Here is a 115,343-nt window from a genome sequence, read left to right on the forward strand (position 1 = left end):
CGTACAAGCAGTGGGAGCGGTACTTGAGACCGTGACTGCGTACCTTTTGTATAATGGGTCAGCGACTTACGTTTTGTAGCGAGGTTAAGCGAATAGCGGAGCCGTAGGGAAACCGAGTGTTAACTGCGCGTTTAGTTGCAAGGCGTAGACCCGAAACCCGGTGATCTAGCCATGGGCAGGTTGAAGGTTGAGTAACATCAACTGGAGGACCGAACCGACTAATGTTGAAAAATTAGCGGATGACTTGTGGCTGGGGGTGAAAGGCCAATCAAACCGGGAGATATCTGGTTCTCCTCGAAAGCTATTTAGGTAGCGCCTCGAGCGAATACCATTGGGGGTAGAGCACTGTTAAGGCTAGGGGGTCATCCCGACTTACCAACCCTTTGCAAACTCCGAATACCAATGAGTACTACTCGGGAGACAGACGGCGGGTGCTAACGTCCGTCGTCAAAAGGGAAACAACCCAGACCGTCAGCTAAGGTCCCAAAGTGTATGTTAAGTGGGAAACGATGTGGGAAGGCTTAGACAGCTAGGATGTTGGCTTAGAAGCAGCCATCATTTAAAGAAAGCGTAATAGCTCACTAGTCGAGTCGGCCTGCGCGGAAGATGTAACGGGGCTAAACATACCACCGAAGCTACGGGTGCAATTCATTAGAGTTGCGCGGTAGAGGAGCGTTCTGTAAGCCGTTGAAGGTGAAGGGGTAACCCACACTGGAGGTATCAGAAGTGCGAATGCTGACATGAGTAACGATAAAGGGGGTGAAAAACCCCCTCGCCGAAAGACCAAGGGTTCCTGTCCAACGTTAATCGGGGCAGGGTGAGTCGACCCCTAAGGTGAGGCCGAAAGGCGTAATCGATGGGAAACAGATTAATATTTCTGTACTTCCGCTAACTGCGATGGAGAGACGGAGAAGGCTAGGCTAGCGCGGCGTTGGTAGTCCGCGTTTAAGGTGGTAGGTGGGTGACTTAGGCAAATCCGGGTCACTATACACTGAGAGCTGATGACGAGTCCCCAAGGGGATGAAGTAGTTGATGCCATGCTTCCAGGAAAATCTTCTAAGCTTCAGGTTAGCGGGAATCGTACCCCAAACCGACACAGGTGGTCGGGTAGAGAATACCAAGGCGCTTGAGAGAACTCGGCTGAAGGAACTAGGCAAAATGGTACCGTAACTTCGGGAGAAGGTACGCTCTTGTTGGTGATGAGACTTGCTCTCTAAGCTGACGGGAGTCGCAGATACCAGGTGGCTGCAACTGTTTATCAAAAACACAGCACTGTGCAAACTCGCAAGAGGAAGTATACGGTGTGACGCCTGCCCGGTGCCGGAAGGTTAATTGATTGGGTTATCGCAAGAGAAGCTCATGATCGAAGCCCCGGTAAACGGCGGCCGTAACTATAACGGTCCTAAGGTAGCGAAATTCCTTGTCGGGTAAGTTCCGACCTGCACGAATGGCGTAATGATGGCCACGCTGTCTCCAGCCGAGACTCAGTGAAGTTGAAATTGCGGTGAAGATGCCGTATACCCGCGGCTAGACGGAAAGACCCCGTGAACCTTTACTATAGCTTGGCACTGAACATTGACCCTACATGTGTAGGATAGGTGGGAGACTATGAAGTTGGAACGCTAGTTCTGATGGAGTCGTCCTTGAAATACCACCCTTGTAGTGTTGATGTTCTAACTTGGCCCCATTATCTGGGGTAAGGACAGTGCCTGGTGGGTAGTTTGACTGGGGCGGTCTCCTCCCAAAGAGTAACGGAGGAGCACGAAGGTTGGCTAAGTACGGTCGGACATCGTACGGTTAGTGCAATGGCATAAGCCAGCTTAACTGCGAGACAGACACGTCGAGCAGGTACGAAAGTAGGTCATAGTGATCCGGTGGTTCTGAATGGAAGGGCCATCGCTCAACGGATAAAAGGTACTCCGGGGATAACAGGCTGATACCGCCCAAGAGTTCATATCGACGGCGGTGTTTGGCACCTCGATGTCGGCTCATCACATCCTGGGGCTGAAGTCGGTCCCAAGGGTATGGCTGTTCGCCATTTAAAGTGGTACGCGAGCTGGGTTCAGAACGTCGTGAGACAGTTCGGTCCCTATCTGCCGTGGGCGTTGGATGATTGAGGGGAGTTGCTCCTAGTACGAGAGGACCGGAGTGAACGAACCGCTGGTGTTCGGGTTGTCATGCCAATGGCATTGCCCGGTAGCTATGTTCGGAATCGATAACCGCTGAAAGCATCTAAGCGGGAAGCGAGCCCCAAGATGAGTCATCCCTTGGACTTTAAGTCCACTAAAGAGCCGTTCGAGACTAGGACGTTGATAGGTCAGGTGTGTAAGCGTTGTGAGGCGTTGAGCTAACTGATACTAATGACTCGAGAGGCTTAACCATACAACCCAGATGGGTTTTGCTAAGTAGCACTTAGCTTGAATATGAACACTTAAGAAGTGATACTCAAAACAGCTTTCTAAATTAACAAATAAAGGTTAATTACGCAGGTAATTGTACGGCAGACAAAGCCGTGACGAGCGAAGGGCGGAGTGTACGGTAGTACATGAGCACTGGAGTGAGGAAACAATGCCGTCAGACGTAGAATTAACCAGTAAGAATTTGCTTGGTGACAATAGCATTGTGGTCCCACCTGATCCCATCCCGAACTCAGAAGTGAAACGCAATCGCGCCGATGGTAGTGTGGGGTCTCCCCATGTGAGAGTAGGTCATCGCCAAGCGCCTAAATAAACACAAAAGCCAGCTCAATAAGCTGGCTTTTTTGTTTTAGGCGTTTGTAATAATGCTATCAACAGCAAAAATATGTCTGTGTATAGAATCTTGTTTCACCCCACAAGAGTAAACACGGGTCATTGTTATTGTACAAATAGCCAATAGTTAAACGATAACGTTGGTCATTTAACACTCTTCAAATTGTCAAAATATCTCCCCAAGTTTAAGTTGTTATACCATTCCGCATTAAAGTTCAGTCACCTTTGCCCATTCCCGAGAGCACATTTTTACCACGCGTTTTGTACAACTGATAAAGCTGTTCCATGCCTGGCTGCAGGCATCCACTATGTCCTCATATCCTTTAAAACAGCGATTGGCGAGATAATGTTGGCGCAGCCAACTCCATACCTGTTCGATGGGGTTTAGTTCTGGGGAATATGGCGGCAGTTTGAGTATCGACAGGTTGGGGATATCAGCAGCAATGTCATTGGTATGCCAACCCGCACCGTCCATTACCACGACAGCATGGCGGCCAGGTTTGGTGCGTTTTGCAATCAACTCCAAGTGCTGGTGCATGATGTCCTTATTAACGAATGGCGTGATGATGGCTTCAGTTTCTCCTGTTGCAGGACAGACTGCGCCGAAGAGATGCACATATTCAAACTGCTGCTGTCTTAACGCTCTTGGTCTACTGCCTTTGGGGGCCCAAAGTCGTGTCGTTGTATTTTGCTGGCCGAATCTGGCTTCGTCCTGAAACCAAATATCAATCTGGTGTGGCTGTATATGAATGGGAGCGTGAAGGATCGTTTCCAGAGGAAACTTTTTTAAAAGCGTCCTGTAAGCTCTGTGTTTGTTTTGGATGCCTGGAGCGGCTGGTTATCCAACAGAATCCCATGCTCTTTAGTAGCTTGTAGATGTGATTGGGATGGTACTCGACATTAAATTCACTTGAGATGTATTGCTGGATGTCGGCCCCAGTGAGTCTGCCGCCCTCATCTGATTGTGCTTTGAACTCAATGTATCTGGCGAGCCTCCTTTTTTGCTCATTTGACAATGACGGCTTCTTCCCTAGGCGTGGTTTATCTTCAAGTCCTGCCAGTCCTTGCCCAAGATAGCTGGAGACCCATAAGTTGACGCTAGATCTGGCCACCTTCAACTGGCTTGCCACCTGAGTGCGGTTATGGCATTGCAAAAATAGCGATACAGCGAGCAATCGCATGCGCTTATGCGGATTTTTTTCTCTTTTGGAGAGGCTAAGCAAACTTTCAGCAGTTTCAGGTTTCATAATCCAATTTTAAGCTGCTGGGTTGCTTGCTATTAGATCAGACTTCAATGCGGAATGGTATTATCCCGAGCTCAGGTTATTTAGTGTTTTCGGTTTCTGCTTGTTTAATTTTTATATTCTCTCTTAAACACCATTTCACATTGGGTTACCCTGAAGAATTTAGGCGCATAACATCAGGCCAATAAAAAGAGCAACCTAGGCTGCTCTATTCTGTATTGGGGTTAGCGTGAAATGCTAGTTTGATGCTGCGCAAAACTTAACGAATAAGCTTATTGCCCATTAATTTTGGCTTTGAACTTTGCTTTAGTAACGTCATCGGCGAGGTAATACCAATAATCCAGCATATGGCTGATTTCGGCTTGAGTTGGCGTATTGGGCGTTAAATTGCTATTCGTCATAGTAGATGATGCTTGAGGTGTGGATCGCTCTGCCATTAGCGTTAATGAGGCTGGATGTTGCCCTTGGTTATATTGAAAGATTTCCTGCTCGAAGTTTCGTCCTATCTGTAGACCATTTTTTACTAATTTATCTTGGTCAAAGTGTACGGATTGGTTGTGCTTATTCACAAGCTTGAGTGTGGGAGACTTATCAAATTGTTTTGCACTTTTAGCTGAGTTGATACTTGGTAATTCAAGCTGGAGTTGTTGATCGACTTCATTAAAGCGAATGATCAATACATCGGATTGATATTTTACTGAATTAGTTTGTTGTCGATATAGTGCATTATAGCGAAAGCTAATTTGGTTCAATCCGTTGCTAAGGGTGATAGGAGCTTCGCCTAATGGTTTTTGGCCATTGACAGTTAATAATTCTACATCGCTTGGAAGCTGTAAGATCACTTCTGCACTTGCTGGTTGAATATTAGTGAGCAGAATGGCAGAGGCTAACAGGATTGAACTGGGTTTCATAGGCTTTCTCTTGGTTGATATCACGCCTTAATGATAAGTGAGATTACCAGTAACACAAAATCACGTTTGCACGGTAGGATATGCCTGTTATTGGCTAGAATGCGGGTAAAAGAAAAGGCTCGCTGGGAGCCTTTTCTGGATAGAGCCGTTTGATTATTTCGTTTTATCTTGGCTTAAATTGATGCTGTAAACCGCGAAGCCGAGTTCATCTTTGCTGATCTTTTTCATTTCGCGTTGTTTATTCGCTTCGATAAAGGTTGCGGCTTTATCGCTATCTTGGGTTTGGAAGCGAATATCAAGGGTCACATTCGTGTTGATGGTTTTGAAATCCCAGTTGTAGTCAGCACTTGGGTTTACCATGCCTTCGTACTTGCCTGTTGTTTCATTGTACTTAGATTGCGCTGTGATATAGGCCGCTAAGGCTTCACGGTTGGTATCTGGCAGTTCCAGAACCACATGGTCACTGCCTGTACCGGCGAACTTACCACCAAAGGCGCGATAGTTATTTGAGGCCACGATAAATTCTTTGGCTGCAAATTCTTCGCCAGTGAATACTTTGCCATTTTCATCGGTATAGCTTAAATCGACGATACGGTTAGCATTGGCGTTGACAACAGCGCAGTCACGGTCGAATTTACTTGGTTGAGTGACATCAATTTTATAAGTTAAACCATCGAGTACGTCGAAGTTGTAGGTTGGATGACCGTCCCAGTTGATTAACTCCTGTGGCGTTGTTTTACTTGGGTCGATTTGCTTAAACTGGTTAGCGGAACATTCCAGCCAGTCTTTCAGCTCTGCGCCTGTGGCCTTTACCGCCACCATGGTATTAGGGTAGAGATAAAGATCGGCAGCATTTTTAAAGGTCAATGCGCCTTTATCCACTTGCACGTATTGGTCTGCATCGCTGGTTGTGCCATGGCGTCCGCCGGCTTTGAATGGCGCTGAGGCCGATAATACAGGCAGATCTTTTAACGCCTCTGGGAGTTTGGCTTTTACGTTGGCTATTTGTGCATCGGAAACGATTTGCACCGTTGGATCGTCCTGCACTAAGGTCAAGAAGCTATACATATCGGCGGCAGCAACCCCAATTGGCTCATCCACGAAGGCAAGTGTGCCTTGGTGCTCTTCAGCTACGGCATCGATAATTTCTTGGTCACGGTCGACTAATGGCGTTTTAGTTGCGCCATCATAGATAGGACGAGCCTTAGTCGTTGCACTAAGTACCATCCATTTACCGTCTTTACGCTCTAGTTTAAAGTCAACCACACCTAAGTTATCACCCCAACGTCCAGGCATTACGGCTGGGACGCCGTTTAATAGACCCTTAGTCACATCTGTATTAGGTAGGTCGGCATATTTGGCATCGGGGAAGATGGAGTGGCTGTGACCAAACATAATAGCATTAATATCTTTTACATTCGTTAACGCGTAGGTAGCGTTTTCCGCCATTGGATCGCCAGGATTCTCTGTTGAACCGATACCAGAGTGGGGGATCGCGATAATCAAATCAGCGCCTTTCGCCTTCATTTCAGGCACATATTTCTTTGCTGTCTCGACGATATCTTCAACCTTAACTTTGCCAGTAAGATTTTGTTTATCCCACAATAAAATTTGTGGTGGCACAAAACCAATATAACCAATCTTAATGGTTTGGTTATTTCCTTCGCTATCGACGATTTTTTTTTCTTTAATGATATAAGGGGTGAATAAATGCTCACCTTTTTTCACATTATTCCAACAACCGTTTTCATCAGCACAATATACGTTGGCGTTAATATAAGGAAATTTAGCACCATGAAGTGATTTATTTAAAAAGTCTAAACCATAGTTAAATTCGTGATTCCCGATATTCCCCACTTCATAATCTAGTAGGTTCATCGCTTTATAAGCCGGATGAACATCACCCATTTGCAGGCCGACTTTAGCCATATAGTCGCCCATTGGACTGCCTTGAAGCAGATCACCGTTATCAACGAGCACACTGTTTTTGGACTCCTGACGAGCCGCATGAATTAAACTTGCGGTACGCGCGAGACCAATTGTTGGGTCTTCTTTACCACTGTAGTAGTTGAAATCCATGATATTCGTGTGCAGATCGGTGGTTTCTAGTACACGTAAATCCGCTTGAACAATTGGCTCATCATCTGAGCCACAGGCGCTTACACCAAGGGCGGCAGTGATCATCACTGCGAGTAGTTTTTTATTTAACATAGTTTTCTCTATTTATATTTATGTGACCCTAATACATGCTCTATTTTTGAGCATGCCCATCATCCTGTTAACTTATATTCTGAAACTGTTCTGAAAACGATTAGTTACAGAAGCATTAAGTTAACGAACAGGATTATAAAGACATTTGATGATCTGAATGTGACATTAATTGGATAAAGGCTGTATTAAATTGTGACAATGAATTCGATTGATTAAATTACAACCGATATATGACGTGATTTTTGTTTGTCTATTGGATAAACACTTGGATTGGTTGTATGTTAAAAATAATTAATATTTGTTATTTAAATGGTTTGGTTTTAAGCCGATTTTTATATCGTTATCGCGTTAACCTTTAGCGTTTTTATAATTGTTCTTAGGTAACTTATTATTTTTAAATTAAATTATTTTTATATTTATCATGTTGTTTATAATTTTTGTTATTCAGATGTAATGTGGGCATGGCAGTGGTGCTCGCTTGATGATGTTATTTGAGGTTCGTCACACATAAAGCGATACAATTTAGCCTTGAATACGTTGGTCGAAAGCTTGGCTGAATGGCGGTTAACTTGCTAAGGTTGTGCATCGACGACAGTGCCTTGAAGATGCACTCGTTGGAAGAGAAGCCAAAATCCGTTACTCGCACCTTTCACTTAAAAAATATAAAGACAGGGCAGTGACACTTAAGGGAGTTAATATGCGTAAGTCTGTTATTTTTACCGCTGTTACCGCGGCGTTGTTATTGGGCGCCTGTTCTGAAAATTCTGCTGTAAATTCTGAAGCGACTAATGCTGTTGCAGCCAAAGCTGCTTCAACATCAGCTCAAATAGATGCGACCAATGTGTTATTAAGCAAGAGTCCATTACAAGATCAAGCTCCGCAGTTTAATTTGATCAAGAGCTCGGATTATGCCCCCGCCTTTGCGCAGGGGATAAAAGAGCACGAGGCTGAAATCGCCGCCATTATTGGCAATAAACAGGCACCGACCTTTGAGAATACCATTTTAGCTATGGAAACGTCGGGTGGGTTGTTGACTCGAGTGTCACGCACCTTCTTTAACCTCGCGGGTTTGATCTCCGATGATAATTTTCAAAAAACGGAGGCGGATTTAGCGCCTAAGTTATCGGCTCATCGCGATAACATTTATTTAGATCCAAGCTTATTTGCACGTGTTGAAACCGTTTATCAACAACGTGACACGTTAAATGCTGAAGATAAGCGCCTAGTCGAGTTTTATTACGAGCAGTTTGTGCGTGCTGGGGCCAAATTATCCGATGCCGATAAAGCCCAAATGCGTGATTTCAACGCTGAGTTGGCCACCCTTGCGACTGAGTTTTCCCAAAACAGCTTAAAGTCATTTAAAGACGATGTGATTGTCGTGACAGACAAGGCACAGCTAGACGGTTTATCTGACAGTGAAATCGCGACCTTAGCGGCCGCAGCGCAAGCAGCGGGTAAAACGGGTTACTTGATTACCTTAGTGAACACGACGCGTCAGCCTATTTTAGCCAGTTTAAATAATCGTGAACTGCGCCAAAAAGTCTGGGAAACCTCGGCCCACCGCGCCGTTGCTAGCAATGGCCCTTTAATCGTGAAGATGGCGCAGCTGCGCGCCAAGAAAGCTAATTTACTCGGCTTTGATACTTGGGCTGCCTATGCCGTGGCCGACCAAATGGCTAAAACGCCAAGCGCAGTGTATGAAATTTTAGATGACTTGGCGCCTAAGGCGTTGGCTCACGCTAAGGTCGATGCGGCGGATATCCAAGCTGAAATCAAAAAAGCTGGCGGCAATTTTGAATTGCAACCTTGGGATTGGGCTTATTACGCCGAGAAAGTGCGCCAACAAAAGTATGCCCTCGACGAGAGCAGCATCAAACCTTATTTTGAATTCAATTCAGTGCTCAAGGATGGTTTGTTCTTCGCAATGAACAAACTCTACGGCATTAGCATTAAACCTCGCACCGATTTACCAGTATGGCATAGCGATGTGCTCGCCTTTGAGGTTTTCGATAAAGACAACAGCTCAATTGGCCTGTTCTATCTCGACCCTTATGCCCGTGAAGGCAAGGGCGGCGGCGCTTGGATGGATGAGTTTGTCACTCAGAGCGGACTACTCGGTACTAAACCGGTCGTGTATAACGCCCTGAATATCCCGAAACCTGCTGACGGCCCAACCTTGATGACCTTCGATGAAGTGACCACTATGTTCCATGAATTTGGTCACGCGGTGCACGGTTTGTTCTCCAAGGTGAAATACCCGAGTGTGGCAGGTACCTCTACGGCGCGCGACTTTGTGGAATTTCCGTCTCAAGTTAACGAAGATTGGAACATTGACCCAGCAGTCATTGCCAATTACGCCAAGCACTATCAAACTGGTGAACCTATTCCTAAAGCCTTACTCGATAAAATCTTAGCCTCGAATAAATTTGGTCAAGGTTTTGATACCGTTGAGTATTTAGCGGCTGCATTACTGGATATGGAATGGCACTCGATTGGTGCCGACACCCAAATCAAGGATGTGGAACAGTTTGAGCATCAAGTGTTAGCCAAACACGGCCTCGATTTCGCGCCGATCCCACCGCGTTATAAGTCGAGCTATTTTAGCCATGCCTTCTCGGGTGGCTATTCAGCCGGTTATTACGCTTACCTGTGGACAGAAGTGTTTGCCGCCGATGCCTTCGCCTATATGGGCCAACATGGGGGCTTAAAAGCTGAAAACGGCGATAAGTTCCGTGAAGCGGTATTGTCTAAAGGCAACAGCGAAGATTTGATGCAGAATTACATCCACTTTACTGGTCAAAAACCTACGACCGATGCCTTATTAAAACGTCGTGGTTTAGTCGACTAAACGAGTCATTGTAAAAAGGGCCAAAGGCTTGGTAGGGCAACCTATCAAGCCTTTTTTTACGCTATTGTTTTTCGATAATCTTTACTCTAAAATCCCGCCACATTTGACTGTGGGATAACTTCTTTATCCCGTATCGACGCCCCTCGAAAATCAGGCTCAGTTTCCCCTCCTTTGAGCCCTTGAGTACAGCTAAAGCGTAGCCTCTTTATATTGGATGTAGCATTAATGGTTTCGCAATTAAGTGAAGCAGTGCTGGATGTGATCGCTGACGCCTTGGTAGACAAAGGCTATATCTTTTTACCCGAGTTAGTTCCTAGTCATATAAGCCAAGTATTGCTGGATAAAGTTCGAACAACAGAAATACATGAGTTGAAAGCGGCCTCCATCGGACGTGGTGCAGAACAACAACTTAACCCCGATATTCGTCGTGATCGTATTCAGTGGTTAGAGGAGCAGCATGAGCCTGATTCACTCTATTTGGATTTGATGATGCAATTAAAGGATGGGCTCAATCGTCGCTTATTTATGGGGTTGTTTGACTATGAAAGTCATTATGCTGTGTATCAACCCGGCGCTTTTTATAAGAAGCATGTGGATGCGCTAAAAGGCAGTCAAAACCGCATCTTAACTACGGTGTTTTTCTTAAATCCGGATTGGACGCCAGCAGACTGCGGCGAGCTGATTATTTACGATGAAGCCGATAATGAGATTGAACGTATAGCGCCAAAAATGGGGCACTTTGTGATTTTCTTAAGCGAGCGTTTTCCCCATGAGGTGACAAAAACCTTGGCGCAACGTAACAGTATTGCTGGTTGGTTTAGGGTGAGCACCAGCATGCATGGCTTTTAAAAGGGCTAAAAAAACCACCTTAGTTAAGGTGGTTTTTTGTATACAGTGATTCAATCCTAGGTATTAGGCTAACGATGTTTGAGTATCCTTGGCATTAAACTGTTCAATATCCAACTCATTTTCTGATTTACCAATCACAACGGCGGTCATCATATCGCCAGTTACGTTCGTCGCGGTGCGGATCATATCGATAATACGGTCGATTGCGGCGATAAAGGCAATACCTTCGAGCGGTAACCCAATCACGCCTAAGGTCACTGTTAACATCACCATTGCGCTGCCTGGCACGCCAGCAGTACCGACAGAGGCAACCGTGGCGGTGACGGCAATCATCACATAATCTAAAGTATCGAGTGGAATGCCATAAATCTGCGCGATAAAAATCGCCGAAATTGCAGGATAGATACCACCACAGCCATCCATGTTCATAGTGGCACCGAGCGGCATAACAAAGGCGCTGTAGCGCTTAGAAACGCCCATGGTTTCAACCGCTCTAGTGCTGGCAGGCAACGTGCCAAAGCTTGAAGAGGTACTAAAAGCCACTAATTGCGCAGGCATAGCCTTGCGGAAAAATTGCATAGGGCTTAAGCCTGCAAATTTCACAAAGCCACCATACACAAAAATCATATGTATCAGGGCTGCAATATAGATTGCGGCGATAAACTTACCTAGAGGTAATAGAGTCGATAAACCATATTCACCCACCACCCAAGCCATCAAACCAAATACACCAATTGGGGTGAGTTTTAACACCATGCGAGTCAGTTGAAACATCACTTCGGCGCCCGCTTCAATTGTGCGTTTAAGCGGCTCAGCCTTCTCGCCGACCTTGTTGATGGCAATCCCGACTAAAGCAGCAAACACAATAATTTGCAGTACTTTACCTTCGGCCAGTGAGGCAAATGGATTGACAGGGATCATATCGAGTAGCACCTGCGCAAACCCTGGTATATTGCGCTCACGCACTTCAGTGGTGGCCAGTTGCATCGTGCCGCCCATATCAATAAGCGAACCAACGGCTAAGCCGATTAACGAGGCGATTGTACCTGTTAGCATAAACATGCCTAAGGTCTTAAGGCTTAAGCGTTTTAGATTGGTTTGAGAGCCTAGCGAGGTAATACTTACCACGATAGCGCAGAAGACCAGTGGCGCAACTAGCATTTTTATCGCGCTAATAAATAGATCGCCAAGCGGTTTAAGCACAGTTGCGCTTTCGCCTAATAACACGCCAACGAGCGCACCTAAGATAAAGCCTGTGAGGACTTTTTGCCAAAAAGGGATGCGGCTAATAGTTTGAAGGATCATGCGTTTTCCAAAAATATATCATTACAAGCCCATAGACCTGAGATGCTAGTATGTGTATCCACTTGAAGTAAATGAACTTATACCAAGCGGCGCGTCAGGTACAGGACAATTTCTGCCATTAAAGGCATTGTATCGGCAGTGACAGGGTTATAACAAACCGATTTTCTTATAACTTATTGTGATAAATGAGTTTGTTGTGAAATAGTTGGTTGTTACATCGTTTTAACGTCAAAGTTGTAACCCAATATTTAATGTAAAAAATTATTAATTTCATAGAGTAAGTTTTTATGTCGGACTTAATTGTCATGTTTTCGGGAGCTTTTTTGGCGGCCACCTTGTTACCGGGTGGATCTGAAGTTTTGCTCGTCGCCCTGTTAAATAAAGTCCCGCAAGCTTGGTTAGTATTAGTTGCTGTAGCCAGTATTGGTAATACCTTAGGGGCGATGACAAGTTTTTATCTCGGACGTTTAGGGCGATTTGCTAAGTCCCCAGAGGCATTGAATGAAGGCAAACATGCCAAAGCCTTAACACTTATCGAGCGTTATGGCGTGTGGTCCTTATTACTGTCGTGGGCACCGATTATCGGGGATATATTATGTTTACTTGCGGGTTGGTTAAAGCTACCCATGTTACCCGCGTTGAGTATGATTTTTATCGGTAAAATAGTTCGTTATCTTATGGTAGCTGCAGTGACATTACACTGGCTTGGTTGATTTATTAACGCAGTTGTTCGGTTAAAGGGCGGGATTTAGTAAAGGAAGTCATTGTATTACTTGGAACTTTACTGATATTTAAGCGTCTTAAGTGATTGTGGATAAAAGGTTTTGAGCTGAGCTAATTTTTAGCCCATTGATGTATAAGGGGAATACTTTGAAAAAATGGATACTAGCGGTTGCGATTTCCGCTGCACTTGCAGGCTGCGCCTCTGAAACTTCAACCCAAATACCTACAGGTATAAGGTTAATTGAAAATGTGCAACTCACAGATTCACAAGTCGGTATTCCCTATAAAAAATATCAGCTTGCTAATGGCCTTACCGTAATTTTGCATCAGGATCGCTCTGATCCTCTAGTGCATGTTGATGTGACTTATCATGTCGGCTCAGCCCGTGAACTCGCTGGTCGCTCTGGGTTCGCTCATTTGTTTGAACATATGATGTTCCAAGGCTCAGAGCACGTTGCCGATGAGCAGCATTTTGAGGTGGTGACCGAGGCGGGTGGAATGCTTAACGGTTCCACTAATACTGATAGAACCAACTATTTTGAGACAGTCCCTAGCAATCAGCTCGAAAAAATGCTGTGGCTTGAGTCTGACCGTATGGGCTTTTTATTGCCAGCGCTGACCAGTGAGAAATTTGAAGTGCAGCGTGAGACGGTAAAAAATGAGCGCGCTCAACGGATTGATAATCAACCCTATGGCCGAATGAGCGAGCGTTTTAATCAAGCTATGTTTCCAGTTGGGCATCCATATTCCTGGCCTGTTATTGGCTGGCCTGAGGATCTTAACCGCGCCACAGTGGATGATGTTAAGCACTTTTTCCAGCGCTGGTACGGCCCTAATAATGCAACGCTGACGATTGGTGGCGATTTTGATGAGCAGCAAGCTTTAGCTTGGGTAAATAAATACTTTGGCGAAATCCCCCGAGGCCCAGAGGTTCAGTCCGAACCTAAGACCTTAGTTACGCTTGATAAGACCCGCTATATTTCGATGGAAGATAACGTACATTTACCGCTGATCCGTATAGGGTTTCCGACCGTGTATGCCAGTCATCCCGATGAGGCTGCGCTGGATTTATTAGCCAATATTTTAGGTGGAGGGAAAACCTCATTAATCTATAAAAATCTGGTGAAGGATGGTTATGCAGTGCAGGCCAGCGTGAGCCAACCCTGTCAGGAGTTGGCATGCCAGATGTCGATTTACGCCCTAGCTAATCCACAAAAAGGGACGACGCTTGCTGAGCTTGAGCAGCGGATCTTGGCATCAATTAATGAGTTCGAGCAGCGCGGCGTGACCGATGAAGACTTGCAAAAAGTAAAAGTCCAGTTTGAGGCCGATAGCATATTTGGTCTGCAAAGTGTCAAAGGAAAAGTATCGACTTTGGCGCTAAATCAAACCTTGTTTGGTGAGCCGAATAAAATAGCTTCTGACCTTGCTCGTTACGCTAATGTCACTAAAGACGATGTGATGCGCGTATTTAAAAAATACATCAAAGACAAACCTATGGTGGTGATGAGTGTGGTGCCGCAGGGTATGAAGGCCTTAGTTGCCCATCCCGATAACTTCACAGCCCAAACGCTGCCGGTCGCCCAAACGGCGGTTGAAGGTGAATTACCTACCGCTAAATTGGTTTCAAGCTTTGATCGTTCAAAAATGCCCGCAACGGGGGCTGCGCCTGTGCTGAAAGTGCCGCAAATCTGGACCAGTAAGTTAGCCAATAGCATTGAAGTGATGGGCACTCAAAGCGCCGAGACACCAACGGTTGAGTTGGTGATTTATCTTAACGGTGGTCATCGACTCGTCCCCGTCGAAAAGGCGGGACTGGCAAGCTTAACCGCGGAAATGCTCAATGAATCGACCCAAAAGCGTAGCAGTGAACAATTGTCACAGGCGCTTGAGATGTTAGGTAGCACGGTCGATTTTAGTGCTTCGGAATATCAAAGCACGATTAAAGTTTCAGCGCTCACCGAGCATTTGGATGAAACATTAGCCATCTTAGAAGAAAAGCTGTTTGAGCCTGCCTTCAATGAGGCCGATTTTGCTCGGGTTAAACAGCAACAACTCCAGCAAATTCAGCATATGCAGTCTGATCCTAGCTATCAGGCCAATGCTGCGCTGTATAGCTTGCTCTATGGTAACAATAACGCCCTTGGGGTGAGTGATGCGGGAACGTTAGATTCAGTAGCCGCGCTGACACTTGCGGATGTGAAAGCATTTTACGCCGAGCAGTATCGTGGTGCTAATGCCAAAATTATTACTGTGGCAAATCTGCCTGAAAGCGCATTGTTATCAAAACTTGCAGGATTAAGTCAATGGCAAGGTGAGGCCAGTGTATTGCCGCCGCTCAAATCATTCCCTGCTCTTAAAGGGGGCACTATTTATGTGATTGATAAACCCGGCGCTGCACAGTCGGTGATCAATATTGCGAAACGCGCCTTACCCTATGATGCAACAGGCAATTATTTTAAATCGTATTTAATGAACTACCCTCTTGGGGGGGCTTTTAATAGTCGTATTAACCTTAACCTACGTGAGAATAAGGGCTATACCTATGGCGCGCGTACAAGTTTCTCGGGAGCGGGTGAAGCGGGGGAGTTTATCGCCTCTAGCGATGTGCGTACTGATGTAACTGCTAAAGCCTTAAATGAGTTTATTAAAGAAATCAAAGCTTATCAGCAGCAAGGGATGACTGATGCGGAGCTGACCTTTATGCGAAACTCGGTTTCCCAAGGGCAGGCGCTGGATTATGAGACGCCTTATCAGAAGGCGGGTTTTATGCGGATGATTCAGCGTTATCAATTAAGCCAAGATTTTACTACCGAGCAGGACAAAATTATAAATACTGTAACAAAAGATGAACTCAATGCCCTCGCGGCTTCCGAGCTAGATATTTCACAAATGATCATCTTGGTTGTGGGTGACAAGGCTAAAATTGAAGCGGATTTGGCAACTTTAGGCTATCCAATTGAAACTTTAGTATTGTAAATTAGCTTTTTGGCCTTATATATACCTAACAAACCCAAAGATACGAGTTTCAACCTCTTTAGGTTGTTTGGGTATAAATTGCAGACAAGTTAATCGTGCAGCACAAAGTGGCTGTTGTCTAAAGTGTTAAAGTGTATGGCGGTGACAGCATTAGCTGTCACCGTCTGCGTTTAATCGCAGAAGAATGTAATTTGGCTTGCCCCATGGACAGGTTTAGATTTATTTTGAGGCGTATTTTGAAAGATAAGCCTCAAAATAAAGGTCTGACTGTTAACCTTGTCGCGATAGCGAACCACCAATCAGAGAAGCGCAAATTGAAGCCATTCAATGAATTAGTACAACATTTCTCGGACGCTCAAGGGCGCGCCGCACTCCTTGGCATGCAACGTGGAATTGAGCGTGAGGCGCTACGTATTGATGAGTCTGGCTACCTTGCGCTAGATGGTCATCCCATCGAGTTAGGGTCGGCCTTGACTCACTCGCGTATTACAACTGACTACAGTGAAGCACTGCTTGAATTTATTACTCCGGTGAATAATCAGGTTGAGCCGCTATTGCAAGGCTTGACCCAGACCCATGCCTATAGTGTGCGGCATTTGCATGGTCAGCGTCTTTGGCCCGTGAGCATGCCCTGCTATGTAAAAGATGAGGCGAATATCCCCATTGCTCGGTACGGTACGTCGAACACGGGTAAGATGAAAACCTTGTATCGTAAGGGCTTAACTTATCGTTACGGCGCTTTGATGCAGATTATTTCTGGGGTGCATTTTAACTTCTCGGTATCGCGGGAATTGTGGCAACGCCTCTATGAACTGAGCGATAAAGGCTTGAGCTTTGAGGATTTTATCTCCGAGTCTTACTTCGGACTTATCCGCAATTATCGCCGTTTGGTCTGGGTGTTGCCTTATTTGTTTGGTGCCTCTCCAGCGTTGTGTAGCTCATTTATCAAGGGTCAAAAGACCGATTTACGTTTTGAAAAGTCGGGACGCGGCACACTGTATTTACCCTATGCAACGTCGCTACGGATGAGCGATTTGGGCTACACCAACAAAGAGCAAGAAGATCTCAATATTAGTTATAACTCTCTGCCCGAGTATTTGGCGGGGATTAAAGCGGCAATTAAGATGCCATCGGCAAATTTTGCCAATATTGGCGTCAAGGTGGATGGTGAATATCGTCAACTCAATGCTAATGTGCTGCAAATTGAAAACGAATTTTACTCGCCTATCCGCGCTAAACGGGTCACTAAGACGGGTGAGAAACCCTCTGAAGCACTTGCCCGTGCTGGGGTGGAATATATTGAGGTGCGTGCATTAGATGTGAACCCTTTTAGCCCGATTGGGATTGAGGCTAGCCAAGTGCGTTTCCTCGACTTGTTCTTACTCTATTGTTTATTAACAGATTCTCCTAAATCAGATGCGGCAGAGGAAGCTCGTTTAAGTGCTAACTTAAAGTCAGTTGTACTTGAAGGCCGCAAGCCAGGGCTTGAGCTGATGACCGATTCGGGTACGCGGCCATTGCAGACGTGGCTCTTGGATCTCTTTGAGCATTTGGACTCATTGGCTAAGTTACTCGATGGTGATAAACAGGATTACCAAGTGGCCTTAGCCCATTGGCGTGAAGCCGTAAATGACCCACACAAAACCTTGTCGGGCCAAGTGCTTCAGCAATTGGTAACCAAGGGGCAAGATCATGGGCAGTGGGTGATGTCATTGGCACAGCAATATCATCAATATTTTATGGATTACCCCTTATCAGCTGAGGTTGTCAGCGATTATCAAGCTGAGGCACAGGCATCGCTTAACAAGCAAGCGGACATCGAAGCGGCGCAAAGTGCGGTATCCTTTGATGATTATCTGACTGACTATTTCGGCGCGCCAGCCTAATGAGTCAAGGTGTGAAGATGCGGACATTTATTCTCGCTGCCAGTTTGCTTGGGTCTACTGCGTTACTCTCAGGTTGCGCTTCATCCCCTGAAGATGATTTAAGTTGTGGTACGGTATCGGGCTATTTACAGCCCGATGCTAGTACCCATTGGTATCGAGTGGTGGTGACTCATCTAGATGGTAAGCCTGTGGTCTCAAAGCCTAATTATCAATTAGCACCTGGGGAATATGAGTTTACCGTTGCCGAGTTAATTGATGCTCCATCCCTTGGGGTGTCTCTTAGCGCGCGAACGCCAAAAACCTTTACGTTAGTGGTCGAAGGGCACCAGCGTTACCACATAGGGGCATTATTCCACACGGATAAACGCTACATGGGTAAAGATACCAACTATTGGGAGCCTGGTGTGTGGCAACAAGAAAATCATGAATGCCAGTTTGATTTAAGTCCTGAAACAAAATAGTTCGTTTTAACAATGGATTGTCATTTCTGTTAATGAGTATGACCTGAAAATAGGTGCTAAGGTGATCTTAGCGCCAAAAACAGGATTGGTGCTTTGCCTCATTCTATCACTGTGCGATGATGGGCAAGTTTTACTTCTTTGGAGAACAAGCGCTTAATGAAATGGCTTTCGACAACTCTGTTATGTGCATCCATAGGTTTTCTGTCTGGTTGCGCCACTTCTCCGCCAAAATCTCCTGACAACCTTTGCGATATTTTTCAAGAACATCGTTCATGGTACGAGGCCGCTAAGGATACCCGCGATAAATGGGGCGTACCCGTGCATGTGCCTCTGGCAATGATGTATCAAGAAAGCTCGTTTAAACATAATGCGGCGCCGCCTATGCAGTACTTTTTAGGCTTTATTCCCATTGGCCGAGCCAGTGATGCCTATGGTTATGCGCAGGCCAAATCCATGACGTGGGATGACTATGTTCGCGAGACTGGCAATAGTTGGTCTTCGCGCAGTAATTTTGATGATGCCATGGATTTTATGGGCTGGTTTATTTACAAGACCAATAAAATCAATGGAATTTCTAAATGGGATGCGAAGGCGCAGTACCTCAATTACCACGAAGGTTGGGGAGGTTATCGTCGAGGCTCTTATAAGTCTAAGGCTTGGTTAGTCAAGGTTGCAGCTAAGGTGGATGATAGAGCCAAACGTTATGCGGCTCAGTATAAAACCTGCAAGGAGGATTTAGATTCTTCTTGGTTATGGCGACTATTTTTTGATTAACCTTGCGCCCATGTACGAGGAGCTTATTGACTATAAGCTGTTGCCGAATGTTTATTGCGGCGGCTGATTATTAGCCGCTATGGCTTCGAGTGCATTAATGGCCTGTTTTTTACCGCGCTTTTGCTCATACATTGCATTATCAGCCTGTTTAAAAGACTTAGCCCAATCATTATTGTAAGGGGCGATGCCCACGCTAAAATTGAGATTTAGCGGCGACTCATGATGTAACTTAAGGCGCATGGCATCCAGATCGTTTTCGAGTAATTCAAGCGGGCCATGGCATAGGGCGACAAACTCATCGCCACCAAACCGAGAGATAATGCCTTTGTGTTTCCAGAAACCTAGGATTGTTTTAGCGACTTCTTTTATTGCCACATCGCCGACCTGATGTCCCTGTTGATCATTGATAATTTTGAGATTATCCATATCAATGATCACTAAAAAGCTGCCTAATTGAGCCTTAGGTTGCCAATGTTGCAGGGCATCTTCGAAGTTTTTACGGTTATAGAGTCCGGTTAAGTTGTCGAAGTTGGCGAGTTTAGTGATTTGTAATGACTTTTGATACAGGGCAATGGCGTTGCTGGCCTCGTGGGTAAGAATAGAGACCAAATTACGGTCGTAGTCGTTAAAGGCGCCAACACTACTGCTGTCGAGATTCAGCATACCGTAAAGTTTGCCATCAATCCGTATTGGGCTGGAGAGAGTGGAGCGTATCGGTTGCTTGGCTGCTGTAAGCAGCACCTGTTGCTGTTCATCTGTTAGCGTGCTTGCGGCATTGATATTTTTCATATCATCCACAACGACTACACGGTCACATTTACCCTTGGTGAGTCGATACTCGAAGGATTGTTCAAGGGAAAAATTTAATTGTTTTAGCTTGTTAAGATCGAGTCCAACTACTGACTCGAAATGCAGTCTATGGTTATCTTCATTGACTTTGATAATGCTGCCCATTTCTGCACCGTTAATAATACAGACGGCTTTATTCAACAGGGCATCGAGAAATGCATGTTCATTTTTATACTGACTCGACAGGTGGGCAAGTTCGTAAATGGCATCGTTAATGTTCACGACTTGCTCTAGATGTTGCCATAGGCGAGTTAAACGCCCTTGGTGGAGATAGTAGATTAAGCTGTAGGCAATGACATAGATAAGGCACACAAACAGCAGAGGGAGAATAGTCCAGCCTTCTGTCGGAGCATTAAAAACGAACAATAAAACGAAAAGCGCTATCGGTACAATCAACAATAAGAGGTGATAGCGATAGTCTAAGCGGTCAATAGTTTTACGTTTAAAATTATCCCTTAATTTCACTCGGCAGTTCCTTTATTCGTGCTCCGGTTAGTCTGATTGAATCGCCACATCACTAACTCATTCACGCTGAGTAAGAATAAGTATATAACGAAGTTGATAAATTCACTGATAAAGGAATAAATATATTCCCTTATCAGTGAGTTGCGCTGCTCGGTTAGGCTTTAGCAAACTCGGCTAAAATCCACGCAAGGGGCGCTTGGTATTGGCTTGGCATCCAAGTTTGCAACGCGCCAATACTATCTGTTAACACGCCCGTATTAGGCACCGAAAGATTTAAGTGCCCGACTTTACGGCCTGGGCGAACCTCTTTGTTGTACCAATAGAGCTCAGCATTAGGCAAGCTTAACCAGCGAGGATCGTTATCAATACCGATCAGATTGACCATCACGCATTGAAAGTTAACCTGTGGCAGCGGAATAGCAATACCGCACAGGGCTCTTAAATGCAGTTGGAATTGATCCATATGGGTACCCGCTTGGGTCCAATGGCCTGAGTTGTGTACCCGCGGCGCTAACTCGTTAACCAGCAGCTTATCGCCAACTCGGAAACATTCCATCGCCATTACGCCGACATATTCCAGCTCATGCATAATAGCGCTCAGCATGCCTTCCGCTTGCGCTTGCAGGTGATTCAGACGAGTCAGTGGCGAAATTGAGGCCATCAAAATGCCATCTTGGTGCAGGTTGAGTGTTAATGGATAAAACACGCATTGACCTTCACGGGTACGCACGCCGACTAAGGAGACTTCTTCATCGAAGTTGATTGCTTGTTCGGCAATGGCTAAGTTGCGCCAATCTTGGGGGATGTCACCCGCTTCAGCTTGTTTGAGCCAATGTTGGCCCTTACCGTCGTAACCGCCCGTGCGACGTTTCATCAACACGCGTGGGCCAAAGGCTTGATACAAGTTTTCGACGTTGGTCTTATCATCGACAAGTGTCCAAGGTGCCGTTGGGACTTGGAGCTGATCGAGTAAGCTTTTTTGGCAGTAACGGTCGGCCAAACGGCTAAATACTGGGCCGTTAACAAAATGCGGATGGCTACTGAGTTGTAAGCTTAAGGCGGATTCTGGCCACTGCTCGCGTTCGGCGGTGATAATATCCTGAGGCGCTAGCGGCAGGATTTCATCGGTTGGCGTCATGATATCGACGGCGCGAACATCAATAGCCAGTGGCTCGCCTGCGTGGGTCAGCATAGCGCCGAGTTGACCATTCCCTAATACCCAAACCTTTGATTTTGCATTTGCTTGGGTCATTAGGCTTCCCTCGGATCGGGATTGTCCAGTACTGCGCGGGTTTGTTCTTCCCTAAAGGCTTCTAAACGTGCGGCAAGTTCTGCATCGTTATTGGCGAGAATTTGGCAGGCCAGTAGACCAGCGTTAAAGGCTCCAGCGGTACCGATGGCGAGTGTGCCTACGGCGATACCCTTTGGCATCTGCACGATAGACAGTAAGCTATCCATGCCCGATAGCGCTTTGCTTTGTACTGGTACACCTAATACAGGTAAGCGAGTTTTTGAGGCAATCATACCGGGTAAATGAGCTGCACCGCCCGCGCCACCGATAATAATTTTAAAACCACGGTCAGCGGCTCCGGCTGCAAACTCCATCAGCTTATCTGGCGTTCTATGGGCTGATACAACTTCAACATGGTAAGGCACTTGCAGTTTATCCATGATCTCAGCGGCGGCTTCCATTGTGGGCCAATCACTCTTAGAACCCATAACAACAGCAACAAGGGCTTGCATGATAACTCCTTAACTCACTAATTTTAATTATATTTCGACCTTGTTTCAGGTCTGGGTACAGTCGATGTTCGCGGCTCCTGTAAGAGCTGGGAGCATCATGGCGCAGAATAATACCATGTAAAGCCCGATTTCTGGCGTTTTTTGCGCGTAAAAATAGTGCCTTTAGGATGGATAAAGTGTTCGTTGAATTGGCCTAAATAAACCCTATACCCCAACGCAGATACTGTGCGTTGGGGATAAAATATCAATTTGCAATTAGTGGGTTGCTGCTGGATTAGATTCGACGATATGCTCAAATGATGGCGCTTCGGCTAAGGCTTCCCGCAGGGTAGGATAAAACTTCAGTATCCCTTCAATCGGTTGCACTTTAGCCCTTGCAAGGGTGCGAATGGGCTGAAACTGCAAATCGGCAATAATCAACTTAGTATGGTTATGCTTACATTTTTCAATCAGTTTATTGAGTGCTGCAAGACCGCCTGCATCCAGAATCGATACCCCATCTAAGTAAAGTACAATCACTTGTTTATCTTGAGTGAGGCTGGCGATTTCGGCAAAAATACGATCGGCAGCGGCAAAAAATAGCGGGCCATTAATTTTGAGCACGGCCCAGTCGGCGGGCAGAGGCTGATCGATATAACGCTTGTTGCTACTGATATCATACAGCTTGGTCATCTCCGCGATTTCTTTCATAAATAGTAGCGCGGCTAAAATAATCCCCACGCTGATGGCGATCACCATATCGAATATCACCGTGAGTGAAAAACAGCTTAAAAACACCAATATATCGCTGGTGGGCGCAGTTTTCAGTAAGTGCACTGCTTTTGGGGCTTCACTCATATTCCAAGCTACAACCAGTAATAATGCGGCCATGGCCGACATAGGTAAGTAGGCAAGTACTCCTGCGAGCGCGACTAAACCAACCAAGACCACTATGGCATGGATCATCGATGCGATCGGACTCTGAGCACCCGCCTTAACGTTTGCCGCACTGCGGGCAATCGCCGCGGTTGCTGGGATCCCGCCAAAGAAGGGGGCGATAATATTGCCTATCCCTTGGCCGAGAAGCTCGCTGTTCGCGCTATGGCGCTTGCCTGTCATACCATCAAGCACAACGGCACATAGCAGCGATTCTATGGCACCTAACATGGCAATCGCGAAGGCGGCAGGGAGTAAGGCTTGAAAAGTGGCCAGATTAAATTCAAAGGTTTGACCATTGGCGCCAGTTTGTAACCAAGGCCATTCAAAGTGGGGGAGAACCGCAGGGATACCTGTGCCGACACTGCCGTCGCTTAATTGGTAATGGAAACGTGTTCCTATGGTCTCAATATCAGCGCCCATAGCATTTAACACTAAAGCGAGAATACTGCCCAAAACGATGGCCGGAAGGTGGGCTGGTACTGGGATTTTTAATCTAGGCCAGAGTAGCATAGTGGCTAAGGTAGCAGCAGCCACTAATAAGCTTGGTAGGTTAAGTGCAGGCAATGCCTGACCTAGTGCCATGAGTTTGGCAAAATATTGCTCTGGCATGTGCTCTATATGCAGACCGAAGAAGTCTTTTAGCTGCAAGGTTGCTATCACTACCCCAATCCCTGCGGTAAAGCCTAAGGTGACCGATTCAGGAATGTATAGGATTAATCTACCCAGTCTTAACATCGCCATGGCAACCAGCATCATGCCAGACATGACGGTAGCGATCAGCAGTCCCGCCAACCCAAATTGTTGGGCGATGGGATAGAGTAAGACGACGAAGGCGGCCGTTGGCCCCGAGACGCTATAACGGGAGCCACCTGTCATGGCGATAATAAAACCACCGACAATTGCGGTGTATAAGCCATATTGTGGGGCGACACCGCTGGCTATCGCCAGTGCCATTGCCAGTGGTATCGCAATGATCCCGACGGTCAGACCCGCCATGAGATCTTGTCCAAAACGTTTAAACGAATATTTATCTTTTACGCACGCTTCGCTAAGGGCGTGGGCAATTCTTAATGAAAACAAATGAGCAGAGTGTGACACGAGTGGGTCCATAAACGCGGCTTATTACAAGGCTCTATTCTAGAGTCCAGAAGAATGTTCTTGTGTGATCATGGTTGCAAAAGACGCTTAAATGTCTTTGTTTTTAATAAATAGTATGCTTGGCAAAGTGAGTGTGGCGATTTCTCTTATCAAATAACCCTTTTGTGCTTAGGCTGCGTTTATAGGGATATCAACCATTGGGGTCACAATCACTAGGTCACTATCATGAGATATCCATCTTCAGTCTTTCGCTATAAAACGCATTTAAGCTTTGTTGTTTCGGGATTAACAGTCGCTGTACTGCTAGGTTTGAGTGCTTGCAGTGATAAATCTGCGAAGCAGCAAAACCCTACTGAATTAGCCGTTCAAGCAAAAATTGCCGCGGAGCAACAAGCAGCGCTAAAGCAAAGTGCAGAACTTAAGCAAAGCGCAGAGCTTAAGGAAAGTGCCAAGCGTCAGGCCAATCGGCAATTGGATGCTGCAATCGCCATACAGGAGCAAGTCTCGTTAGCTAGGCTGCAAACAATGAATGCTGAGGGGCGATCGTATATTGCTCAACCTGCGGCCAGTATCAGTGCGGCGCCCGCGTTAAACGGCGATTGGCCAGGGGCTGTGCAACCTGAGCGCAATCGATTCGAGAAGCAAGTGCAAAACGGCATCATGGTCGCAGGGGAGATCCCTGTATCGACTTTTGCTATCGATGTCGATACCGGCAGTTACACGACGTTAAGGCGAATGCTAAAGGAAGGGCGATTGCCTCAAAAGGACACGCTGCGGGTTGAAGAAATGCTGAATTATTTTTCCTATGACTATCCACTGCCGGGGAAAAATGAGGCACCCTTCAGTGTTACGACTGAGCTTGCTCCATCACCCTATAACGATGACATGATGTTACTTCGCATTGGTTTGAAGGGGTATGAGCAGAGTAAAGCTGAACTGGGCGCCAGTAACTTAGTGTTTCTGCTGGATGTGTCAGGGTCGATGGCATCGCCCGATAAGTTACCTTTGTTGCAAACTGCCTTGAAAATGCTGACCCAGCAACTGGATGCTCAGGATAAGGTATCGATTGTCGTCTACGCCGGCGCTGCTGGAGTGGTGTTAGATGGCGCGGCGGGTAACGACAGTCAAACTCTTCATTATGCGTTAGAGCAGCTTAGTGCGGGTGGTTCAACCAATGGGGCGCAAGGTATTCAGCTTGCTTATCAGTTAGCGCAGAAACACTTTGTTAAAGGCGGCATTAATCGAGTGATACTTGCGACCGACGGTGACTTTAATGTCGGCACGAGCAATCTCGATGAGCTAATCGATTTGGTTAGCGCACAGAAACAACAAGGGATTGGGTTAACTACGCTCGGTTTTGGCATGGGTGATTACAATGACCATTTGATGGAGCAATTAGCCGATAAAGGCAATGGACAATATGCCTATATCGATTCACTCAATGAGGCGAGAAAAGTGCTGGTGGAACAATTAAGTGCAACCTTGCTCACCATAGCCAAAGAGGTGAAAGTGCAGGTCGAGTTTAATCCTGCTCTTGTGGCCGAATACCGTCTTATCGGTTATGAGAACCGCGCCTTAGCGCGTGAAGATTTTAATAACGACAAGGTGGATGCGGGCGAAATAGGCGCTGGGCATACCGTCACGGCACTTTACGAGCTGCGTTATGTTGATGCGGGTAATTTGGCTAATGATCAACTTCGCTATGGGTATAATCCCAAAATGGGCAATGAAAAATATAGCCGCGATGAAATCGCCTATCTGAAATTACGTTATCAGCTACCGGATGCCACTCAAAGCCAGTTACTGAGTTATCCAATCCGTGCCGATCAAAAAGTGAAATCCTTAGCGCAGGCGAGTGATGATTTTCGCTTTGCCGCTGCGGTGGCAGGATTAGGACAGTTACTGAATCAAAGCCACTATTTGCATCAATTTGATTATAATAAGCTTAGTGCGCTCACTCGTTCTGCGCTGGGGGAAGATACCAGCGGCTACCGACATGAATTTATGCAGCTTGTGGATACCGCTGCAATGCTTGCACAAACACAGCGAGTGCCAATCAAAAAATCCTTTGATGTCGGAGATAAACCTTTCCCGCCCGAGGATAAACCGCATCAACAATGAGCCAAATTATTATGTTTCAGTTAGTTAACCATTAGGGAGCTGCCATGGCCCTGGCGATACCGCAAATGCATGCCCATGAGCATACCGATGAACAGTTAATGCAACGCTATGCCAAAGGCGATGGCAAAGCGTTTGAGCTGCTTTATCTTAAACACAAAGGCGCATTGTACCGTTACTTTGTGCGCCAACTCGGTGACAAACAGTTAGCCGAAGATTTATATCAAGAAACCTGGGGACGAGTGATCCGTGCTGCCGCCAATTATGAGCCGAGTGCTAAGTTTAATACTTGGCTCTATCGGATTGCCCATAATCTGTTGATTGACCACGTCAGAGCTGTCAAACCCGTCGACTTAGTTAGCCATGATAATGAGGAAGGGCTAGATACCTTTGTGGGAGCGGAGCAGGAACAACCCGATGTACATTGGCAGGAAACGCAAAAGAGCCTGTTACTGAAGACCTGTATTGCCCTGTTACCCCAAGTGCAGAAAGAGGCTTTTATTCTCAATATCGAAATGGGCTTTACCGCAGCGGTGATCAGCGATATCGCAGGGGTGACACTCGAGGCGACCAAGAGCCGCATTCGCTACGCGTATCAAAGCTTAAAAGATTGTGTCAATGCTAAATGGCAGGAGGTTGGTCATGAGTAATTCCACTCTGTCATCGGAAGAAGAGGCACTACGTCAGGAAGTCTCGGCTTGGTATCACAAGCAAGCACTGGAAATGCCACCAGAGCGGCTCGACCAAGATATTTTGCGCCTATCACAAGCTCATTTGGCTGAAATGAATGTGAGCCAGCTAAAGCCTGCTGCTACGCCTGTGTGGCGCCGTTTCCCATGGGCGTTATCGAGCGCCGCTTCCTTAGCGCTCGTTGCCGGTTTAGTGATCCTCAACCGAGGCAATTTTGAGGAAGAGTTAGTCGCGCCAGCAGCGTTGACTATGAGTGCGCCTATGCCCGCACAAGCACCGTTAGATAACGCTGCTCAGCAAGCCGAAATGGCGCGTCAAGCGAGAATGGAAGATGCCGCAACACAAAGTAGGCAAAGGGAAGCGATGAGGGCCGAAGCTAAGATGTCAGCCCCGGAAAATCAGCAAGCAGAGTCTCAAGCATTATCGCAAAGGGCGCGCGCATTGCCTCAAAGTGATGTAGCCGCAGCTGCGCTGCGTGATAAAGATGTGTTGATGGCGTCGTTAACACGTTTGCAGGCGTTAATAGACTCGAAGCAAATACAGGAAGCCTTAGCTCTTGAGCAAAGTTTAGTGAAGCAGTATCCCGAGTTGTCTAAAACCAATGCTGAATCTACCGATGACACAAAGGCAATTGAGAAATTTAAAGCTCTACAGCATCAGCTTCATTCTGTGAGCAAATAAAGCGTAAATCAGTGGGCTGGTCTCATTAAGGCCACTCACTGATATTAATATCTTATTCTTAACGTTGTCGTATTAATCTAGGACACTTTTTACAGGTCGTAATGTTAATTACTTGATCATGGTCATAAAGTGCACAGGAACTCGCCTGTTATATTGGATATTGATAAACGACTTGACTAGTATCAATAGTCAGTCCTAAGTTCAGGAGGCGATATGCTCAAAAGACTCATGCATGATCATAAACATATAGCAGTGCTATTGAATGTCTTGAAAAATAAACAGATGAAATTAGTTGAAGGCGAGGCGATTAATTTTATTGTTGTGAGAGACATCGTTGAGTATATGCAAGGATATGCTGAGCGTAGCCATCACCCCGTTGAAGATATTATTTATGCTTATTATTTGGCACATAAGGCGAATGATGACATCGACAAGCTAAGTGCCGAGCACCAAGTTGTGACTGCGGCTTCATCGGCATTAATGAATACTTTAAACCTGATATTAAGTGACATTGTTGTCGCAAGGGATAAACTGATTGCCGATTTTGCCGAATATGTTGACTTACAAGAAAAACATATGCAGATGGAAGAGCGGGAGATTTTCCCCTTACTTGCGAAGTCTTTAACCGAGCAAGATTGGAAGGAGATTGAACAACAATGCCAAGCATCGTTAATTGATGATCCGCTATTCCTTGACCGAGAGCAGCAAGCCTTTGATGACTTACGTTCCTATTTAAAAGCGTCCGATTAGGGGTTGTAAGTCATCTGAAGGGTAAAAACAGAAAAAGCGCCATAAGCGCTTTTTCTCTATATCCTGTCAATAAAAAAACAGCAGGTTACAACTGGATGGTGTCTATATCGTAATCAAAGTTGTTATCAATCTCTTGCAGTTCCTTGAGTAAACGATGTTTGTCCTTTAACGCCTCGATTTCGCGCCACTTACGCTTTTTATTAGCACCACGCGAGCGGTCGGGTCTTTCTACAACTTCATCTAGCGCACAACCATAATCTAAACGATCCATGGTAACCTCCTGTTGTTGTATGTTTTGTCAGCGATTAAATAACATATTTTCAAAACAGGGTGCAAGAATTATGTTTCATTTGTGTTAACTTGAAATGAAATTTGGATGATATGTCATTGATCTTAACTATCACTTTAGTGGTGGTTGCTTCTTGAAATGTTTATTTTATTAATGAGATACAATAAAAAAGCCAGCAATTGCTGGCTTTTTGTTCGATCAGATTTTGCTCCGTCGATAAAGATTGATTAAGCCATTGCTTGAAGCATCTAACGCAGTCGCTTCTTGATCTGCACCTATACGGGCGAGGACGTCGTTACCTAAGGTTTTGCCAAGCTCAACACCCCATTGGTCGAAGGAGTTGATGTCCCAAATGGCGCCTTGGACAAAGGTTCTGTGCTCATAGAGCGCAATCAGTGCGCCTAAGGTTTCTGGAGTCAGCTTATCCATTAACAGAGTGTTGCTTGGCTTATTGCCCGGCATGACTTTGTGTTTGGCGATAAGTAACTTTTCTTCATCACTCAAGTTGCTCTTGCTCAATTCAGCCAGCGCTTCATCTAAGGTACGGCCTTGCATGAGTGCTTGAGTTTGTCCAAAGCAGTTAGAGGCTAACTGATCATGGTGTTCACCGATAGGGTTATGGCTTTGCAGCGGCATAATGAAATCAGCAGGAATTAATGCAGTACCTTGATGCAGCAACTGATGGTAAGCGTGTTGACCGTTTGTGCCTTCGCCGCCCCAAATCACAGGACCCGTGCTGTAATCCACATGAGTACCATTGAGCGTGACTGATTTACCGTTACTTTCCATATCCAGTTGTTGGAAGTAGGCAGGAAGTCCACGCAGATAATGATCGTAGGTCAATACCACATGGCTTTGAGCATTAAAGAAATTGCCATACCACAGTGAGAATAGTCCCATGATGACGGGCATATTTTCCGCTAAAGGCGCAGTGGCAAAATGGGTATCCATTTGGTGCGCGCCCTTTAATAGGGAGCGGAAGTTATCCATGCCGATGAGTAAAGCAATGGGTAAACCAATGGCAGACCACAGAGAATAGCGACCTCCAACCCAGTCCCACATTGGGAAGATATTAGCGGCATCAATACCAAACTCAGTTGCTTTTGCCACGTTAGAGGTCACGGCAACAAAGTGTTTCGCGACATCTGACTGTGAACCACCTTTAGCTAAGAACCACGCTTTGGCCGTTAAGGTGTTGGTCAGCGTCTCTTGTGTACCAAAAGACTTAGACGACATGATAAAAAGCGTGGTTTCAGGATCGAGCAGCTTGAGTTTTTCACTGATCGAGGTGCCATCTACGTTGGCAACAAAATGGCAATTGAGACCTGTTATCCAGTATGGACGTAAGGCTTGGGAAACAATTTTAGGGCCAAGGAATGAACCACCGATACCGATACTGACAATATCGGTAATGGCTTTGCCTGTGTAGCCTTTCCACTGTCCTGAGGTGACTGAAGTGACAAACTGCTGCATCTTGTTCAGCGTTTGCTGTATTTCAGGAACGATATCTTGACCTTCGGCAATGATGGATTGGTCCGCGGTGCTGCGCAGTGCGGTATGCAAAACGGCACGTTTTTCGGTAGTGTTAATAATATCACCGGCAAACATCGCCTTGATTTTAGCGTCAAGCTTGGCTTCTTGCGCCAGTGTCAGCAGCAAGTTGAGAGTCTCAGGTGTTGCTCTATTTTTTGAATAATCTAAAAATAAGCCACAGGTAGAAAGCGACATATTGCTAAAGCGTGCAGGATCGCCTGCAAAGAGTTCCCGCATATGCGGGATCTGCTGGCTATGGGCTGCTAACGCCTTCCAGGTTGTGCTTTGGGTCAAGATAGTCATCGAATCGTCTCCGAAGATACTTAGTTTGCCAGTTTAGCCTTGAGCATGACTTCGAGTTTGCCTTGGTCGATGGCGAAGTTACGGATGCCTTCTGCTAGCTTGTCAACGGCCATAGGATCTTGGTTGAAGTCCCAGCGGAATTGCGCTTCGGTTAAAGGCTCGCCCGCAGCAACTGTAGTGCTGGCAGGAATGAGTTTAGGTTGAATAGCGACTTGAGAGTTTGCTAGCTCTTCGAGTAATGAAGGACCAATAGTCAGGCGGTCACAACCCGCTAATTCGATGATTTCACCGATATTACGGAAACTTGCCCCCATGACTACCGTGTTATAGCCATGCTGCTTGTAGTAGTTGTAAATTTCAGTTACAGAAACGACACCAGGATCATTTACTGCGTCATAGTCTTTACCTGTGTCTTTTTTGTACCAGTCGAGGATGCGGCCAACGAATGGAGAAATTAAGTACACGCCAGCTTCAGCACAGGCACGTGCTTGAGCGAAGCTAAATAATAGGGTTAAGTTACAGTTGATGCCTTGTTGCTCTAACTCTTTGGCGGCACAAATGCCTTCCCAAGTTGAGGCTAATTTGATCAAAATGCGAGATTTATCTATTCCTGCTTCTTGATATAGACGAACAAGCTTATGCGCTTTTGCAATGGATTTTTCTTTATCGAAGGATAAGCGGGCATCCACTTCGGTTGAAATTCGGCCTGGAACCAGTTTCAGAATTTCCACGCCAATGTTCACTGCAAGTTTATCGCTGGCATCATCAATCTGTTGCTCAATATCAGCACTTTGTAATTTAGCCCATGCAATAGCATTGTCGATTAGAGCGCTATACTCAGGGATTTGAGCGGCTTTTAGAATGAGTGATGGGTTAGTGGTTGCGTCTTCTGGTTGATAGCGCTTAATTGCTTCAATATCGCCAGTATCGGCCACAATAGTAGTGTATGACTTGAGTTGCTCTAATGTATTTGCCATGAAAAACATCCTTCTCAGATAGCGGTCAAAACTCAGAAATGAACTGATGACTATTAGAAGCGATTTTGCCAACTTTTCCAACCATCAATGTAAAAAAATTACAAAAATGGTAAAACTACATCGTTTCTTGCTAAACATAGTGGCGAATGCCACTTAATCAGTCTTAGCGCCATCAGGTTAGGTAGTGTAGATGCCTTAAAAACAAAAAGTCGCTGCAAGCAGCGACTTTTTTATTCTTAACAGTGCAATTACTTCAGAACAGGTTGTTTTTCAGTAGTTGTCACGATGGCTTCGATGCGGCGGTTAGCTGCATGAGCTTCTTTCGAGTCACCAGCCACTAATGGCTTAGTGATACCGTAACCGTTAGAAGTTACGCGGCTTTGGCTGATGCCATATTTTTCAACAAGGATCTTAGCAACAGCGTCAGCACGCTTGTCAGACAGAACCATGTTGTATTCTGGTTTACCTACGTTAGAAGCGTGACCCGCGATTTCAACAGTGAATTCTGGGTTCTTGTTCAGGTAGTTAGCCAGTCTTTCGATGTCTTTGTAGTACTCTTTCTTCACTACTGCAGAATCGTTAGCAAACTGGATAGAACCTACATCTTCTTGCTTTTTAACGTTTTCATAGATAGTACAGCCAACAGAGTCAACTTTGTGAGTTGCAGGCGTTGCTGGGCACTGATCTTTATCGTCGTATACACCATCGTTGTCTGAGTCAACTGGTGCTGCTGCAACAACGGCGGCAGCTACAGGAGCCACTGCTGCTGGAGTACCAAAACGGTAGCTTAATTCTAAGCCCCAATAGTTGCTGTCAGCTTCGATTGTGTTGAAGTCTGTGTCGTCTAAGTTTTCATAACGGCGGTATTTAGCTTGTAACTTCAGATTATCGGTGAAGTTATAACCAACACCTGCGCCAAAGTAAGGCGCAAAATCGTTAGAGCTGTATGAGCTTGAAGTTGTGCCAGTATGTTGGCTGTTTTCTAAGGTGTAGTACATTGCACCCGCTTCTGCAGACAGGCTCCAACGGTTACCTAGTGGCCATACACCGACTAAGCCCAGAGTTGCACCTTTAACATCTGCATCATTGCTAATGCCACCATTAGTCCAATCTGCACTACCTAGATCACGATAGCCGATTTCTGCACCAAAGTAGTCATTAAACATATAGCCTGCGAAGATGTCCCATGCGTATGGGTTATCATCGCCGTTATCAGTTGCAATGTGTTCATAGTTATTAACGCCTAAACCTGCACCAACATACCAAGGAGTTAACTCTTGAGATGCACTGGCAGCAAGTGGAAGCATTGATGTAAGTAAAACTACTTTTAATGTATTCTTCATCATTTTTTCTAAGTCCATTGTTTATGATTCTCCACCAATATGCTTTGCGGGTTTTAAGCAAAACATTGCTAGCACTTAGTGTGGGGATCCTTTGGTATTGTAGCCAGCGGTTAATTATCACTGCATTTGTTAAAATTTTCCAGTGCTTAGTCTGAAGTTTTTTTATGGGGCCCCATCCTGTAATCAACTTGAGATGTTAAAAAGGCATCCTTTTGGATGCCTTTAAATTGTATTTATTTTGTTAATTTAATTAACTGCTAGCGAGTCCAAACCCAATTTTCGATCTCAGTTGGGTCAACACCATGTGCTTTAATATAGTTACGGTGATCAACAAGTCTTTGCAACATATCTGTTGTGATTGAAACGTGTTTAGTCTCATCAATGACGCCTTGTTGGAATAGTTTATAAGCCATATCAATAACAAGGTGGTAGCGAGAGGTTCCATTACGCACACCCATATCAAATGGTGTAGTTGTTGAGCCTTCTTCTTCATAACCTTTAATTCTAAAACGGCGGCTTCCTTTGTAATCAAAAATTAACTTTTTGATTGTATTTGGATAACCGTGATAGTTAAATACTACTCCTTTATCTTGAGTAAATATTTCATCCATCATCCATGGTTTTTCTTTAAATTTACGGCTACCTAAACCATCACTGCTTAATTCGGTGACGCTCACAAAACGGATTCTGACTCGAGGCAGCATTTCCCGAATGATCACTAAAGAGGCCATACATTCTTGAGTGACATAATCACCACAGCCAGCAAGGACGATATCGGGATTTTCATCTGAAGCAAAATCCCACACCATGACGCCATCTTTGGCTTGTTTACGTGCTTCATCTAAGCTTAGCCATTGTGGCAACTCTTTTTTACCTGCGACTAGGATGTTCAGTTTGTCACGATCCGCAAAAGCACGTTCGGTATACACTAAGGTGCTGTTTGCATCAGCTGGTAAATAAGCAGAGATAATCTTTGGATGTTTTTCTAACATCGCACCTAGGAACGATGGGTTTTGATGCGAGTAACCGTTGTGATCCTGACGCTCTAATAATGAAGAAAGTACTACGTTGCATGCTGGTAAAGGTTTACGGAAATGCACCCCTTGACTGGCATAAACATACTTACAATATTGGTCGGCCATGGATGAAACTACTTGCGAGAATGACTCGTAGGTTGGGAACATGCCATGACGACCTGTCACTGTGTAGCCATGTAACATACCAAATAGTAAGTTCTCAGAAAGGAGCTCTAGTACACGGCCATCGCGAGACATATCTTCATCCCAGCTTTCAATTGGCCATTGCCATGCACGGTCGGTTTCTTCAAATACCGCTTGCAGTTGGTTTGAATAGGTTTCATCAGGGCTGAAAATGCGTAAATTGCGTTGATCACGGTTCAGTTTGAATGCGTCACGCATCCATTCACCCATTTTCAGCATGGAGTAACCGCGGTGTCCGCGTGGTACTTCTGGACCGTAACTGAGTTTTTCTAGATCTGGATTGGATAAAGCTCTAACAACTTCACCACCATAAGTGAGATGTTGGCGACCACAAGCTAAGTGTTTTGGTGGGATCAATGAGCTAATATCCGCATCAAAAATCAGTTCACCTTGAGCATTGATTTGATAGAGCTCTTGGAACTGGTAGCTAGCTAACCAGTTATCCAATGCGGCTAGATGGCCTTTATCGGTCGCGCATTTGTTAACAATCACTTGGTGTGATTCGCAGTTGCCTTCTAACTTCTTACCATTATATTCGCTTACGCCTGTCCAACCTTTGGCTGTGCGCATTAAAATCACTGGCCAGCGAGGTTTTACAATATCTTCGCCTTTACGTGCTCGGGCTTGGATATCATTAATCATGCTATAAGCGGTATCCATGGCGGTTGACATTTGAACGTAGATATCTTCTTCCGCTTCGCTGTCCACAATAATGGGGTGGTAGCCAAGACCGCGGAATTCAAGATCTAATTCTTCATGGCTCATTCGTCCCATACGGGTTGGGCCAGAGATTTTATAGCCGTTAATATGGACGATAGGTAGCACTGCGCCGTTGGTGGCGGGAGATACCAATCGGTTTGCATACCAAGATGCGGCTAATGGGCCTGTTTCTGATTCTCCATCACCTATTAATACTGTCGCGATAAGATCGGGGTTATCAAGCACTGCGCCCCAGCCAACGGATAATGAATAACCTAATTCTCCACCTTCCAGAATTTGTCCTGGTGCTTCAGGATTAGCATGTGAAGGATAACCGTATGCTGCTGAGAACTTTTTACAAATATCCTCAATGCCCGTTTCATTATAAGGAATTGTTTCTGGATAGTAGTGGCTTAGAGAGCCTTCAATGAATAAGTTAGCTTGTACGGCAGGGAAGCCGTGTCCTGGACCAACTAAGTAAATAAAGGGACGATTGTGTTTTACAATGAGTCGGTTAACGTTCGCGTAGACAAAGTTGATACCTGGACAGGTTCCCCAGTGACCGAGCAAGCGAGGCTTAATGTCCGAGTGCGCTAGTGGGCGCTTATGAAGTACGTTTTGCTTTAAGTAAATCTGGGAGGTGGCTAGGAAGTTAGTGGCTCTTACGTATTTTTTAAGAGCATTTATCTCATGTGTTGTCGTCATATTAAGCCTCACTAGAGCAGACGGAAGTAAATAATGTTTTCTTGGAGTTACTATATTTGTAATTTTATTACAAAAATGTGCCCTGCATCCAAATTTTAAAACTTGTGTTTGTCGTTAACGCATGTGAATGAAGTTTGTTAAATTGTTAATTTAATATTAACAGTGACTTATCTAAGCTTTATGATCGTGAGCTTGTAGCTATTTAACAATGAAAACCTAGGCTTGATCACATGAGTAATTTCGAATACTGTGCTATTTTGCTGCGTTGAATTCGGTAGCCGTGATGTTGTAAATTCACGGAAGGATAATTTGAAAGAATAAATCTACCGATATTCTTACCTTTATTTGGAAGGATTCATTCACCACAAATGTTGCACCTCGCTAAGTATAGGTGGGGGAGGGCATTTGCTACGGGAAGAAGTAAAATAATATGTTAGAAACGATTGTAAACTTTTTGAACGCACTGCTCTGGGGCAAATTGCTCGTTTACGGACTGGTGGGTGCGGGGCTCTATTTCACCTTACGACTTGTATTTATTCAACTTACTCACTTCAAACACTCTCTAAAAGTTATGACCATGAGCCGCCAAGGCTGTGAAAGTGGTTTGTCTTCATTCCAAGTATTCTGTACTAGTATGGCGGCCCGTGTAGGTGCTGGAAACATGGCGGGGGTAGCGGTGGCCATTGGCTCCGCCGGACCTGGTGCTGTCTTTTGGATGTGGTTAATTGCCATGTTGGGTATGGCAACGGCTATGGTAGAGTCCACTCTTGCGCAGGTTTATAAGGTGCGTGATACCAACGGCCAATTCCGGGGTGGCCCTTCTTATTATATGGAGAAGGGACTTGGTCAGAGATGGATGGGGGTGTTGTTCGCTTTCTTCCTGATCATCGCCTTTGGTTTGGTGTTTAACGCGGTGCAAGCTAATACCATTACGGGGGCGATGGAGCGCGTGTTTGGCTTTGATCCGACCTATGTCGGTATCGGCTTAGTGTTAGCCAGTGGTTTTGTTATCGTCGGCGGCTTACGTAAAGTTGCGCGAGTATCTGAGTTTATCGTGCCAATTATGGCGTTGGCTTATATTCTGATCGCTTTCATTATTGTGTTGTTCAATTTAGAGCAATTACCCGCAGTTATTAGCCTGATTGTAAAAAGTGCTTTCGGTTGGCAAGAGGCAGCTGCAGGTGGCGTTGCTTATACAGTCGCTCAGGCGATGCAAGCAGGTATTGCCCGTGGTTTGTTCTCAAATGAGGCGGGGATGGGCAGCGCAGCAAACGTGGCGGCGAGTGCCTCACCTAATCCTAATCATCCAGCATCTCAGGGCTTTGTGCAGATGATGGGAGTTTTTGTTGATACTATTGTTATTTGTACCGCAACTGCTGCCATTATCTTGTTGTCTGGTGACATAGGTTCTAGTGATGATGGTATTCGTCTTACTATTAATGCGATGTCGAATCATGTTGGTGATTGGGGCGGTGCCTTTATTGCGATAGCGATTTTTCTATTCTGCTTTACCTCAATCATTGCTAATTATTCCTACGCCGAAACCAATGTGATGTTCTTAACGGGTAACAGTACTAAGGCGTTACCGCTATTTCGCTTGTGCGTATTAGGCATGGTGATGTTTGGTGCCGTAGCCAAAATCAGCTTAGTGTGGAACTTAGCCGATGTGTCAATGGGGCTAATGGCTACCGTCAATATCGTCGCATTGTTGCTGTTATCTGGCTTGGCGATAAGGGTTATCAACGATTACAGTGAACAATTAAAGAGTGGCAAAATGCCTGAGTTTGACCGCAGTAAGTTCCCCGAATTGATGGAACAACTTGATGATGGCATTTGGCAGGACAATAGTGCCAATGAGTTGGCTAAATCGCGTACTGAATCAGCGGTTAGTCGTTAAGCTCAAGTTCACTGATTAGCGCTATCGGAAAAACCACGTCATCCGTACGTGGTTTTTTTATGCTTGTTCAGTATCATAGTGGCGTATTTTATTTGTTGGAGCGTGTTAATGTTGATTTTGGTTTCACCGGCGAAAACCCTAGATTTTGAGCAACCTCCCTTGACTCAAACCCATACTCGGCCCGATTTTTTAGCTTATAGCCAAGAGCTCATTCAAGTTTGCCAACGGTTAACCCCCAGTGACATAGCAACATTAATGAAGGTCAGCGATAACATTGCGGGCTTAAATGCGGCACGTTTTGGCGAGTGGACACCCGATTACAGCATTGATAATGCTAAGCAAGCTATTTTCGCTTTTAGAGGCGATGTTTACACCGGTTTTGATGCTGATACCCTGACACCTGAACAGCTTGAACGTACTCAGTCGCAGTTGCGCATTTTATCTGGGCTATACGGGTTACTGCGGCCATTGGATTTAATTTTACCTTATCGCTTAGAAATGGGGACGGCCCTTGCCAATCCTAAAGGTAAGAATCTTTACGATTTTTGGGGCAACACTCTCACCGAAGCGGTCAATAATGCTGTCGCTGCGCAGGGGGATGAGATCATTATCAACCTTGCATCCAATGAATATTTTAAGGCGATAAAGCCAAAGCAATTAGCAGGACAATTAATCACTCCTGTTTTTAAAGATTTTAAAAATGGTCAATACAAAGTCATTAGTTTCTTTGCGAAAAAAGCGCGGGGAATGATGGCAAGATATATTATTGAGCAGCAAGTGAGTTCGATTGATGAATTAAAAGCATTTGATGTGGCAGGTTATTACTACAGTGAAGAATTGAGTAAACCGAATGAGCCAACATTTTTACGTGAAGCGCAATAACGTATTACGGCTTAAATAAAAAGAGCTGCTTAGGCTTAATGCCAGTCAGTTAAGCTGACTGGCATTTTTCTTTTTATGGGTGAATGATTTACTTATGAGGCTTAATTCGATTCAGTGCTAATGGGGGTTAACACTAAATTTGAGTTTGCCATGATATAAGCAAATTGAGCATATGCCGCCACATTTTGTGCCAGAGCCTTAGGATCGATTTTATCTAAGGTATCGTTAGGTGTGTGGTGATAATCGAAGTAATCGTGGCCATCCTGTCTTAATGATGCAACAGGTACGCCTAATGCGGGTAGCATAGAGACATCAGGCCCACCAGATGCTTGGTTATTGCCGAGGGCAACACCGTTGTATGTCATTGGTTTAATGCTCTCTTGAACTTGGGCGAAAACGTTGTCACTCACCTTAGTGTCGATTTGATAAATGGGGCCTGCGCCAAAGTCCGATTCGGCAGCAATATAATGCAGAGGTAGCTCGGCTTTGTGTGCTTCAGCATAAGCCTTACCCCCCACTAAGCCAATTTCTTCAGCTGCATATAGTACTACTCGCACTGTACGAGCGGGCTTTTGTGGAAGATCTTGAATATGTTTTGCTGCCGCTGTCACAATCGCAACGCCAGCGCCATCATCAATTGCACCTGTACCTTCATCCCACGAATCTAAATGGGCACCAATCAGCACGATTTCGTTAGGCTTACTACTGCCAGTGACTTCTGCAATAACGTTGTAAGAGGTATTCGTACCTAAATCCTTCGGTGACATATGCAGCTCGAGCACCGCATTCGGATCGCGTTTTAACATGGCATCGACTAAGTCTGCATCGGGATTAGACATCGCCGCAGCAGGGATTTTAGCCACACCATCTTGATAACGCATCACGCCAGTGTGTGCCATGCGGTCATGGTCGGTGCCTATTGAGCGAATGACGATTGCTACGGCTCCCTTTTGTGCTGCTGCGACTGCGCCCTTCGAGCGGCCACCGACACTTTTTCCGTAACCTTCACCAGTTATATGACGCTCCGTTTTTTGATCGATAAAGGCAATTTTACCTTTTACATCATCAGGGTTGGCTTGTTGTAATGCTTCTAGGCTATCAAAGCGAGCTATTCTAGCCCTAATGCCCGTTACTGGCGTTGCAATGCTGCCACCCAATGCAGTAATCACCAAAGGTTGCTCTACCGGAGAGATAATCTTGGCTTTGGCTTCTCCACGTTCCCAAATAGGAACCTGTACTGGCTCTTTGTAAACCTTATCAAACCCGAGGCTGGTTAATTTATTCATTGCCCAGTTCACGGCAATAATGTCTTTTGGACTACCAGCAAGGCGCGGTCCTACTTCTACCGTAAGAGATTCGACAATGTCATATCCAATCGAAGAGGCTAAAGCGGTTTGTTGTAATTGAGAAGGGATATCTGTTTTGACTGGTGTTTCGATATGAGTTTGGCAAGCGCTCAAACCACTAATAAAAAGGCCTGTTATCAACGTTGTTTGGTAGGGTTTCATAGGTTTCCTTTGTTTTTATTAAGCATGTCCCACTTTTGAAAACAATCTAGCAAAAAGTGTGCTTTATGTCCCGACTATATCTGTAAGGCAACGCTATATTAGCGCAGGGGTTAGTTTTAGGAGAAAATGTGCGTAATGAATATTGAATTAATGCAGGAGCGAGCCGATCATGCCGTGGTGCTATTAAAGGCACTCGCAAACGAACGCCGTTTATTTATCCTTTGTTATTTACTGAATGAAGGAGAAATGTGCGTTGGCGAAATGAATAAAAAATTAGGCTTAAGTCAATCGGCACTATCACAACACCTTGCTTGGTTACGCAAAGATAATTTAGTAACCACACGCAAAGAAGCGCAGACCGTATTTTATTCACTGAAGAGTGATGAAGTGCGTGAGATGATCCATTTACTAAACAATATTTATTGTCATTAATGGTTTTCAGCAGATATAAAAAAACCGGCAATTGCCGGTTTTTTTTATTTACTAAGATAATTAAGCAACAAGCGCTTTGATCTTAGCGTTCAAACGAGCCTTATGACGAGCAGCTTTATTCTTGTGAATAAGGCCTTTAGTCGCCATACGGTCAACGATTGGTTGTGCAGCAGCGAAAGCTTCGGTTGCTGTTTTGTGATCACCAGCTTTGATAGCTGCGATAACTTTTTTAACGTATGTACGTAACATTGAGCGACGGCTGGCGTTATGCTGACGACGCTTTTCAGATTGAAGCGCGCGCTTCTTTGCAGACTTGCTATTAGCCAAGGTGCAACTCCTAAAAACTGGATTTGATACTTTTAAAGGCCGAGGAATATGCCTGCATTTAGTCACTTTGTCAATGACTATGATTGAATAATCATCATAAAGATAAATTAATTCAACCTGCCTTGGCTATCTTCAACCCAACTCGTGTAATATGTGGCGCAATTCTAGCAGCTATTACCGCAGTGTGACAGAGCCTGAGTCGATTTTTTGAGATGAATCACCTAATCCATTCGATATAGGTCTGGGGGACGTTTGAGTAAAAAATTATTGAAGTCAGGCATGATTGTTAGTGCTATGACATTGATTTCCCGTGTTTTAGGTTTGGTTAGAGATGTTGTCGTTGCCAATTTAATGGGTGCAGGGACAAGCGCTGATGTTTTTTTCTTCGCGAATAAAATTCCTAACTTTTTACGTCGATTATTTGCCGAGGGCGCCTTTGCACAGGCATTTGTTCCTGTACTGACCGAATATCAAGAAAAGCATACCTCGGACGAAACTCGCGAGTTACTCAGTAAGGTGGCGGGGACCTTAGGGCTCTTAGTGACGATTGTCACGCTTGTCGGTGTGATTGCATCTCCTGTGTTGTCAGCCTTATTTGGTGGCGGCTGGTTTATGGCCTGGCTGAATAACGAACCTGATGGTGCTAAGTTTGAGTTAGCAACGGTCGTACTAAAAATCACTTTTCCTTATCTGTGGTTTATCACCTTTACTGCTTTAGCGGGCTCAATCTTAAATACTCGAGGACGCTTTGCTGTATCGGCTTTTACGCCAGTGTTTCTAAATGTGGCCATTATTGCGGCGGCAATGTTTTTCGCTCCGACGTCTTCTCAGCCCGAAATTACCTTGGGATGGGGAGTATTTTGCGGTGGTTTAATTCAGTTTTTATTCCAAATTCCGTTTCTGCTCCGAGAGAAAGCGTTAGTAAAACCTTCTTGGGGTTGGCAACATCCCGGGGTTGTGAAGATTAGAACTTTGATGATCCCTGCATTGTTTGGGGTTTCTGTCTCACAAATCAACTTGTTATTTGATACCTTTATCGCCAGCTTCTTGATGACTGGTTCTATTAGTTGGCTCTATTATTCAGACCGATTATTAGAGTTTCCACTTGGTTTATTTGGTATTGCTATTGCAACCGTGATTTTACCCGCGTTATCGCGAAATCATGTGAATGCAGAAGGAGATGGCTTTGGTAACACCATGGATTGGGGAATTAAAGCGATTTTATTACTCGGTTTGCCTGCGATGATGGGGTTGATAGTGCTCGCGCAGCCTATGTTAATGGTACTGTTTATGCGCGGCGCCTTTACTATCAATGATGTGCAAATGGCCTCTTACAGTTTGATGGCTTACGGAAGCGGTTTACTGAGTTTTATGTTAATCAAAGTTTTAGCGCCAGGATATTATTCTCGCCAGGATACTAAAACCCCCGTACGCTATGGCATCATCGCTATGATCACCAATATGGGCTTTAACTTAATATTTGCAATCCCATTTGGTTATGTGGGTTTGGCGATTGCTACATCCATGTCAGCCTTGCTTAATGCCACATTACTTTATCGCGGCCTGCATAAAGCAGGGGTTTATCGTATTACCAAACCGACTATGGTGTTTTTCCTTAAAGCCGTGGTCTCTACGGCATTGATGGTGGTAGTCTTGTACTATTTATTACCCACGCAATCTCAATGGATAGAATGGCATTTAGCTTTACGAGCTAAGGCTTTGATTGGTTTGATTGCTGTTGGGACTATCACGTATTTACTTGGGTTACTGGCGTTGGGAATTCGTCCTTGGTCAATGAAACGGGGAGTTTGATTGCTGATTCTTATCGTTAGCTGTTATATAATCAGCCGATTTGCGCTTGGCAGTTGTCTAAAGTTATGGAATTAATCCGTGGTACACATAACATTTTGTCATCTCACCATGGCTGTGTGCTGACGATAGGTAATTTTGATGGCGTGCATCGCGGCCATGCACAGGTGATTGCTAATTTGGTGCAAAAGGCCAAACAGCTTTCATTACCTCCGACAGTGATGACATTTGAACCTCAACCACAGGAGTTATTCCGTGGTGAGAATGCGCCCGCGCGTCTGAGCTTATTGCGGGACAAAATCATCCTGCTCGATGAGTTAGGCGTTGAACGGTTAGTGTGTGTTAACTTCAACCGTGCCTTTGCAGATCAACCAGCGGAGCATTTCATCGAAGAACTGCTGGTGCGCAAGCTCGGGGTTAAATACCTCGTCGTTGGCGATGACTTTTGCTTCGGTCAAGGCCGAAAAGGCAATTTCGAAATGCTGATGCAGGCGGGAGTTCGTTATGGCTTTACCGTGGTCAGCACCCAGAGTTTTATGGTGGGCTCGCAACGTGTGAGCTCGACCGCGGTAAGAGAACAATTGGCTAAAGGAAACCTGGAGCAGGCGAGACGCCTACTCGGTCACCCCTTTACCTTAAGCGGCCGTGTGGCCCATGGCCAAAAAATTGGCCGAACCATAGGTTTTCCCACCGCCAATATCGCCCTCAAGCGCAATGTGGTGCCAGTGCGCGGGGTGTTTGCGGTGAAACTCTATTGGGAAGATAGCGATATTTATGAAGGGGTTGCCAACATTGGTTTCCGCCCGACCGTAAATGGTCAAGTTTGTCAGCTTGAGGTGCATCTTTTTGATTTTGAAGGTGACATTTATGGCAAGCATGTTGAGGTTGAGTTAGTGGCAAAACTTCGCGATGAACAACCTTTTGATTCATTGGATGCACTAAAACAACAAATTTTGAATGATGCAAATGAGGCCAGAGCTTTATTTGGTAACGATGCAGGCTGATATTTATCAGTTTAATTAACGGTATAGGATCAATGAGCGACTATAAATTTACTTTGAATTTGCCGGAAACTGAGTTTCCGATGCGTGGTAATTTGGCAAATCGCGAGCCAGAGATGTTAGAGCGCTGGACGAAAGACGGTCTGTATCAGCAGATCCGTGATAGCCGAATTGGCCGCACACCTTTTATTTTGCATGACGGCCCACCGTATGCGAACGGCAGCATTCATATTGGTCACTCAGTCAACAAAATTCTTAAGGACATTATTGTTAAGTCAAAAACTATGTCAGGTTTTGACGCGCCTTATGTGCCGGGTTGGGATTGCCACGGTCTGCCAATTGAACTGAAAGTTGAGCAAAAAGTCGGTAAGCCTGGTCAAAAAATTTCTGCGGCCGAATTCCGTGAAGAATGCCGTAAATATGCTGCCGAGCAAGTCGATGGCCAACGCGAAGATTTTATTCGTTTAGGCGTGTTAGGCGATTGGCAAAAACCTTATCTAACAATGGATTTTGCCACTGAAGCCAATATTGTTCGCTCTTTATCAAAAGTGATTGAAAACGGTCACTTACATAAAGGTGTTAAACCTGTTCACTGGTGTACAGACTGTGGTTCTGCCCTTGCTGAAGCCGAAGTGGAATACGAGGATAAAACCTCTCCCGCTATCGATGTGGCCTTTACTGCAACTGACAGCAAAGCCGTTGCCGCTCAGTTTGGTGTAAGCGATTACTCACATCCAGTCGCTATGGTGATTTGGACAACCACACCTTGGACGCTGCCTGCGAACCGCGCGTTATCTATCAGCCCTGAGCTTGATTACAGCTTGGTTGAATTTGTGAAAGAGGGGGCGACTCACGCGGTTATTCTGGCCGACGTGTTAGTTGAAGCTTGTATGACGCGTTACGGCGCCGAGAGCCATAGCGTGTTAGGTAAAGTTAAAGGTGTAGCGCTTGAATTGGTTCGCTTTAAGCATCCATTCTTAGCCTTTGACGTCCCAGCGATTTTAGGCGACCACGTGACCACTGACGCGGGTACTGGCGTGGTTCACACGGCACCAGGCCACGGTCAAGACGACTTCGTGGTAGGTCAAAAATACGGTTTAGAAGTGGCAAACCCAGTTGGTGATAACGGTGTCTACAAACCAGATACTGAGTTCTTTGCTGGCCAACATGTATTTAAAGCAAACGACAATGTGGTTGCGCTGCTGAAAGAAAAAGGCGCGCTATTACACCATGTTGCGTACCGTCACAGCTATCCACACTGCTGGCGCCATAAAACGCCCATTATCTTCCGTGCTACGCCGCAATGGTTTATCTCAATGGATAACCACAACCTGCGTAAGCAAGCATTAGGTGAAATTGAGCAGACTCAGTGGATCCCTGACTGGGGCCAAAGCCGCATCGAAAAGATGGTTGAGAATCGCCCTGATTGGTGTATCTCCCGTCAACGAACTTGGGGCGTACCAATTACATTATTCGTACACCGCGAAACTGAAGAGCTGCACCCTGACAGCGTGTCATTAATGGCACGTGTAGCTAATCGTATTGAGCAGGAAGGCATTCAAGCTTGGTGGGATCTCGATGCTGCTGAATTACTCGGGGAAGAAGCTGAACAATACCGTAAAGTGACCGATACCTTAGACGTATGGTACGACTCAGGTTCAACCTTTGCTTCAGTGGTAGGCGCGCGCCCTGAGTTTCATGGTCATGGCGTCGATTTATATCTCGAAGGTAGCGATCAACACCGCGGTTGGTTTATGTCATCATTGATGATTTCTACCGCGATGACTGGTAAAGCACCTTACAAGCAAGTGCTTACCCACGGCTTTACCGTTGATGGTAAAGGTCGCAAGATGTCGAAATCTATTGGTAACGTGATTGCGCCGCAGCAAGTGACTAACAAACTAGGTGCGGACATTTTGCGCCTATGGGTTGCAGCAACCGACTACAGCGGTGAAATGACTGTATCGGATGAAATCTTAAACCGTAGCGCCGATGCTTATCGCCGTATTCGTAACACCGCTCGTTTCTTACTGGCGAACCTTAATGGCTTCGATCCTGCTAATGACTTAGTGGCAGTAGAAGATATGGTGGCGTTAGATCGTTGGGCTGTGCGCCGCGCGGCCGCTCTTCAGCAAGAAATTATCGAAGCTTACGAGCAATATAACTTCCATATTGTGACGCAAAAGCTGATGCAGTTTTGCTCGGTTGAGCTAGGTAGCTTCTACTTAGACATCATTAAAGACCGCCAATATACCGCTAAGCAAGAGGGCCATGCCCGCCGTAGCTGTCAATCGGCATTGTTCCATATCGCCGAAGCTATGGTGCGTTGGATTGCGCCAATCCTGAGCTTTACTGCCGATGAAGTGTGGCAATTACTGCCAGGTCAACGTGATGCTTACGTGTTTACCCAAGAATGGTATCAAGGTCTGCAATCTATCACTTTAGATACTGATTTAAGCGATGCGTACTGGGAAAATCTGCTGACTGTACGTAACGAGGTCAACAAGGTCATCGAGCAAGCGCGCCGTGATAAACGTATTGGTGGCTCCTTAGAAGCCGAAGTCACACTGTTTGCTGATGCGGCTTTAACTGAACAGTTAACGCACATTGGTGATGAGCTGCGTTTCGTCCTGTTAACTTCAGAAGCTAAAGTATTGCCATTGGCAGATGCGACAAGCGATGCCGTTGAAACTGAGCTGGCGTCATTGAAGTTAGTGGTAAATGCAACAACAGCAGAAAAATGCGAACGTTGTTGGCACCACAGGGAAGAAGTGGGCACGATTGAGGCTCACCCAACGCTGTGCCATCGCTGCGTAACCAATATTGAAGGTGACGGCGAAGTTCGTCTGTTTGCGTAAAGGATCTGTATGCCATTAACTTGGAAAGACAGTGGCTTACGTTGGTATTGGGTAGTTGTATTGGTGTTTTTGGCCGATCAACTATCCAAACAATGGGTCTTAGCCAATTTTGATTTGTTCGAATCGGTGCAGTTATTACCTTTTTTTAATTTCACCTATGTACGTAACTATGGCGCCGCATTTAGCTTTTTAAGTGAAGCGGGCGGTTGGCAACGTTGGTTATTTACCTTAGTGGCCGTTGGTTTTAGTACCTTGTTGACTGTGTGGCTGCGTAAGCAAGCGGCATCCCTATGGAAGTTAAATTTGGCTTACACCTTAGTGATTGGTGGCGCCTTAGGTAACTTAATCGATCGATTGATGCATGGTTTTGTGGTGGATTTTATCGATTTTTATTGGGGTAAGAGCCATTATCCCGCCTTTAATATCGCCGATTCCGCGATTTTTATCGGCGCAGTGCTGATCATTTGGGATTCGTTTTTTAACAGCAAATCCGAACAAGATAAAACCGAAGAGGTGAAGTAGTGACTGTGACACGTTCGTTATTGTGCCATATGAATATTGTGCTTGAAGATGGTTCGACCGCCGATAGCACTAAAGCCTCGGGTAAGCCAGCACGTCTCAATATCGGTGATGGTAGTTTAAGCCCAGCATTTGAAGCGCAGCTTGCCTCCTTGAATGAAGGTGATAAGCACAGCTTTACGCTTGAAGCGGTCGATGCGTTTGGTGAGTCAAATCCCGATGCTATTCATTATATGGATAGAACCCGCTTTCCAGCCGACATGGAGCTAGAAGTGGGTGTTATCGTCAGTTTCGCTGGTCCTGGCGGCAGTGAGATACCTGGAATTGTGCGTGAGGTTGCGGGTGATTCGATTACCGTCGATCTCAATCACCCTCTAGCGGGACGCAAAGTCACATTTGAACTCGACGTGGTGAAGGTACTGTAAGATGAAATTAGATCCTACCAGCCCAAGTTTAAATATTATGCTGGCAAATCCTCGCGGCTTTTGTGCTGGTGTGGATCGTGCCATTAGCATCGTTGAGCGTGCGCTCGAGTTATTTTCACCACCGATTTATGTTCGCCATGAGGTCGTGCATAACCGCTATGTGGTGCAAAATTTGAAAGACCGTGGTGCTGTTTTTGTCGAAGAGTTAGACCAAGTGCCTGATAACAACATTGTTATCTTCAGTGCTCATGGGGTTTCTCAGGCGGTACGTGCCGAAGCTAAAGCGCGTGGGTTGCGAGTATTCGATGCAACTTGTCCATTAGTCACCAAAGTGCATTTGCAGGTCACTCGAGCAAGTCGCAAGGGTATTGAATGTATTTTGATTGGCCATGCGGGACATCCTGAAGTTGAAGGTACCATGGGACAATATGATAACCCTAATGGTGGGGTTTATCTGATTGAATCCCCGGCAGATGTCGAGACTTTAGAAGTTCGCGATCCTAATAACCTCTGCTTCGTGACTCAAACGACCCTCTCGGTAGATGATACTCTTGATATCATCAGCGCCTTATTAAAGCGTTTCCCGTCCATTGAAGGCCCTCGTAAGGATGATATTTGCTACGCGACGCAAAACCGTCAAGATGCGGTGCGTAACTTATCGGCCGATGTTGATTTGTTAATTGTGGTCGGTTCGAAAAACAGTTCTAACTCTAATCGCTTACGTGAATTAGCATTAAAAACGGGTACAGAGTCTTATTTGGTTGATACTGCAGATGATATTGATTCATCTTGGTTTGAGGGTGTAACTAAAGTTGCTGTAACGGCTGGCGCGTCTGCACCAGAGGTTCTTGTACAGCAAGTGGTTCAAGCCATAGCGAAATTAGCGCCAAGTGTAGTGACTGAAGTCGAAGGACGAAAAGAAGATACTGTCTTTGCTGTACCCGCTGAACTACGCTAATTAATGTAGAAAATAGTAGTCAATTGAAAGAGGCCAATGGCCTCTTTTTTATTGTCTAAGTATGACTAAATTCAAACAAAGCATAATGAGATTGCAGCTTATATGCTATTGTTACTGGCCACTTACATTTTACTCATCTATTATTAACTGTTAGCAATGGTTTTATCGTAAGATTAAGATTTAAAAGGGTAAATAGCTGAAAAGCATGTCAAAAATATGACTAAATTCGAACGATTGACACATCAAGGATTTCAACGAGGCTTCTCACTAATAGAAGTGCTTGTTGCATTAGTGATCTTAGTGATTGGCCTGATCGGTATTTTTAATTTACACATAGTGGCTAAGCGCGGCAGCTTTGAATCTTTTCAGCAGACACAAGCTTCTTACTATGCCAACGATATTATTAACCGTATGAAGCTTAATCGAACTCAATTAGCCAATTATAGCGGAGAATATACTGGAACGCTGGCTAAGCCGGCTAAAGAGTGTGATGTTGCTGTTGGCGCAGTCAGTTTGTGTTCTCCAGCTGAAACTGAAGCTTGGGACCTTTATCAATGGGAACAGAGTTTCATGGGCGCTGCGGAAATCGTTGATGGCCAAAATGTCGGTGGATTAGATACTCCAACAGCTTGTATAGCCATTGATGGAACGACGGTGACTGTTGCCGTGGCGTGGAGAGGTATTCGTGAGGGCGCAGGCACAACATACACTGGAAATGAATGTGGTGAAGATCTTGGCACTCGTCGACGTCTTTTTGTCGTATCAACAGTGATTATTTAGGCGAGCAGACAAAATGACGAATGTTCAAAAGGGAATGTCTCTCGTTGAGTTAATGGTTTCGATGCTTATCGGGCTATTTCTTACGCTAGGGCTTTTTGCCATGTTTAGTATGTCATCTTCTAATGTAGTAACGACCAGTCAATTCAATCAATTACAAGAGAATGGCCGGATTGCATTGGCGCTAATGGAAAGAGATATCACCCAGCTTGGTTTTATGGGGGATATTACCGGAACGGACTTTATTCTCGGAACGAATATGGCTCTAAGAGATGGTATTGCAAATGATTGTATTGGGGCTGGGATAAATAATGGCACATTGCCCAATAATGAACCTGCACACTTTAGAAGACTGTGGGGGTATGAAGCAGGTAAAAGTGCTGTGGAGTTAACGTGCTTAAATGGTGTTAATGCAAATACGGATGTGATCCAAATAAAAAGGCTGGTTGGCCCGCCTGTTACAAATCCCAACGGAGAGCGCTATTACATGGCTGCAAATTCTAGTCAAGCGGTGTTATTTAAAGGGGGGAATCCTCCAAATCCTGCTCTTGAAAATGCACGATTTTGGGAATATCAACATCATATTTATTTTATTAAGAATGATGGTTCAGTGCCGGTATTAAGACGTAAAACGTTAACTAAAAACAATGGTATGAACAATGAAGAACAATTAGTCGAAGGCATAGAAAATATGCGTATTCTCTATGGTTTTGATAATGATGGCGATGATACCGCTGATAGTTTTATGCCTGCTGAAAATGTTACACCTTTAATGTGGGATAACGAATTATTTCAGCGTTTAGTTGCTGCGAGAGTTTATTTATTAGTTAGAGCAATCGATGAAGATAAAAGCTATACAAATGATACGACTTACACTTTAGGTGACAAGGAAATCAAAGGATTAAATGACCACTTTAGACGAAAAGTGGTTTCAACCACTATGGTGCTTGCCAATCCTGTGTTAATTCGCAATTAGAGGGTAAAGGGATGAGAAAGCAGAAAGGAATAGTACTATTTTTCGCACTCATAGTCCTACTATTAATGACCATCATAGGTGTCGCGCTGGCGGTAAATTCTACGCAATCTATGCGAATGTCAGGTGCGGGTTCTGAGCGAATAGAAGCTAAAGCAATCGCCGATGGCGGCTTAGAAGCGGTTTTGGAGAAAGTTAATAAAGAGAAGAGTTTAACGACTTTATCAAATATCATGACTGCGACAGAGTTCGGTTCCCTACAAACATTAACACCGAGCCCATTTGAAGTGGACGCTGCGGGTAATGTAGTTGTTGGTGCGAAAGATGTTGAGTGTCAAAGAAATTCTAAACCAACACCTTTTATAGATTGTCGTCGGGTAGAAATTAGAAGTACAGCTAATTTTGGTCGTGATAATTTAGGACAACTTACAGTTATTATGTTAGTGGAGCAAGAAGTAATAGCTGGGACGGGGGGGTGAAGATATGCTAACTAAAAAACTCACTTTGTGTACATTGCTTGCATTGGCTGTAACGTCAATATCAACCTTTGGCGATGATACTGAATTATATGTTAAAGAGTCGACAACTCGCACGGGTGCTAGGCCTAAAGTTTTGGTAATTTTTGATAACTCGGGAAGTATGTCTACCGAAGAAATTACTCAGGTGATTGATTATGATCCCGATTATGATTATCCCCCTGTAAGTGGTTCGGGTTACAGTGGCGACCGAATCTATTACACAGTGGGAGGCGGGGCATTACCAAAGCCTGATACCAGTTCAGATAGACGATATTTTGATGCTACGATAAACGGTTGTAATCAAAGTAAAGCTGCATTGGATCAATATGGCCGTTTTACAGGCTATATTCGCGAGTTCACTTCAAGTGGGACTACGGGGGTGTGGAAAGAGTTTCCCGAGACAGATGGTCGTAATATTAAGGTTGTTGATTGCTGGGAGGATATTTCTACAGTAGATCCTCAAAACTCATCTTCTTACAATGACGGATTTCCTGCTAATGGGTTAACAATACAGAGTGGTTGGAAAAAGAAAGCATTTCCTTATTTTACCTCATCTTCCCCCAGTAGCACATGGGGTGATGCTTTAATTGCAGCAAAAAATACAGATTTTGGTGTTGGTCAGCCTGTCACTTTTTATACAGATAACTATTTAAGATGGTATTGGTTGTCTAAAGAAGGACGGTTGCCAACCGTAAAAGTTTCAAGGTTAGAGATTGCGAAGAAGGCGATTTCTAACATTATTAATTCTACCCCAACCGTGGATTTTGGGTTGGCTGTATTTAATTACAATTATCCTAATGAGGGGAATAGGGATGGTGGCCGGATAGTTTCTGGTATTACACAAATGACGGATGCTGCTCGAGATAGCTTACTATTAACTATTGATAAGTTACCAGCAAAAACTAATACACCTTTGTGTGAAACTATGTATGAAGCCTATCGTTATTTTGCTGGTAAAAGTGTTGTTTTTGGACACGCGGATACCGATTATGGCTCTTATGTAGGCAATCGCCCTCCTTATGATACTTCTGTAGAAAAAAACGGTACTTATAATAGCCCATTTAAAGTTTGTACTGATATTGCCTATGTGATTTATGTTACTGATGGCTCACCAACAGTTGATGGAAGTGCTAATAACGATGTTAAAAGTTTAACTGCGGCAGCAAGTAAAAGCGGTGATTATTCCTCATTTTCTCAGGGTTTAAGTTCGCCTAGTTATTTACCTGCATTAGCAAGTTATATGTTCAATAATGATCTAATCAATAAACTTGATAGCTCTAACACGGAGCAAATGCAAAATGTGCGCACTTATACTATTGGTTTTAGTAAAGGCGCAGAGGATGCAGCCCCCTTATTAGCGGAAACTGCTAAACGTGGTGGTGGCTTATATTTTGCGGCTCAGAATAGTTTAGAATTACAAAATGCCCTTAATGATGCGTTATCAAATATTCTTAATATAGACTCGAGTTTTACTTCTCCAAGTATTGCGAGTAATAACTTTGATAGAACACAAACCTTTGATGCTGCTTACTATGCGATGTTTTTACCAGGTAAAGGTCCTCGCTGGAGTGGTAATTTAAAGAAACTTAAAGTAACAGCTGATGGCACCTTAGTTGATAGTCAAGGAAATGCGGCTATTGCTGATAACGGAAATATTAAAGATACCGCTTGTACGATTTGGTCTGATTGCGCCAGTCAAAAAGATGGTAATAAGGTGGAGGTTGGTGGTGCTGCGGCTCAAATCAAGAGTCAAGCGAGTCGAACCATTTTGAGTAATTTAGGAGGAGCAAATAGTTTGTCTCCTCTTACGTTATCGAATGCACAAAGTGCCGCTGGTGGCGATCAAGCTTTAGCTACCTTTATGAGGACCAGCATTGATGAAGTCGCAAATACTCTAGACTGGTTAAAAGGTATTGATGTTGACGACGACAATAAAAACGGTAGTACAACAGATAAACGCAGTGATGTTATGGGAGACCCTTTACATTCGAAACCTCTTGCATTGAATTTTGGTAGTGAAACGGCCACGGATATCCGAATTATTTTGGGCACAAACCAAGGCGTTTTACATATGTTTAAAGATGCTGGTGAGTCAGTGTCAGAAACATGGGGATTTATACCCTACGAGCTTTTACCAAATTTATTTGAGCTTAGAACGAATGACCCATCAGGTGTCCACACTGTGTATGGAATGGATTCATCTCCCGTTGCTTATACTGAAACGGATTCTACCGGTAAAGTAAACAAGGCTTGGGTTTTTGTAGGTATGCGGCGTGGTGGCTCATCTTATTATGCTCTAGATGTATCTAATCCAGACAGTCCCTCTCTTATGTGGACTATTAATCCTTCTAGTGATGGTTTTGCCGATCTAGGTCAGACATGGTCGGAACCAATTGTGACTAAAATAGTTGGTTACGATAAACCGGTATTGATTTTTGGTGGAGGTTATGATGTGAGCTTTGATGCTACGCCGACGACTTCACCCCTAGGTAGTGTTGTATATATTGTTGATGCACAAAAGGGAACGCTGATCCATTCTTTTGGCGGATCGGCGAGTGGAGCAACTGTGCTTCCAGGTATCCAAGGCAGTATTCCTAATTCAGTCGCAGTGCTTGATAGCAACACTGATGGCTATACAGACCGCATATATGCATCGGATGTTACAGGTAATATTTGGCGTATGGATTTACCTACAGCAAGTTCAAGTACATGGACCGCTTTTAAGTTTGCTTCATTGGGAGGTTCAAATAGCGATAATAGACGTTTCTTCGCAGAACCTGTGGTTGCGCAAACAATGTTTACTAATTTGTCCGAAGTATCGGTGACAACTGGGACCGAAACCGTAACGACGAAAACACACCAAAATGTCCCCTATGATGCCGTTGCTGTGGGTAGTGGAATGAGGCCAAGTCCTTCAAGCACTGATGTTAATGATATGTTTTTTATGCTTCAGGATCGTAACGTCGTCACTAAGAGTTTTACGGGAAGTAATGTGCCCGCAACGATTACAGTTAATAATTTGTATGATGTGACATCAAGTGCTCCTACGTCAGAAACGGATAATATCAATTTCGGTACTAAACTTGGTTGGTATTATGATTTTTCTGGACTCGGTGAAAAAAGCTTGACTGCGGCACTGATTGTCCAAGGAAAAGTATATTTTACCTCTTATTCACCGCCAGCTGATTCTGTTGCTGATAACGTTTGTTTAGTTTCTGGTGCTGGTAAGCTCTATGCATTTGATTTACATAAAGGAACAAGATCTTTTTCTCAGTTATATTATGAACTCGGAGAAAGAGTTCCTGACACGCCGCAAATTGTGATCCCAGCTCCAGAATCTGGTAAGGATCCCTATATCTATATTATTGGTGTCGGAAAAGGCGATAAAAATGAAAATGGTGAATACAGTGGCACGATAAACGTCGCTTCTGGTTTAGGTGTAAATAAAATTTATTACCATATAAATGAGTAAATATTTGTATATGAAGATTAAAGATAACGGTTTTACATTAATTGAAGTGATGATAGTTGTTGTTATCATCGGAATTTTATCGGCAATCGCATATCCTTCTTATACTCGATACGTGGCGCAAAGTACGAGAGCTGAAGGTTTGTCGGCGTTGATGAGATTAGCCAATTTACAAGAACAGTATTACTTAGATAATCGTAAGTATGCTACTGATTTAACTAAGCTGATAGGCGCAGATCCCTATATTACTGAACATGGTAATTACTCTGTGACATCAAGTGGTACTACATCATTTACGCTAAAAGCAGTCGCAAAAGGAGTACAGGCAAGCAGAGATTCATCCTGTACACCTTTAACCATTACAGATACCGGGGCTAAAGGTCCAAGTACGGAGTGTTGGAAATGAAACGAGTCATTCTCTCCACGATTTTGGTGTTGATATCGAGTAAAGTTTGGGCTGACAGCGGAAATCCACAGGTCGAACAGGATTTTAAATGTTATATTACGTTTAAAAATAATGCTGAAATTGCTTTTTATCGTTGGAAAATGAGTGAAATGCCATTGAGAATGGCAAATCTCGTTGGGACTCTTCGTCAGTCGAGTGATGGTAAAAAGTCTTACATCAATGCAGTAGAAGAATGCGTTGAGCTTAATGCTTCTTTCAACAGCCTTAAGGCTCAAGAATTGGATAAGTTGACACCTAGATAAACACTTTTAGTGATTCATTTTAAGCTTAATAAAAACTTAGCGCCAAAACGATGGTTTTAAACTTAGCATTAAAAATGCCAAATCGTTTTATTTGATTTGGCATTTTTGAAATTGAATATAGTGATAATTTGTAAGTGGATGCTCAGTCAGTTATAAGCAATTTTGGTTATCACTTCCCTCTTTAATTAATCCTGATGTACTAATTTTTATGCTTTTAGAGCCGTCACTTTCTCCACTTGGACAATATATAATCGATGTTTCAGTAGAGACTAAACCATCTGAAGTGAAGTTTACTGTTTTATCTGTAGGGCCGCTAAGGGAGATCGTGTCTTTCGAGTTAAATCCATCAATTACCTTTAAGACTTTTTTAGCGCCACTGTTCTCAATATAGACACTAAACCCTTTACTCCAGTCATTGCCACAGGGTGTTGCTGCATAGGGGCATACTGTGACTGTAGCACCGTAATTCACCGCTTGATTTCGCGCAAAGGCAAAAAGGTCATTAATTTTTTGTATTTCATTTGCGCTACGAGTCGCTTCATACATTGAAGTAAAAGAGGGGACGCCAATAGAAAGAAGTAAAGCCGCAATTGCGATGGTGACCATTAGTTCAACTAAAGTAAAACCTTTTGAGAGAGTAAACATTGAATAATCCTCGCGTTAACTCGGTTAAGTATATGCGAGAGAGCCTACAAGATCAGTAACTATCTAAGATATTCAATATAACCAATAAGTTGTTTTACAGTGTCGTTTATAATTAGCACAGCCAATACACTAGGTTTAAATGGTTTTAGTTATGTACGAGTAATTTATATTCAGCATAGAGAAAGCTGATACCCTGCACCTCAATACTGTGGCAGGGCATTAACAACTTAGCAGCATTCAATGGATCGTGTACTAGCATATTAACCAATATGCATTTATTTACAGTCAATATTTTTTGCCGTAGATAAGCGAACTCGTCCCGCTTGATTGACCACAATTGCTTTAGAATTTTTGTTATCTAATGTTCGTGGGCAATATTTAAAGGTGCCGTTACTGCCTGATGCAAGCCCATCTGGCTGAAATCTTACAGAGTTACGGTTGTACTTTATAAAATCTTTGCTATCGAATTCATCAATAATCATTATCACTTTATCATTTAAATCAAGTGTTTCAGCTGCACCTGAGTCAGTAAAAACTGAGATACCTTGCTGCCAGTTATCAGTGCACTGTCCATTAACGAGAGGACAAGCAGTTACCCTATATCCGTAGTTTATTGCGGTGTTACGTGCAAATGCGAATGTTTGTTGAACAGTTTTTATATTCGAATCTGCTCTAAAATGGTCAGTTATGTCAGTATACGCTGGAGCCCCAATCGTAAGGAGAAGTGTTGATATGGATAAAGTGGTGAATAGTTCTATCAGGCTAAAACCATTTTGATGGGTATTCATAACAGTTCCTTTGTCATAAGTATCCCGCGTCCAGCAGGCGGTTTTAAACATCAACAGCTAACTACAAGTATAAATGTCAGGCTAGGATCTGCGATGTAATTTTTAGATTTTTATGTGCTAAGAACCGTTTTATAGAAACTGTGTTTTATGAGTAAAGCGATGCCGATGCTTCAATAATACCTTAACCCCGTGTAAGCTAGTGTTATTCTGTTTGATTATCTGTAAGCAAGTGCTGAGGAATGTTTGATGAAGAAAGTTGAAGCCATTATTAAGCCTTTTAAATTAGATGATGTGCGCGAGTCACTTGCTGAGATTGGGATCACGGGAATGACTGTGCTCGAAGTCAAAGGTTTCGGTCGTCAGAAAGGACATACGGAGCTTTATCGTGGTGCTGAGTATATGGTTGATTTTTTGCCAAAAGTAAAAATTGAGCTTGTGATCCAAGATGATCTCGTTGATCAAGCTATAGATGTGATTGTTGAAACTGCACGTACTGGTAAGATTGGTGATGGCAAAATATTTGTGACAGATGTTGAGCGGGTTATCCGGATTCGAACTGGGGAAGAAAACGAAGAAGCGGTTTAAATCTATTCTTTTAAAATTAGGGCCTGAGGGCCCTTTTTTGTCGCCTAAATTTTATCACGTAGCACATTAAGTCGTTCGATTTCTGAAATATCTTTAATGTAAAATGGTCTGCTTAGTTAGACTAAAGTAGTTATCTCTTATCTGTTCCATGGTATAACTTAGCCACTTAAATGAGCTTGTGAGGTTGTTATTTTGGCTACGAAACGAATCGTGATTGTGGGCGGTGGAGCTGCAGGTTTAGCGCTGGCCTCAAAATTAGGCCGTAAGTTGGGCGGTGGTGATGTCGTCGATGTCTGCTTAATTGATAAAAGCCCTATTCATATCTGGAAGCCAAAATTACACGAAGTTGCTGTGGGGGTTATCGATCAGTCGATTGAGGGATTACTTTACAGAGATCATGGCCTTAAAAATGGATATCGTTATATTCGTGGTGAAATTGAGCAGTGTGAACCAGATGCAAAGACTATTCAGCTTGCTGCTGTATATAGTGATTCAGGAGAATTATTGCTTGAACCTCGTCAGATTGAATATGATTATTTAGTTCTGGCCTTAGGTGGAGTATCCAATAGCTTTAATACCCTAGGAGCGGAGCAACATTGTATTTTTCTCGATAGTTTAGATAACGCTAACTTATTTCATCAAAAGCTCTTGGATGCCTTGTTACAACTCAATGAAACACAAGAGAAAGTCAGTATAGGCATTGTTGGCGCAGGCGCAACAGGCGTTGAGTTAGCCGCTGAACTTCATCATGTGATTGAATCAGTTAAAGAATATGGTTACCTTAATATCTCAAAACATCATCTTGATGTGCATCTTATTGAAGCCTCTCCCAAAATTCTTCCCCAACTACCAGAGCGTGTAAGTGCTAGAGCCCAAGCCGTACTTGATAAAATCGGTATTCGTTTACACATCGGGGTGCAGGTAAAGGAAGTGACGCGTGACGGCTTCATCACTCAAGATGGTGATGTGATTGAGGCAGGCCTAAAGGTTTGGGCGGCTGGCGTTAAAGGTCCAAAAGCCTTCCGAAATTTTTCTAAACTGCCTATTACGCCGCGAAACCAAGTCGAAGTTGATGCTTGTATGCGGGTGAAAGGCCATCAAGATATTTATGCCATTGGGGATTGCGCCCTATTAATTCTCGAGTCTGGTCAACCTGTTCCGCCACGCGCTCAAGCCGCCGCTCAGATGGCAGATACGCTATATGAGAATATTGTGAACCGGCTACAAAATAAGGCTGAAAAGGCTTTTGTCTATAAAGATTATGGTTCCTTAGTTTCATTAAGCCGCTTTTCAGCCGTGGGTAATTTAATGGGGAATCTGCGCTCTGGTACTTTCTTCGTTGAAGGCCATATCGCAAGGCTGATGTACATCTCTTTATATCAAAGGCATTTAGCGAGCCTATATGGCTGGTTCTCTGCGATTATTTATCGCATCGCACAAAAGCTACTCAAGTGGCAAAGACCAAAGCTGAAATTACACTAATGGTATAAACACGAGTGAGCTATGCTCTCTCGTGTTTTTAGTATGGCATTTTTCGATATTGGATTTGATATTACTGCTACTAGAAAATCCGTTTACGTACTACAACGACAATGCGCCACTTTTGCATCACACACTGCGAATATAAGTCTAAAACGTCAATCTATCCTAGTGTTTAGGTGAGGCAGAAGAATCGCGGATAACCGGCTCTGGGGTAAATGTTTTTGCAAATTTAGCATCTAGCTCACGACGTTTATCGATTAACAGTTCTGTCGCAACTTGGGCAATTTCAGAATTGGGTTGATGCACTGTAGTAAGCTTCGGCCAAGTTTGGCGTGAAAATGGGCTATCTTCGAAGCCTACAATTGATAGATCGCTAGGAATATCAAGCCCTGCTAAACGTGCGGCAAAAAGTGCTCCAGCTGCAATTTCGTCGTTACAAGCAACAATCGCAGTAGGACGGTTTTTAAGTTTAATCAGGATATTTGCACCTTCGACCCCCGATTCAAATGAGTATTTCCCTTCAATTATGTAATCCTCATTCAGAATTAGATGGTTTTTTGTTAATGCTTGTTTATAGCCAAGTAATCGTTCTTTCGTGGATTCGTGGTGCAAATCACCACTTATAAAAGCGATATTTTTATGGCCCAAATCAATCAAATGCTGGGTTATTTCAACCGCCCCCGACTTGTCATTCACTAAAATGGTGAGCCCATCTGGCTCTTTAACTCCTTCCCCTGCAATAATTCGGACATAATTTGCATCGATCTCGTTGAGAGATTTCAGTACTTTTGGATCTTCTGAAAGTGGCGGTGTTAACACTAAACCTGCGAGCCTCGAATGTTTAACAAGCTGAGTCAGCTCATCACAAATTGTGTCAGATTTAGCATTACAAGGGTGGATAACAAGCTCGTAGCCTTTATCTTTACATGCCGATAAAATCCCATTTTGCATATCAATAATGTAATACGCGTTAGGATTATCATAAATAAAACCAATAGCATAGGATTTTGTCCCTGCCAGATTTCTTGCGGCAAGATTGGGCTGATAATTTAATGCTTTAATGGCCTCGTTCACTTTATCAATCGTGGCTTGTTTCACCGATGGCTCATTATTGGTTACGCGGGAAACTGTCTTGATTGACACTCCAGCATATTTAGCGACGTCGTTGATAGTGACTTTCATTGATCTAAAAACTCTTTATTCGAATTTGCGAAGGGCTAGCAGATTGATGAACCTCAATCCTTTAAGCGTAATTTACAAGCCGACAGCGTTGTCAGTTAACTTTTTATTATGTTGCTTATAGTGCGAGCATTTATGCCGTATAGCAATGCTCATTTGTTACAAACTGCGGCATTTTTCAACTGTTAACACTCCGTTATAAGTTGTAATTTTACATCAAATTATTTAAGTGATTATTTTTGCTTAAATATATTCAGATTCTATCCTGCCAAAGTCAGTGTTATGACTTTTTTTTTCGTCCAGAGTTATTTTGTTGTGGCAAGGCTGTTAATTATTGTGTAATGTTTGCTCTAGACATGACAGCGTTGTCATTCCATCGGAATGGTTATGAATACTAAAACGATAATAAAGTTATGGAAGGGAAACGAGATGCGACCATCATCCTTTAAGAAAAGTGTACTAGCTACAAACATTGCTATCCTCCTCGGCAGCGCGGTTTCAATCAGTGCTGTCGCTGCAGAAGCAGCTGCAACTGCAGCCGCTCCTGAAAATATTGAAAAAATTGAAGTGCGTGGTATGCGTGCTTCATTAAAAGCCTCTGTTAATGAAAAGCGTTTTTCAAATTCTGTTGTTGATGCTGTGACCGCTGAGGATATTGGTAAATTTCCTGACGGTGACGTGGGTGAGTCTTTAGGTCGTATCCCAGGGGTTGCGGTAAACCGCCAGTTCGGTCAAGGTCAGCAAGTCTCTATTCGTGGCGCTTCTAGCCAACTTACAAGCACTTTACTTAATGGTCATTCTGTAGCCTCTACAGGTTGGTATGATCAGCAAGCTATCGATCGCAGTTTCAATTACAGCTTATTACCGCCAGAAATGGTTGGTGGTATTGAGGTTTATAAGTCATCTCAAGCTGATATCGCGGAAGGTGGTATTGGTGGCACTGTTATTGTAAAAACTCGCAAGCCACTGGATTTAGATGCCAATACTGTTTTTCTTAGCGCCAAAGGCGATTATGGAACGGTATCGGAGCAAACTGATCCTGAGCTTTCCGGCTTATATAGTTGGAAGAATGAAGCGGAAAATTTTGGTTTACTGTTGTCTGCAGCCAATTCGATGACAAATTATCAACGTAATGGCGTTGAGTCTCTATTAGGTTGGGGGGAAATTGTTCCAACGACGTTTGAACAGGAGCGTGAACGTACAGCGATTAATGCAGCGCTACAATATCGGGCAACAGAAAGTTTAGAGTTTGGCTTAAACTTGATGAGTCTGGATATGTCAGCCAACAACGCGAACACCTCTTTATTTACCATGTTCCCAGATAATAAAGAAACTGCATGTGAACAGAAAAATGCATCTGGCACCTGTATTTTTTATCGTCGCGATGGCAAAGATGAAAACCCGGGTTGGGCACAAACCTGGGCTCGTGTTGCCAGCATGGACTCAAAAACAGTTGATTTCGATTTTAAATACGATGCCGAGTCTTATAAACTCGAAGGCCGTGTCGGTAATACGAAATCAGAGGGCGGTACTGAACTTACGTCTAACTATGGCTTTTGGTTAGGCGATGCTGCAGATTATGCTGGTACCTATGATGCTACTGGTGATGTCATTAAAATTGATATTGCGAATAAGCATTTTGGACCAGAAGATTTTAAAGGCAAACTGTCTCCAGCGGGTTGGTCTTTGAAAAAACAACCAAACTCAGATGAAGAGACTTATGCACAGTTTGATATCACTGTGCCCGTTGAGTTAGGGGTAATCAGTTCTGTTAAAACGGGTCTTCGCTGGGCTGACCATGATGTTATCCAAGAAACCTTACCTGCAATTTTAAAGGCTGGGTTAGCTGAGAAAGATGCAAGTGCTTATTATTCTGGAACCGTATCTTCTGGAGCAGGCTTTACACTACCTAAGCCTAACTTAGATGCGATGATTAATGATGCTTATGCTGCAATCAATGGTTTCTCGACAGATGGTACAGTTTACAAATCTGGATACGGTACTATTAACGAAGAGAATTTAGCTATGTACGTCATGGCTAACTTTGATGCTGAAGGCGTACGCGGTAACTTTGGTTTACGTTATATTTCGACTGATGCATCGTCAGATTATTATAAATTGAAAGCTGATGGTTCTTATGCTGATGAATTAAGTACTTTATCGGCTGATTATGATGATGTACTACCGAGTATAAACATTGCCTTTGATCTCGCTTCAGATGTGATTCTGCGTGCTTCTGCTGCTCAGGTTATTTCTCGTCCTAATTATGCTGATATGTTTGCATCTTCAGCATTAGCTGGTTACGCAGATGGTACTGCTAATAATGAAGTGGTTAATACTGGCAACATCGCTCTGAATCCTTTCAAAGCCACACAAGCTGATTTAGGTATCGAATGGTATTTCAGTGCTGATGGTTTGTTAGCTGCAACCTATTTCTTAAAGGACATTAGTTCATTTGTTACATCAGACCAAATCTTGAATCAAAAAATTGAAATTGTTGACCCTGATTCTAAGGTGGATAATTGGACTAAATCGACCAAAACAAACGGAAGTGGTGGTGTAATTCGTGGTATTGAGTTGCAATTACAAGATGCTTTTGAAAATGGTTTTGGTTATTCAGCTAACTATACTTTTGCTGATTCAGATGCACCTGCTGTGAACTACCCTGATGAAGTTAGTGTATTCTCTGATTCATCAAAGCATACCGTTAACTTAGTCGGTTACTATGAGATGGATGATTTCAGTGCACGCTTAGCCTATAACTGGCGTTCTGAATACATGATCCGTGAGCTTCCTGGTTTTTATGGTAACCGTGAACATCAAGCCTATGGCACGCTGGATTTGAGTGCTAGCTACAATATCACTGATTACTTAGGTGTAACCTTTGAAGTGGTTAACTTACTGGAAGAAGACAGTGTACAACTTGGTGTGGCACCTGGTTCTGCAGAAGTAAAACCAGAACTGAAAGATGGTTACCCTGCATGGAGTTTTGACGGTGAAGCGCGTTATAAACTAGGAATGACATTACGTTTCTAATTTTATAAGCTGCTTAAAAAGCCTAGCATTCGCTAGGCTTTTTATTATCAATATATTTAATAATAAACTTAGGTTTCTCCAATTTAGAGGCTCGTGATGACAATCAGAAAAATAGCTATTATAGGTGGCGGTACTTCAGGTTGGTTAGCGGCGAACCACTTAGGCCGAGCATTGAAGGGGCGTTCTGGGTTATCTATTTCCGTGATTGAATCTCCTGATATTCCTATTATTGGTGTCGGGGAAGGTACAGTGCCTTCGATTAGAAAATCATTACAGAGTTTTGGTATTAGTGAGTCAGAATTTATTCGAACATGCGATGTCACGTTTAAACAGTCTATTAAATTTGTGAACTGGTTAGATAAATCGCGTCACGGTAAGCATAATTTTTATCATCATCTATTCGATATCATTAATTTACACCAAGGTGACGCTGTATCGACGTGGTTGGCCGAACAAAGCGGATATTTTGCCGATTTTGTTTCCCCACAGCATTTAGCTTGCGAAGCGGCTAAAGCACCAAAGCTCATTACTACGCCAGAATATGCTGGTGTTTTAGGCTATGCCTATCACCTCAATGCAGCAAAGTTTGCCAAATTACTCGCTAAAAATGCCATTGAGAAATTTAATGTAGAGCATATTTTAACGACGGTACACGACGTGTGCTTAGGTGTAGATGGCGCTATCGAGTCATTGCAGACTGAGCAGGGGAATCTATCTTTTGATTTCTATATTGATTGCAGTGGCTTTGAATCTATTTTGTTAGCTAAGGCATTAAAAGTGCCATTTATCAGTAAAGCGCAGCAACTTTTTATTGATACGGCATTAGTTGCGCAAATTCCGACTCAGCCTGCTGATGTTATTCCTCCTTATACTAAAGCAACAGCACATCAAGCCGGGTGGATTTGGGATATTGCGCTTACCCAGCGCCGCGGTACAGGATTTGTATATTCATCAGCGCATATGAATCAAACTGAAGCTGAACAAAAGTTTGACCGTTATCTTGGTGGTAAACTTGCCGATATTCCCCATCGCAAAATCCCTATGACGGTAGGCTATCGTCAACAATTTTGGGTCAAAAACTGCGTTGCATTAGGGCTGGCACAGGGCTTTTTAGAACCCATAGAAGCGACTTCAATTTTATTAACGGACTTTTCTGCTCGATTTCTTGCTGAACGTTTCCCTGCTAATAAAGATGAGGTGGATTACTTATCAATGCGTTTTAATCGCACTGTTAACCACGCATGGGAAAGGGTCGTCGAATTTGCCAAATTGCATTATTGTTTGTCAGATAGAAATGACTCGGCATTTTGGCTTGATAATCAGCGTGAAGAGACAATTCCTGAGCCGTTAAAAGAGCGGCTTAACATGTGGAAGTCATTTAGCCCTATTGCAGAGGATTTCCCCTCAAAGTTTGAGGTGTTTAACTTAGATAATTACTTATATGTTCTTTATGGGATGAAATATCCGACTCAACCGCATGATAGAGGTTTAGTCGCAAAAGCTAATTTGAATGCTTATATGAGTAACATGTCTAATGTGAAGCGCCAAATGTTTGAGGGGTTACCAGAACATAGAGAATTGATTGATAAGATTTGTACTTATGGCTTGCAAGCTATCTAAGCGCTTTAATTTAATGTGTAAAAAGGAAAAATAAAATGAAAACACAATTTGTACCTTTAAATGACGCAAGTCATAAAAATTTAGCGATTGGGGATAAGGTTGATTACAGCCTTTTTGAAACCATGCATATGCTCCCTCTTCAGGTTCAAGAGTTTATGTCTGCTGCGACCAGTTTCCCTATCGTGTTTACAAAAAACGCTCAAACTGGTGAGTTCCTCTCCATTGCGATTACTGCACTTAAGCCTAATACTAATAAGTTACTCAAAAACGGTCAGTGGCAATGTCGCTATTTACCTATTCAAGTTCAATTGTATCCTTTTGGAATGAGTTATATAGATAACGACAAAGTTATCTTGGGTGTCGATGTCAATAATTCATCAGTGGCAGAACATGAAGCGCATCGTTTATTTGATGATTCAGGCAATCAAACGGTTTATTTATCAAAAAAACTTGAATTGGCGAGTTTACAGGCTAGTTATCATGAGATGACAAAGTACTTTATCAAAGTGTTACTCAATCATGGACTGTTGCAACCACGTACATTAACAGTGACTACACTTGATGGCACTAAAACCAATATTGATGGAATATATACCATTGACGAAGGAAAACTGCAGCAGTTAGATGATACGACATTACTTGATTTTGCTAAACGAGGTTTCTATTCGGCTATTTACGCGCATCTTTGCTCATTAAATTTAATTGATTTAGTGATGGAAAAATAAACTCAATTTTATATAGTTCGTTTTAATAATATTAAAGCGAACTATTGTAATTGAGGCTATTTAGTTTGCTAGCATCACACTCCCAGTCAAAATAATCCAGCTTGCAAAAAACAGTTTTAAGGTTTTGACTGGAAGATATAGCGCCAGCTTGCGGGCTAACAATCCTCCGATAATTGCACCGGGTCCTGCAAATAGCACTAATTCATATAAAGCGTGACTGTGGTCGGAGAACACGTGTATTGGGCTTGCCGACCAAACGGTTATGGCTGATACCACAACGCCAACCGCGACCGCCATCTTGGCGCAGATACCTCGTAACATCAGATAGATTACAATCAGTTCACCTACACCAACAGACAACCAAGCGGTGATGATCCCGCCAAAGTAACCAATAACCGCTAAACAAAAATAGTCTATGGATTTAAGACTATTACTTTGCAGATAGCGGTGTTGACTGCTGAAAATGATTGCTATCCCAAGCGCGATAGAGAAAAGGCTAAAACTGGTGTGGAGCGAAGAGGGCGAAGTCAGTTGCCATAACTCACTGCTCCAAAGGCCGAGTACTGAAAAGCATGCACAAAGCAAGATACATGGAATAAAACCACACCAGGTTTTATCCGTATGGTGATGTTGTTGATAGTATCTTGACCATGAAATTGCGCCAGCAGTCATGCCAAAACACTGGATCATAAAAGACGTTGAAACGCTTTGAGTTTCTGTAAAATCTAAACTAGAGAACACTGGGATGAAAATAACGCCTCCGCCTGCTCCAGTTGAATTAGCAAAGATAGCTCCAGTTATCCCTAAAAATATAAACTTGCCATATTCTTTAATTAACTCAAATGGTTGTGCGAATTGAACAAACCAAACTATCCATGTGCTTAACAGAGTGAGCAGTACCGTTAACGACCGATAATATTGGCCGCTGAAGGTGTTTTTACGCTTAAAGGTAGGGATATATGTGAGCATCTTTTTAAGATAACTGAGTGTGGCGTTTGAGTTGTTGCGCCTATGTTATCAGTCAAAGACAGCGTTGTCACATAGGTTGATAAATATAGATTTTAATTTAACTAAATGAAATTTAAGGAATAAATTCATCTTACTTAAAAATATAAAGCTATTTGTCAAAAAAATGTAGAAATCCTGTTCTTTCTTGTGTAATTTAATGAATGACAACGCTGTCATATGCTTGTGTGATGCGTTGTTTAGTAAGGTCTGCATGAAGAGGATGAGGTCTCCTTATTCATGTGTTTGGCAGAAGTATTGCTGGTCGGGCGGCGGTACGTTTGTCTTTAATATTTGATAGTCTCTCCCCAGAAACTAGCGTTGGCTGGGTACTGTAAGCAGTGCCCAGCCATTTTTTTAGGTAGAGCGACCTTGCTTAGGATAAGCAAACAAGTTAGCGGCATTAATAAATAAAACTCGCTGGATTTTCCAGTTATAAAAGAGGCTGCGATTCATGGTTATTCATATTGCTACATTGCTTTGCAGCGTAGTGACAACTCTGGCTAAGCGTTTGTTGATGTCCATCTTGGGACTCTGGCCGAGCGTTATGCTGTGTGCGTTGAGTTTCACCGCGATAGCCGCTGTGGAGCAAATGTCGTTCACGCTTACTAATGCTGCTTTTGCGGCTGGCACTTCTTCGGCAAGCAATCCCACTCCTATCAAGATAGTGACTACCATCCAACAGCAATGGCAGTTTAATCTGCTTAAAGAGGCGCTGCGCCGCTCCGGCAAGACGTATCAAGTAGAACAAATGTCGACGCAGATGAACCAAAAACGCAATGCAGAAGAAGCACTTGCCGGCACTGTTGACGTATTTTGGAGCATGACTTCCAAAGAGCTTGAGGAAACCATGCTGCCCGTACGGATCCCACTGTTTAAGGGATTGCTTGGTAACAGATTATTAATTATCCGTAAGAGTGATGAGGCTAAGTTTGCCAACGTAAAAACACTGGCGGATTTTAAACAATTAACCGCTGGGCAAAACCGTTATTGGCCCGATGCGAGCATTCTCGAAGCCAATGGTGTGCCGTTGGTAACGAGCTATCAGTACACCAATCTATACCCTATGTTAGAAGGTGGACGGTTCGACTACCTTGCGCTTGGCGCACAGGAAATCGGCGATGAACTTGCGAGCCACCCCGATCCCGCACTTAAGATTGATAGCCATATCCTGCTGCAATATCGCTCTCCGGCCTATTTTTTTGTCTCACCAAAACGCCCCGAGTTAGCTGAGGCAATCTTAGCGGGGCTTGAACACATGATTAGCGACGGTAGCTTCGATGAAATGTTTAATCGTGAACTTAAGATTGAGCAGCTCTACCGTGATGCGCAGTTTGAGCGGCGCGTGATTATCCGCTTAGATACGCCAGATTTACATCCCTTAACGCCGATTGAACGCCAGGAGCTGTGGTTAGATCTATTTAGTATGCAAGGTGCAACATAATGAAAAATTTAGCCTTAAAAGTACAAATTGGGCTAGCTGCGGCGATATTTATGATAGTGAGCGCCTTGTTTGGGGCGTCCTATTGGTTGGCGAGCAATAAGTTAATGAGCAGCGAAATGGCCTTTGAAGACAATACGGTCGCTAATCTGCAAGTCACAATGGCACAGCCGATTTTTACCTACGATTACGAACAGATCCGGGCTGTATTATCCGTCATGTTAAAGTCTAAACAAATTTATCAAATTACCGTTGTTGATCATCGCGGTAAGCTGCTCGCAGAGGATAAACAAGCCGAGGCAGTTGCCGTCAACTATCTACAAACAAGAGAGTTACAGTTTAGCGACCAAGGTAATCCTACCGGACGCTTAACCATTACTTTTTCCATTTTGCCCGTAAAAGCGCAGTTATCCGAGTTGTTGCTGAGCTACTTTATACAGGCTTTGTTGATTTTAGCGGGCAGCCTCTTCGTGATTTTCATTATTTTAAAGCGTTTAGTGATCACCCCATTAGATAAGGTTGTCACCGCGTTAGAAGAGATTGCTAATGGTGATGGCGATTTAAGTCATCGATTACCCGTGGAGAGCGAAGATGAAATCGGCAAACTTGCCAATGCTTTCAACGGTTTTGTCGAACACATTCACGGTACAATTTCAAGGGTGCATGAAACCTCTGCTCTGCTATTGGGCGATGCTAAGGCGCTTGGAACCCTGTCGCAAAGCAACAACCAGCGTGTGCAAGCTCAGCTTAAAGAAACCGAAGCCGCGGTCACGGCCGTGACTCAATTGAGTGCCAGTGCCAACGAAGTGGCCATCAATGCTAAACGTACCGCCGATGCGGCAACCCAAGCCGATAGAGCGGTTGACGATGGTCAGCGTCAGTTTGACTCGGGCTTAGCCATTACTCGCCAACTTGCGGCTGAGTTAGCACGTTCGGCTCAGTCGGTGTCGCAGTTACAACAGGAAACGCAGCGTATTGATGAAGTTGTAGTGGTGATCAGCAGCATTGCCGAACAGACTAATCTGCTGGCGTTAAATGCTGCGATTGAAGCTGCCAGAGCGGGTGAGCAGGGGCGTGGTTTTGCCGTTGTTGCCGATGAAGTGCGCTCTTTAGCGAGCCGCACCCAACAGGCGACAGGTGAAATCCAAAAAATGATCCAACAGGTGCAAAGCCGAGTTGCCGAAACCGTGAATGTGATGCAATCGAGTCAGACTCTCTCCAATCAAGGGGTCAACCGTTCGGAAGAAATTAAGCTCGTTCTATCTAAAGTGACTGATTTAGTTTCAAATATCAGTAATATGAATATCGAAGTTTCCCATGCGGCGCAGGAGCAAACCTGTGTCACCGAAGCGATTTCTCGTACATTAAATGATCTTGCCAATGTCTCAGGTTCAGCCTCCCTCGATAGTGAGCACTTAGCACTATCGAGTGAGCGACTGTTTCACCAAGGGGAAAGACTGCGGACGTTAGTAACTTCCTTCAGATTGTAGCCATTTCTGAAGCTAGAAAAGGAATATCATGAATAAAACGATTGCCGCCACCGCCATTTTATTTGCATTAGGTTTAAGTGCCTGTAGCCAAGCGCCTAAAACAGTGAATGTGCCAGTGCCAAGCTCAGCCGAGCTCGCCACGCCTGCGTCATTAACCCAAGCACACTTGCAGCAGTTTGGGGATACTTTGGGCGTGAGTTATCGCGTGCTCACCAACCGACCCGATAATAACTGTGACAAAGCCGCCGCTGAAGGTCGTTGTTTTGTAGCTGAAATTGATTTTGTCCCTGGCGTTGATCTCAAAGGTCATGACTGGGCGATTTATTTTAGCCAGATGCGTCCGGTGCAATCGGTTGAAGGCAAAGAGTTTTCCATCACTCATATCAAGGGTGATCTTTATCGCATTGCGCCTACTGAGGCATTCAGCGGTTTTAACAAAGGGGTTAAAAAGACCTTAAGGTTCCGTGGTGAGCTTTGGCAACTGTCCGAAACCGATGCCATGCCAAACTATTACATCGTTGCTGGGGATTTATCGCCAGTGGTGATTGCCAGCACGCAAGTGCAGCAAGATCCTGAGACTCGAATGGAAGTGCGTCCCTATGTTGAGCCGTTCACCGATATGGTGAAACAGTATCGCCGCACTGATGCGGATAAATTAGTGCCTGCGACCGCATCACAGCTATTTAGCAATAACCAAAATGTCAGTGAAGATGCCAGTTTAGCGGTCAATACCATTATTCCCACGCCGCAAAAAGTCGCGATCCATTCTCACGATAAAGCGGTATCACTCACCTCTGGCATTAAATTGGATGTCGCGTCAGTATTGAGTCCATCCGCTGAAAATCAGTCTTTTAAAACCGAGCAAGTGGCTGCGGCGCTTGAACGCTTAGCACGTTTGGGTGTTAAAGAGTCAGACCAAGGCTTAGTGGTGAAACTGAGCTGGCGCCAAGGCGTAGAGAGCAGTTATCTGCTGGATATCAAACCCGATGGTATCAAAATTGCCGCAGGTGATGCGGCAGGATTTTCCTATGCGTTATCATCGCTTGCCAGTTTGATTGATGTGCATGATTTGCGCGTAAATGCGATGACAATTGAAGATAGCCCAAGATATCCATTCCGCGGTATGCATATCGATGTGGCGCGTAATTTCCACAGTAAGGCGATGATTTTTGCGTTGATTGATCAAATGGCGGCTTACAAACTCAACAAATTACATCTGCATATGGCCGATGATGAAGGTTGGCGCTTAGAGATTGATGGCCTGCCTGAACTGACCGATATTGGTAGTAAGCGTTGCCACGATCTTGAGGAAAATACCTGTTTATTACCGCAGCTTGGCAGTGGGCCTGTTGCGGAGTCAAGTGTCAATGGTTTCTATAGCAAACAAGACTACATCGATATTCTCAAATACGCCGATGCGCGCCAAATTCAAGTGATCCCTTCGATGGACATGCCTGGCCATAGCCGCGCGGCGATAAAATCCATGGAAGCGCGTTATCGTAAATTACTCGCCCAAGGTAAGCCTACTGAGGCGAAAACCTATTTGTTGTCGGATGCGGCTGATACAACTGTGTATTCTTCGGTGCAGTATTACAACGACAACACTTTGAACGTCTGTATGGAATCGACCTATCAGTTTGTCGATAAAGTCATTGATGAAATTGCCAAATTACACCAAGCCGCGGGTCAACCATTAACTCGATACCATATCGGCGCCGACGAAACCGCTGGGGCGTGGAAGCAATCTCCTGAGTGTTTATCCTTTGTAGCCAATAACGATAAAGGCGTGAAATCCATCGAGGATTTAGGCGCTTACTTTATTGAGCGGATATCGAATCAACTGGCGGAAAAAGGCATTGAAGCCGCAGGTTGGAGTGATGGCATGAGCCATGTTCGCCCAAGCTATATGCCAGCTAAAGTCCAATCTAATATTTGGGATGTGATCGCCTATAAAGGATATGAGCAAGCCAATCAGCAAGTGAACAACGGTTGGGATGTGGTGCTCTCGAATCCTGAAGTGCTTTATTTTGATTTTCCCTACGAAGCCGATCCTAAAGAGCATGGCTATTATTGGGCAAGCCGCGCCACCAACGCGCACAAAGTGTTTAGCTTTATGCCGGATAACTTAGTGGCGAATGCGGAGCAGTGGACCGACTTGCAAAATCTGCCTTTCGAAGCCGACGATAGGGCAAGAATCGATGAGAAAGGCAAAAAATCTGGACCACGGGAGCAAGGTAAAAACTTTGCTGGTTTACAGGGGCAGTTGTGGAGTGAAACCATTCGCAGCAACGATACCGTTGAGTACATGATTTTCCCTCGTTTATTGATGCTGGCTGAGCGTGCTTGGCATCAAGCAGAGTGGGAAGTGCCTTACCAATATCAAGGTGCATTGTATAACCAAAGCACTGGGCACTTTACTGCGGCAATGCGTGACGCGCAGGCACAATCTTGGCAGCAAATGGCCAATACCTTAGGGCATAAGGAGTTTATTAAACTCGATAAGTCAGGTATCGATTACCGAGTGCCGACTGTCGGTGCCGAGATCCGTGACGGTAAACTGTTTGCCAACGTGGCTTATCCAGGACTTAAGATTGAGTGGCGACAAGTGAGTGGGCAATGGCAATCCTATCAAGCAGGGCAGGCGGTAACTGCGCCCGTTGAGATCCGTGCTATTGCTGCTGATGGTATCCGCAAAGGCAGAAGCTTAATCGTTAATTAATCTGTTATGTATCTGGCTGTATTTTAAAAGAAAAATACAGCCTTTTTCTTTTTCACTTTCAGTCAATTCTTTCGCCTGACATTTGATTATAAATTGCTTCAAAAAGTAAATGACAACGCTGTCATTTTTGCTGTAACATTGAGTTAACTAAAGTTGAGTGTCGTATTAACGGCATAAGTATAAGCAACGGTAGCGCTGCATTAAGAGATGAAGAGGGGTGTCATGGGGTTAGTCCAGACAAAAGATCAACAACTGTTTATCGGTGTTGATGGGGGCGGCAGTAAGTGCCGAGCCACTATCTATACTGCGGACGGTACCGTTTTAGGGACAGGTGTTGCTGGGCGCGCTAATCCGCTGCATGGTCTTGCACAAGCATTTGCATCGATTGAAGCATCGACTCGCCAAGCTCTGTTGGATGCGGGCATGAAGGAAACCGATAGCCATTTACTCGTCGCGGGCTTAGGGCTGGCGGGAGTCAATGTGCCGCGCCTGTATCAGGACGTGATCAGCTGGCAGCATCCGTTTGCTGCCATGTATGTCACTACGGATCTTCATACCGCTTGTATCGGTGCACACCGCGGCGCGGATGGTGCGGTGATTATTACGGGCACAGGTTCTTGCGGTTATGCCCATGTCGGTGATGACAGCTTAAGTATTGGTGGCCACGGTTTTGCGCTGGGTGATAAGGGCAGCGGTGCTTGGCTTGGCTTAAAAGCCGCCGAGCATGTGTTACTCGCCCTCGATGGCTTTGCCGCGCCGACTGCTTTAACCAAGATGCTGTTAAACCATTTTGGGGTAAGTGATGCCTTGGGCATCGTCGAGCATCTCGCCGGTAAGTCTTCGAGTTGCTATGCCGAATTAGCCAGAAGCGTACTCGATTGTGCAAACGCGGGTGATGAAGTCGCTCGCGGGATTGTGCAGGAAGGAGCCGATTACATCAGTGAAATGGCACGCAAGCTGTTTAGCCTCAATCCGGTGCGTTTTTCGATGATCGGTGGCCTTGCCGAACCGCTACAGGCCTGGCTTGGCAGCGATGTGGTAGCAAAGATTTCTGAAACCTTAGCACCGCCAGAATTGGGTGCCATGTACTTCGCTCAGCAGCAATTTAACTCAATCAACATTAATGGATAAGCCGTTTTAGCGCATCAGTGCTAAAGCAATACCCGTATTGATTTGTAAGGTAAATAACATGACAAACACTATTATGGAGCAAGAAGCTCGCACCGCGCCGCAGAAGATTGCGGGTCAGTTAGCCGCTAACGCCGATTTAATGCAGCAGTTAGGTGAAAAACTGCGTGCTTTCGATCCCCGTTTTGTGATGATTGTGGGCCGTGGTTCATCGGACCATGCGGGTGTATTTGCTAAATATCTTTTTGAAATTGAAGTCGGCGTGCCAACGTTTGCCGCCGCGCCATCGGTAGCCAGCGTTTATGGTAAAACCTTGAAGTTAGAAGGCGGGTTAGTGATTGTGATTTCACAATCTGGCCGTAGCCCTGATATTTTAGCCCAGGCGCGTATGGCGAAAAACGCAGGCGCGTTTTGTGTGGCGTTAGTGAACGATGAAACCGCGCCAATCAAGGATATCGTCGATGTGGTAGTGCCATTACGTGCAGGCGAAGAAAAAGCCGTTGCTGCAACCAAGAGTTACCTAGCCACATTATCAGCAATTTTGCAATTAGCCTCGGCATGGACGCAGAGCGAATCCCTCGCAGCAGCAGTTAACTCATTACCGCAAGCACTACAAACTGCGGTTGATGCTGAACCACAACTGACGCCTGAATCAGTTGAAAACGTTAAAAACTTAGTCGTGTTAGGCCGTGGCTTAGGTTATGCGGTGTCTAAGGAAATTGCGCTTAAGTTAAAAGAAGTGTGCTCAATCCACGCTGAAGCCTTCAGTAGCGCAGAGTTTCTCCATGGTCCGGTGACTTTAGTTGAGAAAAAACTCACGATTGTGGATGTGTGCATTGGCGATGAGTCTTACGCTAGCCATATCGAGCAGATTGAAAATGTGAGCCAACGTGGTGCCGATTTAGTGCACTTAAATCAAACGTCGACGGATATTCATCCACGTGTGGCGCCGTTAGCCCTGCTACAACGTTTTTATATCGACGTGGCCGCAGTTGCTATTGCCCGTGGTATTGACCCTGACCAACCCGCAGGGCTGAAAAAAGTCACTCAAACGCTGTAATGGCTGGCCGTTATCGCCGCGTTAATTTGAAAAGAGGTTTGGATGAAATTCACCTTAATTGCCGAGCAACTGTTTGATGGTGAAGCCTTCCATCGGGATGTGCCAGTCACCATTGAAGATGGGCTGATAGCCAGCTTAGACACCGCATCGGGTGCTAAGGAAATTCGCTACCCAGGCACCCTAGTGCCAGGGTTTATCGATGTGCAAGTTAACGGCGGTGGCGGCGCATTATTCAATAGCAGCCCAACGGTTGCTTGCATTGAAACCATAGGCAAGGCGCATGCTCGCTTTGGTACCACAGGATTTTTACCCACGCTGATTACCGATAATGTGCAGGTGATGGCTAAGGCGGCCGATGCCGTTGCTCTTGCGGTTGCGCAAAAAAGTGCTGGTGTATTAGGGGTGCATTTCGAAGGTCCACATTTGTCTGTGCCTAAAAAAGGCGTCCATCCACAAGGTTTTATCCGTGAGATCACTGAAGCTGAACTGGCGATCTTTTGCCGTCAGGATTTAGGTATTCGAGTGGTGACTTTAGCGCCTGAAAACGTCTCGCCCGAGGTGATCCGCCTGTTGGTGGAGTCTGGCGTTAAAGTGTGTTTGGGCCACTCTAATGCGGACTACGATACCGTTGTCGCAGCCTTAGCGGCGGGGGCGACAGGCTTTACTCACCTCTACAATGCTATGTCACCCTTAGGTTCCCGTGAGCCAGGCGTGGTAGGTGCGGCGATTGAGAGCGAAACCGCTTGGTGTGGTTTGATTGTCGATGGTCACCATGTGCATCCTGCTGCCGCTCGAATTGCCCTGCGCGCTAAACCCCGTGGCAAAGTGATGTTGGTGACTGATGCTATGCCGCCTGTGGGTCTGGATGATGAAACCAGTTTTGAGCTGTTTGGTACTCAGGTGCTGCGTGTCGGCGATAGATTAAATGCGGTGACGGGTGAACTGGCTGGCTGCGTGTTAGATATGGCGACAGCGGTTGAGAACAGCGTGAAGATGCTCGGTTTGCCGCTCGGTGAGGCCTTGCGGATGGCATCTTTGTATCCAGCCGAGTTCCTTGGCATTGCCGAGAGCGTCGGTCGGTTAGCCGTAGGGCAGCGTGCCGATTTAGTGCTGCTGGATAATCAGCATAAAGTGCTGGCCAACTATATTGCTGGAAATGCGGTTTATGTTCGCCCTTAGTGTGTTGAGTTCGTAAACCGTTAACCTTGGCCCTTGTCGTATTTTGATGACAGGGGCTAAGTTTTTTTATTGTACAGTCTGCATTTGGCTCAACATCTCGAAAAATAATTTAAATAACAATAATAAAGGATAATGGTATGAGTACGACTGCGCCGGAATCTGTCGCCAATGCGGGCGTTAATGCTCAGGATGCTGCCGCGAAAAAGCGTCAGCCAAAGCCAAGATTGATGTCCCTTGATGCCCTACGCGGTTTTGACATGTTTTGGATTTTGGGTGGCGAAGCTCTGTTTGGCGCCTTGCTTATCTTGACCGGCTGGGCGGGCTGGCAATGGGGTGATACCCAAATGCATCATAGTGAGTGGAATGGCTTTCGCTTCTATGATTTGATTTTTCCGCTGTTTATTTTCCTCTCCGGTGTTGCCCTTGGATTATCGCCAAAACGCTTAGATAAACTGCCGATGCATGAGCGCCTGCCAGTGTATCGCCATGGCGTTAAGCGGCTATTTTTACTGTTGTTGCTCGGCATTCTTTATAACCATGGTTGGGGAACGGGAGCACCTGCTGACCCTGACAAAATTCGTTATGCTAGCGTATTAGGCCGTATTGCCTTTGCGTGGTTTTTTGCCGCCTTGCTGGTGTGGCATACCCGTTTACGGACCCAAGTGCTGGTGGCTCTAGGCATATTAGTGGCCTATGGCGCGGCGCAACTCTGGTTACCGTTTCCTGGTGGACAGGCGGGTGTGTTATCACCCACTGAGTCAATCAATGCTTATGTCGACAGCCTGTTATTGCCGGGTGTGAGCTATCAAGGACGAACCCCCGATCCTGAAGGCCTGTTATCGACACTGCCTGCCGTAGTCAACGCCTTAGCGGGTGTATTTGTCGGTCACTTTATTGTGAAATCCCATCCAAAAGGGGAGTGGGCTAAGGTTGGCCTATTGAGCGTTGCTGGTGGTGTTTGTTTAGCCTTAGGTTGGTTGCTGGATGGTGTCATTCCCGTCAATAAAGATCTGTGGACAAGCTCTTTTGTGTTGGTTACTAGCGGTTGGAGCATGCTGCTGTTAGCGCTGTTTTATGCCCTAGTGGATGTACTGAAATGGCAAAAGTTCGCCTTTGTGTTTGTGGTGATTGGTACTAACGCCATCATTATTTATTTGGCATCGAGCCTAGTGGATTGGAAGTATATTGCCCAAAGTGTGTTTGGTGGCGTTATCGCGGTATTGCCGGAAAATGCTCAGCACTTAGCGGCCGTGATTGGTTTGCTCACCGTTCAATGGTTAGTGCTGTATTGGATGTATCGTCGCAATATTTTTGTGCGGATTTAATCTTTCGTTATTTTGTGCTTTCAACAGGCCGCAGAGTAAACTCTGCGGCTTTTTTATTTCACATGAGTTATTCGTCATATGTGTCTTTTGCTTTAAATCAGTAGTGAGTGAAAGTTTAGGAGCCACAGTGGCTCTTAACGCGATATTTTAGGATTAAATCGTAAATGACAGCGTTGTCTTTTTGTGTTGTTTGTTTTAACATCACTGAAACAATGGTGGGTTCGAATGATAACATTAGCCATTGCAGATGAGTTGCAATAGGGATGTGTGCAATACTCAGCGGATTTTTGTCCCGCAATCACCTTAAAATTAATTACTATAAGAAGCAGGTTTATGGAAATGACACTCGATAAAAGCCAGCAGAAAAGCAGTTTTATCCCCATGGCGATAGTGGCAGCACTCTTTTTCATCCTCGGGTTTGCAACTTGGTTGAATGGTTCTTTAATGCCCTATTTAAAACAAATTTTGCAACTCAATCCCTTCCAAGCTTCATTAATCCTGTTTTCTTTCTATATCGCGGTGACCTTTACTGCACTGCCCTCGGCGTGGCTTATCCGTAAAGTGGGCTACAAAAATGGGATGGCCTTGGGCATGGGCGTGATGATGCTCGCGGGTTTACTGTTCATTCCAGCGGCGAAGACTCAAATCTTCGCCCTATTTTTATTTGCCCAATTAGTTATGGGGGCGGGGCAGACGTTACTGCAAACCGCAGTAAATCCTTATGTTGTTCGTCTTGGGCCTGAAGAGTCTGCGGCGGCGCGTGTTAGCGTGATGGGTATTTTGAACAAAGGTGCGGGGGTGATTGCACCGTTAGTGTTCTCGGCGTTGATTTTAGATAGTTTTAAAGACCGTATCGGCACAACATTAACGCAAGTACAAATTGATGAAATGGCCAATAGTTTGGTTTTTCCTTACTTAGGCATGGCGGTGTTTATCGGTGTTTTAGCCTTGGCGGTGAAAAAATCCCCATTACCAGAATTATCTAATGAAGATGAAGTCGCTGAGCATACAGATAAAAGCCAGATTAAAGCGGCGTTATCTCACCCTAACTTAGCATTTGGTGTGTTGGCACTGTTTGTGTACGTAGCGGTAGAGGTGATCGCTGGCGATACTATAGGTACCTTTGCGTTATCTTTAGGCGTTGAGCATTACGGGGTCATGACCTCATACACTATGGTTTGCATGGTGCTGGGTTATACGCTGGGGATAATCCTTATCCCTCGCGTTATTTCTCAACCGACAGCGCTGATGATTTCCGCAATTTTAGGCATATTACTCACCTTAGGCATTCTGTTTGGGGATAACAATTCCTACGCTATTGCTAACACTTTGTTGGTGCCTTTTGGGGGCGTAGCTTTACCTGATACCTTGCTATTGATTGCTTTCTTAGGATTAGCCAATGCGATTGTGTGGCCTGCCGTATGGCCTCTTGCTTTGTCGGGCATGGGCAAATTGACGAGTACGGGTTCTGCGCTCCTTATCATGGGGATTGCCGGCGGTGCGTTTGGTCCAGTGTCTTGGGGGTTAATGAGTTCGGCAACCGAAATGGGGCAGCAGGGCGGGTATATGGTGATGTTACCTTGTTATCTGTTTATTCTCTTCTATGCAGTCAAAGGCCATAAGATGCGCAGTTGGTCTGCTAAATAATAAAGATATAATAGACAAGCTCACTAAATCACTAAATAACTAAAGCCCTCAAAAGAGGGCTTTTTTAATGACATTAGTGCTAAAAAATCGCCCTTGGTTGTAAGGGCGTTTTGTCTGATGAGCTAAAGCGCTTAGAACGCGTAACTAACGCTCGCGAGGACGGTATCGTCGTTTTGGTATACACCGTCGGAGACTTTTTGATCGCCACTTAAATCAGTGCTTAACCAAGCAAGTGAAAGGCCAAATCCCATTAACTCCGTAGAGACGCCAACAGAATAATCGGAATAACTATCGAAGCCTTCACCATCATCTAATGCATCGCCAACGTTGTAGCCGTAATGCAGATCGAGATTCCAGTTTTCGACAAACTCATAGGAATAATTGACTTCACCGTAGTGGTAATCTAAATCAGTGCCACCGTAGTCATTGGTATACCAATAGGCTACGCGAAATCCGCTAAACTCGACGCCAGCCGTTACTTCAAAATAGCCAAGATCACTCTCGCCCGAATAGTTATAGCGGTTCAGTGTCACGTCGTAGCTGACGTTATCATTGATATCACCGCCGTAGGCAACATAGAAGTCATACTCAACATCTGGGCCATTATAACCAGGTTCATCAAAGTCGACGTTACTGGCCCAGGCGCCGACGGAAAATCCTGATTCAAAACTCCAGTCTATTCCACCTTGTACAGCGGGATCTCCAGCGGTTTGCGAGACACCGCGGAAGCGATAATCGTTAGTTAAGCTAATCTCACCAGACACTTCTGCACTGGCTATGCTGGAAAATAAGCTGGTAGTAAGCGCGAGTCCAGCAAGTTGTGCTAGCCGTTTTTTCTGTAGGTTGTTATTCACGGTATTTCTCCCATTTTCTTGATTGACACGGATGCACAAGCTTCTTTTATGTTTTAAAACAGGTTTGTACATCCGATAATTTGCCAAACAACAGCCAAGGAAACTCCGTTGCTGTGACCTCATGGCGGTAAAGCTAACTCACTTTAACTTTGTTCATTGAGGCAAAACGCACCTCTGTATTACTGTGAGTTTTGTTCGAAGATGACATACACCTTGCGACAGGGGGTGACGACTTGCCACACACCTTGAAATCCCGCTGGAATAATAAAGCGATCACCTACGCTAAAGGTTTGAGATTGTCCCTCAAGATCGGTGATCACACTGGTTCCTTCGAGAATTTCACAATACTCATATTCAGTGTAGTTGATTTTCCAAGCGCCTGATTCACTTTGCCAAATTCCACTATGGAATTGATTACAAGGGCTAGAATAATGATTTTGCAATTGCTGAGTTGGATTACCCAACAGCCGTTTTTCAGGGGCGACTTGATAGCTTTCCACTGGCGGTTGTGCGCTGGCAAAGCGAATGATTGATGTGACGCTCACTGTCATAAATGGCTCCGGATTATTTCATGGTGGGCATAACAAACTCGGCCTGAGTTTGCTTGCCTACAGGCCAGCGAGCGGTAATGGCTTTGCGTTTGGTATAAAAACGAACACCATCAGGGCCATGCATATGCAAAGGTCCAAAGAGTGAGCGTTTCCAGCCGCCAAAGCTATGGAAAGCCATCGGTACGGGGATTGGCACGTTAACGCCGACCATACCCACCTGCACATGGTGACAAAAATGACGGGCAGCCTCACCGCTTTGGGTGAAAATGGCGGTGCCGTTGCCAAATTCATGTTGGTTTATCAGTTTAAGTGCACTGGGATAATCGTTGACTCGAACAATTGATAGCACAGGGCCAAAGATTTCTTCGCGATAGATCCGCATATCCGGCGTGACATGGTCGAATAAACACGCCCCTAAGAAGTAACCTTGTTGATGATCGGCAACGGTTAATTGTCGGCCGTCTACCAGTAAGGTTGCTCCTTCCTGAACTCCAGTTTCTACATAGTCAGTGACTTTGGCTAAGTGTTGTTTGGAAATAAGGGGGCCCATTTCCATCTCTGGCGTGAGGCCATTGCCCACTTTTAATTGTTGGATTTGTGGTAATAACTTGTCGACCAGTTTATCGCCCACATCGCCCACAGCCAACACCACCGATATCGCCATACAACGCTCGCCTGCACTGCCGTAGGCTGCTCCCATCAGTGCACTTACCGCTTGATCTAAATCCGCGTCTGGCATCAGCAGCATATGGTTTTTGGCACCGCCTAAGGCTTGTACCCGTTTACCGTGTTTGGATGCGGTGCTGTAGATATACTCAGCGATTGGAGTGGAACCAACAAAGCTTATGGCTTGCACATCTGGATGAGTGAGCAGGGTATCGACGGCCTCTTTGTCGCCATTGATCACGTTAAACACTCCATCAGGTAAGCCAGCTTGTTTGAGCAACTCGGCAATCCTCATCACTGAACTTGGATCTTTTTCTGAGGGTTTCATAATAAAGGTGTTGCCGCAGGCAATGGCGATTGGGAACATCCACATGGGAACCATCACGGGGAAGTTAAAGGGCGCTATGCCTGCGACAACACCTAAAGCTTGATTAACGGACCAAGAATCCACACCACCACCAACTTGCTGCGTGTGCTCCCCTTTGAGTAAGTGCGGGATACCACAGGCAAATTCGACAACTTCGAGGCCGCGGATAAGTTCTCCTTTGGCATCATCGATCACTTTGCCGTGCTCTAGGGTGATGAGCTGCGCCAGTTCATCCATATGCTGCTCGACTAACGCTTTGAATTTAAAAAGCACACGGGCGCGATTAAGGGGCGTTACCTGTGACCAAGTCTCAAAGGCCGCTTTGGCGATGGCAATCGCGGCAGCGACTTCATCGCTGCTGGCGAGGGATACTTGACCTCGGCATTCGCCAGTGGCTGGTTCAAAAATATCTTGGCTTCTTGTACTCGCTGGAGTGTGTTGGCCATTCACATAGTGGGTAATCTTAAGCATAGCTAACCTTTATTTTCCCTAATTTCTGGGCGTGTGATTGAAAATTGTGCATCATCCAACGGCATGAATGGCATCGCTGAGACTATTTACCATTTGGTCAATTTGATGTTTCTCAACAATGAGTGGTGGGGATATGGCGATAATATCGCCCGTTGCCCGCACGAGCGTGCCTTGATGAAAACAGCGCTCGAACACCCGATAACCGCGTTTGCCAACGCCTTCGTTATTAGGCGCAAGCTGGAAACCCGCAACTAATCCGGTGTTGCGAATATCAATCACATTGGGCAGCCCTTTGAGGCTATGAACGGCATCCTCGAAATAACGCTCAAGTTCGAAGCTGCGTTCAAACAACTGCTCATTTTCATAGATGGAGAGCGTGGCGAGTGCTGCGGCGGCAGCGACTGGATGGCCCGAATAGGTATAACCGTGGAAAAACTCGATAAGTTCGGTGGGGCCTTGCATGCAAGTATCGTGAATATAATCCTGTACAAACACGGCGCCCATGGGGATGGCGCCATTATTAATGGCTTTGGCTGTGGTGATTATGTCGGGGATAACGCCCCAGCGCTGACTAGCGAATGCGGCACCTACACGGCCAAATGCGGTAATGACTTCATCGAAAATCAACAGGATGCCGTATTTTTGGGTAATTTCGCGTAGGCGCTTTAAGTAACCTTGTGGCGGTAAAATCACCCCTGCCGAACCCGACATGGGTTCAACAATAACGGCAGCAATATTTTCGGCGCCATGGAGTGTGACTAATTGCTCTAACACTTCGGCTTTTTCTGCCCCAAGGTTAGGTAATCCGCGGCTAAAGGCTGAATGTTGAATATCTAAAGTGTGAGGCAGGTGATCCACGCCTTGCAATAGCTGGCCGCTGAAGGCTTTGCGATTATTGCTTAACCCCCCCACGGAGATCCCACCAAATCCTACGCCATGGTAACCCATTTCTCGGCCAATAAAGCGGGTGCGTGACGCTTGGCCATTGGCTCTATGGTAGCAAAGTGCCATTTTAAGGGCGGTATCTACCGACTCAGAGCCTGAGTTGGTAAAGAATACTTTGTTGAGTCCTTCTGGGCTGAGTTCGGTTAAACGCTCCGCCAGTTCAAAAGCGATGGGATGGCCCATTTGGAAGGAGGGGGCGTAATCCATTTCTCGAATTTGTTTGCTGACGGCCTCACTGATCTCACGTCGACCATGGCCCGCATTACAACACCATAACCCCGCGGTTGAGTCTAATACCTTGTTGCCATTGATATCGGTGTAATACATGCCTTCAGCTTTGGCGAGTAATCGAGGGCTCGCTTTAAATTGGCGATTGGCGGTAAAAGGCATCCAATAGTGTTCAAGTGAAGGATGCTCGTGGGCGAGATTGTTGGGTGAGTCGGCCATAGATGTTTACCTTGTCCTTTTCCTTGTTAAATGGGGTGAGGTCTTCGTTAAGGGTGGCTAATATTTGCTATGCTATGTTAGAAATAATGAACATGGAAGAGTGCTGTGCAGTTATTTGTGGCAAAAATGCTATTTTTGTAAAAAATATTGAATTTTGATGTCTTAAAAGCGTAATCTAGGCAGCAGTTACAGCCTTAGGTCATCTTTGGCAGTTGTTAGTCGAGATAGCTCTTATCCCAATAAAGCTAAAATAAACGAATACAAACGATTAAGAGGTCATCATGAGTACACCTAAAACACGGAGCGATTGGGAAAACCTCGCTGCAAGCCTAGCAATCAATGGTAAGGCTTTTATTAACGGCGAGTATCGGGATGCGGCATCAGGCAAAACCTTTGATTGCATCAGTCCAATCGATGGTCGTTTATTGGCGCAAGTTGCCAGTTGCGATTTGATGGACGCCAATATCGCCGTGGCTAATGCTCGTGAGGTTTTTGAGTCTGGGGTATGGTCAAAGGCTACGCCTGTTAAACGTAAACAAGTGATGATCCGTTTTGCCGAGTTATTGGAAGAAAATGCCAATGAACTGGCTCTGTTAGAAACGTTGGATATGGGTAAACCGATACGTTTTTCAAAGGCGGTAGATATTGCCGGCGCTGCCCGTGCCATCCGTTGGTCGGGGGAAGCCATTGATAAACTCTACGATGAGCTGGCGCCGACGGCGCATAATGAAATCGGCATGATTACTCGTGAACCTGTAGGCGTGGTGGCAGCGATTGTGCCTTGGAATTTCCCGCTACTAATGGCCTGTTGGAAGTTAGGCCCAGCACTCGTGACGGGGAACAGTGTTATCCTTAAACCCTCTGAAAAATCACCGCTCACCGCCATTCGTATTGCCGAACTTGCCGTTGAAGCTGGGATCCCTAAAGGTGTGCTAAACGTATTGCCGGGTTATGGCCATACCGTCGGCAAAGCACTGGCGCTGCATATGGATGTCGATACCTTAGTCTTTACTGGCTCAACAAAAATCGCCAAGCAATTAATGATTTATGCTGGCGAGTCGAATATGAAGCGGGTCTGGTTAGAGGCGGGCGGTAAAAGCCCGAACATCGTATTTAACGATGCGCCCGATCTTAAAGCAGCGGCTGTGGCTGCCGCTGAAGCCATTGCTTTTAACCAAGGTGAAGTTTGTACCGCAGGCTCGCGTTTACTGGTGGAAGCTGGTGTTAAAGATCAGCTGATTGCACTTATAGCAGAAGAGCTCGCCTCGTGGCAGCCTGGGCATCCACTGGATCCTGCTACCGTTAGCGGCGCAGTGGTCGATAAGCAGCAATTAGATACCATCTTAAGCTATATCAAGGCGGGCCAAGATGAGGGCGCGAGCTTAGTGCATGGTGGACAACAAGTGCTGGCCGAAACGGGCGGTGTGTATGTGCAGCCAACGGTATTTTCAAATGTGAAAAACCAAATGAAAATTGCCAGTGAGGAAATCTTTGGCCCTGTATTATCTGTCATTGAATTCAATGGTATGGAGGAGGCGATAGCGATCGCTAACGATACCATTTACGGTTTAGCGGCAGGTGTTTGGACAGCTGATATCAGCAAGGCGCATAAAACGGCTAAAGCATTGCGTAGTGGTATGGTGTGGATTAACCATTATGATGGCGGTGATATGACGGCACCTTTCGGTGGATATAAGCAATCGGGTAATGGCCGAGATAAATCTCTACATTCCTTTGATAAATACACTGAAATCAAGGCAACGTGGATAGTGCTATAAGTAGATAGTGCGATAACCCTTTAACCCATACTTGGCCTCTTTCAATGTTATTGGAAGGGGCTTTTTAATGCTTTTTTACTTCGATGGCTTGGATTTTCATTGGTTTGTCTGTGCAGAATAACTGACATGTATCGCGATTTAATTAAAACCTTACACCCTAGACAGGTAGGTTAAACTCTTACATCGACTTACTAACCTGACTTTATAAACTGTGATCTTAGCTTGTGACTTTTCATGTTAACATTATTAGAATAATCTGATTGAAAAAAAACTAATGGAGTTTGTTATGGCTGAAAAAGTTGTTGAAGTCACCACACATATGGCAAGCGGTTGGAAGGTTACAGCGCAGGTGCGGGAGCATTTGCTGGTTATCGATCAACCCAGTGCCACTAATGAAGGCGCTAACCCTTTAGAGACCTTTTTATTCTCGCTTGGTGGCTGCATTTCGGCGATAGCTAAGATGGTTGCGCGTGAACGTAATATCACTATTCACCGGTTTGATGTGCATGTGAGAGCCGTGATGAATTCGGCGGGATTATTAGGCCAACCCTCGGACGATCCTGTTGGATTTAAAGAAATCGCCATCAATGCCAGCATAGACGCCGACTTAACCGATGCAGAAAAGAATGAGTTTTTAGATACAGTGTGTAACCGTTGTCCCGTCCATGACAATCTGCTGCGTCCGAGTCTGGTCACTCATCAAGTCCAGTGTTAACTCGATACTCATCTCGATTTTTTAGCGTCTTAAAAGCATAAACCCCAGTGTTCACTGGGGTTTATGTCAATAGTCATATGCTAATCATGCTATCACGGATTATTTTTCGGAAAGTTAGCTAATACTAACTCAGCCACTTTACGTAATTCATTGGGGCAAATGCCATTGGTTGCTTGTACGGCCATGCCTTGTAGCACTGTGCCAATGTATCGAGATAGCAGCAGTGGATCGGCATCTTCGGGGAGATCGCCCTCATCCTTTGCGCGTTGCAGGCGTTCGCATAATGCTTGCTCACCATCACGGCGACGGGTGATCAGGGTTTCTTTAATGGCTTGTCCAGCTTCACTACAGGCGAGAGCGCCTTGGACAATCAAGCAGCCATGGGGTTGGTTTTCATCCACTAAGGAAGATGCTGCGCCATAGAGCATAGACTCAACGACTTGATAGGCAGTTTCTTTTTCAAGAGAAGGATAGAAAAACGCACAGGGGCGCTGCTCGTATAACTCGATCGCTTTCAGAAACAGCTGCTCTTTATTACCAAAGGCGGCGTAAAGGCTGGGTTTGTTGATGCCCATGGCCTGAGTTAGATCGGTTAACGATGTACCTTCAAAACCTTTTCGCCAGAAGACTTCCAAGGCTTTGGCCAATGCATCGTCGGCGTCGAAGGCTCGTGGACGACCTACGCAGGGCGTCTGGGTGACGGTTGACATCATTAGGCTCCTCAATTCTCAATTGCCCCTAGGATAGACATGGGTTTAGTTCATGTCCAGCCACTCTTGCCTGCTGTCTGCGGGTTAGGTGAGTAACTCACCAAAATATATCGTCCATTCAAGCCCACATAACACGTTCGCTGTGGCTAGGGCGTATTGACGTTTCAGGGTTATTTTTGCAGCAATTTAGCTGGCTTTTATGCAAGGCAACGTCCGTGCAGTGTAGTTATTCTACATAAACGGACGATAACGCAGCAGAAACGCCAGCCAAATGCTGCCCGAAGGGTTCGTCTGGCAAGCCCTTGCTCTTACTTTCTGTCATAAGAGCCGCTCGTCATTTGAGTAGAATAACTACACATCATTCCTCGTTTCGCGAGCACGTGCTTGCCAGAACGAACAAAATCTAATCTCGAAACGTCAACACGCCCTAATTACCTCAAAGGCTTAACTACAAAGTTTCACGCTGTCACAAAAAATTAAATACTCATCGGTACAAAAATCTGTTGACAGGGTCATTTTACACTATATATTACCGCTCAGTACATAATATTTTTTACCAGTCGGTATTTATTGGTGTTGACCGAGTGTCCATCACTGATGTCTGTCTTAAACGAGATAAATGCCTGCCACATGAGGATTGTAAAATGAAAAGTAACCCATCTTTACGGATATTGATGTTGACTGCCGTGGCGGCGTTTGTCCTTTCGGCCTGTGGTAAACCAGCTGCACAGCAAAGCCAAGCTCAAGGTGCACCTAAGGTCGATGTTGCGCAGGTATTGCATGAGCGCGTTACCGAGTGGGATGAATTTACCGGCCGTTTGCAGGCGCCAGAGAGTGTGACCTTAGTGCCACGCGTGTCTGGTTATATCGCGTCGGTAAACTTTAAAGAAGGCGCCTTAGTGAAAAAAGGCGATGTGCTATTCCATATCGATGCGAGTGTGTTCGAAGCGGAAGTGGCCCGGTTAAAAGCAGATCTTGCTAGCGCGCTCTCTGCTGAGCAACTGGCCACTAACGACTTAGAACGTGCTCGCAAGCTCTTTGCCCAAAAGGCGGTATCTGCAGAATTACTCGATACCCGTGAGTCTAACAAACGTCAAACCACGGCGGCCGTAGCCTCTGTGAAAGCGGCGCTGCTGCGCGCCGAACTGGATTTAGATTACACCCAAGTGCGCGCGCCGATTGATGGCCGAGCCTCCTACGCCAATGTCACCGCGGGTAACTATGTGTCTGCGGGGCAGAGTGTGTTAACCAGCTTAGTGTCGACCGCCAGCATGTATGCCTACTTCGATGTGGATGAGCAAACCTACCTGAAATACGTCAAGTTAACCGCCGAGAAAAAGCGTAACGACCCTCGTGCTGGCGACAATCCCGTGTATATGGCGCTGGCCAACGAGCGCGAATATCAACACATAGGCCTAGTGGATTTTGTCGATAACTCGATGGATAGGCAGACGGGCACTATTCGAGTACGCGCCACTTTTAGAAATGAAGACAACAGCTTGCTCCCTGGTCTGTTCGCCAGATTACGTACCGCCGGTAGCGGCGCCTATGACGGCATCTTAATCGACGATAAAGCCGTGGGTACAGATCTGAACAACAAGTTCGTCTTAGTGGTGGCAAACGATGGCACTGTGGAGTATCGCGGCGTCACCCTAGGTGAAAAAGTTCAAGGTTTACGCATTGTTAAGCAAGGTTTAGCGGCAAACGACAAAATCGTCGTCAACGGCATGCAAAGGGTTCGTCCTAAGATGCAAATTGAGCCACACCTAGTCGATATGGCTGACAGCGAGCAGCTAGATGCGCTTCGTCAAGCTCAATTACTACTTGATAAACATCAAGAAAATATCACCACCCCAGACGTTGAAGTAGCGAGCCGCGGTTAAGGAATCCAACAGAATGTTGTCGCAGTTTTTTATTAAAAGACCGATATTTGCAGCCGTACTCTCGCTGCTGTTTTTTATCACAGGGGCGATTGCCGTCTGGCAGTTACCCATTACCGAATACCCTGAAGTGGTGCCACCAACGGTCGTGGTAACCGCCAATTATCCTGGCGCGAACCCTAAAGTCATCGCTGAGACGGTTGCCTCGCCCTTAGAGCAGGAAATTAACGGCGTCGAAGACATGCTGTATATGTCATCGCAGGCGACGTCCGATGGACGCATGACCTTAACCATCACCTTTGCGATTGGCACCGATGTGGACAGGGCGCAAACCCAAGTACAGAGCCGGGTAGACCGTGCTATGCCACGTTTGCCGCAGGAGGTTCAACGCCTCGGGATTGTGACCGAAAAATCATCCCCCGATTTAACCATGGTGGTGCATTTACTGTCGCCGGATAACCGTTATGACATGCTGTATTTGTCTAACTATGCAGCGCTGAACGTAAAAGATGAGTTAGCACGTATCAAAGGCGTGGGCGCGGTGCGTTTATTCGGTGCGGGCGAATATAGTCTGCGGATCTGGCTTGACCCGAATAAAGTCTCGGCGCTTGGTATGTCGCCAACTGAAATTATCGCCGCCGTACGTGAGCAAAATCAGCAAGCAGCAGCGGGCAGTTTAGGGGCGCAGCCTAGTGGTAATGCCGATTTCCAACTCTTGATTAACGTTAAGGGGCGTCTGACTGAACTGTCAGAATTCGAAGACATTATCATCAAGGTTGGTCAAAACGGTGAGGTGATCCGTCTTAAGGATGTGGCGCGCGTCGAACTCGGTGCAACGAGTTATGCGCTGCGTTCATTGCTGGATAACAAGGATGCGGTCGCTATTCCTGTGTTCCAAGCATCGGGCTCAAATGCGATTCAAATCTCCGATGATGTGCGCGCCGAAATGGCAAGACTGGCGAAGTCTTTTCCCGAAGGGCTGCAATACGAGATTGTGTACGATCCAACTGTGTTTGTGCGTGGCTCGATTGAAGCGGTGATCAAAACCTTACTTGAAGCCGTGCTCTTAGTGGTGTTAGTGGTGGTGCTGTTCCTACAGACTTGGCGCGCTTCGATTATTCCACTGGTGGCCGTGCCTGTGTCTTTGGTGGGAACCTTCGCCTTTATGCACTTGATGGGCTTCTCGCTTAATGCGCTGTCGCTGTTCGGTCTGGTGCTGGCCATCGGGATTGTGGTCGACGATGCTATCGTAGTGGTAGAAAACGTCGAGCGAAATATCGCCTCGGGGTTAAGCCCAATTGCCGCAACGCAAAAGGCGATGAAAGAAGTGACTGGGCCGATTGTGGCAACCACCTTAGTGTTGGCCGCGGTGTTTATTCCGACCGCCTTTATGAGCGGATTAACGGGGCAGTTTTATAAGCAGTTTGCGCTGACTATCACTATCTCTACCTTTATCTCGGCCATTAACTCGCTCACCTTGAGCCCTGCGTTATCGGCGTTGTTACTCAAGAGCCATAATGCGCCAAAGGATGGTTTAACTCGTCTAATGGACAAGCTGTTTGGTGGCTGGTTATTTACACCATTCAATCGCTTATTTAACCGTGCATCAGAAGGTTATGGCTATTTAGTGCGTAAGGTGATCCGTTTTGGCGGCATTATCGGACTGGTGTATCTGGGCATGGTTGCGCTGACGGGTGTGCAATTTGTGAATACTCCAACGGGGTATGTGCCCGGCCAAGATAAACAGTATTTAGTGGCATTTGCCCAATTACCGGATGCGGCCTCACTCGAGCGTACCGATGCGGTGATCAAGAAAATGTCCGACATCGCCTTGAATCACCCCGGTGTGGCGCACTCGATTGCCTTCCCCGGTCTGAGTATCAACGGTTTTACCAATAGTCCTAACTCGGGTGTCGTGTTTGTTGCCCTAGATGATTTTGAGTTACGTAAGCGTCCTGAGCTGTCGGCGAATGCGATTGCCGGCCAATTAAATCAGCAATTTGCTGGTATTCAGGATGCGTTTATTGCCATCTTCCCGCCGCCACCTGTGCAAGGCCTCGGCACTATTGGAGGGTTCCGTCTGCAAATTCAAGACAGAGCCAACCTTGGTTATGAGGCCTTGTATCAGGTGACCCAACAAGTGATGTATAAGGCGTGGGCCGATCCACAATTAGCGGGGATTTTCTCTAGCTATCAAGTGAACGTGCCACAACTTGAACTGGATATCGATCGGACTAAAGCGAAACAGCAGGCAGTGTCGCTCGATCAAATTTTCCAGACATTACAAACCTATATGGGCTCAACCTATGTCAACGACTTTAATCGTTTCGGTCGAACCTATCAGGTGAATATGCAGGCCGACGAAGCATTCCGTCAAAGCCCGCAGCAGATTAGTCAGCTAAAAGTGCCTAATGTGAATGGCGATATGATCCCACTCGGCTCCTTTATCAATGTGAGTCAGAGCGCAGGTCCCGATCGTGTAATGCACTATAACGGTTTCACCACGGCTGAGATTAACGGTGGCCCAGCACCCGGTGTGAGTTCGGGTCAAGCGCAGGCGGCGATTGAGAAAATCCTCGCCGAGACTTTGCCGATAGGCATGACCTACGAGTGGACTGAGCTGACCTATCAGCAAATCCTCGCCGGTAACACTGGTTTGTTAGTGTTCCCTCTGGTGATCCTGCTGGTGTTTATGGTGCTCGCGGCGCAGTACGAGAGTTTGAGTTTACCATTGGCGATTATCTTAATTATCCCAATGACCTTACTCTCAGCGCTCAGTGGTGTACTTATCTATGGCGGTGATAATAATATTTTCACCCAGATTGGTCTTATCGTCCTCGTGGGCTTAGCGACCAAGAACGCGATTCTGATTGTCGAATTTGCAAAGGAAAAACAAGACCATGGTATGGATGTGATGGAGTCAATTCTCGAGGCGGCGCGCTTACGTTTACGCCCCATCTTGATGACCTCTATCGCCTTTATTATGGGCGTGGTGCCTATGGTGTTTTCGACAGGAGCGGGGGCTGAAATGCGTCAAGCCATGGGCGTGGCAGTATTTGCCGGCATGATTGGGGTGACGCTGTTTGGTTTGATCCTGACACCATTGTTTTACTATGCCTTAGCAAAACGCGCCCGTCATAGTACAGCATCAGAGGTCTAACTTAGCTGTGTCATAAGTTCTATTTTATATCGATAAAAAGACCTGAAATTTCAGGTCTTTTTTGTATTTTGCAGCTAATTATCAAGGTATTGACTATATTTTAGTGAGGGACAAATAATTTATTAGGAAAATTCAATGAATGCCTTTCAGCCCCATGACTTCAAAGTCAATATTGATGTAAGGCATGCTTTATTAGCCGTTGCGACGGCATTGGATTTTGTTGGGGTGGACGATTTGCACCACGGTCATAGGGTTGGCTATATGGCTTACGAATGTGCGAATGTGCTCGGTTGGCCCGATGAAAAAAAGCAGTTCGCCTATTTTGCCGGACTTATTCATGATTGCGGCGTTTCTTCCTCCGAAGAGCACTTACGTCTGCTCAAATTAATGCAGCCAGAAGATGCGCAGTGCCATAGTCAACGTGGCTATGAGGCATTGCTTAAATGCCCGATTTTAGATGTTTTTGCGCCTGTCGTTCTTTACCACCACACACCTTGGCTTGAGTTGCAATCCCATGAGCTTTCCGTATTTGACCGTGATATTGCAGCACTGATTTTCTTAGCGGATCGTACCGACTTTTTAAGAGCCAGATATACGCATGGTTGTCATGAGGAGCTGATTACATTGCATGAAAGTATGGTCGCAGAGAATTTATTGGCCCATAGTGGAACCTTATTTGAACCAGAAATGGTCAATGCAATGTGTCAACTGGTCAAAAAGGATGGCTTTTGGTACAACATGGATGCAACTCATATTGAGTTATTAGGTCTGGAGTTCAAAGCTAATCACTTTTACGACAAAGAATTAGATATTGACGGGGTAAAGCAGTTAGCGCGATTTTTAGCTCGAATAGTTGATGCAAAGAGTCCCTTTACATTTCACCATTCAGAAAAAGTCGCACTGTTAGCAAAATTAGTGGCAAAGGACTGCGGTGTATCAGATACCGATGCTGAATTATTGTACGTTGCGTGATTATTACATGATGTCGGTAAGCTCAAAACGCCTGACCTATTGCTGCATAAAGAAGGCAAATTAACAAAGGAAGAGTATTCGATTGTCAAACGTCATACTGTTGATACAGAGCATACTTTACATCGTTTTTTCCCTAAGTCTGTAATAGGCGAATGGGCCTCAAATCACCATGAACGTCTCGATGGTTCAGGTTATCCCTTCAGTAAACAGCAGGAACAATTAGATTTACCCTCGCGTATTCTTGCTGTGGTCGATGTTTTTCAGGCGTTGACTCAAAAGCGACCCTATCGAGGCTCTTTATCGCTATCAGAGATTGGCGACATTATGCAGCCCATGGTCGATAAAGGGCAGTTAGATGCAGGTGTTTACAGCATTTTGTTGGCAGATATAGATAATTTTTATCAATTATCAACCCAAGAATTTTCAGCTTAATATTCATTGTTGTTAGAGCAGTAAAGCATTATCAATAGGATTAAACAGTGTTGCTGCATCCATTAGTGATTTTGCTGTCAGTTGGGGGACGCCATAGACTTCTGTCTTAACATCATATTTTTGCGTTATTTTCTCAAGCAAGATTGCAAAATCCCCATCGCCAGAAAGCAGTATTACGGTATCCACATTGGGAGCGGCATCGAGTACATCAATTGTGATCCCCACATCCCAATCTCCCTTTGCTGATCCGTCACTGCGCTGGATAAAGGGCTTAAGTTTTAACTCAAAACCGATATGTCTCAAAGCATCTTGAAACTTAAGCTGGCCATCATCACCTCGATGAATGGCATAGGCGACAGCACTGACAATATTTCCTTGTGCACTCAAGTGTTGCCAGAGTTTACGATAGTTAAACTGGCGCTGATAGGCCTCACGGCAGGTGTAATAAATGTTTTGCACATCGACAAAGAGGGCGATTCTTTTCAAGGGATAAGTTATGGCTATCAGTTGGAAGACTCTGCGCACTATAGCACAGCAAGGTAGCTAATGGCGCGAGCAGGCAAAAACAGCAATGGATCTAATCGGGAATGGCCGAGTTTAGCTTTGCTTAACGGATTTTTAGTAGGTTAATGGATTGATTATTTAAAGTATTGCGCCGGTGTTGTGCCGGTATATTGTTTAAAAAAGCTGATAAAGGCGCTGTCACTGTTATGCGTCGGACTTGATTTTGCAGATCATGTAGGTTGAATAAAACATAGAAGGAACTCATCTGAAACCTAAATGAAAAAGCCAAGGGACTGCTCCCTTGGCTTTTATGAGTTAAGCAAACGCATTATTTCACGCCTGTTTACATCATGGCGATAAATTAGGCTTTTGCCGTTTGTTCCTGCTGTTTGGCTGCCTCTTGTGCGGCTAATTCCTGCGCTGCTAATTCTTGAGCTTTAATGGCCGCTTCGAGTTTTGCTTCAACATAACCCGGTGAATGGGTCGCGGCCGAGATTAAACGGTACATTGCTGGGATGACAAACAGGGTGACAAAGGTCGCAAAGGCCATGCCGAAAAACACCACAGTCCCCACCGCAATCCGGCTCTCAGAGCCTGCGCCCGTTGAGAAAATCAGCGGTATCGCGCCGACTAAGGTGGTGAAGGCCGTCATCAAAATCGGGCGTAAACGGCGGGTTGAGGCATCGATAATGGCTTTATCTAAGGCTAAACCTCGGTCACGCAGTTGGTTGGCAAACTCGACAATTAAGATCCCGTTTTTGGTCACCATGCCAATCAACATAATCATGCCGATCTGGCTATAGATGTTAATACCTTGGCTGGTCACTAACAGGCCGAGGAAACCTCCAAATACTCCCATTGGCACGGTAAACATCACCACTAGGGGGTTGATAAAACTCTCAAATTGCGCAGCGAGTACCAAGTAAGCTACTAGTAGCGCTAAACCGAATACAATAAAAATACTACTTTGGTTTTCTTTAAAGTCTTTTGATTCACCGGTATAGCCAATGGAAATATCCTTGGGTAATAACTCTATGGACTTGTTTTCCAAGAACGTTAAGGCCTCGCCTAAGGTGTAACCTTTACTGATGTTGGCCTTAAGGGTGATGGATTTTTGTTTATTGGTATGGCTCAATCTTTGCGCTGAGGCCACTTCTTCGATATGGGTGACCGTATCGAGCGTGACTAATTCGCCCTTGGCTGAACGCATATAGATTTGGCTTAAATCGCCGACGTTGTTAAAACTGTTTTCATCACCGCGCAGATACACATCGTACTCTTCGCCGCGATCCACATAGGTGGTTTCTTTACGACCGCCGAGCATCACTTCTAAGGTTTGTGAGACGTCATCGACGCTGATCCCAAGTTCTGCTGCGCGCTCTTTATCAACGCTGACAATCAGTTCTGGTGTGGTTTCGGCGTAATCCAGATCCGCGCCTTCCATCATCGGGCTGGCATTGGCTTGCTCTTTTAACACCTGTGCCCATTTAAAGAGTTCCGCATAATCAGAGCCACCCAGTACAAATTGTACTGGCTCACTCGATTGCCCCCTAAAACCTGGCATCATAGGGCGAACCATCACATCGGGAATATCTTTCAATGCTTTACTTATAATCCCTAGCGCCTGTTGCGCCGTGACATTGCGATGTTCCCAATCCTCTAGCTGCATGATCACATAGCCAGTTTGATCGCCAGCACGACCACCAAAGGCAGGAGCTTGCACACTGAAAGAACGCAATACACCTTGGCCAAGGAGTGGCATTAATCTGTCTTCGACGATATCCATGTTCGCCGTCATACGGTTATAGCTAGTGCCCTCGGCGCCTTTCACAAAGGCGTAAAGTACACCGCGGTCTTCCTGCGGCGCTAATTGCGAGGGGACTTGCTGCATTAACCATGCGCTACCACCGATACAGGCGAGAATGACCAGTGGTGCCAGTAATCTAAAGCGGATCGCATGGGTCACACCCACACGGTAAACCCTTTCCATGCGCGCAAAACCACTATCCACAATGCGATTGAAACGGTTAGGTTTTACATTGGCTTTGAGTAATTTGCTACTCAATACTGGCGTTAGCGTGAGGGCAATGAGGGATGAGAACAGTACAGACACTGCCAGCATCACGGAAAACTCGGTAAAGAGTAAACCGACCATGCCATCCATAAATGAAATCGGCAGGAACACCATGACTAACACCGCGGTGGTTGCCACGACCGCAAAGCCGACTTCCCGTGTGCCTTTGTAAGCCGCAAGCAGCGGCTCTTCGCCTTTTTCGATATGGTGGAAAATGTTTTCGACCACCACAATCGCATCGTCGACCACGAGACCAATGGCGAGGATTAATGCCATTAATGTCAGTAGGTTAATTGAATAACCTAGCATGTTGGCGGCAATAAAGGCGGAGATTAAAGATACTGGAACCGTTACCGCGGGGATAAGGGTTGCCCTTGCTTGACCGATAAAGATATACAGCACTAACACCACGAGGGCGCCAGTGACATAGAGGGTGTTGTAGACCTCGTTGATTGAGCGGTCAATAAAGACGGTGGAGTCAAAGTCGACTACAAGACTGGTGCCATCGGGTAAAAAGTCTTGAATTTTATCGACTTCTTTATGGACTTCCTGAGCGACGACTAATGGGTTTGCATCGGATTGAGTGATCACCCCTAAGCTTAGGTTAACAATACCATCACTTTTAAAGGTGGAGTTTTCATTCTGTGCGCCCACGGCAACATCGGCCACATCTTTTAAATAGATAGGTGTCCCGTCGCTGGCGGTGCGTACGACTAAATAGTCAAAATCCTTTGGGGTGTAATAGAGCCTTTTGGTACGCACCGACATCACTGTCGTATCGTTACGCACTTGGCCGCCAGGGGTTTCGATGTTCTCTTTACGTAGGGCGCTAGTGATATCGGTGACGGTGACGTTGCGCCCCGCCATTTGCTCGGGTCTGAGCTTGACATACATGACCTTATAAAGACCACCCGAAATGCTGATGGAACTCACGCCGCTGATCAGACTGAATCTGTCTTCTAAAACCCGCTGGGCATAATCGGTCAGCTGGGTTCTGTCCATCACGGTTGAACTTAAGTTCACATACACGGAGGGTTCGCCTGAGCCATTGTCCTTCGATACTACAGGATCGTTAGCGTCTTCCGGCAGGCGGCGCTGGGCGCGGGCCACGGCATCACGCACATCACTCACCCCTTCGGTTAAGTTCCAACCGAGGAGGAATTTGACCGTGATCCGCGAGCTACCATTACGAGTGGTAGAGGTGATTTCATCGATACCGCTGATCCCCGTGAGTTCATCCTCAAGGGTCTTGGTGATTTGGCTTTCCATAATCGCTGCCGATGCACCGGAATAACTGGTGCTGACTGTCACCACTGGGCTTTCAACATCGGGCATTTCCCGCACTGAAAGTTTAGTAAAGGACACTAAGCCAAACACGCATAGCAGTAAGCTTAAAACAATTGCAACGACGGGGCGTTTAACTGAGACATCGGACAGCCACATTATTTCGTCTCCGCAGTGTTGACGTCTGACTTGGCTGGGCGGTTATTACTATTCTTAGCTTCAAGAGCGACTTCATTGATTTTTAAGCCATCGCGCATATTCACAAGCCCTTGAACCACCACTTTATCGCCAATTTTAAGGCCGCTATCGATAAGCACTTGGTCGCCAACACGGGCACCCAAAATCACTTCGGTGCGATGGGCGATATGATCCTCACCAACCACATACACATAGCGTTTAGTGCCTGAATATTCTAGGGCTTGCACTGGCACTATGGGGGCCGAAATCGGTGGGAAGGTGATGGTTGATGACATCATCATGCCGGGTTTTAAGCGATTATCGCTATTTTCAAATTGTACGCGGATCTTCAGGTTTAAGGTTTCTTCATTCACGCGGGGATCGATGGCGACCACTTTGCCTATAAAGGTTTGTCCTGGCCAAGCTCGGCTGGTGGCCGATACTGGCATGCCAATGCTAAGTTGTGACAGAAAATGTTCAGGCACTTGTAAGTCCAGTCGCATGCTGGATAAATCATCTAAGGTCATTAACTCTGTGCCAATACTTACCATCTTACCTTCGCTAAAGTTAATCAGCCCGGTTTTACCGGCAAAAGGTGCGATAAGGGAATGATAATGTAAATCCGCCTGCGCAGAGGCTAAGCGTGCTCTGGCAATATCGACACTGGCTTTTTGAGCATCGATTTCGGTTTGAGTGATGGCATTGCGGCTGATAAGTTTTTCAAACTCTCTGAGCTTGCGGGTTTCATCATTTAAAAAGGCATTGGCTTCAGCCACCGCGGCTTGAGCTTTCATATCATCGAGTTCGATTAGCAACTGGCCTTTTTTCACTGTTTGATTCGAAGTCACGGCAATTTGTTTAATTTTGCCGGTGACTTGCGGCGCGATCACCACTGCGCGCTCAGCGGCCAGTTTACCAATCAGTGAAATAGATTGAGCCAGTGGATGTTCAACCACTTCCCCTGTGACAACCGGCACGGTACGCATAAGCTGGGGGGCACTTTCGGGTTTGGCAGCCTGCAATACATCACTAAAGCTCACAGCGGCGGCAACCGCCGCAACTAAGGCAATGGCTATTATGGTTTTTTTCATTGGAATAATTATCTCGCACAAAGACGGTTAACAGGCGTTAGCACTAATGGCGCTATTCTAGTGAATAACCGTCATCAGGTGGGTAAAAGTTTGTAAAGTTAAGCACTCGAAAGTGAAAGAAATTGTGTTTTGTGTCGAGATACCCCATGGCAATCTCATTCGCCCCATTCGAAGTGCATACGATAGCTGAGTTATTCTGCTAAGGATGTGCTTGTGTTCGTATTTTTTCTATCGGATCTACGGCTGATTGAATTTGCGGATACTGGCTTAAAATTGCCTCAAGACGACCATCTTGGCCCATGCTTTCAAGGCCTTTGTTAAATTCGTCGATCAAGGTGGACTGATCCGTTATCGCCAAAGAGACGCCCAGATGGAATACCTCAGTGGCGATGGGGTCTCCCACCTGCTCGAAGGTATCGGCATATTCACTTTGATTTCTATTGATTAAATATTGAGCAATATTGTGGCCGATTAACACTATGTCAATGCGTTTTAGAAACAATTTCTTAAGATTCATTTCGTCGGAATTACCTTCCTCTGTCGTGAGTCCTGTGGCGGCTATTTCGGGTGGATTGGCGTAACCGCGGCCAATGCCGATGGTAAAGGGCTTAAGTTCGCTTAATTGACTAAAACGTAACGGATTATCTTTACGTTTGTAGAAGACAATCTGTACGGCTTGTATCGGTGCGGAATAATGCGCCCATTGCTCACGTTCTTTGCGGTACCAAAGTCCAATAATACCATCGGCTTGGCCGGTTTTTACCAGTAATGCTGCCCGAGCAAAGGGATAAAACTTAACACTAGCATTGTAGCCTTGGCGCTTAAAGGCCTCTTTAACGACTTGGGTAACGCCACCCTGCTCGGGTAACGAATCGGCATAAAAGGGCGGATAATTGGTCGCAACTAAGTTTAAATCTCGTCCTGCAAAACTGCGGGAAGGCAATCCTAACAACAGCAATACAAGGCTTAAATTTATCAGCAGTTTGAAGTCCATACGCATCCCTAACGTTAAAGCGTTATTTGCTGAGTATAGGGGGTGTTAAGCCGATGAGTTGAATTTTGTATAGAGAGGTAAGTTATCGCTTACTCGATATGGAGTCGACTCGTTATCCTTTTATTGAATAATAAAAAGGGCTTATGGATTAAACCTATAAGCCCTGAATCGATTTAAAGTGCTACTTGCTCACCCTTATATAACCCGCGGGTGAGTTTATTGTCGTCTATCAGTAATAATTCTCCTGACTGACCATCCTTAATACTACTATCTATTGCAATGATTTTATTATGGTAAAGTCCAAGTACTCGCTCCTGTGAAGTGTGGCCGACGATAATATGATCAACCTTAAAGTAGTTTAGGATTCGGTCGATCTCGGGTTCAGCGAGTGCATCTTTAAAGTAGCCACGGTACCAAGTGGGGCCATTAGTGAAAAACAGGAAATTCAACAGATCGTTTTGTTTTAAATCTTCTTTTTTATCGTCTAAATGTTGACGGAATAACTGATTAGCATCGCTGATATTGAGTTTACGCTCGACCCATTCAGGGCTTATTCCTCCGTGCATAAACAGCAGATTATTGATTTTCACCAGCGTGTTTTTACTGCGAAGCCAACGGCCGATTTCGGTGTCTTTATTGTAGAGCGCATCATAGCTGCGATTGAGTAATCCCGCCGAGGTTTGATAGCGCTCATTCACATAACGTAAGTCGCCGCGAAACACCATTTGCTCGTGGTTGCCCATAAGTAAATGTAATCGACCACCGGCGGCTTGGGCTTGCTTATCTAACTCATATAAAAACCACAGAACTTCGTTAACTTGGTGACCACGGTCGAACATATCTCCCGTCATGACCATATGGCCGTCACCAAAGGCCCAGTGATTATTTTCATCGATAATCTGATGGGCTTTCAGCAGGTTAATCATCACATCGAATTGCCCATGCACATCGCTTAAGGCCACTATCTTGCCTGCATGAGTGTAGGTATCAGCTTCAACTTTGGGAGCATCGGTATGGCGTTTGGGCTGTGGCAAGTTGCCACAATCATTTGGGCGAGCCAATTGATTGTTTGCGATAGGGGTTTGTTTTAACTGACTCTGGCAGATCCAGTAGGCGGTATTTTGGTTACCTTGGTCGAGGAAAACATAAGGACCATCGGTCACGGATGATGGCGTAAGTTCAGTGCTAAATGCGCCAACAGAAAATAAACTTAGCAAAGTAAACAGTGTAGCCTGAGCCGAAGTCAGTCTCTTCTTCAATGTGAGCGAAGATATATTCTGTGGTTGAGGTGTCGAGTGACCGAAACCATTGCGGAAGAGCGCGTGCATTCAAAGCTCCTGAGTTATTAAACGTGGCTTATGTGGGGTTGGTTAGCATAATGTTAATGACTTGGTAGGGCAAGGGATCCTATGTTGGGATATTTTCATGGTGAGAACGCTTTATCTCTATGTTTGTTGTTCAGCCTGTTTTGTTTTGGCAAGTTAAATTAATGGTATAGCATTTTTTATATTTTTTGGGCTGGAGTTCTCCTTTATTTCCTATAACGTTAATAGCGCATTCTCAATATCATAAGTGTCACTGTTTTTATTTTTTTAGCTCATTACTATGATGGTGATATTTTTATTGGTTACATTTTTTATTTATTTGTTGTCAATTCGGTGTGCATAATGGTAATAATTGCTGAAAGTAGCCTAAGTTTATGATTTTACTGTTTTACGTTCGGTTAACTTACTGTTTGTTGTGCGGTTAACTTGGCCTTTTTAAACAATTTAAATCCTAGTTTTGTAAATGCAGGTGCTTTTATTATTCCTTAATAACAGATGCGCATACTGTATGAGTCAGTTTTTATTTAAATGTCAGAAAAGCTCGTTGATGATCTTTTCGCTTAATTACGTTTTATTGAAACATATTTGTCAATCTCGCCTTCAAAACGTCCGCTATACGTTAACTTCAATAGTCGCTTTTATTATTTCGAGCCTCGTTGTCGGCGCGGCGAGTTTATTTACCGCGTCAAGCATTGCTGATGATACAGAGCTTTATGTGTTCGAAGCGTCCGCCCGTAATGGCTCGCGCCCGCAGGTGCTGATCATTTTCGATAACTCCGGCAGTATGAGTAATCTTGCCTATGGGGTCGATGCTCCTTACGAGAATAAACGTAATGCTAACTATGCCCAGTCGGGAAAGCTATTTTATAGCCGAGGTTCGGCTGATAATGCTGAGTTACCTAATCCTGCCTCTCAGCGTGAAATGCGTCAGTTTAATGCAGCACTCAATGGCTGTGAAAGCTCGTGGGATTACCTCAATCGGTATGGCACCTTCACTGGTTTCTTTCGTGAGTATGGTTTTTCGGGGGGGACTGGTGCGTGGAAAGAATTTTCTGAACTAAATGGTAGCTCGATAGCTGCTGTCGATTGCTTTGAAGATATCCAAGAGGAAAGACTCGGTAATGCAGCAGGAGAGGCTAACGGTTTACCCGTTGACAGTTTAGGCTCTGCGGCTAAACCCGTTCGGTACACGGCAGTCAATATTCACTCATCCGAGAGTGCTAAGGCAAGCGCGAAGGCAAAGGCGCAGAAAACAGGTTTTGGCTCCGGCAAAGTGGTCACAGTTTATACCGAAGATTATTTAAAATGGCACCATGGTACTAAAAAGAAGGTCAATAAAACCCGTCTAGAGCTGGCACAAGATGCGATTGAAAGTGTGGTTTTAACTACGCCGGGGGTGGATTTTGGTTTAGCTATTTTTAATATGAATGGGCCACGTGATGGTGCGCGTGACGGTGGGCGGATTATCTCTGGGATTAAAACTATGTCCGCCCAAGCCAAAATTGATTTATTGAAAAGGGTCAATCTTATTAGTTATGCCCAAAATACGCCGCTATGCGAAACGCTCTACGAAGCCTATCGTTATTTTGGTGGGCAGGAACAGTATTTTGGTGATGATGATAGCGATTATAATTACTACGATAATAGGGGGCGTTACCAAGGTACCTACAACGCCAGTTCTAATCCCTTTACTGACCCAGCTGCGCTTATTATTGGAAGTAATACGTACAATTCGCCGTTTAAGCCTTGCCAAAATGAAGCGTATATCGTCTACATCACCGACGGCGAGCCGACGCTTGATAACGCGGCCGATGGCATTATTGAGCGTTTAACCAATGGTGTAGGTAAGCATACCTCCAACCCGAAAAGTTATCTCAGTGCGCTTTCTGGCTGGATGCGAACTGAGGATGTGAATCCTAATTTAGCCGGAAAACAAACCGTTAGAACCTTTACCATTGGGTTTAGTGAAGGTGCAGCCAGTGCCGAGCACCTACTGAAGCAAACCGCCGATAATGGCGGTGGTAAGTATTTTGATGCCACCGATGCCAGTCAATTACGTTCTTCATTGCAAACGGCTTTAAATAATATCCTCGAAAAAAATGCCAGCTTTACTTCCCCCTCGGTAGCGAGCAATAACTTCAATCGTACTCAAACCTTTGATTCAGCATATTATTCTATGTTCTTGCCTAATAAGGGACCAAGATGGCTAGGGAATATTAAAAAGTTCAAGGTGACCAGTGACGGTGATATCGTTGATAGCAAAGGCAAAAATGTGATAGGCGAAGATGGCAATATCAAAGCCGATGCTTGCTCCTATTGGACATCAGCTGAAGAATGCGGAAGCAGCGGTGATGGTAACGATGTTAAGCGTGGCGGGGTGCTCGCTGCGATGCAGCAGGCGACTAGTCGCACTTTATACAGTAATTTTGGCAGTGGATTGAGCGCTTTTACTCTGTCAAATGCAGCTCGAAAAGCTGGCGATAATGTGCGTTTAGCCACCTATATGGGGGTCGATGAAACAGAACTCACTGGGCTATTTGACTGGGCGAAGGGAATCGATGTTGATAACGATAAAAATCAGGACTTAAGTACTGCCAGTGGCGCAACCCCAAATTGGCGCGCCGATATAATGGGAGATGCTCTACATTCCAAGCCCTTAGCACTCAATTTTGGTTCTGAAGCTAAACCTGATATTCGAATTCTTGTCGGGACGAACCATGGGTTCCTGCATATGTTTAAGGATGAAGGTGATAGCGTGTCTGAGACTTGGGGATTTATCCCCTATGAGCTACTGCCGAATTTTCGCGATCTCAAGGCTAACGCGCCGACGGGCGTACACTCGGTATACGGTATTGATGGCTCGCCAGTTGCCTACACCAAAATGCAGGGCAAACGGATTGAAAAGGCATGGGTATTTGTGGGAATGCGCCGAGGCGGCAATGCGTATTACGCCCTCGATGTGACCACACCTGATAACCCCAGTTTTATGTGGAAGATAGATGCCAGCTCACCCGGTATGGGCGAGTTAGGGCAATCTTGGTCGACGCCTGTGGTGACGACAATTCCGAGTGCGACTGGCGATAAGCCTGTATTGATTTTTGGTGGTGGATATTCCCCTTCAACTAAAGATGGCGCTGAGATTGGTACTGATGACAGCAGTGGCCGTGGCGTGTTTATTGTCGATGCGCAAACGGGGGCGTTAATCCATCAATTCGGCGGCAGTGGGGCTAACACGCCATTGCCAGGTATTGCCAACAGTATTCCAAGCAGTGTTGCTGTATTAGACGGCAATGGTGATGGTCATACCGATAGAATCTATGCCACAGATATCCAAGGTAATGTATGGCGGATGGATATGCCCTCCGCGAATGTGTCGACCTGGTCGGGATTTAAATTTGCCGCATTAGGGGATAAGAGTTCAGTGGCGGGAGATAGGCGATTCTTTTCTGGGCCTATAGTGGCCCAGACCTTGATCTCAAATACCTTTGAGCAGACTAAAGTCGTTAATGGAGCATCGACCAAAGTTGTCACGTCACAGAATATTCCTTACGACGCAATTGTTGTCGGGAGTGGCCACAGGGCAAAGCCAAGTGATGTCTCCCGCTCGGATATGTTTTTTGCATTGCAAGATAGAAACATAGTCACTCAATCATTCCAAGGTAAATCAAATCAAAAGCCTGTGCCTAAAACGCTACAGTTAAGTGATTTATATGATGTCAGTTCGGCGGCGCCCAATGATCAGGCCAGTGAAATCGTTTTTAGTCAAAAACGAGGTTGGTACTATAACTTCTCTCGTAAAGGCGAAAAGAGCCTGTCATCTGCGACCATAGTGGGGGGGGAAGTGTACTTCAGCAGTTTTGTGCCTGGTAGTGATGGCTCAGTCAACCAATGTTTGAGTTCGGGTAAGGGCTATCTTTATAAAAAGAATTTGCACAGGGGCACTCGTGGTTACAAAACAGATTATTTGTATGCAGGTGAGTTGGTACTGGATACGCCGCAGTTAGTGATCCCGCCTGCCGAGCAGCCTAAGGACCCGAATGCTAAAGTACCAACGCCAGATATGTTTTTGATTGGTATCGGTAATGCGGTGCCAGATGAGGCGACATGTGAAAGTGGTAACCCTAAGTGTATTGGGGGCGGGCCAACAACGAACAAAATTTATTATTACATCAGTCAATGATGTAAAGAGTTAACGAGTCGAGATGAGTAATAGCCTTATGATGAAATACGGTACCCTTGGTTTGTTGCTGCTAGCGGGATTCCAATGGTCAGCGCTGGCGACAGAAACTGAGAAGCGACAGGATTACAAATGCTATTTAGAGACTAATCAGGGGTTTAAGCTGATGCGTTTCTCGTGGTTTGAATCTAAAGTCAATGAGTATCTGCTTACCTTGCCCGGGACACAGCTACCGCGTTTACCTCGGGATAAGCCGATTCCACTCTATGCGAAAGCAGTACTTGAGTGTGTAAAAATGAGTGAGCCTTTTACGCTCGAACAGGCAAAGCAAGCCGAGCTTGCGCTCGAGAATCAGGGTTAACTTGGCCTGTGGTATCAACATTGAAAATGCCGATGGGATAAATCCTATAGTGACTTATCCCATCGTTTAAGGGGGAAACCCCAAACTCAAAAAGCCAAGGTTTGAGTCTTCATAAGTAAAACGTAAGACTGGCGCACTTTCAAGAAAGTGGCGTGTTAAGACACTTGTTCATTCAGATACTCAAGCCACTTGCTCGGATGACCGTAAAAACGGCTGTGATTGAGTAAACGCAGATTTCCCTCACTTGTCGTGAGTGCTACTGAAGGGTAACCTTGGGCACCCAGCTGATTCATCAGCGCCCGTGATGCCAAAATGTGCTGGTAAAACGCGTCTTCATTTTGGGCAAATTCCTTCGTAAAGGCAGCGCCATCTATTCCCATTTTTTCTGCTAAAAGATGCAGATTCTGTTCATCGCTGGCGCTTTTGCCATCGCGATAATGGGCGAGTTGCACTGCATGTAGGTAAGCTAGCTCATTGCCCCCTAAGGCTGCAACGGCAAGCATAGCTCTAATGGGGGGCGCAGAATCCAGTACAATGCTGGTATCACGTAATAAGCCTTCATAATAGTTTTCACCAAAGGCTTGTCCGGTTAACGCGGCTATCCGTTGATCATGGGGCATCACATAATCGCGCCATTGGTTATCTATCTGTTTGCGCCTTGGCCCTGTGAGCATGCCGCCTGCGTGGAGTGTTATCTCAAACCCAGCATTAGCAGCGGCGTCCAAGAGTGGTGCAGCCGCATAACACCAACCGCACAGAGGATCGATAATGGCATGTAAAACGGCCTTGGGATTTTCTGTAGTATTCATTTATGTGCTTCCTACAAAACTATTTTGTGCTGTGACTCGCGAGTTAATGCACAATTGTTTGAATTAGTGGGGGCAGGATTATCCATGCCCCTATTCCCTTACATTGGCCAACGCATTTCACCCATGATGACTTTGGCACTGATCTCAAGCCCTGCATCCAAAGGAATTTGTGGGTAGAGTGCGAGCATCTTGGCGATTAAGTCCGCAGAATCTTTTGCTGTTTTGGCTGCCTTTTCAAAGGCATTAATATAATCGCGAGTAAAAGCGATGGCGCGCTTATCAAATCTGGCATCACCGAGATAATGTCCAGGGATAACCTCTTTGGGAGATAAGGCTTCCATCTTTTCTAAATGGGTTAACCAGGCTTTACGCGACGCTAAACTTTGCGTATCTGCCATCCAAACATGGGTGTTATCAAATACTTCAACGCCGCCAGTGATGGTTTTAGCCGACGGTATCCACAGGAAGGTATGCTTAGGGTGAGCATCCTCTAGTCCTTCAATCAGTACTTGTTCACCGTCGATACTAAAGCGATTGGTGGTGACCACTTTTGGCAGCACTAATTGGCTCGGGGCATTGTCCTTTAAAATCGGTCCCCAGTAGGCGAGCTTGCCGTCCATCGATGCTTTAATATCATCGACCGTAGTTTGAGTGGCGACGATTTCGACCTCGGGGAAGTTTTGTTTAATCACATCCAACCCAAAGTAAAAATCCGGATCGCTATGGCTGATATACACCAAGGTAAGCTTTTTACCGCTGGCTTTAATGGTATCCACTAAGGTTTGGGCATCATTTTTTTGAAATTGAGCATCGACTAGCATCATTTCATGTTCGCCGCTGATAAAGCTTGAAGACACCGCAAAAATACTGTTTTCGCCTGGATTAAAATGGCTCACTTGCAAAGGTGCAGCCTGAGCAGTAGCCATTCCCGCCACCAGCATGGTTGCAGCTAGCTGGGGTTTTAAAGAAGTTAACTTTAGATTGTTCAATAGTGTCATTTCTGTTCTCACTTATTCATTCAAATAGGATTCGGTGATTTGCACTGCTGCAAAAGTGAGCTTAGTTTAGGTTGCAAAAAACGTTAGATAAACACGGAAACTTGCGCTTATTTGTTGCATAATCCGGATGAATCAACGTTTGAAACTGATTATTTAGTGCAAAGCAATCAACATAAGGGCGGATAAACCATGGATAGACTCGAAGCGGCAAAGGTTTTTGTGACTATTGTTGAACGAGGCAGCATGATTGGCGCCGCAGAGGCGTTGGATATGTCGCGTTCTATGGTAACCCGTTATTTGGCCGAGATGGAGGAATGGTCGGGCGCACGCTTACTGCACCGTTCGACAAGACGTTTGAGCCTGACCAGTGCGGGCGAGCAAGTGCTCGATTATTGCCAGCGCTTGCTTGAATTAGCGCAGGAAGTCCCCGCGGTTAGTCATGTACAAAGCGCCCAACCCAGAGGATTATTGCGGATCAGTTGTTCGCAATTTATGGCCCATTTACTTCTTCCCACGGTCGTGCGTCCTTACTTAGCCCAATATCCTCAGGCGAGTGTTAACTTTCATGTTAGCAGCCAAACCGTTGATTTAGTTGCCGAACGTATTGATCTTGCCATACGTATCACTAATGAGCTCGATCCTAGTCTAATCGCCAGACGTTTAGGCGAGTGTGAGTCCGTGGTCTGCGCCGCACCGCGTTATCTTGCCACCCATTCACTTATTAGCCATCCCGAGGATTTAACTCGGCATAACTGTTTAACCTATTCCTACTTTGGCGATGTGATGTGGCGGTTTACTCAAATTATTCATCCTGATGGTATCGAGGCGGGGCAGCTTTTTAATATTCCCGTAAGAGGTAACTTAAGTGCCAATGATTCTATGGTGGTACTAAACGCCACCTTGGCCGGCGAGGGGATTGCTATGCAGCCCTTGTGGGCGGTTAAACCGCATCTCGACTCGGGGGCATTAGTGCCACTGCTGCGGGAATTTAAACCTCAATCTTTGGGCGTATATGGGGTGTATCAATCCCGTAAACATATGCAGCCCGCCTTAAGAGTGATGATGGATATGCTGGTGGCCTACTTTGCTAGCATGAACCAGCATGAATATAGTGCCAGCCTGAAATAACGGAAAATCCTCACCCTAAATTCAATGCAATAAAAAGGAGCTTAACCCTTTCGAGTTAACCTCCTCAGATACACGCTTGCCTAGATTCTAGATTCTAGATTCTAGATTCTAGATTCTCGATCTATTTCGTCATGCGCTTGTATTTCAGGCGGTGTGGTTCAACCACATCGGCGCCATAGGTGTTCTTCAACCACGCTGAGTATTCGGTGTAGTTACCTTCGTAGAAGTTAACTTGGCCTTCGTCGCGATAATCCAGAATATGGGTCGCGATACGGTCTAAGAACCAACGGTCGTGCGAGATCACCATAGCGCAACCAGGGAATTCGAGAATCGCTTCTTCCAGTGCGCGCAGGGTTTCAACGTCTAAGTCGTTGGTCGGTTCGTCGAGGAGCAGTACGTTACCGCCAGCCTGCAACAGTTTAGCTAAGTGAACACGGTTGCGCTCACCGCCCGATAGAGTACCGATAATCTTTTGCTGATCTGCACCACGGAAGTTAAAGCGGCCCACATAGGCGCGGCTTGGAATTTCCATGTTGTTGATGCGCATGATGTCTTGACCACCAGAGATTTCTTGCCAAATGGTGTTTTTGTCATTCATCGAGTCGCGGAACTGTTCAACCGACGCCAGTTGTACTGTTTCACCTATCTCAATGGTGCCGCTATCGGGCTGCTCGCTGCCAGACAGCATGCGGAACAGGGTCGATTTACCTGCACCGTTGGCACCGATAATACCGACGATAGCGCCCTTAGGAATCGAGAACGACAGGTTATCGATCAGCACGCGATCACCGTAGGACTTGGTTAAGTTCTTCACTTCGATGACTTTGTCACCTAAACGTGGTCCAGGCGGAATAAACAGCTCGTTGGTTTCGTTACGTTTTTGGTAATCAGTGGTGTTCAGCTCTTCGAAGCGCGCCATACGGGCCTTGCCCTTAGACTGACGGCCTTTCGCGCCTTGGCGAACCCATTCTAATTCTTTCGCAATGGTCTTTTGACGTGCGCTTTCTGCGGCAGATTCCTGCTTCAAGCGGGCATCTTTTTGTTCTAGCCATGAAGAGTAGTTGCCTTCCCATGGGATACCCTCACCACGGTCAAGTTCTAAAATCCAGCCAGCAGCATTGTCGAGGAAGTAACGGTCGTGGGTAATCGCCACAACGGTGCCCGAGTATTCCTGGAGGAAGTGCTCGAGCCACGCGACGGATTCAGCGTCCAAGTGGTTGGTCGGTTCGTCGAGTAGCAGCATTTCTGGTTTTTCCAGCAGCAGACGACAAATTGCTACACGGCGGCGCTCACCACCCGATAAGACTTCAATCTTTTCATCCCAATCAGGCAGACGTAGCGCGTTCGCCGCGCGCTCAAGGATGTTGTCTAGATTGTGAGCGTCCTGCGCCTGAATAATCGCTTCAAGTTCGCCTTGCTCTTTGGCAAGCGCGTCGAAGTCCGCATCGGGTTCTGCATAAGCGGCATAGACTTCGTCTAAGCGTTTGAGGGCATTTTTTGCTTCAGAAACCGCTTCTTCAATCGCCTCACGCACGGTTTGCGTTGGGTCGAGTTTGGGTTCCTGTGGCAGGTAACCAATCTTCAGCCCTGGCATTGGGCGTGCTTCACCCTCAATCTCGGTATCGATACCGGCCATAATGCGCAGTAGGGTGGATTTACCTGAACCGTTAAGACCTAACACACCGATCTTGGCGCCGGGGAAAAAGCTTAAAGAAATGTCTTTAAGGATCTGCTTCTTAGGCGGAACAACCTTGCCCACCCGCAACATGCTGTAAACAAACTGAGCCATTTTTCTGCATCTATAAGTGACTAATGATGCGGCTAATTCTACTCGATTGCGCGCCGAACTCAACTCGGCATTGAGGCGCATTCAAGCTAAAACTGTAGGATTTTCATGTTTCAGAGACTGGGATTGTCGGCTCGTTACGAGTAGAATACCGCGCAACCCTACCTATAAGAATTGGCTGCTGGAGTAAGCAATGCTGAAAAAAGATATGAATATCGCAGATTATGATCCGGAACTGTTTAACGCAATTCAGAATGAAACTCTGCGTCAAGAAGAGCATATTGAGCTGATTGCTTCTGAAAACTACACCAGTCCACGCGTGATGGAAGCGCAAGGTTCACAACTAACGAATAAGTACGCCGAAGGCTATCCAGGCAAGCGTTACTACGGCGGTTGTGAGTATGTGGACGTAGTTGAAACCTTAGCGATTGAGCGTGCAAAACAACTGTTTGGTGCGACCTACGCAAACGTACAACCTCACTCAGGTTCTCAAGCAAACAGCGCCGTTTACATGGCATTGTTAAAACCAGGCGATACCGTTTTAGGAATGAACTTAGCACACGGTGGTCACTTGACCCACGGTTCGCCAGTAAACTTCTCCGGTAAGCTATACAACATTATTCCTTACGGTATCGATGAGTCTGGCAAAATCGACTACGACGAAATGGAACGTCTGGCCGTAGAACACAAACCTAAGATGATGATCGGTGGTTTCTCTGCTTACTCAGGCATCGTTGACTGGGCAAGAATGCGCGAAATCGCAGATAAAATTGGTGCTTACCTGTTTGTTGACATGGCGCACGTGGCCGGTCTTATTGCTGCTGGCGTGTATCCAAACCCAGTGCCACACGCTCACGTTGTGACGTCAACTACTCACAAAACCTTAGCGGGTCCTCGTGGTGGTATCATTCTGTCTGCTGCCGATGATGAAGAGTTATACAAAAAGCTGAACTCTGCAGTATTCCCTGGCGGTCAAGGCGGTCCTTTGATGCACGTTATCGCGGGTAAAGCGGTCGCCTTCAAAGAAGCCCTAGAGCCAGAGTTCAAAGCCTACCAACAACAAGTGGTTAACAACGCTAAAGCCATGGTTGAAGTGTTCTTAGAGCGCGGTTACAAGATCGTCTCTGGCGGTACTGATAACCACTTAATGCTGGTGGACTTAATCGGTCGCGACTTAACCGGTAAAGAAGCCGATGCCGCGTTAGGTAGCGCGAACATCACAGTAAACAAAAACTCTGTGCCAAACGATCCACGTTCTCCATTCGTGACCTCTGGTGTGCGTATCGGTACGCCTGCGATCACTCGCCGTGGCTTTAAAGAAGCTGAAGCGAAAGCGTTAACCGGTTGGATCTGTGACATCCTCGACGATGCCCACAATCCAGCGGTCATCGAGCGCGTAAAGGGCCAAGTATTGGCACTGTGCGCCCGTTTCCCTGTTTACGGTTAACCGATTAATTTTGTGGGGCTGAGTCTAACAACCATCTGATAGTTAACCTCAGCCGATAAATAGGATAAAATCCCATGGCCGCATTAAGCGGCCATTTTTATTGCTAAAATCTTAGACTTAAACCTGCTCGGTTTAAGCAAGATAGGCTTTATTCCATTCACGGCAGGAGGCTCAATGCATTGTCCATTTTGCAGCGCGACAGATACTAAAGTGATCGATTCCCGATTAGTGGCTGAAGGCCATCAAGTGCGTCGTCGCCGAGAATGCACCGAATGCCACGAAAGATTTACTACCTTCGAAGGGGCCGAATTAGTCATGCCACGGGTGATTAAACGCGATGGTACGCGCCAACCCTTCGATGAAGAAAAGCTGCAAGCAGGCATGTTACGCGCGGTCGAAAAGCGCCCCGTGTCCATGGATGAAATCGAGCAGGCCTTAAGTAAAATCAAGTCAACGCTGCGGGCGACTGGCGAGCGTGAAGTGCCATCCGAGATGATAGGTAACTTGATGATGGAACAGTTAATGAGCCTAGACAAGGTTGCCTATATTCGTTTTGCCTCGGTTTATCGCGCCTTTGAAGACGTCTCCGAATTTGGTGAGGCGATTGCGAAACTGCAAAAGTAACATGGGTTATCTTAGGTTAGCGCTTAGGTTAGCGCCTCGTTATGCGCCGCATTCGGGCACGCTTCCTCAAGATTTCATAGGGTTTATATGAATTGGTCAGAACTCGATAACCAGATGATGAGCCGAGCCATACAACTGGCTCGCAAAGGATTTTATACCACTCGCCCCAATCCCAGTGTGGGCTGCGTTATCGTAAAAGATAACCAGATTATCGGTGAAGGTTATCATCAAAAAGCCGGCGAGCCCCACGCCGAGGTGCATGCACTGCGCATGGCTGGCGAGCTCGCCCGTGGCGCGACCGCATATGTCACCTTAGAACCTTGTAGCCATTATGGCCGTACGCCGCCGTGTGCCTTAGCGCTGATCAATATCGGTATTAAACGTGTAGTCGTTGCGGTGGAAGATCCTAATCCGCAGGTCGGTGGCCGCGGTATTCAAATGCTGCGCGATGCGGGTATTGAAGTGGATGTGGGATTACATCGCGATGAGGCCTATGCCTTAAATCTTGGTTTTATGAAGCGCATGGAGTCTGGTCTACCTTGGGTGACGGTCAAACTGGCCGCGAGTCTCGATGGTAAAACCGCGTTATCAAACGGGGTGTCCAAATGGATCACAGGCCCCGAAGCGCGCCGCGATGTGCAGCGTTTACGTTTACGCGCCTGCGCCATAGTGACTGGGATTGAAACTGTACTAGCCGATGACCCATCTCTCAATGTGAGATACTCAGAGCTTGGCAGTTTAACTGCGCAATTTAGTGCGTCGCAGGTTTTACAACCGCTGCGAGTGGTTTTAGACAGTCGCGCCCGTATGCCTATCTCGGCTGCATTGTTTGCGATTGAATCGCCGATTTTATTAGTCTCGACAGTGAGCTATTCGTCAGACTTTATGGCGCAATTACCCGCCCATGTGACTTGCCTCCAATTACCGGCGATTGATGGTCGAATCTCGCTACCCGAGCTCTTAAGCTATTTAGGCAAAAGCTGTAATCAGGTGCTTATCGAAGCGGGCGCGACCTTAGCTGGCGCCTTTATTCGCTCAGGATTAGCCGATGAATTAGTGCTATATCAAGCGATGAAAATCCTTGGCGCACAAGGGCGTAATCTACTCGAATTACCCGATTATCAAATGATGGCCGATATTCCGACCCTCAAACTGGTCGATGAGCGTAAAGTGGGCGCGGATACGCGTTTTACCTTGAGGCTCGAGTCCAATCCATCTTTAGCGAATAAGTGAGTTAACCATGTTTACTGGGATTATTGAGGCCGTTGGCACGCTGCGAAAGCTTGAACGCAAAGGCGATGATATCCGTTTAACGGTCGCCAGTGGCAAACTGGATTTAAGCGATGTGCGTTTAGGCGACAGTATCGCCACCAACGGTGTGTGTTTGACTGTGGTGCAACAATTAGCCGATGGCTATGTGGCTGATGTGTCAGCAGAAACCGTCAGCCTTACAGGCTTTGCCAACTATAAAGTGGGCACTAAGGTCAATCTTGAAAAGGCCGTCACCCCAACTACACGTTTAGGCGGCCATATGGTCAGCGGCCATGTGGATGGCATTGCCACCGTAGAGCAGCGTTTGGCGCGGGGCCAAGCGATTGAGTTTTGGTTAGCGGCGCCTACGGAGCTGGCTCGCTATATCGCCCATAAAGGTTCTATCACCATCGATGGCGTGAGCCTAACGGTAAACGAAGTCGATGGACACCGTTTCCGATTAACCATAGTGCCCCATACCGCGGGTGAAACCACGTTGGTGGATTTGAAAGCCGGCGATAAGGTGAATATTGAAGTGGATTTAATCGCTCGCTATTTAGAGCGTTTAATGCGCTTTGATACTAAAGAAACCCAAGGCGGTGGGGTGACCATGGAAATGTTAGCCCGTGCTGGCTTTGTGCGTTAGGGCACTGGCACTTAGCTCACTTAGGTATAGAATTTCATAACAACAGTAAAATCATAAAGGTCCTACAATGGCGCTGCACAGTATAGAAGAGATCATCGAGGATATTCGTCAAGGCAAAATGGTTATTTTGATGGATGACGAAGACAGAGAGAACGAAGGCGACCTGATTATGGCGGCCGAAATGGTGACGCCAGAAGCGATTAACTTTATGGCGAAATACGGTCGTGGACTCATCTGCCAAACCATGACCAAGGCCCGTTGCCAGCAGCTAAATCTGCCCTTGATGGTGACTAATAACAATGCGCAGTTCTCGACCAACTTTACGGTATCGATTGAAGCTGCCGAAGGCGTAACCACCGGGATTTCGGCCCACGATCGCGCCGTAACGGTAAAAGCGGCCGTGGCTAAAGATGCCAAGGCATCGGATTTAGTCCAGCCTGGGCATATCTTCCCATTAATGGCGCAGGACGGCGGCGTGTTAACCCGCGCTGGCCACACAGAAGCGGGTTGTGATTTAGCCCGTTTAGCGGGGCTTGAGCCGTCGGGCGTGATTGTTGAGATCCTCAATGAAGACGGCACCATGGCCCGCCGTCCTGATTTAGAGATTTTCTCTGAAAAACACGGCGTTAAAATCGGCACTATTGCGGCGCTGATTGAATACCGTAACACCAAAGAAACGACCGTTGTGCGTGAAGCAAAATGCAAACTGCCAACCCGTTTTGGTGAGTTCGATATGGTGACCTTTAGGGATACTATCGACAACCAATTGCACTTTGCCTTAGTGAAGGGCGAGGTGAAACCTGACTGTTTAGTGCGGGTGCATTTACAGAATACGTTTAACGATCTACTCCATTCTGAGCGCGATCAGCAACGCAGCTGGCCGCTCGAAAAAGCGATGGCGCGGATTTCTGCCGAAGGTGGTGTATTGGTGTTGCTTGGCAATCAAGAACATTCCAGTGAAATTCTCGCTAAAGTCAAAGCCTTTGAAGCGGAAGATCAAGGTCAAACGCCTGTATCGGCTAAATGGCAAGGTACGTCGCGCCGCGTCGGTGTGGGTTCACAAATTCTGGCCAGTTTAGGCGTGACCAAAATGCGACTCTTAAGCTCGCCTAAGCGTTACCATTCACTATCAGGCTTTGGCCTAGAAGTGACAGAGTACGTAGCTGAGTAACAGGCTAAGCTTTTAATAGGTTCCACTAAGGTAAAATTCACCATTTCTATCATTTGCATAAGGCCGTGGGCAATTGACTGTGGTATCATGTCGCCACTTTTCGCCCCGAGCCGGGTGCTTTAGCTAAATTAGGTAAGAAAATGAACGTAGTTCAAGGTAATATCGAAGCGAAGAATGCCAAAGTTGCGATTGTAATTTCGCGTTTTAACAGCTTTTTAGTAGAAAGCCTGCTTGAAGGTGCACTTGACACGCTGAAACGTTTTGGCCAAGTCAGTGATGAAAACATCACTGTCGTCCGTGTACCTGGTGCGGTTGAGTTACCGCTGGCTGCACGTCGTGTTGCTGCAAGTGGTAAGTTTGACGGCATTATTGCACTTGGTGCCGTAATCCGTGGTGGTACCCCTCACTTTGATTTTGTTGCAGGCGAATGTAACAAAGGTCTAGCTCAAATTGCATTAGAGTTCGATCTGCCGGTTGCTTTCGGTGTATTGACTACAGATACCATTGAACAAGCTATTGAGCGTTCAGGTACTAAAGCGGGTAACAAGGGCGGCGAAGCTGCGCTAAGCTTGCTTGAAATGGTCAACGTTCTGCAACAGCTTGAACAACAGTTGTAATAGTAGGAAAAATAATGAAGCCTTCTGAGCGCCGCAAGGCCCGCCGTTTAGCCGTTCAAGCCATTTATTCATGGCAACTAAGCGGGAATAATATTGCCGATGTCGAGCATGAGTTTTTAACTGAACAGAGTCTCGATGGTGTAGACGTAGCTTATTTTCGTGAGCTATTTGCAGGCGTAGCAACTAAGAAAACCCAACTGGATGAGTTGATCATTCCACACTTAGATCGCCCCATTGATGAGGTGTCTCCAGTGGAGAAAGCTATAGTCCGCTTAGCGGCCTATGAGCTGACTTTCCGTAAAGATGTGCCATTTAAAGTTGCCATTAACGAGGCGATTGAATTGGCTAAAGCTTTCGGTGCGGATGAAAGCCATAAGTTTGTTAATGGATTACTCGACAAACTGGTTGCACGTAAGTAATAAGGACAAACGGTATCTTAGGATACCGTTTTTCATTGCTAACAAAGGTGGCCGATGTGAGTCGCGCCAAACTGTACAGTGAAAGAATTCCAGCTTATTGAATGTTATTTCAATCACCGCGGCCCAGCACGCCGTGATGTAAAATTGAGTATTGGCGACGATTGCGCCCTTGTGCAGCCCGCCGAAAACAAGTCGATCGCCATTTCCTGCGATACCTTAGTCGAAAATGTTCACTTCTTCCCCGATATTCCACCTCAAGCCTTAGGTTACAAAGCCTTAGCTGTAAATCTTTCTGATTTAGCGGCAATGGGGGCCGAGCCTGCGTGGATGACGCTTGCACTCACTTTGCCAGAGGTTAATGAGACCTGGCTGAGTGGTTTTAGTGAAGGCCTGTTTGAAGCGGCAGAATATTATGGCATCGCCTTAATAGGTGGTGACACAACTCGCGGGCCTAGGGCAATTAATATCACAGTGCACGGGCAAGTCCCTCATGGCAAAGCCTTGACCCGTCATGGCGCTAAGGCCGGTGACTGGATTTATGTAACGGGTACGCTTGGTGATTCTGCGTTAGGGCTGGACTTGATCCGCGGCGTGCAACATGCTCGAGCGGAGCATAAAGAGTTTTTGATTAATCGCCATTATCGACCCACTCCTCGAGTATTGGCTGGGCAATCATTGCGCTCTTTGGCATCCAGTGCCATCGATTTATCCGATGGTTTTATCTCGGATATTGGGCATATCCTCAAGGCATCAAAGGTTGGCGCTGTAGTCGATGTGGGGGCGATTCCTTTGTCGCGCGCGATGCAAGATACCGTGAGCGAAGAACATGCATTAGGCTATGCGCTGACGGGGGGTGAGGATTATGAACTGCTCTTTACCGTGCCTGAGGCACAAAAAGGTGCGTTAGAAACCGCCCTCAGCCATGCTGGTACTAAGTTTGTCCGTGTTGGGCAAATTTGTGCGGGCAGTAAGCTTAAGTTGCAACTTAATGGTGAGCTATTTACGCCACCGTACCACGGTTTTGAGCATTTTTAATGAAGTTGTTATCCGAAGATCAGGCGCTGTCGCGCCTGTC

Annotated in this window: 88 protein-coding genes, 2 rRNA genes and 2 pseudogenes (2 of these 92 cut by a window edge); 59 read left to right on the plus strand and 33 right to left on the minus strand. The window is 45.5% G+C overall.

The features are described from left to right. Together JM642_RS05145 and rrf are read left to right on the plus strand one after the other, a co-directional pair. Nucleotides 1-2,382: ribosomal RNA gene (locus JM642_RS05145) — 23S ribosomal RNA — on the plus strand; it begins 511 nt to the left of the window's first position. Nucleotides 2,383-2,604: 222 nt separating this feature from the next. Next, a 5S ribosomal RNA gene (rrf, locus tag JM642_RS05150) occupies nt 2,605-2,720 on the plus strand. Nucleotides 2,721-2,958: 238 nt separating this feature from the next. Here rrf and JM642_RS05155 read toward each other — a convergent pair. From JM642_RS05155 to JM642_RS05165, 3 genes are all read right to left on the minus strand, one after another. Continuing rightward, a protein-coding gene (locus tag JM642_RS05155; protein WP_203433045.1) for an IS630 family transposase occupies nt 2,959-3,997 on the minus strand; the annotation gives its coding sequence in 2 pieces (ribosomal slippage) (nt 2,959-3,537 and nt 3,539-3,997; 1,038 coding nt in all). 269 nt (nt 3,998-4,266) lie between these two features. Further along, nucleotides 4,267-4,905, minus strand: coding sequence for a DUF2057 domain-containing protein (locus JM642_RS05160; RefSeq protein ID WP_172589590.1), 639 nt, complete (start codon nt 4,903-4,905; stop codon nt 4,267-4,269). A gap of 153 nt (nt 4,906-5,058) precedes the next feature. After that, complete coding sequence (locus JM642_RS05165; protein ID WP_203433047.1) at nt 5,059-7,116, minus strand: bifunctional 2',3'-cyclic-nucleotide 2'-phosphodiesterase/3'-nucleotidase; 2,058 nt, start codon at nt 7,114-7,116, stop codon at nt 5,059-5,061. A 697-nt stretch (nt 7,117-7,813) separates the two neighbouring features. On the opposite strand from JM642_RS05165, the gene JM642_RS05170 reads away from it, so the two are divergent. Then, the gene (locus JM642_RS05170; protein ID WP_088586822.1) at nt 7,814-9,964 is read left to right on the plus strand and encodes a M3 family metallopeptidase; all 2,151 of its coding nucleotides are present in this window, start codon (nt 7,814-7,816) and stop codon (nt 9,962-9,964) included. Between the two features lie 225 nt (nt 9,965-10,189). After that, nucleotides 10,190-10,813 carry a 2OG-Fe(II) oxygenase gene (locus JM642_RS05175; RefSeq protein ID WP_047536903.1) on the plus strand — a complete coding sequence of 208 codons (624 nt, stop codon included), beginning with the start codon at nt 10,190-10,192 and terminating at the stop codon, nt 10,811-10,813. A 63-nt stretch (nt 10,814-10,876) separates the two neighbouring features. Here JM642_RS05175 and JM642_RS05180 read toward each other — a convergent pair whose 3' ends face one another. Further along, nucleotides 10,877-12,118, minus strand: a complete 1,242-nt coding sequence (locus JM642_RS05180) for a dicarboxylate/amino acid:cation symporter (RefSeq protein WP_047536901.1) — start codon at nt 12,116-12,118, stop codon at nt 10,877-10,879. Between the two features lie 287 nt (nt 12,119-12,405). On the opposite strand from JM642_RS05180, the gene JM642_RS05185 reads away from it, so the two are divergent. From JM642_RS05185 to JM642_RS05205, 5 genes are all read left to right on the plus strand, one after another. Then, nucleotides 12,406-12,831: a YqaA family protein gene (locus tag JM642_RS05185; RefSeq protein ID WP_047536899.1), complete on the plus strand. Its 426-nt coding sequence runs from the start codon at nt 12,406-12,408 to the stop codon at nt 12,829-12,831. Nucleotides 12,832-12,970: 139 nt separating this feature from the next. Beyond that, nucleotides 12,971-15,820, plus strand: a complete 2,850-nt coding sequence (locus JM642_RS05190; RefSeq protein WP_203433049.1) for a pitrilysin family protein — start codon at nt 12,971-12,973, stop codon at nt 15,818-15,820. 236 nt (nt 15,821-16,056) lie between these two features. Then, complete coding sequence (gene gshA, locus JM642_RS05195; RefSeq protein ID WP_203433051.1) at nt 16,057-17,706, plus strand: glutamate--cysteine ligase; 1,650 nt, start codon at nt 16,057-16,059, stop codon at nt 17,704-17,706. Further along, a complete protein-coding gene (locus tag JM642_RS05200; protein ID WP_037421270.1) occupies nt 17,706-18,167 on the plus strand; it encodes a hypothetical protein in 462 nt (153 codons plus the stop codon). Before gshA ends, JM642_RS05200 begins: the two co-directional genes overlap by 1 nt. A 156-nt stretch (nt 18,168-18,323) precedes the next feature. Then, the gene (locus JM642_RS05205; protein WP_037421266.1) at nt 18,324-18,941 is read left to right on the plus strand and encodes a lipoprotein; all 618 of its coding nucleotides are present in this window, start codon (nt 18,324-18,326) and stop codon (nt 18,939-18,941) included. A gap of 51 nt (nt 18,942-18,992) precedes the next feature. Here the strand turns inward: JM642_RS05205 and JM642_RS05210 are convergent, their stop codons facing one another. From JM642_RS05210 to dauA, 4 genes are all read right to left on the minus strand, one after another. Further along, nucleotides 18,993-20,255, minus strand: coding sequence for a sensor domain-containing diguanylate cyclase (locus JM642_RS05210; protein WP_203433053.1), 1,263 nt, complete (start codon nt 20,253-20,255; stop codon nt 18,993-18,995). 154 nt (nt 20,256-20,409) lie between these two features. Beyond that, entirely contained in the window at nt 20,410-21,507 is a 1,098-nt protein-coding gene (gene purK, locus JM642_RS05215) for a 5-(carboxyamino)imidazole ribonucleotide synthase (protein WP_203433055.1), read from the minus strand. Further along, entirely contained in the window at nt 21,507-21,998 is a 492-nt protein-coding gene (gene purE / locus JM642_RS05220; RefSeq protein WP_011626975.1) for a 5-(carboxyamino)imidazole ribonucleotide mutase, read from the minus strand. The genes purK and purE overlap by 1 nt, the downstream gene beginning before the upstream one ends. Nucleotides 21,999-22,253: 255 nt before the next feature. Beyond that, the gene (gene dauA / locus JM642_RS05225) at nt 22,254-24,014 is read right to left on the minus strand and encodes a C4-dicarboxylic acid transporter DauA (RefSeq protein WP_203433739.1); all 1,761 of its coding nucleotides are present in this window, start codon (nt 24,012-24,014) and stop codon (nt 22,254-22,256) included. Nucleotides 24,015-24,239: 225 nt separating this feature from the next. On the opposite strand from dauA, the gene JM642_RS05230 reads away from it, so the two are divergent. The 4 genes from JM642_RS05230 (at nt 24,240) to JM642_RS05245 (ending at nt 28,253) form a co-directional block, all read left to right on the plus strand. Beyond that, nucleotides 24,240-26,135 carry a VWA domain-containing protein gene (locus JM642_RS05230; RefSeq protein WP_203433057.1) on the plus strand — a complete coding sequence of 632 codons (1,896 nt, stop codon included), beginning with the start codon at nt 24,240-24,242 and terminating at the stop codon, nt 26,133-26,135. A gap of 44 nt (nt 26,136-26,179) precedes the next feature. Continuing rightward, complete coding sequence (locus JM642_RS05235; protein WP_203433058.1) at nt 26,180-26,782, plus strand: sigma-70 family RNA polymerase sigma factor; 603 nt, start codon at nt 26,180-26,182, stop codon at nt 26,780-26,782. After that, entirely contained in the window at nt 26,775-27,503 is a 729-nt protein-coding gene (locus JM642_RS05240; RefSeq protein ID WP_203433059.1) for a hypothetical protein, read from the plus strand. Before JM642_RS05235 ends, JM642_RS05240 begins: the two co-directional genes overlap by 8 nt. 213 nt (nt 27,504-27,716) lie before the next feature. Beyond that, nucleotides 27,717-28,253 (plus strand): hemerythrin domain-containing protein, encoded by a 537-nt coding sequence (locus JM642_RS05245; protein WP_055648477.1) that lies wholly within the window; start codon nt 27,717-27,719, stop codon nt 28,251-28,253. 85 nt (nt 28,254-28,338) lie between these two features. Here the strand turns inward: JM642_RS05245 and JM642_RS05250 are convergent, their stop codons facing one another. From JM642_RS05250 to JM642_RS05270, 5 genes are all read right to left on the minus strand, one after another. Continuing rightward, a complete protein-coding gene (locus tag JM642_RS05250; RefSeq protein ID WP_037421244.1) occupies nt 28,339-28,524 on the minus strand; it encodes a DUF3545 family protein in 186 nt (61 codons plus the stop codon). Nucleotides 28,525-28,740: 216 nt separating this feature from the next. Then, complete coding sequence (gene pgi, locus JM642_RS05255) at nt 28,741-30,378, minus strand: glucose-6-phosphate isomerase (RefSeq protein ID WP_203433060.1); 1,638 nt, start codon at nt 30,376-30,378, stop codon at nt 28,741-28,743. Nucleotides 30,379-30,398: 20 nt separating this feature from the next. Next, nucleotides 30,399-31,355, minus strand: coding sequence for a transaldolase (tal, locus tag JM642_RS05260; RefSeq protein ID WP_047536880.1), 957 nt, complete (start codon nt 31,353-31,355; stop codon nt 30,399-30,401). A 248-nt stretch (nt 31,356-31,603) separates the two neighbouring features. Beyond that, the gene (locus JM642_RS05265) at nt 31,604-32,716 is read right to left on the minus strand and encodes an OmpA family protein (RefSeq protein ID WP_172587990.1); all 1,113 of its coding nucleotides are present in this window, start codon (nt 32,714-32,716) and stop codon (nt 31,604-31,606) included. Between the two features lie 239 nt (nt 32,717-32,955). After that, nucleotides 32,956-35,322 carry a phosphoketolase family protein gene (locus tag JM642_RS05270; protein WP_172589581.1) on the minus strand — a complete coding sequence of 789 codons (2,367 nt, stop codon included), beginning with the start codon at nt 35,320-35,322 and terminating at the stop codon, nt 32,956-32,958. Nucleotides 35,323-35,752: 430 nt separating this feature from the next. On the opposite strand from JM642_RS05270, the gene JM642_RS05275 reads away from it, so the two are divergent. Both JM642_RS05275 and yaaA read left to right on the plus strand, forming a co-directional pair. Next, entirely contained in the window at nt 35,753-37,219 is a 1,467-nt protein-coding gene (locus JM642_RS05275) for an alanine/glycine:cation symporter family protein (protein WP_047536877.1), read from the plus strand. Nucleotides 37,220-37,327: 108 nt separating this feature from the next. After that, complete coding sequence (yaaA, locus tag JM642_RS05280; RefSeq protein WP_055648480.1) at nt 37,328-38,101, plus strand: peroxide stress protein YaaA; 774 nt, start codon at nt 37,328-37,330, stop codon at nt 38,099-38,101. Between the two features lie 101 nt (nt 38,102-38,202). Here yaaA and JM642_RS05285 read toward each other — a convergent pair whose 3' ends face one another. Further along, a complete protein-coding gene (locus JM642_RS05285) occupies nt 38,203-39,609 on the minus strand; it encodes a M28 family metallopeptidase (protein WP_203433062.1) in 1,407 nt (468 codons plus the stop codon). Between the two features lie 135 nt (nt 39,610-39,744). On the opposite strand from JM642_RS05285, the gene JM642_RS05290 reads away from it, so the two are divergent. Continuing rightward, on the plus strand, nt 39,745-40,041 hold the full coding sequence (locus JM642_RS05290) for a metalloregulator ArsR/SmtB family transcription factor (RefSeq protein ID WP_006084975.1): 297 nt from the start codon (nt 39,745-39,747) through the stop codon (nt 40,039-40,041). Nucleotides 40,042-40,101: 60 nt separating this feature from the next. Here the strand turns inward: JM642_RS05290 and rpsT are convergent, their stop codons facing one another. Next, nucleotides 40,102-40,368, minus strand: a complete 267-nt coding sequence (rpsT, locus tag JM642_RS05295) for a 30S ribosomal protein S20 (RefSeq protein WP_037421209.1) — start codon at nt 40,366-40,368, stop codon at nt 40,102-40,104. Between the two features lie 252 nt (nt 40,369-40,620). Between rpsT and murJ the strand changes: the two genes are divergently transcribed. From murJ to JM642_RS05355, 12 genes are all read left to right on the plus strand, one after another. Further along, on the plus strand, nt 40,621-42,180 hold the full coding sequence (murJ, locus tag JM642_RS05300) for a murein biosynthesis integral membrane protein MurJ (protein ID WP_140906994.1): 1,560 nt from the start codon (nt 40,621-40,623) through the stop codon (nt 42,178-42,180). Between the two features lie 65 nt (nt 42,181-42,245). After that, entirely contained in the window at nt 42,246-43,181 is a 936-nt protein-coding gene (ribF, locus tag JM642_RS05305) for a bifunctional riboflavin kinase/FAD synthetase (protein WP_047536858.1), read from the plus strand. 32 nt (nt 43,182-43,213) lie between these two features. After that, on the plus strand, nt 43,214-46,036 hold the full coding sequence (gene ileS, locus JM642_RS05310; RefSeq protein WP_037421199.1) for an isoleucine--tRNA ligase: 2,823 nt from the start codon (nt 43,214-43,216) through the stop codon (nt 46,034-46,036). 9 nt (nt 46,037-46,045) lie between these two features. Further along, nucleotides 46,046-46,558: a signal peptidase II gene (lspA, locus tag JM642_RS05315; protein ID WP_037421196.1), complete on the plus strand. Its 513-nt coding sequence runs from the start codon at nt 46,046-46,048 to the stop codon at nt 46,556-46,558. Beyond that, nucleotides 46,558-46,980 carry an FKBP-type peptidyl-prolyl cis-trans isomerase gene (gene fkpB, locus JM642_RS05320; RefSeq protein WP_047536852.1) on the plus strand — a complete coding sequence of 141 codons (423 nt, stop codon included), beginning with the start codon at nt 46,558-46,560 and terminating at the stop codon, nt 46,978-46,980. Before lspA ends, fkpB begins: the two co-directional genes overlap by 1 nt. Before the next feature lies 1 nt (nt 46,981). Next, the gene (gene ispH, locus JM642_RS05325) at nt 46,982-47,938 is read left to right on the plus strand and encodes a 4-hydroxy-3-methylbut-2-enyl diphosphate reductase (protein WP_037421194.1); all 957 of its coding nucleotides are present in this window, start codon (nt 46,982-46,984) and stop codon (nt 47,936-47,938) included. Between the two features lie 192 nt (nt 47,939-48,130). Continuing rightward, nucleotides 48,131-48,718: a type IV pilus modification protein PilV gene (gene pilV / locus JM642_RS05330; protein ID WP_172590194.1), complete on the plus strand. Its 588-nt coding sequence runs from the start codon at nt 48,131-48,133 to the stop codon at nt 48,716-48,718. A gap of 13 nt (nt 48,719-48,731) precedes the next feature. Continuing rightward, on the plus strand, nt 48,732-49,691 hold the full coding sequence (locus JM642_RS05335) for a PilW family protein (protein ID WP_172590190.1): 960 nt from the start codon (nt 48,732-48,734) through the stop codon (nt 49,689-49,691). 11 nt (nt 49,692-49,702) lie between these two features. Beyond that, on the plus strand, nt 49,703-50,167 hold the full coding sequence (locus tag JM642_RS05340; protein WP_047536840.1) for a pilus assembly PilX N-terminal domain-containing protein: 465 nt from the start codon (nt 49,703-49,705) through the stop codon (nt 50,165-50,167). A 4-nt stretch (nt 50,168-50,171) separates the two neighbouring features. Continuing rightward, a complete protein-coding gene (locus JM642_RS05345; RefSeq protein ID WP_203433064.1) occupies nt 50,172-53,678 on the plus strand; it encodes a PilC/PilY family type IV pilus protein in 3,507 nt (1,168 codons plus the stop codon). A 10-nt stretch (nt 53,679-53,688) separates the two neighbouring features. After that, on the plus strand, nt 53,689-54,081 hold the full coding sequence (locus tag JM642_RS05350; RefSeq protein WP_047540417.1) for a type IV pilin protein: 393 nt from the start codon (nt 53,689-53,691) through the stop codon (nt 54,079-54,081). Next, nucleotides 54,078-54,383 (plus strand): TapY2 family type IVa secretion system protein, encoded by a 306-nt coding sequence (locus tag JM642_RS05355; protein WP_047536832.1) that lies wholly within the window; start codon nt 54,078-54,080, stop codon nt 54,381-54,383. Before JM642_RS05350 ends, JM642_RS05355 begins: the two co-directional genes overlap by 4 nt. A gap of 150 nt (nt 54,384-54,533) precedes the next feature. On the opposite strand, the gene JM642_RS05360 is transcribed toward JM642_RS05355, so the two are convergent. Both JM642_RS05360 and JM642_RS05365 read right to left on the minus strand, forming a co-directional pair. Continuing rightward, nucleotides 54,534-55,028, minus strand: a complete 495-nt coding sequence (locus JM642_RS05360; protein WP_047536829.1) for a GspH/FimT family pseudopilin — start codon at nt 55,026-55,028, stop codon at nt 54,534-54,536. A 275-nt stretch (nt 55,029-55,303) separates the two neighbouring features. Further along, nucleotides 55,304-55,816 (minus strand): GspH/FimT family pseudopilin, encoded by a 513-nt coding sequence (locus JM642_RS05365; protein WP_047536825.1) that lies wholly within the window; start codon nt 55,814-55,816, stop codon nt 55,304-55,306. A 246-nt stretch (nt 55,817-56,062) separates the two neighbouring features. Here JM642_RS05365 and glnB point away from each other — a divergent pair, with 246 nt between their 5' ends. Both glnB and JM642_RS05375 read left to right on the plus strand, forming a co-directional pair. Continuing rightward, entirely contained in the window at nt 56,063-56,401 is a 339-nt protein-coding gene (glnB, locus tag JM642_RS05370; protein WP_011073353.1) for a nitrogen regulatory protein P-II, read from the plus strand. A gap of 192 nt (nt 56,402-56,593) precedes the next feature. After that, nucleotides 56,594-57,883: an NAD(P)/FAD-dependent oxidoreductase gene (locus JM642_RS05375; RefSeq protein WP_037421015.1), complete on the plus strand. Its 1,290-nt coding sequence runs from the start codon at nt 56,594-56,596 to the stop codon at nt 57,881-57,883. A gap of 165 nt (nt 57,884-58,048) precedes the next feature. Here the strand turns inward: JM642_RS05375 and JM642_RS05380 are convergent, their stop codons facing one another. Next, nucleotides 58,049-59,065: a LacI family DNA-binding transcriptional regulator gene (locus JM642_RS05380; RefSeq protein WP_172590193.1), complete on the minus strand. Its 1,017-nt coding sequence runs from the start codon at nt 59,063-59,065 to the stop codon at nt 58,049-58,051. Between the two features lie 426 nt (nt 59,066-59,491). Here JM642_RS05380 and JM642_RS05385 point away from each other — a divergent pair, with 426 nt between their 5' ends. The 3 genes from JM642_RS05385 to JM642_RS05395 all read left to right on the plus strand — a co-directional run bounded on the left by JM642_RS05385 (nt 59,492) and on the right by JM642_RS05395 (nt 64,443). Then, entirely contained in the window at nt 59,492-62,098 is a 2,607-nt protein-coding gene (locus tag JM642_RS05385; RefSeq protein WP_203433741.1) for a TonB-dependent receptor, read from the plus strand. Between the two features lie 96 nt (nt 62,099-62,194). Next, the gene (locus JM642_RS05390) at nt 62,195-63,718 is read left to right on the plus strand and encodes a tryptophan halogenase family protein (protein ID WP_188869785.1); all 1,524 of its coding nucleotides are present in this window, start codon (nt 62,195-62,197) and stop codon (nt 63,716-63,718) included. A gap of 35 nt (nt 63,719-63,753) precedes the next feature. Then, nucleotides 63,754-64,443, plus strand: a complete 690-nt coding sequence (locus tag JM642_RS05395; protein ID WP_037421029.1) for a SapC family protein — start codon at nt 63,754-63,756, stop codon at nt 64,441-64,443. Nucleotides 64,444-64,503: 60 nt separating this feature from the next. Here JM642_RS05395 and JM642_RS05400 read toward each other — a convergent pair whose 3' ends face one another. Then, complete coding sequence (locus JM642_RS05400) at nt 64,504-65,412, minus strand: sulfite exporter TauE/SafE family protein (RefSeq protein ID WP_203433066.1); 909 nt, start codon at nt 65,410-65,412, stop codon at nt 64,504-64,506. Nucleotides 65,413-65,902: 490 nt separating this feature from the next. Between JM642_RS05400 and JM642_RS05405 the strand changes: the two genes are divergently transcribed. From JM642_RS05405 to JM642_RS05440, 8 genes are all read left to right on the plus strand, one after another. Next, the gene (locus tag JM642_RS05405) at nt 65,903-66,892 is read left to right on the plus strand and encodes a transporter substrate-binding domain-containing protein (protein ID WP_055648325.1); all 990 of its coding nucleotides are present in this window, start codon (nt 65,903-65,905) and stop codon (nt 66,890-66,892) included. Further along, entirely contained in the window at nt 66,892-68,379 is a 1,488-nt protein-coding gene (locus JM642_RS05410) for a methyl-accepting chemotaxis protein (RefSeq protein ID WP_203433068.1), read from the plus strand. The genes JM642_RS05405 and JM642_RS05410 overlap by 1 nt, the downstream gene beginning before the upstream one ends. A 28-nt stretch (nt 68,380-68,407) precedes the next feature. After that, nucleotides 68,408-71,098 carry a family 20 glycosylhydrolase gene (locus JM642_RS05415; RefSeq protein ID WP_203433070.1) on the plus strand — a complete coding sequence of 897 codons (2,691 nt, stop codon included), beginning with the start codon at nt 68,408-68,410 and terminating at the stop codon, nt 71,096-71,098. A gap of 222 nt (nt 71,099-71,320) precedes the next feature. Then, nucleotides 71,321-72,229 (plus strand): BadF/BadG/BcrA/BcrD ATPase family protein, encoded by a 909-nt coding sequence (locus tag JM642_RS05420; protein WP_203433072.1) that lies wholly within the window; start codon nt 71,321-71,323, stop codon nt 72,227-72,229. A 58-nt stretch (nt 72,230-72,287) separates the two neighbouring features. After that, a complete protein-coding gene (locus JM642_RS05425) occupies nt 72,288-73,286 on the plus strand; it encodes an SIS domain-containing protein (protein ID WP_172589553.1) in 999 nt (332 codons plus the stop codon). A 42-nt stretch (nt 73,287-73,328) separates the two neighbouring features. Further along, nucleotides 73,329-74,465, plus strand: a complete 1,137-nt coding sequence (gene nagA / locus JM642_RS05430; RefSeq protein ID WP_203433074.1) for an N-acetylglucosamine-6-phosphate deacetylase — start codon at nt 73,329-73,331, stop codon at nt 74,463-74,465. A 137-nt stretch (nt 74,466-74,602) separates the two neighbouring features. Continuing rightward, nucleotides 74,603-75,790, plus strand: a complete 1,188-nt coding sequence (locus JM642_RS05435; protein ID WP_203433076.1) for a DUF5009 domain-containing protein — start codon at nt 74,603-74,605, stop codon at nt 75,788-75,790. A gap of 339 nt (nt 75,791-76,129) precedes the next feature. Continuing rightward, nucleotides 76,130-77,437 (plus strand): sugar MFS transporter, encoded by a 1,308-nt coding sequence (locus JM642_RS05440; protein ID WP_203433743.1) that lies wholly within the window; start codon nt 76,130-76,132, stop codon nt 77,435-77,437. Between the two features lie 131 nt (nt 77,438-77,568). On the opposite strand, the gene JM642_RS05445 is transcribed toward JM642_RS05440, so the two are convergent. The 4 genes from JM642_RS05445 to JM642_RS05460 all read right to left on the minus strand — a co-directional run bounded on the left by JM642_RS05445 (nt 77,569) and on the right by JM642_RS05460 (nt 81,738). Next, the gene (locus JM642_RS05445; protein ID WP_047534705.1) at nt 77,569-78,291 is read right to left on the minus strand and encodes a TorF family putative porin; all 723 of its coding nucleotides are present in this window, start codon (nt 78,289-78,291) and stop codon (nt 77,569-77,571) included. A 179-nt stretch (nt 78,292-78,470) separates the two neighbouring features. Beyond that, complete coding sequence (locus tag JM642_RS05450) at nt 78,471-78,842, minus strand: cupin domain-containing protein (protein ID WP_144346258.1); 372 nt, start codon at nt 78,840-78,842, stop codon at nt 78,471-78,473. Between the two features lie 13 nt (nt 78,843-78,855). Continuing rightward, nucleotides 78,856-80,346: a CoA-acylating methylmalonate-semialdehyde dehydrogenase gene (locus JM642_RS05455; RefSeq protein WP_203433078.1), complete on the minus strand. Its 1,491-nt coding sequence runs from the start codon at nt 80,344-80,346 to the stop codon at nt 78,856-78,858. A gap of 51 nt (nt 80,347-80,397) precedes the next feature. Continuing rightward, on the minus strand, nt 80,398-81,738 hold the full coding sequence (locus tag JM642_RS05460) for an aspartate aminotransferase family protein (protein WP_203433080.1): 1,341 nt from the start codon (nt 81,736-81,738) through the stop codon (nt 80,398-80,400). Between the two features lie 281 nt (nt 81,739-82,019). Here JM642_RS05460 and JM642_RS05465 point away from each other — a divergent pair, with 281 nt between their 5' ends. Next, nucleotides 82,020-83,516 carry an aldehyde dehydrogenase gene (locus JM642_RS05465; RefSeq protein ID WP_203433082.1) on the plus strand — a complete coding sequence of 499 codons (1,497 nt, stop codon included), beginning with the start codon at nt 82,020-82,022 and terminating at the stop codon, nt 83,514-83,516. 286 nt (nt 83,517-83,802) lie between these two features. Beyond that, complete coding sequence (locus tag JM642_RS05470) at nt 83,803-84,231, plus strand: OsmC family protein (protein WP_144346260.1); 429 nt, start codon at nt 83,803-83,805, stop codon at nt 84,229-84,231. Between the two features lie 92 nt (nt 84,232-84,323). On the opposite strand, the gene JM642_RS05475 is transcribed toward JM642_RS05470, so the two are convergent. Beyond that, nucleotides 84,324-84,944 (minus strand): TetR/AcrR family transcriptional regulator, encoded by a 621-nt coding sequence (locus tag JM642_RS05475; RefSeq protein ID WP_140907386.1) that lies wholly within the window; start codon nt 84,942-84,944, stop codon nt 84,324-84,326. Nucleotides 84,945-85,585: 641 nt separating this feature from the next. On the opposite strand from JM642_RS05475, the gene JM642_RS05480 reads away from it, so the two are divergent. From JM642_RS05480 to JM642_RS20345, 4 genes and pseudogenes are all read left to right on the plus strand, one after another. After that, nucleotides 85,586-86,824 carry an efflux RND transporter periplasmic adaptor subunit gene (locus JM642_RS05480; RefSeq protein WP_203433084.1) on the plus strand — a complete coding sequence of 413 codons (1,239 nt, stop codon included), beginning with the start codon at nt 85,586-85,588 and terminating at the stop codon, nt 86,822-86,824. Nucleotides 86,825-86,837: 13 nt separating this feature from the next. Beyond that, nucleotides 86,838-89,981 carry a multidrug efflux RND transporter permease subunit gene (locus JM642_RS05485; RefSeq protein ID WP_203433086.1) on the plus strand — a complete coding sequence of 1,048 codons (3,144 nt, stop codon included), beginning with the start codon at nt 86,838-86,840 and terminating at the stop codon, nt 89,979-89,981. A 135-nt stretch (nt 89,982-90,116) separates the two neighbouring features. After that, the gene (locus JM642_RS05490) at nt 90,117-90,953 is read left to right on the plus strand and encodes an HD domain-containing protein (RefSeq protein WP_239000490.1); all 837 of its coding nucleotides are present in this window, start codon (nt 90,117-90,119) and stop codon (nt 90,951-90,953) included. A gap of 12 nt (nt 90,954-90,965) precedes the next feature. Continuing rightward, nucleotides 90,966-91,385: pseudogene (locus tag JM642_RS20345) on the plus strand (HD domain-containing phosphohydrolase); the annotation flags it as partial. Nucleotides 91,386-91,397: 12 nt separating this feature from the next. Here JM642_RS20345 and JM642_RS05495 read toward each other — a convergent pair. The 6 genes and pseudogenes from JM642_RS05495 to JM642_RS05515 form a co-directional block, all read right to left on the minus strand. Next, nucleotides 91,398-91,871: an NYN domain-containing protein gene (locus JM642_RS05495; protein ID WP_203433088.1), complete on the minus strand. Its 474-nt coding sequence runs from the start codon at nt 91,869-91,871 to the stop codon at nt 91,398-91,400. Between the two features lie 152 nt (nt 91,872-92,023). After that, a pseudogene (locus JM642_RS20350) lies at nt 92,024-92,095 on the minus strand (AraC family transcriptional regulator); the annotation flags it as partial. Nucleotides 92,096-92,250: 155 nt separating this feature from the next. After that, on the minus strand, nt 92,251-95,406 hold the full coding sequence (locus JM642_RS05500; RefSeq protein WP_037421086.1) for a multidrug efflux RND transporter permease subunit: 3,156 nt from the start codon (nt 95,404-95,406) through the stop codon (nt 92,251-92,253). After that, the gene (locus JM642_RS05505) at nt 95,406-96,515 is read right to left on the minus strand and encodes an efflux RND transporter periplasmic adaptor subunit (RefSeq protein WP_037421088.1); all 1,110 of its coding nucleotides are present in this window, start codon (nt 96,513-96,515) and stop codon (nt 95,406-95,408) included. The genes JM642_RS05500 and JM642_RS05505 overlap by 1 nt, the downstream gene beginning before the upstream one ends. A gap of 199 nt (nt 96,516-96,714) precedes the next feature. Beyond that, a complete protein-coding gene (locus JM642_RS05510) occupies nt 96,715-97,509 on the minus strand; it encodes a transporter substrate-binding domain-containing protein (RefSeq protein WP_099457662.1) in 795 nt (264 codons plus the stop codon). A 173-nt stretch (nt 97,510-97,682) separates the two neighbouring features. After that, the gene (locus JM642_RS05515; protein WP_203433090.1) at nt 97,683-98,837 is read right to left on the minus strand and encodes a metallophosphoesterase; all 1,155 of its coding nucleotides are present in this window, start codon (nt 98,835-98,837) and stop codon (nt 97,683-97,685) included. 544 nt (nt 98,838-99,381) lie between these two features. On the opposite strand from JM642_RS05515, the gene JM642_RS05520 reads away from it, so the two are divergent. Continuing rightward, complete coding sequence (locus tag JM642_RS05520; RefSeq protein ID WP_239000492.1) at nt 99,382-103,014, plus strand: PilC/PilY family type IV pilus protein; 3,633 nt, start codon at nt 99,382-99,384, stop codon at nt 103,012-103,014. A 22-nt stretch (nt 103,015-103,036) separates the two neighbouring features. After that, nucleotides 103,037-103,372 (plus strand): TapY2 family type IVa secretion system protein, encoded by a 336-nt coding sequence (locus tag JM642_RS05525; RefSeq protein WP_203433094.1) that lies wholly within the window; start codon nt 103,037-103,039, stop codon nt 103,370-103,372. A gap of 155 nt (nt 103,373-103,527) precedes the next feature. Here the strand turns inward: JM642_RS05525 and JM642_RS05530 are convergent, their stop codons facing one another. After that, complete coding sequence (locus tag JM642_RS05530) at nt 103,528-104,181, minus strand: DsbA family protein (RefSeq protein ID WP_203433096.1); 654 nt, start codon at nt 104,179-104,181, stop codon at nt 103,528-103,530. A gap of 98 nt (nt 104,182-104,279) precedes the next feature. Beyond that, entirely contained in the window at nt 104,280-105,179 is a 900-nt protein-coding gene (locus JM642_RS05535) for an MBL fold metallo-hydrolase (protein ID WP_203433097.1), read from the minus strand. Between the two features lie 189 nt (nt 105,180-105,368). On the opposite strand from JM642_RS05535, the gene JM642_RS05540 reads away from it, so the two are divergent. Then, complete coding sequence (locus JM642_RS05540; protein WP_144376135.1) at nt 105,369-106,307, plus strand: LysR family transcriptional regulator; 939 nt, start codon at nt 105,369-105,371, stop codon at nt 106,305-106,307. 121 nt (nt 106,308-106,428) lie between these two features. Here the strand turns inward: JM642_RS05540 and ettA are convergent, their stop codons facing one another. After that, on the minus strand, nt 106,429-108,096 hold the full coding sequence (gene ettA / locus JM642_RS05545; protein ID WP_047534771.1) for an energy-dependent translational throttle protein EttA: 1,668 nt from the start codon (nt 108,094-108,096) through the stop codon (nt 106,429-106,431). A 190-nt stretch (nt 108,097-108,286) separates the two neighbouring features. Here ettA and glyA point away from each other — a divergent pair, with 190 nt between their 5' ends. The 9 genes from glyA to JM642_RS05590 all read left to right on the plus strand — a co-directional run. After that, nucleotides 108,287-109,540: a serine hydroxymethyltransferase gene (gene glyA / locus JM642_RS05550; RefSeq protein ID WP_203433099.1), complete on the plus strand. Its 1,254-nt coding sequence runs from the start codon at nt 108,287-108,289 to the stop codon at nt 109,538-109,540. A gap of 174 nt (nt 109,541-109,714) precedes the next feature. Beyond that, nucleotides 109,715-110,164: a transcriptional regulator NrdR gene (gene nrdR, locus JM642_RS05555; RefSeq protein WP_011073317.1), complete on the plus strand. Its 450-nt coding sequence runs from the start codon at nt 109,715-109,717 to the stop codon at nt 110,162-110,164. 87 nt (nt 110,165-110,251) lie between these two features. Continuing rightward, the gene (gene ribD, locus JM642_RS05560) at nt 110,252-111,397 is read left to right on the plus strand and encodes a bifunctional diaminohydroxyphosphoribosylaminopyrimidine deaminase/5-amino-6-(5-phosphoribosylamino)uracil reductase RibD (protein ID WP_144376137.1); all 1,146 of its coding nucleotides are present in this window, start codon (nt 110,252-110,254) and stop codon (nt 111,395-111,397) included. Nucleotides 111,398-111,404: 7 nt separating this feature from the next. Next, nucleotides 111,405-112,061, plus strand: coding sequence for a riboflavin synthase (locus tag JM642_RS05565; protein ID WP_011716201.1), 657 nt, complete (start codon nt 111,405-111,407; stop codon nt 112,059-112,061). 67 nt (nt 112,062-112,128) lie between these two features. Beyond that, nucleotides 112,129-113,232, plus strand: a complete 1,104-nt coding sequence (gene ribBA / locus JM642_RS05570; protein WP_069454450.1) for a bifunctional 3,4-dihydroxy-2-butanone-4-phosphate synthase/GTP cyclohydrolase II — start codon at nt 112,129-112,131, stop codon at nt 113,230-113,232. Between the two features lie 140 nt (nt 113,233-113,372). Beyond that, the gene (gene ribE / locus JM642_RS05575) at nt 113,373-113,849 is read left to right on the plus strand and encodes a 6,7-dimethyl-8-ribityllumazine synthase (protein WP_011073313.1); all 477 of its coding nucleotides are present in this window, start codon (nt 113,373-113,375) and stop codon (nt 113,847-113,849) included. Nucleotides 113,850-113,863: 14 nt separating this feature from the next. Continuing rightward, nucleotides 113,864-114,268: a transcription antitermination factor NusB gene (gene nusB, locus JM642_RS05580; RefSeq protein WP_011073312.1), complete on the plus strand. Its 405-nt coding sequence runs from the start codon at nt 113,864-113,866 to the stop codon at nt 114,266-114,268. A gap of 78 nt (nt 114,269-114,346) precedes the next feature. Beyond that, on the plus strand, nt 114,347-115,303 hold the full coding sequence (gene thiL, locus JM642_RS05585; RefSeq protein WP_047534785.1) for a thiamine-phosphate kinase: 957 nt from the start codon (nt 114,347-114,349) through the stop codon (nt 115,301-115,303). Then, on the plus strand, nt 115,303-115,343 hold the 5' portion of the coding sequence (locus tag JM642_RS05590; RefSeq protein WP_069454451.1) for a phosphatidylglycerophosphatase A. 454 nt of this gene lie beyond the right edge of the window; 41 of the gene's 495 nt are visible here — the first part of the coding sequence; it begins with the start codon at nt 115,303-115,305; its stop codon lies off the right edge, out of view. Before thiL ends, JM642_RS05590 begins: the two co-directional genes overlap by 1 nt.

Origin of the sequence: Shewanella sp. LZH-2, from assembly GCF_016859145.1 — a bacterium.
GTDB classification, from domain to species: domain Bacteria; phylum Pseudomonadota; class Gammaproteobacteria; order Enterobacterales; family Shewanellaceae; genus Shewanella; species Shewanella xiamenensis.

Excerpts from the sequence above, each read along its gene's own strand:
- glyA (WP_203433099.1), top strand. The coding sequence starts at position 108,287 with ATGCTGAAAAAAGATATGAATATCGCAGATTATGATCCGGAACTGTTT.
- JM642_RS05180 (WP_047536901.1), bottom strand. The coding sequence starts at position 12,118 with ATGATCCTTCAAACTATTAGCCGCATCCCTTTTTGGCAAAAAGTCCTC.
- JM642_RS05290 (WP_006084975.1), top strand. The coding sequence starts at position 39,745 with ATGAATATTGAATTAATGCAGGAGCGAGCCGATCATGCCGTGGTGCTA.
- JM642_RS05530 (WP_203433096.1), bottom strand. The coding sequence starts at position 104,181 with ATGAATACTACAGAAAATCCCAAGGCCGTTTTACATGCCATTATCGAT.
- yaaA (WP_055648480.1), top strand. The coding sequence starts at position 37,328 with ATGTTGATTTTGGTTTCACCGGCGAAAACCCTAGATTTTGAGCAACCT.
- JM642_RS05335 (WP_172590190.1), top strand. The coding sequence starts at position 48,732 with ATGACGAATGTTCAAAAGGGAATGTCTCTCGTTGAGTTAATGGTTTCG.
- purK (WP_203433055.1), bottom strand. The coding sequence starts at position 21,507 with ATGACCCAAGCAAATGCAAAATCAAAGGTTTGGGTATTAGGGAATGGT.
- pgi (WP_203433060.1), bottom strand. The coding sequence starts at position 30,378 with ATGACTATCTTGACCCAAAGCACAACCTGGAAGGCGTTAGCAGCCCAT.
- JM642_RS05385 (WP_203433741.1), top strand. The coding sequence starts at position 59,492 with ATGCGACCATCATCCTTTAAGAAAAGTGTACTAGCTACAAACATTGCT.
- lspA (WP_037421196.1), top strand. The coding sequence starts at position 46,046 with ATGCCATTAACTTGGAAAGACAGTGGCTTACGTTGGTATTGGGTAGTT.
- tal (WP_047536880.1), bottom strand. The coding sequence starts at position 31,355 with ATGGCAAATACATTAGAGCAACTCAAGTCATACACTACTATTGTGGCC.
- JM642_RS05395 (WP_037421029.1), top strand. The coding sequence starts at position 63,754 with ATGAAAACACAATTTGTACCTTTAAATGACGCAAGTCATAAAAATTTA.
- JM642_RS05525 (WP_203433094.1), top strand. The coding sequence starts at position 103,037 with ATGAGTAATAGCCTTATGATGAAATACGGTACCCTTGGTTTGTTGCTG.
- JM642_RS05510 (WP_099457662.1), bottom strand. The coding sequence starts at position 97,509 with ATGGACTTCAAACTGCTGATAAATTTAAGCCTTGTATTGCTGTTGTTA.
- nusB (WP_011073312.1), top strand. The coding sequence starts at position 113,864 with ATGAAGCCTTCTGAGCGCCGCAAGGCCCGCCGTTTAGCCGTTCAAGCC.
- nagA (WP_203433074.1), top strand. The coding sequence starts at position 73,329 with ATGAAATTCACCTTAATTGCCGAGCAACTGTTTGATGGTGAAGCCTTC.
- JM642_RS05285 (WP_203433062.1), bottom strand. The coding sequence starts at position 39,609 with ATGAAACCCTACCAAACAACGTTGATAACAGGCCTTTTTATTAGTGGT.
- ribE (WP_011073313.1), top strand. The coding sequence starts at position 113,373 with ATGAACGTAGTTCAAGGTAATATCGAAGCGAAGAATGCCAAAGTTGCG.
- JM642_RS05240 (WP_203433059.1), top strand. The coding sequence starts at position 26,775 with ATGAGTAATTCCACTCTGTCATCGGAAGAAGAGGCACTACGTCAGGAA.
- JM642_RS05535 (WP_203433097.1), bottom strand. The coding sequence starts at position 105,179 with ATGACACTATTGAACAATCTAAAGTTAACTTCTTTAAAACCCCAGCTA.
- JM642_RS05440 (WP_203433743.1), top strand. The coding sequence starts at position 76,130 with ATGACACTCGATAAAAGCCAGCAGAAAAGCAGTTTTATCCCCATGGCG.
- JM642_RS05250 (WP_037421244.1), bottom strand. The coding sequence starts at position 28,524 with ATGGATCGTTTAGATTATGGTTGTGCGCTAGATGAAGTTGTAGAAAGA.
- JM642_RS05490 (WP_239000490.1), top strand. The coding sequence starts at position 90,117 with ATGAATGCCTTTCAGCCCCATGACTTCAAAGTCAATATTGATGTAAGG.
- JM642_RS05390 (WP_188869785.1), top strand. The coding sequence starts at position 62,195 with ATGACAATCAGAAAAATAGCTATTATAGGTGGCGGTACTTCAGGTTGG.
- nrdR (WP_011073317.1), top strand. The coding sequence starts at position 109,715 with ATGCATTGTCCATTTTGCAGCGCGACAGATACTAAAGTGATCGATTCC.
- ribF (WP_047536858.1), top strand. The coding sequence starts at position 42,246 with ATGGAATTAATCCGTGGTACACATAACATTTTGTCATCTCACCATGGC.
- JM642_RS05515 (WP_203433090.1), bottom strand. The coding sequence starts at position 98,837 with ATGCACGCGCTCTTCCGCAATGGTTTCGGTCACTCGACACCTCAACCA.
- JM642_RS05420 (WP_203433072.1), top strand. The coding sequence starts at position 71,321 with ATGGGGTTAGTCCAGACAAAAGATCAACAACTGTTTATCGGTGTTGAT.
- JM642_RS05185 (WP_047536899.1), top strand. The coding sequence starts at position 12,406 with ATGTCGGACTTAATTGTCATGTTTTCGGGAGCTTTTTTGGCGGCCACC.
- JM642_RS05230 (WP_203433057.1), top strand. The coding sequence starts at position 24,240 with ATGAGATATCCATCTTCAGTCTTTCGCTATAAAACGCATTTAAGCTTT.
- JM642_RS05410 (WP_203433068.1), top strand. The coding sequence starts at position 66,892 with ATGAAAAATTTAGCCTTAAAAGTACAAATTGGGCTAGCTGCGGCGATA.
- JM642_RS05405 (WP_055648325.1), top strand. The coding sequence starts at position 65,903 with ATGGTTATTCATATTGCTACATTGCTTTGCAGCGTAGTGACAACTCTG.
- ileS (WP_037421199.1), top strand. The coding sequence starts at position 43,214 with ATGAGCGACTATAAATTTACTTTGAATTTGCCGGAAACTGAGTTTCCG.
- JM642_RS05460 (WP_203433080.1), bottom strand. The coding sequence starts at position 81,738 with ATGGCCGACTCACCCAACAATCTCGCCCACGAGCATCCTTCACTTGAA.
- ispH (WP_037421194.1), top strand. The coding sequence starts at position 46,982 with ATGAAATTAGATCCTACCAGCCCAAGTTTAAATATTATGCTGGCAAAT.
- JM642_RS05275 (WP_047536877.1), top strand. The coding sequence starts at position 35,753 with ATGTTAGAAACGATTGTAAACTTTTTGAACGCACTGCTCTGGGGCAAA.
- JM642_RS05455 (WP_203433078.1), bottom strand. The coding sequence starts at position 80,346 with ATGCTTAAGATTACCCACTATGTGAATGGCCAACACACTCCAGCGAGT.
- ribBA (WP_069454450.1), top strand. The coding sequence starts at position 112,129 with ATGGCGCTGCACAGTATAGAAGAGATCATCGAGGATATTCGTCAAGGC.
- JM642_RS05170 (WP_088586822.1), top strand. The coding sequence starts at position 7,814 with ATGCGTAAGTCTGTTATTTTTACCGCTGTTACCGCGGCGTTGTTATTG.
- JM642_RS05190 (WP_203433049.1), top strand. The coding sequence starts at position 12,971 with ATGTATAAGGGGAATACTTTGAAAAAATGGATACTAGCGGTTGCGATT.
- JM642_RS05435 (WP_203433076.1), top strand. The coding sequence starts at position 74,603 with ATGAGTACGACTGCGCCGGAATCTGTCGCCAATGCGGGCGTTAATGCT.
- JM642_RS05465 (WP_203433082.1), top strand. The coding sequence starts at position 82,020 with ATGAGTACACCTAAAACACGGAGCGATTGGGAAAACCTCGCTGCAAGC.
- glnB (WP_011073353.1), top strand. The coding sequence starts at position 56,063 with ATGAAGAAAGTTGAAGCCATTATTAAGCCTTTTAAATTAGATGATGTG.
- JM642_RS05340 (WP_047536840.1), top strand. The coding sequence starts at position 49,703 with ATGAGAAAGCAGAAAGGAATAGTACTATTTTTCGCACTCATAGTCCTA.
- JM642_RS05400 (WP_203433066.1), bottom strand. The coding sequence starts at position 65,412 with ATGCTCACATATATCCCTACCTTTAAGCGTAAAAACACCTTCAGCGGC.
- JM642_RS05565 (WP_011716201.1), top strand. The coding sequence starts at position 111,405 with ATGTTTACTGGGATTATTGAGGCCGTTGGCACGCTGCGAAAGCTTGAA.
- JM642_RS05175 (WP_047536903.1), top strand. The coding sequence starts at position 10,190 with ATGGTTTCGCAATTAAGTGAAGCAGTGCTGGATGTGATCGCTGACGCC.
- JM642_RS05160 (WP_172589590.1), bottom strand. The coding sequence starts at position 4,905 with ATGAAACCCAGTTCAATCCTGTTAGCCTCTGCCATTCTGCTCACTAAT.
- ettA (WP_047534771.1), bottom strand. The coding sequence starts at position 108,096 with ATGGCTCAGTTTGTTTACAGCATGTTGCGGGTGGGCAAGGTTGTTCCG.
- JM642_RS05365 (WP_047536825.1), bottom strand. The coding sequence starts at position 55,816 with ATGAATACCCATCAAAATGGTTTTAGCCTGATAGAACTATTCACCACT.
- JM642_RS05355 (WP_047536832.1), top strand. The coding sequence starts at position 54,078 with ATGAAACGAGTCATTCTCTCCACGATTTTGGTGTTGATATCGAGTAAA.
- JM642_RS05165 (WP_203433047.1), bottom strand. The coding sequence starts at position 7,116 with ATGTTAAATAAAAAACTACTCGCAGTGATGATCACTGCCGCCCTTGGT.
- purE (WP_011626975.1), bottom strand. The coding sequence starts at position 21,998 with ATGCAAGCCCTTGTTGCTGTTGTTATGGGTTCTAAGAGTGATTGGCCC.
- JM642_RS05200 (WP_037421270.1), top strand. The coding sequence starts at position 17,706 with ATGAGTCAAGGTGTGAAGATGCGGACATTTATTCTCGCTGCCAGTTTG.
- JM642_RS05505 (WP_037421088.1), bottom strand. The coding sequence starts at position 96,515 with ATGAAAAAAACCATAATAGCCATTGCCTTAGTTGCGGCGGTTGCCGCC.
- JM642_RS05470 (WP_144346260.1), top strand. The coding sequence starts at position 83,803 with ATGGCTGAAAAAGTTGTTGAAGTCACCACACATATGGCAAGCGGTTGG.
- JM642_RS05245 (WP_055648477.1), top strand. The coding sequence starts at position 27,717 with ATGCTCAAAAGACTCATGCATGATCATAAACATATAGCAGTGCTATTG.
- JM642_RS05270 (WP_172589581.1), bottom strand. The coding sequence starts at position 35,322 with ATGACGACAACACATGAGATAAATGCTCTTAAAAAATACGTAAGAGCC.
- JM642_RS05425 (WP_172589553.1), top strand. The coding sequence starts at position 72,288 with ATGACAAACACTATTATGGAGCAAGAAGCTCGCACCGCGCCGCAGAAG.
- JM642_RS05235 (WP_203433058.1), top strand. The coding sequence starts at position 26,180 with ATGGCCCTGGCGATACCGCAAATGCATGCCCATGAGCATACCGATGAA.
- JM642_RS05520 (WP_239000492.1), top strand. The coding sequence starts at position 99,382 with ATGATCTTTTCGCTTAATTACGTTTTATTGAAACATATTTGTCAATCT.
- JM642_RS05380 (WP_172590193.1), bottom strand. The coding sequence starts at position 59,065 with ATGAAAGTCACTATCAACGACGTCGCTAAATATGCTGGAGTGTCAATC.
- JM642_RS05415 (WP_203433070.1), top strand. The coding sequence starts at position 68,408 with ATGAATAAAACGATTGCCGCCACCGCCATTTTATTTGCATTAGGTTTA.
- JM642_RS05360 (WP_047536829.1), bottom strand. The coding sequence starts at position 55,028 with ATGTTTACTCTCTCAAAAGGTTTTACTTTAGTTGAACTAATGGTCACC.
- JM642_RS05350 (WP_047540417.1), top strand. The coding sequence starts at position 53,689 with ATGAAGATTAAAGATAACGGTTTTACATTAATTGAAGTGATGATAGTT.
- JM642_RS05450 (WP_144346258.1), bottom strand. The coding sequence starts at position 78,842 with ATGACAGTGAGCGTCACATCAATCATTCGCTTTGCCAGCGCACAACCG.
- JM642_RS05265 (WP_172587990.1), bottom strand. The coding sequence starts at position 32,716 with ATGGACTTAGAAAAAATGATGAAGAATACATTAAAAGTAGTTTTACTT.
- JM642_RS05205 (WP_037421266.1), top strand. The coding sequence starts at position 18,324 with ATGAAATGGCTTTCGACAACTCTGTTATGTGCATCCATAGGTTTTCTG.
- JM642_RS05500 (WP_037421086.1), bottom strand. The coding sequence starts at position 95,406 with ATGTGGCTGTCCGATGTCTCAGTTAAACGCCCCGTCGTTGCAATTGTT.
- JM642_RS05480 (WP_203433084.1), top strand. The coding sequence starts at position 85,586 with ATGAAAAGTAACCCATCTTTACGGATATTGATGTTGACTGCCGTGGCG.
- JM642_RS05540 (WP_144376135.1), top strand. The coding sequence starts at position 105,369 with ATGGATAGACTCGAAGCGGCAAAGGTTTTTGTGACTATTGTTGAACGA.
- ribD (WP_144376137.1), top strand. The coding sequence starts at position 110,252 with ATGAATTGGTCAGAACTCGATAACCAGATGATGAGCCGAGCCATACAA.
- JM642_RS05485 (WP_203433086.1), top strand. The coding sequence starts at position 86,838 with ATGTTGTCGCAGTTTTTTATTAAAAGACCGATATTTGCAGCCGTACTC.
- JM642_RS05475 (WP_140907386.1), bottom strand. The coding sequence starts at position 84,944 with ATGATGTCAACCGTCACCCAGACGCCCTGCGTAGGTCGTCCACGAGCC.
- JM642_RS05345 (WP_203433064.1), top strand. The coding sequence starts at position 50,172 with ATGCTAACTAAAAAACTCACTTTGTGTACATTGCTTGCATTGGCTGTA.